The sequence below is a fragment of the Xanthobacter oligotrophicus genome (genome assembly GCF_008364685.1).
In the GTDB taxonomy this organism is placed as follows: domain Bacteria; phylum Pseudomonadota; class Alphaproteobacteria; order Rhizobiales; family Xanthobacteraceae; genus Xanthobacter; species Xanthobacter oligotrophicus.
On the sequence record NZ_VTTL01000010.1, the window covers coordinates 170,973 to 284,852 of the forward strand.

Consider the following 113,880-nt stretch of genomic DNA (forward strand, 5'->3'; position numbering starts at 1 on the left):
GGCTCTATTTCATCGGCCGCATCCGCACGCCCTGGACCGAGCGCGGCAGTTGCCCCCGTCGCGGCGACGCGGAGGAGGGCCCCGTCTGCACGCTGGAGATCGACCCGCGCTGGGCCGACGCGCTGACCGGCGTTGCCGATTGCCCGCGCCTGCAGGTGCTCTACTGGATGGACCGGGCGCGGCGCGACCTCGTGCTCCAGAGCCCACGGCATGACGGCGACACCCGCGGCACCTTCGCCCTGCGCTCACCGGTGCGGCCCAATCCGGTCGCCTCGTCGGTGGTGCGGCTGGTGAGCGTGGACGGCCTGCGGGTTGAGGTGCGCGGGCTCGACTGCCTCGACGGCACGCCGCTCATCGACCTCAAGGTGCAGCACGGCTGAGCCGACAGCCACCCGCAGCAAGCGGGGCATGGGCGAGGGTTCGGCCGTCGCTCAGGTGCTCAATCCAAAAGTCGCAGAAGAGATATTATGGAACTTATCTCTTGCCCCAGGCAGGGAAGGGCGAAGCCTGAACGCCGCCGCCATCGTCGCTGGACGCTCTTCAGTGCTTCCGAATATTTACAAAAATATCATTCTAAAACAGACGGTTATACGACGAACTGAATCCTTCGCTCGAATCACTTGAGGCATCACATCAGCCGCTCGCAGCCGTGTCGGCAGATGCGGCGGGCGAGCGGATGCGGGACTCGAAGCGCAGGCCGTCATAGGCCGGCACGATGCCGTCCGGCAGGCGTGCTTCCAGCGCGGCATAGTCGAGGTCGGTGTGGAGGTTCGTGAGGATCGTGCGCTTCGGCTTCATGAGCGCCACATGGTCCAGCGCCTCCTGAAGGGTGAAATGAGACGGATGGGGCGTCTCGCGCAGGGCGTCGATGATCCACACATCCAGATTGTGGAGGCGAGCCAGGCTGTTCTCCGAGATCCCGTTGACGTCGCTGGAATAGGCCACGTCGCCGAAGCGAAATCCGAAGGAATCGATGTCGCCGTGCCGCTGGCGGAACGGCAGGGCGCTGATGGCACCCCCCGCCCCTTCCACCACGATCTCCCGCCCCTCGCGGAAGCGATGCTCGGTGAGGATGGGCGGATAGGCGCTGCCGGGCGGCGTGGAGAAGCAGTAGCCGAAGCGTTGATGCAGCATGCGGGAGGTATCTTCATCCGCATAAATATCCACCCGGCTGCGATGGTGGATGGCGAGCGGCCGCAGATCGTCAATGCCGTGGGTGTGGTCGGCGTGCTCGTGGGTGAAGAGCACGGCATCGATATGGGTCACCGCCTCGCCGAGGAGCTGCTCCCGCAAGTCCGGGGAAGTATCGACAAGAACGGTGGTTTTCCCGTTCGGCCCGAAGCGTTCCACCAGCATGGAGCAGCGGCGGCGGCGATTGCGGGGGTTGAGGGGATCGCAGGCGCCCCACCCCTGCCCCACCCGCGGCACGCCGCCGGACGACCCGCATCCCAGGATGGTGAAGGTGAGGCTTGCGCCGGTTTCGCTGGGCAAAGGCATGGTTCTCGCGACCTCGCTGCGTCTGCTGCTCGGGTCAGGGGTCAGGGCGGAATCGGCCCGCAGCCTGATCCAAATTCGCCCCGGAGTCACACCCGAGGGGGCGAAAGATCATTCAGCGCGACTGAAAATCTGCATTTCGAGCCGGAAAAGCCGCCTGGCGCGCGTGCGTTCGCGATCGGACCAAAGCGTCGGGTCTCAAAGCGAATGAGGCTGCTTCTACCGTCGCTTATCGGAAGCGATTCGCTTGTGCTCTCAGGTGAGCAGTTGGCCGTAAGTGGCAAATGGACGTGTCGCCCCGCCCTTCCGGGCGCACGGGTGCGCCAGAAGACATGCTCCCGGAGGCGGTGCGGGCGCAACGGCGGACAGGCGCGGGGAAATTGGTGGGGGCGACGTGGGGCACCCGTTCAGACAGCCCCTCGCGATCGGGAGCCACAACGGCGCACGCCACGGCCGCCGGTGACCGGCGTCGTGGTGGGGAGATGGAATTGGGTGGGGAAGATCGGGGTTTGAATGGTCGGAGCGAGAGGATTTGAACCTCCGACCCCTAGTCCCCCAGACTAGTGCGCTAACCGGGCTGCGCTACGCTCCGACTGAGGATGGGAGGCTTAGACCATCGTTCCGGCGCGGGCAAGCCCCCTCGCGCAGGTATCCCATGCTCTCCCCAGGGACGTGATGGCCAACCCATAATCTTCGGCCAAGCTGCAGCTTGTGATTGTTTTTTCGGCGTCGAATGCCGGCAGGATTGTGGCCGCGACACCCGAATCATCACCTTTTCGCCGGCAAATTGGGACGCTATCGCCCCATTGCGACGCCATTCGGCAATCATCCGAAACTACACGGAAGATTGATTGCATGAAGATACGCGTGGTCCTGTCCTGCTTCGCCCTGTCCCTCTCGGCCGGAATGGCCGTCTCGAACACCGCAAAAGCGGACACCTCCACCGGCGTCGCCTCTTACTATTGGCAAGGCCGCAGCACCGCGAGCGGTGAGCGCTTTAACCCCTCCGCCATGACGGCGGCGCACCGCTCCCTGCCCTTCGGCACCAAGGTGCGTGTCACAAATCTGCGCAACGGACGCACCGTCGTCGTGCGCATCAATGATCGCGGCCCCTTTGTCCGCGGCCGGGTGATCGACGTGTCCCGCGCCGCCGCCTCGGAACTCGGCTTCACCAACTCGGGCATCACCCGCGTTGCCCTCGCCGTGATGGACTGACCCGCGGCAGGGATTTACGCCCAATCAGGCCTCACGAGGCCGCGCGTCTGGATGGAGGCACTCTCCGGCGCGGCCTCGTCGCCTTTCTGTATTGATGACGTGACGCCGCGCGGATCGCGCCTCGCCGGATGGGCTGGGCACCGCGCGGCGGAAACCGCACCGCAGCGGCGGTCCGGTCAATCGCCCGGACGATCGCCATCCCGGGGCGCCAGCACCTCTTCCATCAGCCGCCGGCATTCGCCGAGCTCATAGAGCGCCGATTGCATGCGATGCACGTCGTCGCGTGAGAGCACCGGCGCGGCCATGGGCGGCTGGCCCGCCATCCGCGGCTCCGACCGCAGGTGCGGCGGCAGATATTGCTCGGGCGGACCCGGACGGAGCGGCTCGCGCGGTACTCGCTGCGCCGGCGGCTCCGGTTCCGGGGCATAGGCGGGCGCCTCCCCCCTCGTCGATCCGTCGCGGAAGGATGGATTGGGCAGGTCCAGCGGCGCTTCGGCCCGGCTCCAGGGCGGCGGGCCACGCCGCTGCGCCACATACGGGTCCGGGGCGACGGCCCGGCCGGCCATGCGCTCGGCGATGCGGCGCTGCTCGGCCTCGGGCAGCACGCCCGAGTTCGGGTCATCCTCATCATGGATGGGACCGATGAGTGGCCCGACCCGGGTTGCCCGCGGCAGGGACTGCGGGGCGCCCTCGCCCCAGCCTTCGTCCCAAACCCGCCGCACCTCCTCGTCGGCCCAGCCCGCCGGGGGCCGGGCGTGGGCCGCTGCCGCCGATGCCGCAGCGGCGGGCGCATGGGCCATCGGCGCGCGGCCCGCCGACGAGCCAAAGGGAGGCGCAGTCATGGGAGCCGTGCCCATGGTAGCGGCGCCCTTGGGCGCAGCGCTCATGGAAGGCTCGCGCCGCTCCCCACGGGGCGGCGAAAAGGGGGGCCGGCGCCGCTCCTCGTTCATCATCTCGGTCTCCGGATCGGCGGCCATGGCGCCAGGACGCGGGGCGCGCGACGGCCGTTCGATGGGGCGATAAAGCGGCTCATCGTCTTCGGAGGGGGCGACGGCTTCCGGCAGGCGGGTGCGATCCTCGGCTACACCGTGCCATGTGGCCTCCACCCAGTCGGTCTGCCGCCATTCGCCATCCTGCACGATCCGGCCCTGACGCGGATCCCGGCCTTGATCCTGACGTGTCTCTCGGCGCTGGCCTTGGCGCGGATCTTGGTTCGGCTCCTGGAACCGTGGCGGCTCGGAGCGTGCGGTCGTAGCGGCGCGCCGTTGCGGGGCCGGCGCGGGCGGCTCGTCGTCATCCTGATAGGCTTTGATCTGCGGGCTGCGCCGGGGATGGGGGGCAAACGGGTCGTCGAACCGGTCGTCCTCCAATGGCTCGTCGTCTAATCGCTCATCCTGCAGCCGCTCGTCCTCCTCCCATGCCGGGCGACGGGCCTCGGCGGGTGCGGAGGGACGGCGCGGCGCGGGGCGCATCGCCTCCCCCTCCTCCAATGGCAGGTCCAGCGGCGATGGCGCGCGGCGGGCGCGCGGCGGGATGTCGTCCTCGGGGCCCTCCACGTCCTCCAGGGCCTCGTGCGGGCGCATGGGCCGGCGCTCCTGCGCGCGCAGGCGCTGGATGCGTGCCTCGATGGGCTCGGACACGGCGGAGACCGTCACCGGCATGTCGTCGAGGAATGGCAGCAGCGGGTCGTCGAATGCGGGCGAATGGGACGGTGGCGCCGTGCCGTCGGTATCCCGCTGGGACACACGCGCGGCGGGTCCCCGGCTCGGCCGCTGCGGGGCGAGGATGGGCTCCAGCCGCTCCCGCGTCCGGGGTGGCGCCCCGTGAGGTGCTCCATGAGGTGCTAAATGCGGCGCGCCGGAGGGCGGGTGCGGAAGCTCCTCGCCCAGGGTCGGCTCGCGTCGCTGGCCAGGTGCCTCGAAGGCGGCGGCACGCCGCTCCTCCCGAAGCTGTGGCTCGCGGTCGCGGTGCCGCGCGGCGGGCCTGAAGGCGATGGGGGGCTCGGGCGGCTCGTCCGCAAGATCACGGTCGGCCTCGGCATCAGGGAAGGGCAGGGGCAATTCGGCCGCTTCGGGCAATTCGGGGAGGAGGTCGTCGTCCTCCGCTGCCCTGCCACCCGGCGCCTTGGGTTTGCGGCGCGGCAAAAGGCCCAGCAGACCGCCGAAGGTCACGCCATCCCCGGCCTCGCTCCGCTGGGGCTTGGCCGAGCGCATGACGGCCACCTCGCGCTCGATGCCGAGGTCCTGCACGTAGCGCACGCCCTGATCCTTCAGGATGCGTTGCGCGCCCTTGATGGTGAAGCCGTCGGTATAAAGCAGGTGGCGGATGCCGCGCAGGAGGTCCACGTCCTCCGGCCGGTAGAAGCGCCGGCCGCCGGCCCGCTTGATGGGCTTGATCTGGGGGAAGCGCGTCTCCCAGAACCGCAGGACGTGCTGCGGAAGGGCCAGGTCTTCGGCGACCTCGCTGATGGTCCGGAAGGCGTCCGGAGCTTTCTCCGTGTCGCGCGCGTCCACCGTATCTCCCGCCTCAATCGACCGAATCGCCCCGAAGTCCTGACGGAATCATACGGGTGAACGCGGCGTGCGGGAAGTTGTGGTGGTGCCCTGCGCGGCGGCGCGTCGCGCCTTGTCCCCCGCCCTTTGGGCGGGTCAGTCCTCGTCGAGGCCGTCGCCGACGGTCCCGTTGATGCGGTGCTTGAGGATGCTGGAGGGCTTGAACACCATGACCCGGCGCGGCTCGATCGGCACTTCCTCGCCGGTCTTGGGATTGCGGCCAACCCGCTCACCCTTCTCGCGCACCACGAAGGAGCCGAAGGAAGAGAGCTTCACCGTCTCGCCGCGGGCCAGGCAGTCGGCGATCTCCTTCAGAACCATCTCCACCAGCTGGGCGGATTCGGTGCGAGACAGCCCCACCTGCTGATAGACGGCCTCACACAGATCCGCCCGCGTTACGGTCCGACCAGCCATTTGTCACCCCGGCCCCAGAAAGATGGCGAACCGCTCGAAGCCCCGTTCGAAGGATGCGGATCGCAGAACTTCGGCAATTTTAACAGAGCACGCTTCAGGAATGTGACGGAAACATCGCCGCACGCCGTAAAGCGACCCAGTACTGGCGAAGGATGTGCAACGCAAACTAGCCGCGCTCGCCAAGGTCGGTCAACGACTTAAATCAATTACCAGCGTAGCAGTGCCGATCCCCAGGTGAAGCCTCCGCCCATGGCCTCCAGCAGCACCAGATCGCCCCGCTTGATGCGCCCGTCCTTGACCGCAAGGTCGAAGGCCAGAGGTATGGAGGCGGCAGAGGTATTGCCGTGCTGGTCCACCGTGGTCACCACCTTTTCGGGGGCGATGCCCAGCTTCAGCGCGCTGGCGTCGATGATGCGCCGATTGGCCTGATGGGGCACGAACCAGTCGATGCTCGCGGCGCTTTCACCGGTGGCGGCGAAGGCGTCCTCGATCACGTCGGTGATCATGCCCACGGCATGCTTGAACACCTCGCGGCCTTCCATGCGCAGGTGGCCCACGGTTCCCGTGGTGGAGGGGCCGCCGTCCACGAACAGCTTGGCGCGGTGCCGCCCGTCCGAGCGCAGGTGCGAGGTGAGAAGACCGGCGCCGTGGGCGTCGTCTTCCCGCACCGCTTCCAGCACCATGGCCCCTGCCCCGTCGCCGAACAGCACGCAGGTACCGCGATCCTCCCAGTCGAGGATGCGGGAAAAGGTCTCCGCTCCGATCACCAGCGCCCGCTCGAAGGCGCCGGTCTTCAGATAGGCGTCGGCGGTGGCAAGGCCGAACACGAAGCCGGAGCACACCGCCTGCACGTCGAAGGCCGCGCCGCGGGTGATGCCCAGCTCCGCCTGTACCGTCACCGAGGTGGCGGGGAAGGTCTGGTCCGGGGTCGCGGTGGCGAGGATGATGAGGTCGATGTCGCGCGCGGCAAAGCCCGCGTCGGCGAGCGCCCGCTCTGCGGCCTTCAGCGCGAGATGCGAGGTGAACTCGCCCTCGGCGGCGATATGCCTCTGGCGGATGCCGGTGCGCTGCACGATCCAGTCGTCGGTCGTGTCGATGCGCCGCGCGAGATCGTCGTTCGAGAGCACCCTCTCGGGGAGATAGGACCCGGATCCCCGGGCGACGGACCTGATTCCGCTCACGATTGGCCTTCCACCCCTGCGGCCTGCGGCCGGCATGCTGCAACGTCCGGCGGCTGGCGGCCGACGAGGCTCTTTTCAATACGCGCGAGAAGCTCGTTGCGCACCATGTCGTAGGCGAGATCCACGGCGGCGGCGAATCCCTCCGCGTCGGTCCCGCCGTGGCTCTTGATGACAATGCCGTTGAGGCCCAGGAACACGCCGCCGTTGGCCCGGCGCGGGTCCATCTTCTCCCGCAGCACGCGGAAGGCGTCGCGGGCGAGGAGGTAGCCGATTCGCGCCCTCCAGGTGCGCCCCATGGCCGCGCGCAGGTAGGAGCCGAGCTGCTTGGCCGTGCCTTCCGCCGTCTTCAGCGCGATGTTGCCGGAAAATCCCTCGGTCACCACCACGTCCACGGTGCCGGCGCCGATGTCGTTGCCCTCGACGAAGCCGCGATAGTTCACGCCCACCACCTCCTCGCGGAGAATGCGGGCCGCTTCCTTGACCTCCTCGACGCCCTTGATCTCCTCGACGCCCACATTCAGCAGCCCCACGGTCGGGGCTTCGAGGTCGAACAGCACCCGGGCCATGGCCGAGCCCATGATGGCCATCTCCACCAGGCTCTTGGCGGTGGCGCCGATGGAGGCGCCCACGTCCAGCACCACGCTTTCTCCGCGCAGGGTCGGCCAGATGGCGGCGATGGCCGGGCGGCTGATTCCCGGCATGGTGCGCAGGTTGAAATTGGCCATGGCCATGAGCGCGCCGGTATTGCCGGCGGAGACGGCCACGTCCGCTTCCTTCAGCTTCACCGCGTCGATGGCGCGCCACATGGAGGATTTGTAGCGGCCGCGGCGCAAGGCCTGGCTCGGCTTGTCGTCCATGCCCACCACCACGTCGGTGTGGACGATGCGGGAGACGGCGGCGAGCTTGGGGTGGCTTTTTAGCACCTCGGTCACGCGCGCCGCGTCACCATACAGGACGAAAGAGGTGTCCGGATGGCGCCAGAGGGAGATTTCCGCCCCGGCAAGGACCGTCTCGGGTCCATGGTCGCCGCCCATGGCGTCGAGGGCGATGCGGACGGGTGCGGTCATCTCAGGCAGGTGTCCCTTGGGCTTTCTTGCGGGTTCAAAGGCGGCGCCGTCCGGGGGGTGAAGATCCTCCCCGCATGACGGCCGGCGCTTCGGCGGGCGGACAATAGCGCCTCGCGCCCGCATCGCAACTGTCGGGCGGCGTTCAATGGACGCCGCAGCGAAATTGGCGTCACTCGCTGCCCTTCAGCCGGGACAAGGCGGCGAAGGGCGAGGCGGCGGCATCCTCGGCCGGCGGCTCGAACACCACGCCGGGCTTGCGGGGATAGGGATCGATGCCGAGGATGAGGAATTCGTACACCAGCGCACCGGCGTCGATGTGCCCGTCCACGATCTCGTCCGGCGGGTCGATCTCGTTCTCTTCCTCGGCCACCGGGGGCTTGTAGGTGCCGGGCGGCACGAAATGCACGTCGATCTCTTCCGAGAGCGGCGCGTCGAACGGCTCCAGCGTGACCCCGCAGGTCTGGCGGATGGTGGCCGTGACCCGGCCGGTCACATGGGCCCCTGCCCCGCCCTCGGGCGCCAGATGAAGGGTCGCCCTCACATCTTCCACCGCCAGCACGCCGGCAAGGCGGGCGATGGCGGCGCAGGTGGCGGCGTCAGGGGTGAGCGCCAGGTCGAAGCCGCCGGGGGGCAGATCGAGCACGGAGAAGGGATGGGAATAGGGTAGGTCGGTCATGTCTCGTTCTCCCGCACGGCGGGGTCGGGCAGCTCCAGCACGCCGCGGGCCAGGACCGCGAACGGCGTTGCGTGGAGCTTCGCCGTGGCGGCGCGCACATAGGCGGCGAGCGCAGCGGCTTCAGGCGAGGGCTCAACCTCGCCGGCGGAAAGGATATTGCGGGACACCGCCTGGATCAGGGCGGCATCGTCCGCCTCGGCCAGGGCTGCGTCATAGGCGGCGGCGCGGCCATAGAAGGCCTCGCCGATCTTCTTCATCTTCTTGGGCACGGTCAGGTCGCCGATGCCGATCTCGCGCATGGCGGCGTCCATGTCGGCGGCGAAGGCATCGAAGATGTCCTGCGACATGGAGCGTTCCGGCGTGTCGCCGCCCTTCAGGCGATGGCAGACGAGCACGGTGTGGAGAACCACCATCTCGAACCGGCCTTCGAGCGTATCGGGCACGCCGAAGTCGGTGTAGAAGTCCGCCCGCCGCGACTGTGCCACGATCGCGCCATACAGGCGCTCAATGGTCGCGCGCGACATCGCGCGGGTCTTGGACGAGCGGAACAGGTTGAACATCGCAAATCCGGGGCGAGACGGTCCAGGCGGTGGGACTGGCATTCGGCCAAGCGGCGTAACGCGCCGCCGGCCCTGTGGCAAGGGGCGGCGATACGGCGGTGATGCGGCGGCGGCAGGCGCCGGCCGGTCAGGGCCGGGCGAACGAACATATGGGGAAGCGTGTGGCGTCACATGAGATGAAGGACATGCGGGGCGGCATGAATTCCGAAAACACGGGCTCCGAAAGCCGGATGGCCCGGTCCAGGATCGCCACCACGGGGCTGCTCCTCGCGGCGCTCGGGCTCGCCGGCTGCGGCGACATGGTGGGCGGCAACGGCACCACCATTTCCGGCGTCACCCGCACCTACCAGCGCGGCTACGTGCTGGCCGAGGGCGCGCTGGAGCAGGTTCCGGTGGGATCGAGCCAGGAGCAGGTGCTGTTGGTGCTCGGCACCCCCTCCACCGTCGCGACGGTGAACGGCGAGGCCTTCTTCTATATCTCGCAGACCGCGCAGAAGGTGGCGTTCCTGAAGCCGGAGATCACCGAGCAGAAGGTGCTGGCCATCTATTTCGACAAGAACAAGCGCGTCAGCCGCGTCGCCCAGTATGGGCTGAAGGACGGCAAGGTGTTTGATTTCGTGTCCCAGACCACGCCCACCAGCGGCGAGGAACTGAGCCTCATCAAGCAGATGATCGGCCTCATCACCTTCTGACGGTTTGAAACGGACTCAAGGGCCGGAACCCGGATATCCGGGTTCCGCAAGGACAGATCGCAAAGGGCCTTGGATGCGGCGCGGGCGGGAGACTTCGCGCGCCGCCCCGCCGCCTCTTCTCACCGCGCCGGAGTGGCCCGGGCGATGGCGAGGAAATCCGCCGCCTTCAGGCTGGCGCCACCCACCAGCGCCCCGTCCACATCGGCAACCGCCATCAGGGTCGCCGCATTGTCCGGCTTAACCGAGCCGCCATAGAGGATACGGATACCGTCTGCCTCGACGCCGAACTGCGACTTGAGGACGGAGCGGATGGTGCCGTGGATGTTGGCCACGTCCTCAGGGGTGGGCGTGCGGCCGGTGCCGATGGCCCACACCGGCTCGTAAGCGATGACCAGGTTGGATGCCGTGCAGCCTTCCGGCAGCGACTGGTGCACCTGGCGCGTCACCACCCCCACGGCCTCGCCGGCATCGCGCTCCTCGGCGGTCTCGCCGACGCAGACGATGGGCAGCAGCCCGAAGCACCACGCCGCCTTCACCTTGGCCATCACCACCGCATCGCTCTCCGACAGGTTGGTGCGTCGCTCCGAATGGCCGACGATGACCGACGTGACGCCGGCATCCTTCAGCATCTCGGCGGAAATGCCGCCGGTGTGAGCACCGGCGGGGGCCGGATGGCAATTCTGGCCGCCGAGCTGCACGCCTGAGCCGGCGAGGCGCTCGGCGGCGGAGATCAGAAGCGTCGCCGGCGGGCAGACGAGGAGGTCCAGCTTGGCCTTGAGGTCGCCATCATAGCCCGCGGCCAGGGCCTCGATCTCGGCGAGGGAGCTCTTCAGCCCGTTCATTTTCCAATTGCCGGCGATCAGGACGCGGCGGGAAGCGGGCATGGTTCGGCTCTCCTTTAAGGTTGATCGGGGTTCGCTCTATCAGAGCCCTTTCCCGGCCAAAAGGCATCAAGATGCGCCGTTGCGGGAGCATGGCGGCCTCACTATCATGCGCCGCTTCGCGCCGGACCCGGCCAAAACGAGAACGAACCGTCGATGGTACTTCAGACCCTTCGTAAGGGCGCGTCCGGCTGGATCGCCAAGATCTTCCTCGTCATCCTCACGCTCAGCTTCCTGGTGTGGGGCATCGCGGACGTGTTCCGCGGCATGGGCGCCACCTCGGTGGCGAGCGTCGGCGCAACCGAGATTTCCGCCGATGCGTTCCGCCGCCAGTATCTCGAGCAGCTCCAGCAGATCAGCCGCCGCGCCGGCCGCCCGATCACGCCGGACCAGGCCCGGGCCTTCGGCCTCGACCGGCAGATCCTCAACCAGATGATCGCCGACGCCACGCTGGACGAACAGGCCTCCCGCCTCGCCCTCGCCGTGTCCGACGAGCAGATCGCGCGCGAGATCGCCGAGAATCCCAATTACCGCCGCCCCGGCGCGACCAGCTTCGATCCGGCCTATTTCCAGCAGTTGCTGCGCTCCAACAACCTCACCGAGCAGCGTTTCGTGGCCTCCGAGCGCCAGCGCGCCGTGCGCGACCAGCTGCTGAAGTCGCTGGGCGCGGGCGTGGCGGTGCCGCAGGTGCTCATTGATGCGGTGGGCCGCTTCGAGAACGAGACCCGCGCCGCCGCCTACGTGCGCGTCACCCCGGCCGCCGCCGACCCGCTCAAAGCCCCCACGGACGAGGTGCTGCGGGCCTATTTCGACGCCCACAAGGTCACCTTCCGCGCCCCGGAATACCGCAAGATCAGCGTTTTGGCGCTGACCCCGGCGACGCTCGCCGTCGCCGAGACGGTGACCGACGCCGACGCCAAGGCCGACTACGAGCGCAACCTCTCCCGCTTCGGCACGCCGGAGCGCCGCGAGGTGCAGCAGATCGTCTTCACCTCCGCCGCCGATGCCCAGGCGGCCGACGAGAAGATCAAGGCCGGCTCCAGCTTCGCCGACATCGCCGCCGGGCGCGGCCTGACTGCCAAGGACACCGACCTCGGCCTCGTGGCGAAATCCGACATCCTGGATCCGAAGATCGCCGCCGCCGCCTTCACCCTGCCCGAGGGCGCGGTGAGCGCGGTGGAGGGCCGCTTCGGCACCGTCCTGGTGCACGTCACCAAGGTCGAGCCCAGCGCCCGCCAGCCGTTCGAGGCGGTGAAGGACCAGATCATCGCCGACCTGCGCCTCGATCGCGCCCGCCGCGCCCTGCTCGACAAGCACGATCAGGTGGAGGACGAGCGCGCCTCCGGCTCCACCCTCGCCGAGGTGGCGCAGAAGCTGGGCCTCAAGCTCCAGACCTTCGACGCGGTGGACCGCTCGGGCCGCACCCCGGCCGGTGACCCGGCCGACGTGCCCGGCGGCGCGGACGTGCTGTCCGGCGCCTTCGCCGCCCAGCCGGGGGTGGAGACCGACACCGTCCAGTTGCCGCAGAACGGCGGTTTCGTCTGGTACGAGACCAATGCCATCACCCCGGCTCGCGACCGTACCTTCGACGAGGCCAAGGCTGCAGTCACCGTCCGCTGGACCGAATCCGAGACCGAGAAGGCGGTAGAGGCCAAGGCCACCGCCCTCCTCGACAAGGCCAAGGCCGGCACGCCGCTGGCCCAGGTGGCCGCCGAGGCGGACCTGCCGCTCCAGATCGCCGAAGGTCTGCGTCGCGGCCGCGCCGCCGGGCCGTTCAGCGCCGAGAGCATCGCCAGCGTGTTCGACGTGAAGGAAGGCGGCTTCGGCATCGCGCTCGCCGCCACCGAACCGGACCGCGTCGTCTTCGAGGTGACCAAGATCATGGTGCCGCCGCCGGACATGGACACCTCGCGCGCCTCCGCCGAGCTGTCGCGCCAGATCGAGAACGACGTGCTGCTGCAGTATCTTTCCGCCATCCAGAAGGAGATCGGCGTGAAGATCAACGACAAGCTCTTCGCCCAGGCCACGGGCGCGGGCGCGACCAACTGAAGGTGGGCCACAGCGTGAACGCACCCACCGATTTCGACCTCTTCACCTCGCGCTACCTGAAGGGCGAGGCGCAGGTGGTCTCCACCACCCTGGTGGCCGACCTGGAAACGCCGGTCTCGGCTTTCCTGAAGCTTGCCGGCGACACCCCCAACGCCTTCCTCCTCGAATCGGTGGAGGGCGGGCAGGCGCGCGGGCGCTATTCCATGATCGGTCTCGCGCCCGACCTCATCTTCCGCGCCTCCGGCGACACGGCGGAGATCAACCGCACCCCGGCGACGGACAAGGACGCCTTCGTCCCCTGCGCCGAGCCGCCGCTGAAGGCGCTGCGCACCCTGCTCGCCGAATCGGCCATCGACCTGCCGGCCGGCGCCCCGCCCATGGCGGCGGGCGTGTTCGGCTATCTCGGCTACGACATGGTGCGGCAGATGGAGAAGCTGGCGCCCGCCAAGCCCGATCCCATCGGCGTGCCCGAGGCGCTGCTCATCCGCCCCACCCTCATGGTGGTGTTCGACGCGGTGAAGGACGAGCTGACCGCCGTCACCCCGGTGCGCCCGAAGGAGGGCGTCTCCCCCCGCGCGGCCTATGAGGCGGCGCTGGAGCGGCTCGACCAGGTGGTGGCCGGCCTCGACCGCGCCATCGCCCACCCGGCGCCGGAGCCGTTCCACGGCGAGGTCGTGCCGGTCTCCAACACCGGCGCGGACGAATTCTGCGCCATGGTGGACAAGGCCAAGGATTACATCCGCGCCGGCGACATCTTCCAGGTGGTGCTGTCGCAGCGCTTCGAGAGCCCCTTCACCCTGCCGCCCTTCGCCCTCTACCGGGCGCTGCGGCGGGTGAACCCGGCGCCGTTTCTGGTCTATCTCAACTTCGACGGCTTCTCGGTGGTGTGCTCCTCGCCTGAGATCCTGGTGCGGCTGCGCGGCGGGCAGGTGACCATCCGTCCCATCGCCGGCACCCGCAAGCGCGGCGTGACCCATGTGGAGGACGACGCACTGGCCGCCGAGCTTCTGGCCGATCCCAAGGAGCGCGCCGAGCATCTTATGCTGCTGGATCTCGGCCGCAATGATGCCGGGCGTGTCTCACAGATCGGCACGGTGAAGGTGACTGATTCCTTCTTCATCGAGCGCTACAGTCAGGTGATGCATATCGTCTCCAACGTGGAGGGCACGCTGGACCCGCGCTTCGACGCGGTGGATGCGCTGGCCGCCGGCTTTCCCGCCGGCACCGTCTCCGGCTCGCCCAAGGTGCGCGCCATGGAGATCATCGACGAGCTGGAGAAGGACAAGCGCGGCATCTATGCCGGCGCCATCGGCTATTTTGGCGCCAATGGCGAGATGGACACCTGCATCGTCCTGCGCACCGCCGTGGTGAAGGACGGCCGCATGTATGTGCAGGCCGGCGCCGGCATCGTCTATGACAGCGTGCCCGAGAGCGAGCAGCAGGAATGCGTGAACAAGGCCAAGGCCCTGTTCCGCGCCGGGGAAGAGGCGGTGCGTTTTGCCGCCCGCGCCGGCAAGGGGCAGTGAAGACGATGGCTGCGCGCAAGGTCGATGCACGGACCACTGGCCCGCTGGTTCGGAACGGGCGCGCGAGCATGGCTGGCGTCGTGGCGGCCCGATGGCGTGGGCAGCCCCGCACCCCCTTCGCCGCCCTTGCTTGACCACCCGCCGGGCCACGCATTAAGCCCGGAAATCCCGAGATCCTCGGGGCCTGGAGTGCCCATGACCAACGTCACGCTGATCGATAATTACGACAGCTTCACCTACAACCTCGTGCATTACCTCGGCGAGCTGGGCGCGAACGTCACCGTCCATCGCAACGACAAGGTGACCATCGAGGAGGTGCTGGCCGAGAAGCCCGACGCCATCGTCCTCTCCCCCGGCCCCTGCACCCCCAACGAGGCGGGCATCTGCCTCGATCTCATCGCCAAGGCCGGCGAGAGCGTGCCGATCTTCGGCGTGTGCCTCGGCCACCAGGCCATCGGGCAGGTGTTCGGCGGCGACGTGGTGCGCGCGCCCATCCCCATGCACGGCAAGCTGAGCGAGATCCTGCACGAGGGCAAAAGCGTCTTCCGCGGGCTCAACCATTCCTTCCAGGCAACGCGCTACCACTCCCTCGTCGTCGAGCGCGACACCCTGCCCGACGCGCTGGAGGTGACGGCGCACACGGCGGACGGGCTGATCATGGGCCTCGCCCACAAGAGCCTTCCCATCCACGGCGTGCAGTTCCACCCGGAGAGCATCGCCTCGGAGAACGGCCACGCGCTGATCCGCAATTTCCTCGAGATCGCGGCCGCCTTCAATGCGCAAAAGGCCAAGGGCTGAGCACGAGAGGCTGACCCAAAAAGCCCTCCCCGCAAGCGGGAGAGGCGGATTACTGAACGCCTTGCGATCAAGGGCTGAGGACGAGACATGAACGAGTTCAAACCCCTCCTCGGCAAGGTGGCCACCGGCGCGAGCCTCAGCCGCGACGAGGCCGCCTACGTGTTCGACAAGATGATGTCGGGCGAGGCCACCCCCTCCCAGATGGGCGCGCTGCTCATGGGCCTGCGCGTGCGCGGCGAGACCGTGGAGGAGATCGCCGGCGCGGTCTCCGTCATGCGGTCCAAGATGCTGCCCGTGGAGGCGCCCAATGAGGCGGTGGACGTGGTGGGCACCGGCGGCGATGCCTCCGGCTCCTACAACATCTCCACCTGCGCCTCCTTCATCGTGGCGGGGGCCGGGGTGCCGGTGGCCAAGCACGGCAACCGGGCGCTGTCCTCCAAGTCGGGGGCGGCGGACGTGCTGGCGGCGCTGGGCGTGCGCATCGACCTCGACCCGGCCGGCATCTCCCGCTGCATCGCCGAGGCCGGCATCGGCTTCATGTTCGCCCCCTCCCACCATCCGGCCATGAAGCATGTGGGGCCGACGCGGGTGGAGATGGGCACGCGCACCATCTTCAACCTTTTGGGGCCGCTCTCCAATCCGGCCGGGGTGACGCGGCAGATGGTGGGCGTGTTCGCCAAGTCCTGGATCGTGCCGCTGGCCGAGGTGCTGCGCACGCTCGGGTCGCAAAAGGCCTTCGTGGTGCACGGGTCCGACGGGCTCGACGAGATCACCATCTCCGGCGACACCGACATCGCGGTGCTGGACGAGGGCCGCATCCACACCTTCACCGTGGCGCCGGAGGATGTGGGTCTCAAGCGATATCCGGCGCAGGAGCTGAAAGGCGGCGACGCCGTGCATAATGCGAAGGCGCTCAGGACCGTGCTGGACGGCGCTGACGGCGCTTATCGCGACGTGTCCCTGTTCAATGCCGCCGCCGCCCTCGTGGTGGCGGGCCGGGCGAAGGACCTGAAAGAGGGGGTCGAGATGGCACGGGTCAGCCTCGACACCGGCTCCGCCCGCGCGCGGCTGGAGCACCTCGTGGCCGTATCTGAGAAACTGGCGCCGGAGGCGGCCCAATGACCGACATCCTGAAGAAGATCGAAGCCTACAAGCGCGACGAGATCGCCGTCGCCAAGCATGCCCGCCCGCTGGGAGAGATCGAGGCGGCGGCCCGCGCCGCACCGCGCGTGCGCCCGTTCGCCGAGGCCATCGCCACCAGCCTGGCCGAGGGGCGCACCGCGCTCATCGCCGAGATCAAGAAAGCCAGCCCCTCCAAGGGCCTGATCCGGGCGGACTTCGATCCGCCGGCGCTGGCCCGCGCCTACCAGCGCGGCGGCGCCACCTGCCTGTCCGTGCTCACCGACACCCCCTCCTTCCAGGGCGCGCCGGAGTTCCTTGGCTCCGCCCGCGCGGCGGTGAGCCTGCCGGTGCTGCGCAAGGACTTCATGTACGACACCTACCAGGTGGTGGAGGCCCGCGCCTGGGGGGCTGACTGCATCCTCATCATCATGGCCGGGGTGGACGACCTGCTCGCCCGCGACCTTGCCGATGCCGCCGTTGCCTATGGCATGGATGCCATCGTGGAGGTGCACGACGACGCCGAGCTGGAGCGGGCGCTCGACCTGCCGTGCCGGCTCATCGGCATCAACAACCGGAACCTGCGCACTTTCGAGACCTCGCTCGAAACTTCCGAGCGCCTCGCCCCCCGCGTGCCGAAGGACCGCATCGCCATCGGCGAGAGTGGCATCTTCACGCCGCAGGACGTGGCGCGGCTCGCCAAGGTGGGCATAGGCACCATCCTCGTCGGCGAGAGCCTGATGCGGCAGGAGGATGTCGCTTCCGCCACGTCCCAGCTCCTTGCGGGCTAGACTTGCCGTATACGTAAAGTTCCGCCTTAATGGGCGTGACGGCTCCGCAAGTGGGCCGCACCCATGGGAGGACTTTCATGAGACTGCGCCTGTTCGCCGGCATCGCCATTGCCGGCCTGTTTTGTGCCCCGGCGCTGGCCGCCGATCCCGTCGGCCTGTGGCAGACCCCGTCGCGGGGCGGCCAGGTGGAGATTTCCAAGTGCGGCGCCAGCCTGTGCGGCCGCCTCGTGTCCTCCGAGGGGATCAAGGCCGATCCTGCCCTCAAGGACGTGAACAATGCCAACGCGGCCCTGCGCAGCCGGCCGGTGAAGGGCGTCACCATCCTCACCGGCTTCTCGGGCGGGCCGAAGGAATGGAGCGGCGGCAGCATCTATAATGCCGAGGACGGCAAGACCTATTCCGGCTCCATCACCCTCGACGGCGACGACACATTGAAGCTTCGCGGCTGCGTGGTGGCGCCGCTCTGCAAGACGCAAGTCTGGACCCGCCTGCGCTAAGGCGCACGCCGCTTTCACCGCACGGACGCCCCGGCGATCCCCTGCCAGCCTTGCCAAGGTGGACAGGACCCGCCGCGGGCGCCATCTTCCGTCCCGCACGAAACGATTCCGGGACGCACCGACGGACATGGCGAGCCTGACCCATATCGATGCCGAGGGCTCGGCCCGCATGGTGGACGTGTCCGACAAGGCCGCGACCGCCCGCGAGGCCCTGGCCGAGGGGCGCGTGGCCATGGCGCCCGCGACCCTCGACCTGATTCTCTCCGGCAACGCCAAGAAGGGCGACGTGATGGGCGTCGCGCGCCTCGCCGGCATCATGGCCGCCAAGCGCACCCACGAGCTGATCCCCCTGTGCCACCCGCTGATGCTCACCAAGGTTGAGGTGGAGGTCGTCCCCGATCCCGCCCTGCCCGGCCTCCACGTGACCGCGCGGGCCAAGACCACGGGCCAGACCGGCGTGGAGATGGAAGCGCTGACCGCCGTCTCGGTGGCCTGCCTCACCATCTACGACATGGCCAAGGCGGCCGATCGTGGCATGCGCATTGAAGGCATCCGGCTTCTGGAGAAATCCGGCGGCGCCAGCGGGCATTTCCGCGCGGAACCGCCCACGGACTGAAGAGGCCGAGCCACTGATGGAACCGAGCACGACAGCGGACGCCGGGAAGCCGGCCGGCAAGAAGACCCCCCTCATGACCGTCGAGGAGGCCATCGGCCTGGTCACGGCCGGCGCGTCGGTCCTCGGTGTCGAGCAGGTGCCGGTGGCGCTGGCCGATGGGCGCGTGCTGGCGCAGGACCTGCCCGCCCGCCGCACCCAGCCCCCCGCCGACATGTCCGCCATGGACGGCTATGCCGTGCGTGGCAGCGATATCGCTCAGACGCCTGTCCGCCTCACCGTGATCGGCGAATCAGCGGCCGGCCGACCGTTTCCGGGTGCCGTGGGGCCGGGCCAGGCGGTGCGCATTTTCACCGGCGCGGTGGTGCCGGAGGGCGCCGACACGGTGGTGATCCAGGAGAACACCAGCCGCGACGGCGATGTCATCACCACCACCGCTCCCACCGCCGCCCTGCGCAACGTGCGCAAGAAGGGCTGTGATTTTACCGCCGGCACGCCGGGCCTGTTCGCCGGGCGGCGCCTGACGGGGCGCGACATCATGCTCGCCGCCGCCATGGACCATGCGGTCCTGCCCGTGGCCCGGCGCCCGCGCGTGGCGGTGCTGCAGACCGGCGACGAGTTGGTGCTGCCCGGGCAGGGCACGGGCCAGGACAGCGAGATCGTCGTCTCTAACGCCTTCGGTCTCGCCACCCTCGCCCGCCGCGCCGGCGCGGAGGTGACCGATCTTGGCCTGGTGCGGGATGATCTTGTCGCTATCCGCGCCGTGGTGGAGCACGCGCTTTCTGGCGAATTCGACCTTGTCGTCTCCTCCGGTGGCGCCTCGGTGGGTGATCACGACCTCATGGCGCCCGCGCTGCGCGCGGAGGGGGTGGAACTGTTCGTGCACAAGATCGCCCTGCGCCCCGGCAAGCCGCTGATGTTCGGCGGCAAAAGCGGCGTGCGGGTGCTGGGCCTGCCCGGCAATCCGGTGTCGTCGCACGTCTGCGCCATGGTGTTCCTGGTGCCGCTGCTGCGCGCGCTGCAGGGCGATACCGCGCCCGGCCCCGTAACCGCGCCGGCGCGTCTCGCGGTGGACATCGCGGCCAACGACGTGCGCCGCGACTTCATGCGCGCCCGCATGGATCGCCACGCCGACGGAACGGTGCATGTGACGCCCTGCGCCTCCCAGGACAGCGCCATGCTGAGCATGCTGGCCTCCGCCGACTGCCTGCTCATTCGCCCGCCCTTCGCCCCCGCCGCCACGGCCGGTGACCCCTGCGAGATCATTCCTTTCGACGACTGAGGGGCCTTAACCCTGCCTTCACCACTTGCGGAACACAAAAGGAACAGATAGAAGCTGTTCATGATTTGTTTCGCGGCGCACAGGCTGGCGCTGGAGGGGGCGAGAGATGCTGACGCGCAAGCAATATGACCTGCTTCGCTTCATTCATGAGCGGCTGAAGGAGACCGGCGTGCCCCCCTCCTTCGACGAGATGAAGGAGGCGCTGGACCTGCGGTCCAAGTCCGGCATTCACCGCCTGATCACGGCGCTCGAGGAGCGCGGCTTCATCCGCCGCCTGCCCAACCGGGCGCGTGCCCTTGAGGTGGTGCGTCTGCCGGACAGCGTCGCCCCCGGTCTTGCCACTCCCCGCGCGGCCAGTCGCGGTTTCTCGCCCTCGGTCATCGAAGGCAGTCTCGGCAAGGTGCGGCCGGCCTCGGACGACGACGAAGGCGCGGGCCAGGTGGTCACCGTTCCGGTCATGGGCCGGATCGCGGCGGGTTCGCCCATCTCCGCCATCCAGACCCGCAGCCACACCCTCAATATCCCGCCCGAGATGCTGGGCAGCGGCGAGCATTTCGCTTTGGAAGTGCGCGGCGACAGCATGATCGAGGCCGGCATCCTCGACGGCGACACGGTTCTCATCCGCAAGTGCGATACGGCGGACACCGGCGACATCATCGTTGCCCTCGTGGACGACGAGGAAGCAACGCTGAAGCGCCTGCGCAAGAAGGGCGCCTCCATCGCCCTCGAAGCCGCCAATCCCGCTTACGAGACCCGCATCTTCGGCCCTGACCGGGTGCGCATCCAGGGCCGCCTCATCGGCCTCATGCGCCGCTACTGATTTCCGCTTCCTCCCTCCAGCGGGGAGGCCGCGACGGGGTGAGGGGCGTGGCGGTCACCATGCTCAACGGGGCCCGGCTCTTCTGGAGCGACGCTTCTCACCCCAGCTTTTTGACCCGTCGATGCTTCCGACCGTCCTGAGCCTTTGGGGCTTCCGGCCGCATCACTCCGATGCGGCGTCGGCTTCCGGATCGTCCGTCGGCGGGCGCTGAGGGGTGGGCTCCGGCGGCAAAGGCGGCATCCAGGGGCGCTGGACTTGGGGCCTGCGGGTGGGCTCGACGTGCCAATCCCCTCTGCTGGCTCCCTCGCTTGCCCCATCGCGGAAATGATAGGCGAGCGTTCCAGTCCGCTGGAGCGTCTGCGGCGTTACCACCTGGGCCGGACAGCGTCGGGGCGGCACGTCCCGGGTGACGACGATGCGCGATTCCAGGCAATCCGCCTCCAGGCTTTCCGCCCGCCGCGATACGGCGATGGTGCCGCCGCCCGGCAGGGGCGCGGTGCAGCCGAGCGGATCGCAGGTGAACAGCGCGGCAATCCCTTCGGCGCCAGCCTTTCGCATGTCGCCCTCCCGCGTCATCCACTGCTCCACCACCAGCCGCTGGCTGCGCGCCCCGAGGACCGATAGCCGCCCATCCGGACCGCGCACAGCCACCGTCTGGGCATCGGGCGCGATGAGAATGTCCGGACGCGGTGGTGCGCCGGACATGAGCAGGGCGAGGGCGAACGGCACGATGGCGACCGCCGTGAGCAGCCCGCGCAACAGGCAAAGTGCGGCAAGGCCCAGGCTGAACAGCGCCAGCGTCGGCGCGCCCACCGTATCGACCCGGCCATCCGCGCCTGGCAGAACCGCGACCGCATCGGAGACCGCGACCATGATCTCGATGCCCTTGCCCATCACCGGCCAGGCCAGATGATCGAAGCCGAACGGCATCAGCAGCACACCCAGCAGGCCGAACGGCATCACCAGGAACGACACCGCCGGCATGGCGGCGAGGTTGGCCAGGAGGCCATAGGGCGCCACGCGCTGGAAGTGAAAGATGCCGTAGGGCGCCGTCGCCAGTCCCGCCACCAGGGAGGTCAGCGCCGTGCCGCCCACCAGCACCGCGAGCCAGACCACCCCCTGCCCCACCCATCCGTCGGGCCGCGGCAGGGCGCGCAGGGGCCGCAGGCGCTCATAGGCGGCGACTAGCGCGAGGGTGGCGGCGAACGACATCTGAGTGCCGGGATCCAGCGCCGCCTCGGGGGTGAAGGCGAGCACGCAGATCCCCGCCACGCCCACGGTGCGCAGGGTCAGCGCCGGCCGACCGACCAGCACGCCGCTGAGCACCAGCGCCGTCATTACGAACGAGCGCTGCGCCGGCACGTCATTGCCGGAGAGCACCAGATAGGCCGCGCTGCCGGTGAGGGCGACGATGGCCGCCAGCGACTTGATGGGAAAGCCCAGCGCCAACGCCGGCACCAAAGCGAGACCGCCGCGCACGAACGCGAACAGCGTGCCCGCCACCAGCGCCATGTGCAGGCCGGAAATGGAGAGGATATGCGTGAGCCCGGACACGCGCATGCTCTCCTCCACCTGCGGCGCGATGGCGGAGCGGTCGCCCGCCACCAGAGCCACGGCGATCTCCGCCGGCGTGCCTGCGAGGGAGGCGCGGATACGGCGGGACAGGCTGTCGCGCACCGCCTCCACCGCCATGGCGAGGCGCACCGACAGGGGCGGCTCAGCCGGCTCCGCCAGCTTCGGCTTGCCGAGGCCGTAGCCCACGCCGCCGATGCCGGCGAACCAGGGGTTCCGGCCGAAATCATGGGCGCCGGGCATGGCCGGGCCCAGCGGCGGCAGCAGCTGGGTCAGCTGGGTGACATGGGTGCCCACCGGCGGCGCCCAGCCCTTGCGCAGGGTGAGGCGGACCAGGCGCGGCACCGGGTCCAGCCCCTTCACCGGGCCGGCGTCGAGCCGCAGCAGGATGCGATCCCCCTTCGGGCGATGTTCCACGCGCTCCACGAAGCCGGATAGCCGCACCGGTCCCTTGCCCGGCGTGGCGATCTCGTGCGCTACCAGCGCGGTGCGCACGCTGCCGGTGGTGAAGCCCGCCGTTATGGCGGCAAGGGTCACCACCGCCCCGAACGCCACCGGTCGCGCACGCAGCAGGACCGCGCCCCCGCAGAGGGCGGCCAAAAGCGCCACGGCGATGGAAAGGGACGGCTCCCTCGCCGCGCCGAAATACAACAGGATGCCAAGGGTGAACGCCGCCGGAAGCCAGAGGATCAGCCGGCCGGAGGCGGCCTCGGCTGCAAGGTCAGCGGCAAGGCGGGCGCGCAGCGCATCCAGGAAGCGGGCAAAGCCAGGGGGCATCGCCCGGCGCGCAGCAGTGCGCGCGCCGCCGAGAACGGCCGCCCGTCCGCTGTGCGCCGGACGCTGATCCTGCTGCGTCATGTCGCCCCAGATGCCCCGCTGCGGGCCGTTCCGATCCGAGGGCATCCGGCGCCCGGCCCGCCAGGAATGGCGGCCGTGTTCCTTGTGCCCGGCGCCTATGCTACACGGGCGCCTCCCGCGTGCCAGGGTGCGTGCATTCATGCGCGCTCGGACGTGAGGCTCGCGCTGGAGCCCCTGCCCCGGCCGACCCTGCGTACCACCCGCGCGCTGCCCCGCCCCGTCCACCCCCTGGACCGAGCCTCGTCGAGTTCCCCATGTCGCAGATCGTCACCCGCTTCGCCCCCTCCCCCACCGGCTTCCTGCACATCGGCGGGGCGCGCACGGCCCTGTTCAACTGGCTCTATGCCCGCCACACCGGCGGCAAGATGTTGCTGCGCATCGAGGACACCGACCGCCAGCGCTCCACCAAGGAAGCGATCTCGGCCATCATCGAGGGGCTGGAGTGGCTGGGCATCACCTGGGACGGCGAGCCCATCTACCAGTTCGCCCGCGCCGAGCGGCATCGCGCGGCCGTGGAGGAGATGCTGGCGCAGGGCAACGCCTATCGCTGCTATGCCACGCCCCAGGAGCTGGACGAGATGCGCGAACTGGCCCGCAAGGAGGGCCGCCCGCCGCGCTATGACGGCCGGTGGCGCGACCGCGACCCGTCCGAGGCGCCCAAGGATCGCGACCCCGTCATCCGCCTGCGCGCGCCGCAGGAGGGCGAGACCGTGATCGACGACATGGTGCAAGGCACCGTGACCTTCCCCAACAAGGATCTCGACGACCTCGTCCTGCTGCGCTCGGACGGCAATCCCACCTACATGCTGGCGGTGGTGGTGGACGACCATGACATGGGCGTCACCCATGTGATCCGCGGCGATGACCACCTGACCAATGCGGCGCGCCAGACCCAGATCTACCGCGCGCTGGGCTGGGAGGTGCCGCGCATGGCCCATATTCCGCTCATCCACGGGCCGGATGGCGCCAAGCTCTCCAAGCGCCATGGCGCCCTCGGGGTGGATGCCTATCGCGACATGGGCTACCTGCCGGCGGCGCTGCGCAACTATCTGGTGCGGCTCGGCTGGAGCCACGGCGACCAGGAAGTCTTCTCCACCGAGGAGATGATCGGCTTCTTCGACCTCGACAAGGTGGGCCGCTCCGCCGCCCGCTTCGATTTCCAGAAGCTGGAAAGCCTCAATGGCCACTACATGCGCGCCTCCAGCGACGCCGAGCTGTTGTCCGCCATCGATGCGCTGGTGCCCCACCTGCCCGATGCCGAGCGCCGCCTCGCCCGCATGACGCCGGAGCGCCGCGCCCAGCTCGCCGCCGCCATGCCGGGGCTGAAGGAGCGCGCCAAGACCCTGGTGGAACTGGTGGATAACGCCGAGTTCATCTTCGTCGAGCGCCCGCTGCCGCTGGACGACAAGGCCGCCGCCCTGCTCACGCCCGAGGCCCGCGCCCATCTCGGCCGCCTCCTGCCCGCTCTGGAGCAGGTGGAATGGACCGCCGCCGCCACCGAGGCCGCCGTGCGCGCCTATGCGGAGGCGCAGGGCGTGAAGCTCGGCGCCGTGGCCCAGCCGCTGCGGGCCGCGCTCACCGGCAAGCCCACCTCTCCGCCCATCTTCGACGTGCTTACGGTGCTCGGCCGGGAAGAGAGCCTGGCGCGGCTGAAGGACCAGGCGGCTTGACGGCGCCCGTGCCCGAGACGGTGGAGCTGGATCTCAGGGGGCTGAAATGCCCTCTGCCGGCCCTGCTCACCCGCAAGGCGCTGAAGGCAGCGGCCGCCGGCACGCGCCTCGTGGTGACCTGCACCGATCCCATGGCGGTGATCGATATTCCCCACCTGGCGCAGGAGACCGGCGCCGCGCTGGAAGAGCGCACGGTGGCGGAAGGCCTCCTCACCTTCATTCTGCGCAAGCCGGGCTGACAGCCCGGCAAAATGCCGAAAGGTTCGGGCTGACAGCCCGGCCCCGCCTCAGACCGAGAGCGGCAGCGCCCGTTCCACCAGCCGCACCCAATAGGACGCGCCGAAGGGAATGGCGGCATCCGCGAAGTCGTATTCCGGATGGTGCAGGTCGGCGGACGGGCCGTTGCCGATGAAGATGTAGGCGCCCGGCTTCTCCTCCAGCATGAAGGCGAAATCCTCCGCCGCCATCAGCGGCGGGGCAGAGGCGTCCACCTCCGACAGGCCAGCCACGTCGGCCGCGACCTCGGAGGCGAACGCGGTCTGCGCCGCGTGGTTGCGGGTGACGGGATAGCCCTGGGAAAAGCGCACCGTCGCGGTGGCGCCGTGGGCGGCGGCCACCCCTTCCGCCACCGCCACGATGCGGGCACGCAGGACCTCGCGCACATGGGGGTCCAAGGCCCGCATGGTGCCGGCGAGCCGCGCGCTGGGCGGCAGCACATTGTCCGCCTCTCCCGCATGGAACATGGGAATGGAGATGACCGCGGCGGCGAGCGGATCGAGATTGCGCGACACCACCTGCTGCAGGGCGGTGACGATGCCGGCGCCGGTGAGCACCACGTCCACCCCCTGGTTGGGCCGGGCGGCATGGGCGCCGCGGCCGTCCACCAGGATCTCGATGCGGTCGGACGAGGCCATGATGCCGCCCTGCCGCATGGCGAAGCGGCCCACGGGCAGCCCCGGCAGATTATGCATGCCGTAGACCTCGCTCACCGGGAAGCGGACGAACAGGCCGTCGTCGATCATGGCCTTGGCGCCGGCCCCGCCCTCCTCCGCCGGCTGGAAGATCAGCACGGCGGTGCCGGAGAAGGATCGGGTTTCCGCCAGATGGCGCGCGGCGCCCAGCAGCATGGCGGTGTGCCCGTCATGGCCGCAGGCATGCATGACGCCGGGCGCCTGCGAGGCATAGGCGGCGCCGGTCTGCTCGGTGATGGGCAGCGCGTCCATGTCCGCCCGCAGCCCGATCATGGGTCCGTCCCCGCGTCCGCGCACGATGCCGACCACGCCGGTGCGCCCAAGCCCGGTAATCACCTCGTCGCAGCCGAAGGCGCGCAGCTTCTCGGCCACCGCGGCGCTGGTGCGAGGCAGCTCGTACATGAGCTCGGGATGGCGATGGAAATCCTGGCGCCAGGCCGCGATCTCGTCGGCACCGGAGGCAATGTGATTATGGACGGGCATGGCAATTCCAGGAGCAATGAGGGGCCATGGTGGGCATGGGCCGCCTGCCGGTCAATGGGCTGGGGATATTCACAGCACGGGCCACCCCCGCGCATCTTTCCCAAGGCCCTGCCGCCGCCGGCCTTGACCCTGCCGCCTTGGCATCCTAACCACAGCGTCGAGTGAGCCCGTAGCTCAGCCGGTAGAGCACGTGACTTTTAATCATGGGGTCTCGGGTTCGAATCCCGACGGGCTCACCAACGATATCAAAGACTTAAGGTCTGATGGCTGAGAACAGGAAGAGAACATGAGACGCCTTTGAGACCGTCTCATCGTCTCACGTGCGACGTACCCATGATTTTCGACGCCGCTCAAACAGCGACGCCCGTCTCTTTCATCCACGACAGCAGCTTGCCGATGGCGGCGTTGGCGACGCGCGGCGGAGTGTCTGCCGTCTGGATGACCGTAGCGCGCCGTCGTGGCGGCTGGGGATCAGGACCCTATTGCGAAGACGTCACCGGCCCTGGGTTGCGGCACGACGTTTTGCCGCGCCAAAAAGCCCACAAAGCGGGCATTTGAGCCACGGCTGCGGCGGTAAGGCCGCTTGATGCCGCTACCTGGATCGGCCATTTTTGCGTTAGATCAAATTCCGCATCTGGAATGTGGATCAAGTCAACGCTTATCTGGGTTCGATCATGGAAACAGCTGCGCGCGTCGCTCTTCGTGTTCCCGTCTTCGGGTGGTTCCTGAAGGATGCCATCTATGGAGCGCCCGACGCCAAATATTATTTCATCGCAAACCTTGTGGTTTGCTTCGCGGCGCTCGTCTATTTTTTCGGTTATCCGTTCCTCATCATTTATGCACTGACGATGACCGCCCTGGCCCTGGTGTCGCTCATCATCCTGACCGCGTCGGACATGTTCCGAAAGGGCGAGGATAAGGACGCGGCCCCGAAGCCGGTCGGCCGGACCACCAAGGCGCGCTGAAGCCGCCGCCATCTTTTACCCCGCCTCACGCGGGCGGCCGGCCGAGGTCCAGCTTCAGCTGGTAGATGTTGCGGATGAGGTCGAAGATCTGCCCGATCTCGGCCGAGGAATCGCTCGCCCGGCAGCTCATGATGAGCGGGGACGTGATCCCTGCCTCCAGCAGCGGGCGGTAGGTGACATCGTCGCGGTGCAAGTGGCGCACCGAGTCCGGCACCAGCGTGATGCCGATGCCCGCCGCCACCAGGCCCAGTGCGGTCTGAAGCTCGCGCACCTCCTGTGCGATGACGGGCGTGCAGCCCCGGTCGCTGAAATAGGACAGAACCTGGTCGGCATAGCTCGGCCGCGGCGACTTGGGATAGAGCACCAGCGGCTCCGCCGCGATGTCCTGGAATGATACGCCGTCGGAGGCGAGCAGCCGGTGGTCCGGCGGCAGGGCCACCAGCAGGGGCTCCTCGGCAATCACTTCGCGGCGGATGGCGGGATCGTCGAAGCGGATGCGCCCGAAGCCCACGTCGATGCGCCCCTCCTTCAGGGCGGCGATCTGCTCCACGGTGCTCATCTCTATGAGCGCCACCTCCAGCCCGGCATAGCAGGCGCGAAAGCCCCGGACCACGTCCGGCAGCCCGCCATAGAGCACCGAGCCCACGAACCCGATCAGGAACTGGCGCCGCCCCGCCTCGCCGAAGCGCCGGGTGGTGATGCGCAACTCCTCCGCCCGCTGGAGGATCTGCAACGCATGCTCGTTGAAGAAGCGCCCGGCGGCCGTGAGGCGCACCGGGCGGCTTGGCCGCTCGAACAGGGTTACCCCCAGGTCCTCCTCCAGCTCACGCATCTGCCGGCTCAGGGGGGATTGGGCGATGTGGAGCTTCTCCGCCGCGCGGGTGAAGCTGCGCTCGCGGGCCACGGTTGTGAAATACCTGAGGTGGCGCAATTCCATGTCCAGACCTTTTAGGTATGCAAACCGACCGAGACTGTCTTTGACGCGCGCCCCCTCAGCGTGATTTTCCTTATGCCAAACATAAGGACACTCCGCGGATGCAGACCGGCGTCGCAGTTCGTATCGACCGTATCGAGACCTTTATCGTCGATATCCCAACCATACGCGCCCATCACCTGTCCATGCACACCCTGCGCAGCCAGACGCTGGTGCTGGTGAAGGTGTCGTGCTCGGACGGCACGGTCGGCTTCGGCGAGGGCACCACCATCGGCGGCCTGAGCTATGGCGAGGAGAGCCCGGAAGGCATCAAGCTCACCATCGACACCTACATCGCCCCCCTGCTGCTCGGCGCCGACGCGGCCCGCGTTGCCGCGCTGATGGCGAATGTGAAGCGGGCGGTGAAGGGCAACCGCTTCGCCCGCTGCGCGGTGGAGACCGCCCTGCTCGATGCCCACGGGCGCCGCCTGGGCGTGCCGGTGTCGGAGTTTTTCGGCGGGCGTCAGCGCGATACGCTGGAGGTGGCTTGGACCCTCGCCAGCGGCGACACGGGCAAGGACATCGAGGAGGCCGAGGCCATGCTGGCGGCGCGCCGCCACCGCATCTTCAAGCTGAAAATCGGCAAGCGCGAGGTGCCGGCGGACGTGGCCCATGTGGCCGCCATCAAGGCGGCTTTGGGCGACCGCGCCAGCGTGCGGGTGGACGTGAACATGGCCTGGAGCGAGCATCAGGCCCGCCGGGGCATCGCCGCGCTGGAGGCGGCCGGGGTCGATCTCATCGAGCAGCCGGTCAGCCGGGAGCAACGCGGCGCGTTGGCCCGCCTGACGCGCCGGTTCGACGTGGCCATCATGGCGGATGAAGCGCTTCAGGGCCCGGCCGAGGCCATGGATCTGGCGCGGGACCGCGCCGCCGGGGTGTTCGCGTTGAAGATCGCCCAGTCGGGCGGGCTGTTCGAGGCCCAGCGGGTAGCGGCCATCGCTGATGCGGCGGGCATCGAGCTTTATGGCGGCACCATGCTGGAAGGCGGCATCGGCACGGCGGCATCGGCCCAGCTCTGCGCCACCTTGCCTTCGCTTGCCTGGGGCACGGAGCTGTTCGGCCCCCTGCTATTGGCCGAGGAGATCCTGGCGACGCCCCTCGCCTATGCGGATTTTGCGCTCATCGTTCCGACGGCGCCGGGCCTCGGCGTCGAGCTGGACATGGACCGTGTGGACTTCTTCCGGCGCGACCGCCCGGCTCCACGCCTCAGCCCCGTCCGCCAGACCGTGGGAGCCTGAGACCCCCTACCCTTTCGACGACCGATGCCCCAGCGCACGGCGACCAAAAATCACCCCATAAGGAAAACGCCCATGGAAAAAGCCGCCATCGATACCCTCTTGAAGGAAATGCAGGCGCCCACCCGCGGCGAGCCCACGCCCCGCGTGAAGGCGATCGTGGACCGCATCGTCCGCGACCTGTTCTACGTCATCGACGAATATGACGTGGAGCCGAGCGAGTTCTGGAGCGCGGTGAACTACCTGACGCAGGCGGGCCGCAACGACGAATACGGCCTCATTGCCGCCGGCCTCGGCTTCGAGCGCTTCCTCGACGTGCGGCTCGACGCGGCGGAGGAAGCCGCAGGCCTTACCGGGGGCACGCCGCGCACCATCGAAGGGCCGCTCTATGTGGCTGGCGCGCCTTTGTGCAAGGGCGAGGCGCGGCTCGACGACGGGTCGGAAGAGGGCGAGATCCTCATCATGCACGGGCAGGTGCGCGACACCGACGGCCAGCCGGTGGCCGGCGCCCATGTGGAGGTGTGGCACGCCAACACGCGCGGCAACTATTCCTTCTTCGACAAGAGCCAGAGCCCCTTCAACCTGCGCCGGACCATCGAGACCGACGCCGAGGGCCGCTATCGCTTCCGCACCACCATGCCCTCGGGCTATGCGGTGCCCCCCGAAGGCTCCACCGACACTCTGCTGAAGCAGCTCGGCCGCCACGGGCACCGGCCTGCGCACATCCATTTCTTCGTAAGCGCACCGGGCTTCCGCAAGCTCACCACCCAGATCAACATCGACGGCGATCCCTATCTCCACGACGATTTCGCCTTCGCCACCCGCGATGGGCTGATCCCCGCCGTGGAGCGCAACCAGGATCCCGCCGCCATCGCCGAGGCCGGGCTGAATGCCCCGTTCGCGCGCATCGCCTTCGATTTCGAGCTGCGGTCAGAGGCGGCAGCCCTGCCCTCCGCCGAGGTGCAGCGCCCGCGTGCGGAAGCCGCCTGACCACAAGGCCTCAGCCGCTTCAGAAGGCCCGGCACGGTGCACCCCGTGCCGGGTCGCCCGATCCCGACACAGCCCAGAACCGCAAGATCAAAAACCCCTTGGAGGATAAAATGGCGGGTGGAAAACAAAGCATCCAGGACCTGCTCGATGGCGAGCCCATACGCGGGCGCCAATGGCTGGTCTTTCTCATGTGCTTCTTCGTGGCCGCCCTCGACGGCTTCGACACGCAGTGCATCGCCTATACCGGACCTGCCATCGCCAAGGCGTTCGGCATGGCGCCGGCGGACATGACCTACATCTTCATCTCGGGCACCCTCGGCATGGCCATCGGCGCCATGGCGCTGGGCTCCATCGGCGACAAGATCGGCCGGCGCACCGCCATCCTCGGCGCCATGCTGCTGTTCGGCGTGTTCTCGCTCGCCATCGCGTTCGCCACCTCGCCCACGCAGATCGTCGTTCTGCGCTTCCTCACCGGCCTCGGCATGGGCGGTGCCACCCCGGTGCTGCTGGCGCTGTCCGCCGAATACGCCCCCGGCCGCGCGCGGGGCACCGTGCTCACCGGCGTGCTGCTGGGCCTGCCGCTCGGTGCCGTGCTCGGCGGCCTTCTGGCCTCGGGCTGGATGCCGGTGATCGGCTGGCAGGGCATCTATCTGGTCGGCGGCTCGCTGCCCTTGGTGATGCTGGTGGTCTGCCTCATCGTCCTGCCGGAATCGCCGCAGCTTCTGGTGGCCCGGGGCAAGCCCGGCGACCTGGAGAAGAGCCGGTCGCTGGTGGAGAAGATCCTGAAGCGCCCGGTGCCGGCCGGCACCCAGTTCGTGCCTGCCGACAAGGTGGCCAAGGGCTCGGTGGCGGCGCTGTTCGCCCCCGCCTACCGCATCCGCACCATCGCGGTGTGGGCGACCTACCTGTTCAACTGGATCGCGTGGTTCATGCTGCTTCTGTGGCTGCCCACCGTGCTCACCACCTCCGGCCTGCCGGCCGCCACCGCCGCCTTCGGCACGGTGACCGTGAACACCGCCTTCATCATCTGCGCCATCCCGCTCTCCCTGGTCCTGCCGAAGGTGAACGCGCGGCTGCTGCTGCTGGGCATGTTCGCCCTGGGCATCGCCATCTGCATCGGGCTGGCGCTGGCCGGTACCAACTGGACGGCGGTGTTCATCCTGGTGGCGGCGGCCGGCTTCGGCGTCGGCGGCCAGCAGCTGGCGCTGAACTACCTCATCTCGGGCATCTACCCCACCGAGCTGCGGGCCACTGGCACCGGCTGGGCCATCGGCATCGGCCGCACCGGCGCCATCGTCGGCTCGGCTGCGGGTGGCTGGTTCCTGCAGATGGGCGGGGTGCCCGGCTATTATCTCGGCATCGCCGTGCCGCTTGCCATCGCGGCGCTGGCGGTGGCGCTGATCCGCTCGCGGTCCTCCGCGCAGCCGGAAGGCGCGCTCTCGGCGGCCCACTGAGCCTTCGGGGATAAAAAGCGGCCGCCGGCTTCATCCGGCGGCCGTAGCTTTCTTCAAGAGGAGACGACAGGTGTCAGACAAGCGCTTTGCCGACAAGGTTGCCCTGGTGACCGGCGCGGCGCAGGGCATCGGCCGCGTCACGGCGCTGCGGCTGGCGCGCGAGGGGGCGAAGCTCCTGATCGTGGACCGCTCGGCCGAGCACAATGAGAATGTCCGCGCGGAGATCGAGGCGGCTGGTGGCACCGCCCGCGCCCTCTCCGCCGACCTTGAGACCTTCGAGGGCGCTCAGGCGAGCGTCGCTGCCGCGCTGGAGGCCTATGGCCGGATCGACGTGGCGGTCCACAATGTGGGCGGCACCATCTGGTCCAAGCCCTTCTGGGAATACCAGCCGGAGGAGATGGAGAAGGAAATCCGCCGCTCCCTGTGGCCGACCCTGTGGAGCTGCCGCGCCGTGATCCCGGTGATGATGCGCCAGAAGGCGGGATCCATCGTGAACGTGGGCTCCAACGCCACACGCGGCATCTATCGCGTGCCCTATTCGGCGGCGAAGGGCGGCGTGCACGCCATGACCACCTGCATGGCGCTGGAACTGGCTGAGCACGGCATTCGCGTCAACGCGGTCTCCCCCGGCGCCATCGACAATGGCACCCGCGCCATCCCGCGCAATCCCACGCCCCTGTCCGAGCAAGAAAAGCAGTGGGGCAAGGAGATGTACGAGGACATTCTCGCAGGCACGCCCCTGCGCCGCATGGGCACGCAGGAGGAAGTGGCCGCCACCATCTGCTTCTTCGCCTCGCAGGAGGCAGGCTACATCACCGGCCAGACCTGCTTTGTCGCCGGCGGCACCATCGGCTGAGCGCCCTATCCGCCGCGCGGGGGGCGGCGGATGTCCTCGTAGAGGGTGTGCAGGCGCTCCAGCGATTTCAGGGACCGGTCGGGCTCGGTGGCGGCAAGGCCAATGACCAGCATTTCCAGGCACACGAGCACGAGGCCGTGGAGCGGCACCGTCTCCGACTTGCCGCGCGGCACCTGGATCACCACTTGCGCCTGCCGGCCGAAGGCGGGCGAGGCCGAGCCGGACAGCAGGATCATGGGCACCTCCAGCCGGCGCGCCTCCTCCAGCGTGGCGACGCCCTCGCGGTGCGCGCTGGCCTGGCCCATCATCACCAGCACGTCGCCGCTCCGCATGGCGAGCAACTGCTCGCCCAGGCCGATGCCGGTGCGGTTGAGGGCATAGGCGTGCCGCCCGTTGCGCATCAGCAGACGGGCTGCGTATTCGGCGAGGATGGCCGAGGCGCCGATGCCGAACAGGCCGATGCCGCTTGCCCCGCGCATCAGCTCGATGGCGGCGGAGATGGCCCGCCGGTTCTCCGGCTTGGTCACTTCCGCGATGCCGATCATGTGGCCGTCGCGCACGAAGTCGATGGAGGCGTCGATGTCGCGCTCCAGCTCCTGTGTGGTGGAGGTCATCTTGTCCACGGACGAGATGACTTCGCCCAGATGGCCGGCCAGCGTGCGCTTGAGGTCCTTCAGCCCATCGAAGCCGAGGGCCTGCACGGCGCGGATGACGGTGGCATCGGAGGTCGCGGTCTGCGCCGCGATTTCCAGCGCCGACTGGCCCAGCACGGTGCGGCGGTTCTCGTTGATATAGTCGGCCACCACCTTGAGGCGGGGCGAAAGGGTCGCGCCGCGCTGGCGCAGGCGCTCGCCGAACCGGTCCACCTTGCTCCTGCGGCCTTGCGACGGCGTCGTCATCTCACCCTTTGCTTTCTCCGAGAAAATAATGTCTGGCCATGCTGGCACAGGGGGCGGGCGTTTTTCAAACGCGGTCTTCAGCGCGGCGCCGACGGTTTCAGCTCCTGCCGCAGCACCTGCGCTTCCACCACCGCGACCAGCAGGTTGAGGGTGGCATAGGTGTTGGAGATGGTCTCGTCCCGCGGCAGCAACAGGTAGCGCCCCTCGCGGCAAGCCTTCATCAGGCGGCACCAGCCGGGCATGACTTTCTCCATGGCGGCGATCTCCACCGCCGGGCCGTCGCCGAGGTCGGAACGGAAGGTGCCGAACAGGAAATCGGCTTCAAGGTCCGGCAGGCGCTCGGCGCTCACGTCCATGCGCCCGCCTTCGGGGATGGCCTCCACCAGCTTGGGAAAGCGGAAGCCGGCATCGCGCAGCACCCGCCCCAGCGCCCGGTCGGTGTGGAAAACCGTGATCTTGCCCTGGTTGGCCTGGAAGCTCGCGACACTGATGCGCGAGGTATCCACCAGCGCCCGCAATTGTGCGATCTGCGCCGCATAGCGTGCTTCCAGCGCGGCGAAGCGCGCCTGCGTCCCCGTGAGGGCGGAGAGCTTGCCATAGATGGCGGCCGGGCCGCCCTTCAGGTGCTCGATGCTCACCGTAGGGGCGATGCGTTCCAGCTGGGAGAGGGGCGTGTCGCGGGTGGGCGAGGTGATGATCAGGTCGGGCCTCGCCGCCACCACCGCCTCCAGATCGATGGCATTGGCGCCGATGAAGGCGATGGGGGCGGTGTCGAAATCCACGCCGGTGAGCAGCTTGCCGGCCCGCAGGAAGCGGGTGCCGTCCGGCCGCACCCGCCCGTGGCTCGCCACCGGCACCACGCCCAGCTCGATGAGGGGCAGCGTGAGGTCGAGATCGTGCAGGGAGACGATGCGCTGCGGCCGCTCAGGCACCTCCACCTTACGGCCGAGATCGTCGGTGAAGGGACGCGTCTGGGCCAGGACTGGCGCGGCGCCGGCGAACAGCAGGGCAACGAGCAGGGCGAAGCGGAAGGGGCGGATCATGCGCATGTCTCAGGAAAGGGTCACAGCCGGTCGCGGCGCTGCCACAGCAGCAGAAGGAAGAGGGGCACGCCCGCCAGCGTCATCACCACCCCGGCCGGGATCTGGAGTGGTGCGAACAGGAGGCGGCCCGCCGTATCGGCCGCCAGCACCAGCGCCGCGCCGAGCAGCGCGCTTGCGGTCAGCACCGCCGCCTGCCCGCCGCCTACCAGAAAGCGCGCCATGTGCGGCGCCATCAGCCCGACGAAGCCGAGGCTGCCCACGCACGACACCGCCGCCGCCGTCATCAGCACCGGCGCGGCAAGGCCCAGCGCCTTCATGGTCTTGAGCCGCACGCCAAGGCCCTTTGCGACGCCATCCCCCAGCAGCGCGGCGTCGGCCGCGCGCGCGGTGGCGATCAGCACCAGCGTGCCGAGCCCGCTCCAGAAGGCCAGCGCCGGGATCAGGGCCCAGTCGGCGGCATGCAGGCTGCCGGCGAGCCAGACCAGAGCGGTCTCCACATCGTTGATGTCCGCCGTAGTGATGAAGACCAGCAGCCCAGCCGCCAGCAGCCACGACACGCCGATGCCCACCAGCACGAAGCGCACCCCGGACAGGTCGCGGGCAAGCATGGTAACCACGAAGGCCACCGCGAGCCCGCCGGCCATGCCCACCGGCGGCCGCCACGCCGCATCCACCGCCGGGAAAGCGAGGATGAGGGCCAGCACGGCAACGCTCGCCCCTTCCTTCACGCCCACCAGGCCGGGATCGGCAAGGCCGTTGCGTGTGAGCGCCTGCATGGCGGCGCCGGACAGGCCCAGCGCCGCACCGGCGAGGAGGGCCATGATCACGCGCGGCAGGCGGATTTCGCTCACCACATGAGCCACGTCCGCCCGTGCCCCGCTCCGGGCGAGGGCTGCGAGCACCTCGGCCAGGGTTATGGGCAGGCTACCCGATGCGAGCGCGAACAGGCCGGCGGCCATCAGCACCAGCAGCAGCGCCGCCGAGATCGCCGCCGCGCGCGGGCGAAATCTCAGGGCGAGCGGGCCGGCGGCAAGGCGCCGATAGCCGGCGGCACGGGCGGGCGAGGTCATCGTCCCCTCCGGCTGGCGTTATTCATTTCCGCCTCCGGCTTGCGAGGGCAATGAAGACCGGCACGCCCACCAGCGCCGTCACCGCCCCGGTGGCCAGTTCGCGGGGGGTGAACAGCATGCGGGCGGCAAGGTCCGCCGCGATCAGCAGCACCGCGCCGGCGATGGCGCACAGGGGCAAGGCGAGGCGCATGTCGCGCGCGCCGAGGCCGCGCACCGCATGTGGCACCACCAGCCCGACGAAGCCGATGGGTCCGGCCAGCGACACCGCCGCCCCGCTCAGGAGGCCGGCCGCCGCCAGCCCCGCCAGCCGCGTGCGGCCCACATGCACGCCGAGTCCCCGCGCCACGCCATCGCCCAGCGCCAGCGCATCGAGCCGGCCGGACAAGGCGAAGGCGAGGCCCATGCCGATCAGCGCCGGCACCAGCGCCGCCTGAAGCGCACCATAGGACAGGCCGGAAAGGTCCCCGGCTAGCCACAGCCGAACGGTGGCCAGCGTCTGGTCGTCCAGGATCAGCTGCGCCGAGGTGAGGGACGCCGCGAACGCCGACAACGCAACCCCGCACAGGGTCACCTTCATGGGCGACAGCCCGGTCCGCCCCGCCGACGCGGTGGCGATGACGAGGCCGGACAGCACCGCCGCTCCGAGCGCGGCCACCAGCGGCCGGGTCGCAAGGAGCGCCTCGGCTGGCAGCCATGTGCGCAGCCAGGGTGCGAAGGTGAGGGTGGAGACAACGGCCAGCGCCGCCCCCGCGTTCAGCCCCAGAATGTGGGGCTCGCCCAATGGATTACGGGTGATGCTCTGCAGCAGCGCCCCGGTGATGCCGAGGCCGGCGCCCACCAGCAGGCAGCACAAAAGGCGCAGCAGCCGTAGCTCCACCACCACTTTGTGGTCGAAGCTGTCGGGATCGAACGCCACCAGCGCCTCAATCACGGTGGCCGGCGCGATCGGTCGTGCGCCGACGCCGAGATGGGCGAGCGTGAGGACGCCAAGGAGCACCAGCAGGACCAAGGTCGCCGCAACGGGACGCGCGCGCCGGGCGAAGGTGGGGGCGGGCATGGCGGCCCCTGCCGCCGGCAAGGTCGGCACCAGGCTCACGGTGCAGCCTCCGACACGGCGGCGAGCGGGATGAAGACCGGCTTGCCGGTGCGCGGGTTTTCCACCGCCACCACCTCCACCCCGAACAGGTCGGCGATCTGGGCGCAGGTCAGGCCGGTGCCGTCCTCCACCTGCGCGCGGATGCGCCCGTCCTTCAGGCCCAGCACCGTGTCGGCATAGGCGAGGGCCATGTTCAGGTCGTGCAGCACCGCCACCACGGTGCGCCCGTGCTCGCGAGTGAGGCGGTGCAGCAGGTCCAGCACCTCCACCTGATAGCGCAGGTCGAGAAAGGTGGTGGGCTCGTCCAGCAGGATCACCTTGGTGTCCTGCGCCATGGCCATGGCGATCCAGCAGCGCTGGCGCTGGCCGCCCGACAGGGCCTCCACCGGGGTGCCGGCGAAATCCAGCGTGCCGGTGAGGCGCATGGCGGTCTCCACCGCCGCGTCGTCCCGTGCGCTCCACTGGCTCAGGAAGCCCTGGTGGGGGTAGCGGCCGCGCGAGACGAGGTCGAACACGGTGAGCCCCTCCGGCACCAGCGGGCTCTGCGGCAGGATGCCGAGGTCGCGGGCGAGGGCGCGCGTGGGCAGATGGTGGATGGAGCGCCCGTCGAGGTGCACGGCGCCGCCCAGCGGCTTCAACAGGCGCGCCATGGCCGACAGCAGCGTGGACTTGCCCGAGCCGTTGGGGCCGATAAGCGCCGTCATCCGCCCGGCCCGCACCGTGAACGAAACGTCATCCACCACGACCTTGTGGCCCCAGCCGGCCTTCAGCGCCGTGACCGCGAGGCTGGGCACCGCTTCCGGCGTCGCGTCGCCCGGCGCGGGCTCCGCCGCCGGGCGGCGATCTGTGGTGGCGGGTTCACGGATCGAAGTCTCGAACACTTAAGGTCTTCCTTGACGGGTCCTCAGCGGCACAGAGGCCGTGACAAAGGGCCGTGACACAGGCCAGGCCCACGCTTTTCCATGGGTCTCAGTCGGTCATGGTGCTGTAGCAGTCAAACGGCAGGCGCTCAGAAAAATGCAACAAACCGTCGCGATTATCGCTCTTCCAAACTCGCAGCGCGACCAATTCGACGCACTTTCAAATTATTCCATTTCTGAAAAGACATTGTGCACAATCAGAAAATCCCCGCATGCACGCCATTTTTCGTCGGTAATGTAGCCAACACGCCAGATGACATCTTCAGTTTGTATCTGTTTTGAACGATGATCAATCAGGGTCTGCGGGATTATTAGATCATTTCCAAAATTTACTACTACAGCGAATTTGCAAAACTCAGGGCTGGTTCACGCCGTGGCGGGACCACGGCTTCAGGCCATCGCTTCGGGTAGCGGCCGGGCGATGGCAGGATCAGGTTCGGGGTAAGGGTCAGATGTCTTCACATGCAGCGCCGAGGCTTCGCCGGCATCCTCTTCATCGGCATTGTCTTCGTCGACATCTCTTGGCTTCGGCCATGGGCTTCCTGCAGCTCGCCGCCGCATCCGGCCTCGCCGTAGCCCAGACGGCGCCGCAGGCCGAGGAGCCGGCGCAGGACAACACCGAGCTGCCCACCGTGCAGGTGCAGGCCGAGCACGGCGACGGGGTGATGGTAGGGTATCAGCCGGTGGCCACCTCCACCGCCACGCTCACCCAGATGCCGATCCTCGACATTCCGGCGGCGGTGAACGTGGTGACCCAGGAGGTCATCCAGGACCAGAACGCCCGCACCCTCGACGAGGTGCTGGCCAACATCAGCAACGTCACCCAGGCCAACACGCTGGGCGGCACCCAGGATGCCTTCATCCGCCGCGGCTTCGGCGACAACCGCGACGGCGGCGTGCTCACCAACGGCCTGCGCACGGTGCTGCCGCGCAGCTTCAATGCCACCACGGACCGGGTGGAGGTGCTGAAAGGCCCCGCCTCCACCCTCTACGGCATCCAGGAGCCGGGCGGCATCATCAACGTCATCACCAAGCGGCCGCAGGAGACGTTCAGCGCCAACCTGTTCGGATCGCTCACCAGCTTCGGCGGCAGCTGGGGCGATTTCGATATCACCGGCCCCATCGCCGGGACCAATTTCGCCTACCGTCTCATCGGCGAGATGCAGGACACCAATTACTGGCGCAATTTCGGCGAGACCGAGCAGACGCTGATCTCCCCTGCCCTTGCCTGGTATGGCGACAGCACGGCGGTGAATGTCTCCTACACCCACCGCGACTATTCCGTGCCGTTCGATCGCGGCACCATCTTCGACCTCGGCACCGGCAAGGCCGTGCAGGTGGACCGCCGCACGCGGTTCGACGAGAAATACAACATCACCGATGGCGATTCCGACCTGTTCCTCGCCAGCGTGGAGCATGAGTTCAACGACGCCTGGAAGCTGAAGGTGAACTACGCCTGGAGCCAGGACGCTTATTCCGACAACCAGGCCCGGGTGATTGCCTATGATGCCAAAACCGGCATCCTGACCCGCCGGGCCGATGCCACCCAGGGTTCCACCCAGACCGGCAACAATGCGCGCGCCGACCTCAGCGGCCGGGTGGACATTGCCGGCTTCAAGAACGAACTGCTGTTCGGCGTCGCCTACAACGACTACGACCTGCTGCGCACGGACATGCTGCGCTGCAAGAACCAGAAGGGCTTCAACATCTATGCCCCGGTCTATGGCACGCTGCCCCTGTGCACCACCGTGTCGGCGGCGGACAGCGACCAGACCATCCAGCAGACCCTCTACAATGGCTACGCGCAGGACGCCTTCTACCTGACCGAGCAGTGGATCCTGGTGGCCGGTGCCAGCTACCAGTACTACACGCAGATGGCGGGCAAGGGCCGGCCCTTCAACCTGAACACGGACCAGGAGGGCAGCGCCTTCATGCCCCGGGCGGGCATCGTCTACAAGGCGACGGACAAGCTGTCGCTGTATGCCAACTACTCAACCTCCTTCATGCCGCAAAGCTCCATCGCCGACTATATCGGCGCGCTGGATCCCGAGACCGGCGTGTCCTACGAGGCGGGCGTGAAGTTCGAGCTGATGAAGGGCCTCACCGGCACGGCGGCGCTGTTCAACATCGAGAAGGAGAACGTGCTCTATACCGAGGTGATCAATGGCGAGAGCTATGCCAAGACCGCCGGCAAGGTGCGCTCGCGCGGCCTGGAATTCGACATCGCCGGCGCGGTGACGGACAAGATCAACATCATCGCCAGCTACGGCTATACGGACGCGGTGATCGTCGAAGACGCGCAATATGCCGGCAAGACCCCAGCCAACGTGGCGCGCCACACCTATTCCCTGTTCACCACCTATGATTTCGGCAAGGTATGGGGCGACAACACCTTGAAGGTGGGCGGCGGCTTCCATGGCCGCAGCGCGGCCCCCGGCGTGCCGGCCAATACCTATTGGCTGCCCGCCTACGTGGTGTTCGACGCCATGGTCGCCTACACCATCGCCGCCGAGCGCCCGCTCACGGTACAGCTCAACGTGAAGAACCTGTTCGACACCACCTATTATTCGTCGTCGATTGGAACCAACAATCTCGGCAACACCATCGGCGACCCGCTGGAAGCGACACTCTCCGCCCGCATGACGTTCTGAGCGCGGACCTGACCGAGGTTCGGCCAAGGCCTGCCCTTGCGTCAGTCGCCGTGGGGGGCGGGCGCGTCCGGCGCCGGGTGCACCTTCGGGCGGGAGCCGGGGCGCAGCTTCTCGCGGATGCCCTGGAACAGCACGTAGAGCGGCGGGATGACGAAGATGCCGAGGAAGGACGCGGCGATCATGCCGCCGAACACCGGCGTGCCCACGTTCTGCCGCGCCATCTGCGCCGCGCCCGTCGCCACCACCAGCGGGTAGAGGCCGAGGATGAAGGCGAGCGAGGTCATCATCACCGGGCGGAACCGCAGGCGCGACCCCTCGGTGGCGGCCTGGAGCAGATCCTCCCCGTGCTCGCGCCGCTCCTTGGCGAACTCGACGATGAGGATGCCGTTCTTGGCCGCGAGGCCGATGAGCACGATCATGCCGATCTGCCCGTAGAGGTCGAGGGTGAGCCGGCCGATGACGATGGCCGCGAACGCCCCCAGCATGCCCACGGTGACGGAGAGCAGCACCGGCACCGGGATCGACCAGCTCTCATAGAGCGCCACCAGGAACAGGAAGGCGAACAGCACGGCGAAGGCGAGGATCGTCCCCGTCTTGCCCTCCGCCCGCTTCTCCTGAAACGAGGTGTCGGTCCACGCGCCGGAGAAGCCCTGCGGCAGGGTCTTCGCCGCAACCTCGTCCATGGCGGCGAGCGCCTGGCCGGAGGAGGTGCCTTCCGCCGGCGCGCCCTGCACCGTCACCGCCCGCTTGTTGTTGTAGCGGATCAGCGCCGGCGGGCCGATCTCCACCCGTACCTCCACGATGGAGCGCAGCGGGATCATCTCGCCTTTGTTGTTGCGCACATGGATGCGGTAGATGTCGTCGATGCTCTTGCGATCCTCCGCTTCCGCCTGCACCTGGACCTGCCAGGTGCGGCCGTAGAGGTTCATGTCGTTCACATAGAGCCCGCCGAGCGAGGTCTGGAGCGCCTGGAACACGCTGTCCAGCGGCACGCCCAGCACCTGGGCCTTGTCCCGGTCGATATCGAGCTGGATCGAGGGATTGGACGCGGAATAGGTGGAGAACACGCGGGTCAGGCGCGGGTCCTGGTTGGCCGCTACCAGAAGGCCGCGCAGCACCTGCGCCAGCGCCTTCGGGTCCCCTGCCCGCAGGTCCTGCAGCACGAAGCTGAAGCCGCCGCCGGTACCGAGGCCGACGATGGGCGGCGGTGCCAGCGGCACGACGGAGCCGCCGGAGATGGAGCGCATCTTCGGCCCGAGCCGGGCGAGGATGGCGGCGGTGCCGTTCTCAGCGCCTTTGCGCTCCTCGAACGGCTTCAGCGTCACCACGATGAAGGCGGCGTTGGGCTGGGAATAATTGTCGATGAAGTTGAGGCCGATGACGGAGGTGAAGTCCTCCACCGTGTGCTCTTCCCTCAGCAACGCCTCGGCCTTGCGGATCACCTCGGTGGTGCGGCCCACGGAAGCGCCGCCGGGCAGTTGCACCACCACGAAGAAGGCGCCCTGGTCGTCCTCGGGCAGGAAGCCGGTGGGGGTCATCTTGGACAGGGCGAAGATGCCGCCCGAGGCCACGAACACGCACACCAGCCCGATGAGCGAGAAGCGCACGATGCGTGCCACCGCCGCGCCATAGGCATCGCGCACCTTGTCGATGCCGCGCATCACATAGCCGATGGGCCCCTTCTTCGGCCCGTGGGCGGGCTTCAGCAGGATGGCGCAGAGCGCCGGCGAGAGGGTGAGCGCGTTGATGGCCGACAGGAACATGGCCACCGCCACCGTCACCGCGAACTGCCGGAACAGCTCGCCGGAGATGCCGGGAATGAAGGCCACCGGCACGAACACGGAGAGCAGCACCAGGGTGATGGCGATGATGGGCGCGGTGATTTCCGCCATGGCCCGCTTGGTGGCCTCGGCGGGGGTAAGCTCGGGATGCTCCTCCATCACGCGCTCGACGTTCTCCACCACCACGATGGCGTCATCCACCACGATGCCGATGGCGAGCACGATGGCCAGCAGCGACACCGAGTTCGCCGAATAGCCGATGGCGTTGAGCACGATGAAGGTGCCGATGAGGCTCACCGGCACCGCGAGCGTCGGGATCAGGGTGGCCCGGAAGCTGCCGAGGAAGAGGTAGACCACTAGCACGACGAGGATGAACGCCTCGATCAGGGTCTTCTGCACCTCGTGGATGGTCTCCACCACGAAGGAGGTGGGGTCGTAGGTGACCTTCCAGGCGAGGTCCTCGGGGAAGGCCTTCGACAGCTCATCCATGCGCTTGCGGATGGCGTTGATGGTGGTGATGGCGTTGGCGCCGGGCGACTGGTAGAGCGCCAGAACCGCCGCCGGGCCACCGTTGAACAGGGTCTCGCGGTCAAGGTTGGCCGCGCCCAGCTCCAGCCGCGCCACGTCGCCGAGGCGCAGCACCGAGCCGTCCTCATTGGTGCGCAGGACGATCTTCTCGAATTCCTCGATGCTGGACAGCCGGCCCTTGGTGCGCAGGTTCAGCTGCAGCTGCTGGTCGTCGGAGATGGGCCGCGCGCCGATGCGGCCCACCGCCGCCTGGATGTTCTGCGCCCGGATGGCGGCGACGATGTCCTGGGTGGTGAGGCCGAGGCCGGTGAGCCGGTCGGTCTTCACCCAGGCGCGGACGGCATAGTCCTGCGGCCCCCAGAGGGAGGCGTCGCCCACGCCCGGAATGCTTTTCAGCTCGTCGAGGATGTTGATGGTGACGTAGTTGGAGATATAGAGCGGATCCCAGGTCTTCTTCGGCGAGGAAATGGCCAGCACGCCGAGCAGCGCCGACGACTTCTTCTTCACCACCACGCCCTGGCGCTTCACGTCGTCCGGCAGCTTGGACAGCGCCACCTGGACGCGGTTGTTCATGTTGACGGTGTTGATGTCCGGGTCGGTACCCAGCTCGAACGAGCCGGTGAGCGAATAGCTTCCGTCGTCGCCGGAGACGCTCTTCATGTAGATGAGCTTGTCCACGCCCACCACCTGCGCCTCGATGGGCTGGGCGATGGTGGCATCCACCACTTCGGCGGAGGCGCCGGGATAGGCGGTGGTCACCGACACCTGCGGCGGGATGATATCGGGATACTGCGCCACCGGGATCGCCAGCAGCGAGAGCAGGCCGGCGATGGTCGTGACGATGGCGATGACGATGGCGAGCCGCGGGCGGTCGACGAAGACGGAGGAGAGCATGGCTCAGCCTTTCAGGCCGATGGCCGTCGGGGTTGCGCGCACCGCGACGCCGGGCTTCAGGCTCTCGAAGCCCTCCACGATCACCGGCTCGCCGGCCTTCACCCCATCTGTAACGATGATGTTCGGCCCCTGGGTGCCGCCGGTCTTCACCCGGCGCACCACCGCCTTGCCGTTCTCCACCACGAACACATAGACGCCGGCTTGGTCGGCGATCAGCGCCGCCTGTGGGATCACCACCCGCTCCTCCGGCGTCCCCGCCTTCAGCTCCACGCGGACCAGCTGGCCATCCACCAGCTTGCCGGCGGGGTTGGGCACGTCGGCGCGCAGGATCATGGTGTCGGTGGTGCGATTGACCGACACGTCCACGAAATTCACCCGCCCCACCTCGCCATAGACCCCGCCGTCGGCGAACTTGATGCGCACCTCCACGTTGGAGAGGTCTATCTTCCCCTCGTCCTTCTGCGCCTCCAGATAGTCGCGCTGGCTCACCGGGAAGGTGACGTACATGGGGTCCTGGCTCACCACCGTGGCGAGCACGCCGCTGTCCGGCCCCACGATGTGGCCGCGGGTGACCGCCGAGCGGCCGATGCGGCCGGTGATGGGCGAGACGATATCGGTGTAGCCGAGATTGATCTGCGTGGTGTGGAGGCTGGCTTCAGCAGACAGCAGCGCGCCCTTGGATGATTCCTCGTTCGCCACCGCCTGGTCGCGGGCCACCACCGTGCCGGCATTCTTGGCGACCAGTTCCTCGGCCCGCTCGCGCTGGATCTTGGCGAGGCTGAGGGCGGCCTTGGCCCGCTCCACGTCGCCTTCGGCATTCTCCACATCCGCCTGGAACAGCGGCTTCTCGATGCGGTAGAGCGGCGCGCCCTCCTTCACCGTCTCGCCTTCCTTGAACAGGACGGCTTCCAGCATGCCCTTCACCCGGGCGCGGATCTCCACCCGTTCCGGCGCCTCCACGCGGCCGACGAATTCCATGGCGTCGGAGATGGGCTTGAGCTCGGCTGCAACGACGCCCACCGGAATGCCGCCCGCCGGAACGTCCCCTTGGGCGCGCGCAACGGATGGGGCAAGCAGACCGAGCAACAGCAGCGAAGCGATGCGGACAGCACGGGCGCGCGACATGTCGGTCCTCCCCAGATCTTCGGAACGCCCTAGCGGCGTTTTTCGTCGGACTCTCTTCCCGGATCACGCCATCACACCCGAGGGTGCATGTCGTGTGGGAAGTGTCATCGCCCGCGAAACAGCCGCGGGTGCCGGTGATTTCGTTGGTCTACTTGTGTGAGGTACTTAAATACAGGGGATAGGGCGAACAACAAGACCATAGTCCCGATTCGCCATCTTGGGGAGAGCAACGGATGGCCGAAATCGGGACGCGGGGCGGTTCAGTCGCAGGATCTCAGCCGCGCGCCTTGCCGGCGCGCGAGGCAATGCCGCCGCCCTCGATGCGGCGCAGGGAGATTTCGAGGCGCGCATCGGCGGCCGCGATCTCCGCGATGACGCGCTGGGTGTAGCTCATGTGCGCCTCGGCGCAGCGGCCGGCGGCGTCCGGATCACGGGCCATGATGGCCTCGTAGATGGCCCGGTGCTGGTCGCGCAGCACGTCGCGCACCTCCGGCCGGGCGTAGAGCTTTTCCCGGTTGTGGAAGATGCCCTTGCGCAGCATGCCCGACAGCGCCCGCATGATGTGGAGCAGGACGATATTGTGGCTCGCCTCGTAGACGGCGAGGTGCAGGTCCACGTCGGCTTCCGCCTCGTCGCCGGCATCGGCCTCGCCATGGGCGCTGTCGATGCGCTCCATGGCTTCCCGCAGGATGGCGCGGTCCACGTCGTTGGCGCGGGTCGCGGCGAGCGTCGCCGCCATGCGCTCGAGGGTGGCGCGCAGCTCCAGATAGTCGTCCGTCACCGCCTCGCCGGACGACAGAAGATCGATCAGCGGGTCGGTGAAGCTGGTCCCGAGCGGGGCCACCACCCGGCTGCCGTTGGTGTCGGCGACAAGCAGGCCCTTGTCCTCCAGCATCTTCATGCCCTGCCGCAGGGTGGGGCGCGAGACGTTGAGGCGCACCGCCATCTCCCGTTCCGGAAGCAGCGGTTCCCCCGGGCGCAAGGCGCCCTCCACAATCAGTTCCTCGATATGTCGCGCGGTGCTCTCGGCGGCGCTGGCGCCCTTGATGCCGTCCTTGGTCATCCTGCCCATCTGTTCTGCCGCTTAAGGAGAATCAAGAGTTTAGCGGCCTTCTTGCGATTTGAACTGATTTTAGCCGCCGCCATGTGGCGGTGAAAGAGATTTCTCCAGTTGACATGTATGGTCAAAGTATTTTACCGAAATGAACATACTGGTTCATTAGAAGACCAGGTTGCCATATCCGGAGGAAAAGATTGACCGCGGCCTGTCCGGGGTCGTTTGCCATATTCACATACCTATAAACACCGCTCAGAGGCAGCAAAGATGGCACGGGCCGCATCGCGCGCCCGAACGCCCCCGCTTGTCCTGAAGCTGGAGGGGCACCCGATGATCTGGTCTCAAGTCTATGACCCCATGGGCAGCATGCTGCTGTCCACGTTGCTCGCGGCCGTACCGGTCGTAGTCCTGCTCGGCGCCATCGGCATCTTCGAGATGCGCACCCATCTGGCGGCGCTTTTGGGCCTTGCCAGCGCGCTGGTGGTGGCGGTGTTCGCCTTCGGCATGCCGGTGAAGATGGCCGGGATGTCCGCCCTCTACGGCGCCGGCTTCGGGCTCATGCCCATCGGCTGGATCATCATCAACGTCATCTTTCTCTACCAGCTCACCAGCGAGAAAGGGGAGTTCGACGTTCTCCAGCGCTCCATCCGGGGCATCTCGGATGATCGGCGCCTCCAGCTCCTGTTCATCGCCTTCTCGTTCGGTGCCTTCTTCGAGGGCGCGGCGGGCTTTGGCACCCCGGTGGCGGTCACCGCCGCCATGCTGATCGGCCTCGGCTTTTCGCCGCTCGCCGCCTCCGGCCTTTCGCTCATCGCCAATACCGCGCCGGTGGCCTACGGCGCCCTGGGCACGCCCGTGATCGCGCTTGCCGCCGTCACCGGGCTCGACCTGCAGCAGCTCTCAGGCATGATCGGCCGGCAGCTGCCGTTCTTCTCCCTGATCGTGCCGTTCTGGCTCATCTGGGCCTTTGTCGGCTTCCGCAAGATGCTGGAAGTGTGGCCGGCGCTGCTGGTGGCGGGGCTGTCGTTCGCGGTGCCGCAGTATCTCGTCTCCAACTTCCACGGCCCGTGGCTCGTGGACGTGGTGGCCGCCATCTCCTCCATGGCGGCCCTCGCCCTGTTCCTGCGGGTATGGCAGCCCAAGCGCCCCATGACCGAAGCACCCCGCGACTGGTCCTCCAAGGACCGCGAGGACACCGGCCACACGCCCGCCACCGAGACCCAGAAGCCCGGCGCGGTGTTCAAGGCCTGGCTGCCCTGGATCATCCTCTCGCTCTTCGTGTTCATCTGGGGCGTGCCCGAGGCCAAGGCGTTCTTCGACGGCATCTTTGTGGCCAAGTTCCCGGTGGAAGGCCTGCACCAGCTGGTGCAGAAGGTGCCCCCGGTGGTGGCCGCGCCCCATACCGAGGCTGCGGTGTTCAGCCTCAATCTCGTCTCCGCCACCGGCACCGGCATCCTGCTCGCCGGCATCGTCTCCGGGCTCGTGCTCGGCTACAGCCCGGCAGGCCTGGTGAAGATGTACGGCAAGACGCTGTACATGATCCGCTATTCGCTGCTCACCATCGCCTGCATGCTGGCGCTGGGCTTCGTCACCCGCTATTCGGGCCTCGACGCCACGCTGGGCCTCGCCTTCGCCCATACCGGCTGGTTCTACCCGCTGTTCGGCACCCTGCTCGGCTGGGTCGGCGTGGCGGTGACCGGCTCGGACACCGCGTCCAACGTGCTGTTCGGCGGCCTGCAGAAGATCACCGCGCAGCAGCTCCACCTGAACCCGGTGCTGATGGCGGCAGCCAACTCCTCCGGCGGCGTCATGGGCAAGATGATCGACGCACAGTCCATCGTCGTCGCCTCCACCGCCACCAAGTGGTACGGGCACGAAGGCTCCATCCTGCGCTATGTGTTCTTCCACTCCATCGCGCTGGCGGTGCTGGTGGGCTTGCTGATCATGGCCCAGGCCTATCTGCCGCCCTTCACCAGCATGGTCCCCACCGTCATCGCGCCGGTGGTGGGGCACTGAACCACGCGTTTCCGCCGGCGCGCAGAACGCGCCGGCGGAATGCCGTTCCCGGACGAAGGGACAGGCTTCAAAGGCTTTCCATATCCCGATCGGCGCCAGCGCCGCCACGGGGCGCGGCCTGCAGCCAGGCGAGCACCAGCGTGTAGCCGAGCGCCAGCACCACCGGCCCGACGAACAGGCCGAGCACGCCGGAGGTGAGCAGTCCGCCGATGGCGCCGATGAACACCACCAGCATGGGCACATCCACCCCGCGCGCCAGCATCAGCGGCCGCAGTACGTGCTCGATCAGCGACACGCCCGTGCACCACACCGCGAACACCACGGCGGGGACGGGATCGAGAATGGTGAAGGCGTAGATGACCACCGGCAGCAGCACCAGCACCAGCGGCAGCTGCACGATGGCGATGATCAGGCACAAGAGCGCCAGCAATCCCGCCGCCGGGATATCCGCCGCCAGGAAGCCGAGGCCCGCGAGCAGCGACTGGATGAGGGCGACGCCGATGATGCCCTTGGTGACGCTGCGGATGGTGCGCACCGCAAGGTCCGCATAGCTGCGCCCGCCTTCGCCCGCGAGCCGGATGGCGACATCGCCGGCGATCCGCTGCCCGCTCGCCGCATTGGCCATGAAGGCCGCCGCCACGAAGATGGCGATGATGAATTCAAGGAAGCCCACCAGCACATCCGACACCCCCGAGACCATGGAGCGCCCCATGGAGGTGAGCTCCGGGGTGATCGAGGCGAAGGCCTGGTCGAGATTGGTGGAGGCAAGCAGCCAGAAGCGGTGGATGGGGTCCCCCACCAGGATCCAGGAACGCACCGAATCCGGCGGTGGAGGCACCCGCAGGGTTCCATCCGCGAGGTGATGGGCCAAAAGCTTGAGGCTCACGATCAGCGTATCGGCGAGGAGATAGGCCGGCAGCACCAGCAGCGCGAGGGCGAGCAGCACGTAGAGCGTGGCTGCCACGGCGGTGCGGCCGTGGACCGCCGCCCTGAGCCGGACGAACAGCGGGTGAGACGCAATGGCGATGATGAGCCCCCACAGGATGGGGTTGAGGAACGGCTTCATGATGGTGAAGCACCAGATGAGCAGCAACGCCAGCGTCCCGAACCGCAGCGCCAGGCGGAGCAGCGGTTCGAAGGTCTCCGGGCTTTCCAGCCGCACGCGCATCTCGTCCATCTCGCCCTCCCTCCCCCGACCTGCATCAGTGGTGGCCCCGGCGGAGGCGGGGGTCAAGCCGCCGATCTGCCTGTTCTGGCAGGCCTATTGCATTGGGCTGGCCGGGCGGCGGATGTCCAGTATTGCGCCGCCGCCCGTGAAGCAAACATAGCGCACACAGCGCAGGCGAGGATCGCAGCATGTCCGACCATAAGGTCACCGTGGATCAACTGCCCAACGGCAAGTGGGCCTGTTTCCTGCACGTGACGGGACACGATGAACCCATCAATCTCGGCCGGGAATTCAAGAACGACGAACAGGCGGAAAACTGGCTGAACGTGTCGGAATCCGTGACCGCCATCGAGATGATGCTCCGCAAGTACAAGAAATAAGTTTGGACTGTCGCGGACCGGACAGTTGGTGCGGAGGCCGACACGGGCGGTGTCCGGCGGCCTTCGCACGTCGCGTTGCGCCCGGCCCGCATTCATCCAGACGCGGTTCGCGGCCGAATCCGGCGCGACGAGGCGTCAGGTGCAACCTTTCAACGAGCGGAGCAAGCCGCCCTCCGGCGTGCCCCAGTCGTTGTCCGGCACTTCGGCGAAGGGTGGCCCGAATTCCTGCTTCACCATGGTGAAGGCGGACGGCTGGCCGGTCTGGGCATCGAAATCAATGATCCAGAAATAGTCGTAGGTGTCGCTCGGCCACGTGTACGGCACGCCTTTGAGCCGATCGAGGTGCAGCAGGTCGTAGATGGTGACCCGCTCCACCGGCTCGCTCCGGTCCTTGGCCGCATCGCGGGCGGCGGCCATGTGATCGCGGTCGAGGTCGGTCTTGGCGATGTGGTCGTGCTCCCAGTCCACCACCAGCGTCTGCCCGGCCCATTCGGGGTTGGTTAGCATGTCGCGCACCGCCTCGCGGGTGCGCTGGTTGAGCCGCTCGACGCTCAGGTGGAAGCCGTCGCCCCGCGGCTCGGGCATGGCGCTGTAGAAGGTGACCGGCATCTCCCAGCTCTCGGCGACCGGGAAGATGGTATCCAGCGTGTGCATGGAGATGGCGAGGATCGCCTTCGGCGTTTCCCCGGGCCGGAACAGGGACTTCTGCGCGTTGAACCCGAGATAATAGGCCGCCAGCGCGCGCGCCCGCTCCATCCCCAGCGCGCACAGCTGCCAGGGGCCGGCTTTCTCGCCATGGCGCAACAGGATGATCCGCGCCGGTGCCGCCTGGGTCTCGAAGGCGGTGAGCGTGCTGGTCGCTAGGATCATCCCGGCGAGGAGCCGGGCCACCATATGCCGGGGCCGCACCATGGGAGACCTCCGCAACGGACGCGCCGAACCCGACGCGCCTTCCGAACCCTCAGGCGAAGATGCCGTGCTGCCGCGCCATGGGCAATTGTCTTTGGCGTCTTCCTCCGGTGCCATCGCGATGGCGGCGGCACACCCCTTCACACCCCGGCGGGAACGTGCTTCAAGGCGGCAGCGGGCGGTTTCGCTCGGCGGGATGCGGGACGGTATCATGGCGCATGTGAGCTGGGGAGCGAACGGCACCGCGGGAGCGATGCTGCTGGCGATAATGGCGGCGGCCGCCGTCCAGGCTTCGGCGCAGACTTATTCGTCCGGCCAGCGGATCCAGGTTTCGCCGCGTGTCATCCAGCTGCCGGTCATTCCCCAGGGCAATTATCTCGATCCCGGCCCGGGCCCCGCCATCCGCCCCGACGTGAAGATCGGCAACGACCGCAACAACGACTACGTGTTCCCGCCGGACCTCTCGGGCGGCTACGGTTCCGGCCCGCCCGGCGACCCCACCGTCAACGGCCAGTGGAGCCCCCTCGACGGCGACACCCCGAGCTTCTGATACGCGTTGGCCCTTCCGGGGGCTCGCTTCCATTCTCGATTATTTGCGCATGGCCGGGCTCGTCCCGGCCATTTGCGTTTCGGCGGCGCGGCTTGGAATACCCAGACACCGCATGGCGCACAAAAGAAAACGGCGGGGCCTGAGCCCCGCCGTTCGCATTTTTGCCGAAGCGTTCCGCCCGATCAGCGCTTGGAGAACTGGAACGAACGACGGGCCTTGGCGCGGCCGTACTTCTTGCGCTCGACCACGCGGCTGTCGCGGGTGATGAAGCCGCCCTTCTTGAGGGGGCTGCGCAGCTCGGGCTCGTAATAGGTGAGCGCCTTGGAGATGCCGTGGCGCACTGCGCCGGCCTGACCGGAGAGGCCGCCACCGGAGACGGTGCACACCACGTCGTACTGGCCTTCACGCGCCGCAGCCTGGAAGGGCTGGTTGATCATGAGGCGCAGCACGGGACGGGCGAAATACACCTCGATGTCCCGGTCGTTGACGGTGACCTTGCCGGTACCGGGGCGAACCCACACGCGGGCGACCGCGTTCTTGCGCTTGCCGGTGGCATAGGCGCGGCCGAACTTGTCCAGCTTCTGGACATGCACGGGGGCATCGGGCTGGACGGCGGCAACGCTGGCCGCGCCGAGAGCGTCGAGGGACTGGAGAACCTCGGCCATGTCAGTTCCTCACGTTCTTGCGGTTGAGCGCCGCCACGTCGAGGGCGACCGGCTGCTGGGCCTCGTGCGGGTGGGACGGGCCCTTGTAGACACGCAGGTTGCCCATGATCTTGCGACCCAGCGGGCCGCGGGCGAGCATGCGCTCCACCGCCTTCTCGATGACACGCTCCGGGAAGCGGCCTTCGAGCACGAACTTCGCGGTCCGTTCCTTGATGCCGCCCGGGAAGCCGGTGTGATGGTAATAGACCTTCTGTTCCTTCTTGCGGCCCGTGAACACCGCCTTCTCCGCGTTCACCACGACGATGTTATCGCCGCAGTCCACGTGGGGGGTGTAGATGGGCAGATGCTTGCCCTTCAGGCGCGTGGCGATGATGGTCGCGAGCCGGCCTACGACGAGGCCGCTGGCGTCAATCACCACCCACTTCTTCTCGATTTCGGCAGGCTTGGCCGAATACGTCTTCATGGGATGCTTCCGAATAAGAAGGCCGGTCGCGACGGCCTTGCGGCCAATCGCGATCCGGCGATGAACGGCTTCTAGTGGAGGCTCGCGCATCAGTCAACGCTTCAATTGCAGTAAAAATCATTATAAAACAATGCATTATAAAAATGGTGTTATAACACCGTTAAAAAACGACCTATAATCCCATGACCTTGGCCTATCTGCCGGCATGGCCGAGGGCCTCCATCCGGTCAAGCCAGCGCCGGCGTCTTGCCTCGCCCGCCGCCTCGACGCCGCCGAGCACGGTGGCGCGCACCGGAGAAAAGCCCACGAAGCCCAGGATGTTGCGCGTCAGCGCCGAGATCCCCGCCCCGAGATACCATAGCCTGAAGATGAGCGCCGGCATGCCCATGGTCACCACCACCCGGGCGGACCGACCTTCCAGCAGCATCCGCGTGCCGCCGCCCTCCACATAATCGAAGGCGAAGCCCGGCCGCAGCAGCTGTTCCAGGAAGCCCTTGAGCACGGCGGGCATGCCGCCGAGCCAGAGCGGGAAGAAGAGCGCCACATGCTCCGCCTCCACCAGCGCCGCGCGGGTGGCGGCAAGGGCATGGAGCGGCGGGGCATGGCGGAAATCATGCTGGGTGCGCAGCAACGGGATGTCGAGCCGGCCCACGTCCACCCGCAGCACGGTATGGCCGGCCGCCTGCGCCCCGGCCGCGTAGGCATCCGCCAGCGCGTGGCACAGATGGCCGCCGCCGGGGTCGGGATGCCCCTGGATGATCAGGATGGTCGCCATGGCCGCCTCTCCCCTTGAGCCATCCCTGGAGCGGGTTCCGGCGAGATTGCGTCGCAATCCCATCGGAACACCCGTCTCTAGCGGCTTGGAGGTGCGGCGTCCTTGACGGGGATCAGGATGCCGGCCGATCCGGGATGGAATAGGTGGCGACGCAATGGGCGACCAGTTCGTCGCTGCCCGGCCCCCGCAGCCCCACCTCGCCCACCGCAAGGCGCTTGCCCAGCTTGATCAGCTTGGCGTCGGCGAACACGGGACCTGGCGACGGCTTGCGCAGGAAATTGATGGAGAGGTTGGTGGTCACGGCCAGCCCCACCGGCCCGATCTGGCCAAGCAGGGCCACGTAGATGGCCACATCCGCCAGCGCCATCATGGCCGGGCCGGAAACCGTGCCGCCGGGCCGCAGGTGGCTTTCATCCGCATCGAGGCGGACAGTGGCGACGTTGCGGCCCACGCCTTCCACGTGGTGCGGCTTGCCCGGCCCGAAGGCTTGGGGAAACTCCAGCGTGAGGAAGGCTTCCAGCTCCTTCACCGACATTACCGCACCGCGCGCCGCGTCCATGCCTCTCGTCCCCTGCCCCTGAATGCGCTTTGGCCCGGCTCGCGCCGGGTGCTTCTTGTGAATAGGATAGTACCCCGAAGGTCAAACAGAAGAGGGCGAAAACCCATGTCGGCTGAGCCATCGGCCCACCCCGTCGCCGGCGCGGCGGCCCCCGTCGTGACGACGAGCCGTGACGGCGGTGTCCTGACGCTCACGCTGGCGCGGCCGGAGGTGCGCAACAGCCTCTCCGAGGCGATGATGGCCGCGCTCACCTCCGCCCTCGCGGCCATCGCGGCGGACACCACCGTGCGCGCCGTAGTGCTGGCGGCGGAAGGCCCGGTCTATTCCGCCGGCCACGACCTGAAGGAGATCCAGGCCCATCGCGGCGACGCCGACCGGGGCCGGGCCTATTTCGAGGACGTGCTTGAGCGCTGCGCCACGCTGATGACGGCCATCGTCCGCCTGCCCCAGCCGGTGATTGCCGCCGTGGAAGGCATGGCCACCGCCGCCGGCTGCCAGTTGGTGGCGAGCTGCGACCTCGCCGTGGCGGGGGAGAAGGCGCGCTTCTGCACGCCGGGGGTGAACATCGGCCTGTTCTGCCACACCCCCATGGTGGCGCTCTCGCGCAACCTGGTGCGCAAGCACGCTATGGAAATGCTGCTGCTGGGCGAATGGGTGGAGGCGGAGGAGGCCCGCCGCATGGGCCTCGTCAACCGCGTGGTGCCGGCCGGCGAGGCGCTGGCCGAGGCGCAGGCCCTCGCGCGCCGAATCGCCGAGAAGTCCCAGGTGCCGGTAAAGCTCGGCAAGGCCGCCTTCTACAGCCAGATGGAGATGGGCCTGGACGACGCCTATGCCTATGCCTCCCGCGTCATGGCCGAGAACATGCTGGCCCGCGACGCCGACGAAGGCATTTCCGCGGTCCTCGCCAAGCGTGCACCCAGCTGGGAGGACCGGTGACGGCACCCCCTTGCGGACGGCTCTGACAGCCTCGTTTACCAACCATCAACCATAATCCGCTCAACTCGATGAAGGCTGGTGCGACTCGCGCCGCCTGCGAGGGGCCGTTCCGACCGGGGTGCTTCACGTCCGGTCGGCGAAACGGTCCCTGCCTCGAAGGTTCGGGACGGTCCGGGCGGCTTTTGTGAGCTGCGTCGGGTCCGGCTCCGGGGAGAGCGGCCCAATGGTGCACACGGACGTGGCGCACACGGATGTGGCTGAGGCCCGCACCGCACGGTGGGGAAACGCTCGCGCATGGCGCCCCGGCCTCTGGCAGGTGGCGTGGTTCTCCCTTCTCCTGGCCGTCGTCGCGAGCTTCTTTCCCCTGCGTTTCACCGCCACCACCACCGTTGCCTTCGACGTGGGCACCCAGCCGCCCGCAGCCGCCGCGCGCGGCGTGGCGCAGGTGCTCGCCTCCCGGGAGCTGGCTTATGCGGTCGCCGGCCGGCTCGCGCCCGAGGACCGTGCGCGGCTGGCGGAGGGGCTGTGGCGTCAACTCGGCGGCGCCCGCGCCGAGGCGCAGGATCGTCCGGAAGCGGTGCGCGCCGCCTGGCGGCTGCTCGACGATCTTGCTGTCACCACCATCAACGGCGGGCGCGCCTTGAGCCTGTCCCTGTCGGCGCCGACGCCGGGGCTGGCCCTGCGCGCGGCGGATGCCTATGTGGCCGCCTTCCTCGCCCTGGACGCGACCACGCGGGCCGCAGGGGATGAGCCGGCCGTCCTGCCCGCCCTGCGGCGCGGGGAGCCGGCGCGCGTGGCTTTCCTGCCCGATCCGCCGCGCCTGCTGGCGCTCGGTCTGCTGCTGGCCGCCGCCCTGACCCTGCTGATCGCCCAGCGCAACGCCGCCGCCGCGCCCGAAGTCCAGGGACCGCTGAACGGCACCGACCTGCCGCTGGAACTCAAGGGCAGCCACCGCATCGCATGGCTCGGCGGACCCGATGGCGGGCTTCAGATCGAGCCGGCTGTGGCCCGGCTTGCGGTCCAGATGACGCGGTCCGGCTCCTCGCCCCTCGTCATTGTCAGTTCCGACGACCTGCCGGAGGCCTCGGCCGCCATTGCCATCGCCCTCGCCCGGCGGCTCTCGGAAGAGGCGCGCGTGGCGCTGGTGGCCCTCGACGGCGGCTCCGCGTGCCTCGCCCGGCTCGTGCCCGATTCCTTTGCGCCGGGCATGAGCGAACTGCTGTTCGGCGTGGCCGGCTTCGGCGAGACCATCCACCGCGACGCCCGCTCCCGCGCCCATGTGATCCCGCCCGGTCGCGATGCGCGTGGCGGATCGTTCGTGGTGGGGGCCGAGCGCCTCGCTTTGGTGCTGGGGGCGCTCACACGCACCTATGATTACGTGGTGGTCGCCGCCCCGAGCCTGTCGGGTGCGGAAGGCGGCGACCGCCTGTCCGCCCTCGATCCGCTGGTGGTGTGCCTGACGGCCGACACCGCCCCCTCCACCGCGGCGGTGGAAAGCTTCGACGCTTTGGCGCAGCAGCGCTTCGCCCGCGTGGTGATGCTGTGCCTCGCCACGCCGCAGGACGCGGACGACAAGACCGAAGGTGATGCGTCGCCGTTGCCGACCCTCGACGCACAGGCATTTGCCATGGGCCGCCGCGCTGCACCGCTGCGTTATGCCGGCGCCGCCTGAGGCTGCAACCAAATCAATAGCCGACGAATAATCTTATTAAGCCGACTAATGGTACGACTGAAAGCGGCGCCATTATAATTGTGCAGCGCAGCAAATTACGCCAAACGAGCCTCATGGTTCACTTGAGTGAACTGATGCATCATATTGTAATAGAATGATTTTTATTCAGACCTTACGGTCTGGCCGCTCCATCCAGCGGATCAGCAGGCCGGCGGGGACGATCCAGAACGCCCCCAGCAGGGTGTAGCAGATCATCTGCAGGAACCAGCCGAGCTCGGTGACGCGACCTTGAGCGAAGGCCATGGCGGAGAGCGCCCAGAACACCACGAGCAGGAGCAGCAGCACCGTGCCGATGAGCTTGCGGATGCGTTGGGGCATGGACCTCGTCTCCCTCGTCTCGGCGACGCACAGGGGGCGCACCCGAGGGCATGCGGCACCCGCGCCCTTGCGCGCCATAAGCGCCCTCTATAACGGATCGAACCCGAGGGGCCAGAGCGCATCCCCGCTGGGCCCATGTCCGGCCGGCGGGAACATGCGATCATTCGTCTTGCGCGCATCGCGGGAGCGGACACGGATCGGCCTGCCCGAACCTGAGCCAGCCCCCCGGGATCGCACGGAAACTGAGGGACACATGCCGCACGTCGAGGTCATCACGCTCCCCCGCGACCGACGCGGCCCCGGTCTTGGCGCCGTGCGCCTGTGGCTTTATGCCGTTGCGGCACTCATCATCGCCATGGTGGTGGTGGGGGGCGCGACCCGCCTCACCGAATCGGGCCTCTCCATCACCGAGTGGAAGCCCGTCACCGGTGCCCTGCCCCCGCTCTCGCAGGCCGATTGGCAGGCCGAGTTCGACAAGTACCAGGCCATTCCCCAATACGAGATCCTCAACAAGGGCATGGGGCTGGAGGCGTTTAAGCGGATCTATTGGTGGGAATGGGGCCATCGCCTGCTCGGCCGGCTCATCGGCTTCGCCTTCCTCTTGCCCTTCCTGTGGTTCGCCTGGCGCGGCGTATTGCGGGGGCGGCTGCTGGCGAAGTGCCTGGTCCTGTTCCTGCTGGGTGGCCTTCAGGGCGCGGTCGGCTGGTGGATGGTGGCGTCGGGGCTGACCGCGCGCGTCTCGGTGAGCCAGTACCGTCTCGCCATCCATCTGACGCTGGCCTGCATCATCCTGTCCGCCATCGTGGCAGTCGCCCGCTCCCTGTCGCCGGAGCCGCGGCAGGTGGCGGGTGGACGCCTGCGGGCCACCGCGTGGGCGCTGGTGGTGCTGGTGCTGGTGCAGATCTTCGCCGGCGGGCTGGTGGCGGGACTTGATGCCGGCATGGCCTTTAATACCTGGCCGCTCATGGACGGCCACCTTATCCCCCCGGCCGCCCAGCTGGCGGCGGCGGAGCCGTTCTGGCGCAACCTGTTCGAGAATGCGCTGACGGTGCAGTTCAACCACCGCATGATCGCCTATGCCCTCTGGACGCTCACCCTACTCCATGCCCTCGATGCCCGACGGGCGGGTGGCATCGCGGCGCAGCGGGCGTGGGTGCTGTTCGCCCTCGTCACCGCGCAGGCCTCGCTGGGCATCCTGACGCTGATCCACCAGGTGCCTATCGATCTGGCGCTGGCCCACCAGTTCGGCGCCACCCTGGTGCTGGTGGTGGCCACGCTGCATCTGGGCGGGCTTTCGGGGCCGGTCGAGCCGGCCGCGCCGAAGCTGCGGCTAGTGAAGGGATAGGACCGGGAAAATTCTGTTTTTCCTCAGGATTGTAGCCGGATCCCCTCACGTTGATTCAACCTGTGAGGACCCGGCGCCAACCCTCAGGCCATCAAGGTGGCGACCACGGGCGCCATCAGCACGTTGAACAGGCCCGCGAGCACCATCACCAGGCCGGCGATGGAGCCCTCCTCCCCGCCGATCTGGTGGGCGCGGGCGACGCCGGCGCCGTGGGCACCCATGCCGAACAGGGCGCCGCGCGCCAGCGATGAGCGCAGGGGCATCAGCTTCATCACCAGTTCGCCGAGGGCCGCGCCGCAGATCCCGGTGACGATCACGAACACCGCCGTGAGGTCCGGCAACCCGCCGATGTCGCTGGACACGCTCATGGCGAAGGGGGTGGAGGTGGAGCGCGGCATCAGGCTGAGCTGGAGCGTATGCGACAGGCCCAGAAGGTCTGCCAGCAGGAAGGCGGTAGACATAGCCAGCGTCGAGCCCACCAGCACGCCCACCAGCAGCACCGGCCATTGGCGGCGGATGAGCGCGCGCTGCTCATAGATGGGAATGGCGAAGGCCACCGTCGCCGGGCCCATCATCAGCACCAGCCAGTGGGTGCCGCGGATATAGTCCGCATAGCCGGTATGGAGGCTGAGGGCGACGATGCCCACCGCCACCGGGGTGAGAAGCAGCGGCGAGGTCCACCAGAAGCGCCAGCGCCGGGCGACCAGCCGCGCCGCCGCATAGCAGCCGATGGTGACGGCCGACCAGAACAGCGTGGCGAACAGCGGATCACGCAGCATGGCCCGCCTCCGGCGCCGCTGCGCGCATGCGCCAGCGGTAGCAAAGGTCCACCGCCAGGGCGGTGCCGCCCATCACCGTGACGGTGCCGGTGAGGATCACCGCGGCGATCTTGAGGCCCACGAGGCCCATCAGTTCGCCGTGGTCGAGGATGGCCATCACCGCCGGGACGAAGAACAGCAGCATTTCAGCCAGCAGCCACCCTGCCCCGCGCCGCACCACGGCGGGCCGGATGTGGCCGGTGCCGAGCAGGGTCAGGACCACCACCATGCCGACGATGCCGCCGGGCAAGGGCAGATGAGTGAGCCGCACGGTCGCTTCCCCGAGGGCCCAGAAGCCGGCGAGAACCGCGATCTGAAGGATCATGCTGCGATGCAGCGTAATGCGCATGCTGCGCAGCATGTTGCGCAACAAGGGCAGGCGGGACAAGGAATGGGAAGACATGGGGGCAGACATGGGGCACACACCGTTCGGCACCTGAAGTGCCATTGCCGGCAATATAGTATGCGGTGCAGTATGATGAAAATGAATTGACTGAATTCAGTTCATTCCATAATCGCATAGTATGGAACTTCGCACCCTGAGGGTCTTCGTCGAGGTGGTGCGCCAGGGCGGTTTCTCCCCGGCCGCCAAGGCGCTGTTTTCCACCCAGCCCACCGTTTCCAAGGCGGTGAAGCAGCTGGAGGACGAGCTGGGCGTGCCCCTGCTCGATCGCATCGGCCATCGCAGCCAGCTCACCGCGGCGGGGGAGATCGTCTATCGCCGCGCCCTCACCCTGCTGGCGGAGCGCGAGGGGCTGGTGGCCGAACTGGACGACCTGCGCGGCCTGAGGCGCGGCAGCCTGCGTCTCGGCCTGCCGCCGCTCGGGGCCAGCACGCTGTTCGCGCCGCTGTTCGCCATCTTCCGCGCGCGCTATCCGGGCATCGACATCCGCCTCACCGAGCATGGCTCGAAGCGGCTGGAGGAAATGCTGCTGGAAGGCGAGGTAGAGCTGGCCGGCTCGCTGTTGCCCGCGCACGAGGGGTTCGACGGCCAGCCGGTGCGGCGCGAGCCGCTGATGGCGGTGCTGCCGATGGCGCACCCGCTCGCTGGGGCCGAAAGCACCGGCATCGCGGCGCTGGCCTCATCGCCCTTCATCCTGTTCGAGGGCGGCTTCGCCCTCAATCAGGTGCTGGAGGACGCCTGCGCCCGCAACGGCTTCGCCCCGCAGGTGGCGGCGCGCAGCGGGCAGATCGATTTCATCGTGGAGCTGGCGGGGGCAGGTCTCGGCGTCGCCTTCCTGCCCCGCACCATCGCGGTGCAGAGGGCGACGCCCTCGATCGCCCTCATTCGGCTCGACGAGCCGGGCACCGAATGGTGGATGGGCATCGTCTGGCGGCAGGGCAGCTACCTGTCCCACGCCGCTCGCACGTGGCTGGAGCTCACCCGCGAGGTCTATGGTCCCGAGGGTTCGGGCTGAGGCTGCAGCCTCAGACCTTCGCCAGCGCCTGCTCCAGGTCGCCGATGATGTCGGCCACGTCCTCTATGCCCACCGAGAGGCGCACCACTTCCGGCCCGGCGCCCGCAACCACCTTGGCCTCGTCGGTCAGCTGGCGATGGGTGGTGGAGGCCGGATGGATGATGAGGGAGCGCGTGTCGCCGATATTGGCGAGGTGGGAGAACAGCTCCACGTTCGACACCAGCTTCACACCCGCCTCGTAGCCGCCCTTGAGGCCGAAGGTGAAGACCGCACCGGCGCCCTTGGGCAGGTACTGCTGCGCCAGGGCATGGTAGCGGTCGCTCGCAAGGCCCGGATAGCTCACCCATTCCACCTTGGGGTGGGCGGCGAGATATTCGGCCACCTTCAGGGCATTCTCGCTGTGCCGCTGCATGCGCAGCCCCAGCGTCTCGATGCCGGTGAGGATGAGGAAGGCGTTGAAGGGCGACAGCGCCGGGCCAAGATCGCGCAGGCCCAGCACCCGGGCGGCGATGGCGAAGGCGAAGTTGCCGAAGGTCTCGTGCAGCACCATGCCGGAATATTCCGGCCGCGGCTTGGAGAGGAACGGGTAGCGATCGGTGGCGGACCAATCGAAGGAGCCCGCGTCCACGATCACGCCGCCGATGGAATTGCCGTGGCCGCCCAGGAACTTGGTGGCCGAATGCACGACAATGTCGGCGCCGTGCTTGATGGGCTGCCACAGGTAGGGCGTCGCCAGCGTGTTGTCGACGATGAGCGGCACGCCGGCCTTCTTCGCCACCGCCGAGATGGCGGCGATGTCGGTGACCACGCCGCCGGGATTGGCGATGCTCTCGGTGAAGATGGCCTTGGTCTTCGGCGTCACCGCCTTCTCGAAGGAGGAGATGTCGTCGGGATCGGCCCACACGACGTTCCAGCCGAAGCTCTTGAAGGCGTGGCTGAACTGGTTGATGGAGCCGCCATAGAGCTTGCGGGAGGCGATGAACTCATCCCCCGGCGTCAGCAGCGTATGGAACACCAGGTGCTGTGCCGCATGGCCCGAGGCCACCGCCAGCGCCGCCGTGCCGCCTTCCAGTGCGGCCACGCGCTCTTCCAGCACCGCATTGGTGGGGTTGGTGATGCGCGAATAGATGTTGCCGAAGGTCTGGAGGCCGAACAGGGCAGCGGCATGGTCGACGTCGTCGAAGACGAAGGACGTGGTCTGGTAGATTGGGGTCGCCCGTGCGCCCGTGGTCGGGTCCGGCTGCGCGCCTGCATGGATGGCGAGGGTGGCAAAACCCGGCTCGTGCTCACTCATTTCCGTTTCTCTCCGCTGTCTGTCCGGCCCGCCTTCGGCGACCGTGCCCCTCGGATTTGGTACTCTTCAGGCGGCGCGGCCGATTGTTCGCCGGTCCACCCGAGCCAGGGGCTCGCCAGTTTATCCTCGCCACCCACCGCAAGGCGAGGAGGACGAGGTGCTCCCGCTTCGCTGTCCTCAGCTGTAGAAGGGCGACCAGATGGCCTTGCTCGCCTCGGCGGTGATGTCGCCGTTGAACAGCTTCACCGACAGCGAGCCGCCGAGCGCCTGCGCCGCCTTGGCCAGATAGCCGGTGGCATAGGCCTTCGCATTCTCCAGCGAATCGAACTCGTAGAAGCCGCCGATGGTGTTGTTGTTGATGCCCGAGAGCCAGGTCTTGCTCTTGAGGCCGGGGTTTTCCTTCATCTGGCCGTCGATGGTCTTCCAGTCGATCTCGCCGAACGGGATCGAGACCTGGATCTCGGCATAGAGAAACACCTTGGAAACGCTCATGCGTCTGGCTCCGCAATAGGATCGGGAATGAGGCGCCCGGCCCGCGCGGGCCGGGCTGCGATCAGGGATGGGTGATCTTGAGGATGAAATTGTTCGCGGGCAGGTCGAGCCGCTCCTTCAGCACGAGGCCGTTGCGCTCGGCCGCGGCGGCGATGTCCTTCACGTCCTTCAGGTGCCAGTCGGGGACGCTGGTGGACAGGAGGGTCTTGTCGAACTCCGCGTTGGACTGCGTCGTGTAGCCACCCTCCACCTTGAACGGGCCGTAGATGGCGATGAAGCCGCCGGGGGCCAGCAGTCGTGCGCCCAGGCCCGCGATGCCGTCGGCGATGGAGAGGGGCGCCACCTGGAAGATGTTGATGACGAAGATCACGTCAAAGAGGCCGTTCGCAGGATCGGGCCAGCTGGCCGGATCGGTGAGGTCGATGCGCACCGGCTCGAGTATGTTGGCGTTGCCCTCGCGGGTGCGCTTCTCGTTGATGGCGGGAAAAACATCCGTGTCGTAGTCGGACGGCCGGAAGGTCACATCCGGAAAGTGCGGGGCGAAGGTGTTGATGTGCAGCCCCGATCCGCTGGCGAGTTCCAGCGCCCGGCCGCTCCTGGGAAAAATCCCCTTGAACACGTCGAGGATCGGGCCGCGGTTGCGATGGCCGGCCCAGGAGACATAGGCGCTCAGCGGATGGGGATCGATGGGCGGCTTCTCCGAGATATCCGGCACCCGACCCTCGAAGTTCACCGTCGCGGCGGCCGGCGTCACAATATGCGTGGTCATGGCAATTCACCCCTCGAAATGGCGCGCGCGGAAGAGCGGGCGCAGAAATGCGGTCGCGAAAGTGAAGGCGCCCTTGGCCCGGCCGGACGTGCCGGTCAGGCCAGAAGCTCGGTCAAGATGGCGTCGATGGCGCTGTTGTAGCCGGCGTCCACGCCGAACAAGGCAAGGTGCCCCCAGGTGGAGGACACCCGCTTCAGGCTGCTGCCCGCAATGAGGACCTGCTCGGCTGCAATGTCGGACAGGGGGAAGAACACATCTTCGTCGATGGCGATGACGAAGGTCTTGGCCGTGATGCGGCCGAGGGCGGTGGCGAGATCGAGGCCGGTGCCGCGGGTGACGTCGTTGTCGCGCCACTTTCTCAGCAGCAGCAACAGGTTGTTGGGGTCCTGCGGCAGGAAGTGGTTTTCCACGAAGCCGGTGACGAAATCATCGGTGGTGGTGAAGCCGAGACCGGTCCACCCCTTCGTGTTGAACAGGCTCTGGGTGAAGCCGGAGGCGGCGAACACCCGCGCATGGCGCCGCAAGCCACAATGCACGGCGGCAGCGTCCGCATACGAGCCGCCATCATAGGCCGCATCGGAGACGATGGCGTCAATGAAGGTTTCGACCAGCAGCCGGTTGTGGGCCGTGCCCCTGGCCGTGCCGGCGATGGGCGCCGCGCGGCGCACCTGGTCCGGATAGCGCACCGCCCAGTCATAGGTGATCTGCGCACCCATGGAGCCGCCGAGCACCAGCGCGAGCGTCTCGATCCCGAACTTCTCGGTGACGAGCCGGTGCTGCGCCCGCACGTCGTCTCCGATCGCCACCTGGGGAAAGCGAGCCGCGTTGAACGGCACCGGCGTGTTGCTCGGCGAGGAGGAAAGCCCTGCCCCGAGCTGGTTCACCAGGATGATGAAGTGCCGCTCGGGATCAAGTGCCCGTCCCGGCCCCACATAGGCCAGTTCCAGGATCTTGTTGGAGCCGGAATACCAGCTGGGGAACAGCACGGCATTGGACTTGTCCGCCGCCAGCGTGCCGAAGGTGGCATAGGCGAGCTGCGCGGAACGGATCTTTTCGCCCGAAAGCAGATCGAAATCACCAAGATCAAAGGTCTCAAACGGGCCGTGAACGGCCTGGGAATAATAGCTTCCGCTCACCTTGGCCCCCGCCAGTGTCCGGCTGCGGCGGAAAAGGGCCGCCGTGTCAACTGGCGATAATATGAAGTTTATCGATCAAATTAGTCAACATAAATGATGACTGGTCCTCCGCCGCGCTGCGGGCACGCCCGTTCGGACTGTCCTTCAATCCGCCTTAGGCCCGCGCGGTGCAATGGAAAGCCGCTGCACCCCCTGACCCAGCCTCAGCGGCTTGCGCGAAGAGATGGTGCGCGAATTCACCCCGGTCCAGCCGATCTCCCCGGACAGGCGGCCGTACTCGATCTTGGGGCAGCGGTTCATCACCACCTGGAGCCCGGCCGCCTCGGCCCTGGCGGCGGCCTCGTCATTGCGCACGCCAAGCTGCGTCCACAGCACCTTGGGGCGGGGATCGAGCTTGAGAACCTCGTCCACCACCGCCGGCACATGCTCCGGCGCGCGGAACACGTCCACCATGTCGATGGGCTCGGGCACGTCCGCGAGGGTCGCGACGAAGGTGAGGCCGGCAACCGTCTTGCCCGCCTGCCCCGGATTGACCGGGAACACGCGATAGCCGCGCTCGGACAGGTATTTCATGACGAAATAGGACGGCCGGGCCGCATTGGCGCTGGCGCCCACGATGGCGATGGTCCGCACCTGCGACAGGATGGCGCGTATGTAGGCGTCGTCGTAGCGGTCGTGGTTCACCGGGCGCGTCCTCTTGATGTCAGGGCTGGCTTTTCGCCTTGGAGAACAGGGTGAAGAAGTTCCGCGTGGTGGCTTGCGCGAAGTCCTCGAACGTCTCGTTCCGCGCCTCGGCGAGCACCTTGGCGGTCTCGCGCACGAAGGAGGGCTCGTTGCGCTTGCCGCGGTAGGGCGTAGGCGCGAGGAAGGGGGAATCGGTCTCCACCAGGATGCGGTCGGCCGGCACGCTGGCCGCGATGGCGCGCAGGTCCTCGCTCTTCTTGAAGGTCACCACGCCGGAGAAGGAGACGTAGCCACCCAGCGCCAACGCCCGGCGCGCCAGATCCGGCCCCGCCGTGAAGCAGTGGAGCAGGAAGGGGAAGGCGCCCCTGGCGCTCTCCTCCTCCAGGATGGCGGCCACGTCCTCATCCGCCTCGCGGGCATGGATGACCAGGGGCAGGCCGGTCTCCCGCGCCGCCGCGATATGGGTGCGAAAGCCCTGCTCCTGCGCGGCGCGAGGGCTGGTGTCGTAGTGATAATCGAGCCCCGCCTCGCCGATGGCCACCACTTTGGGGTGGCGGGAGAGAGCGACGATCTCGTCCAAGGTCACGTCCAGCTCTTCCGCCGCCTGGTGGGGATGTGTGCCCACCGAGCAGGAGACCTGGTCGAACCGTTCGGCGATGGCGAGGATCTCAGGAAACCGCCGCACCCGGGTGGAGATGGTGACGAGATGGGACACCCCGGCCGCGCCGGCGCGGGCCACCACGTCCGGCAGCTCGGCGGCGAAATCGGGAAAATCGAGATGGCAATGGCTGTCGACGAGCATGGCATTTCACATTCGAAAGGTCGCCATCACATAAGCGCATCCCCCCGCTACGTCGAGGTGGGCGCGGGTCATGCGAGCGGCCTCGCTCAGGCGCCGCGCGGGCTTGATACCCCGGGGTGACGGCGTTGACGGCGCGCGCCGCTTCGGCCTTTGTGCGGGCGTTGCCGCAACGGGTCTCGCACATGCCATCGCCTGTTCTTCCCTTCCGCCCCGCTCTCGCCCGTCTCGCCGATTATTCCGCCGCCTGGGCGGTAGCCGGGCTCGTTGTGGGCGTCGCCCTGCTGGCCTGGAGCGCGCAGATCTCCATACCCATCCAGCCGGTGCCCATCACGCTGCAGAGCTATGTGCTGATCACCCTCGCTGCGCTGATGGGCTGGCGGTTCGGCGGCTTGACCGTGGCGATCTATCTGTTTGCGGGGCTCATGGGCCTGCCGGTGTTTTCAGGCGGGCGCAGCGGCCTTGCCATGCTCACCGGGCCGTCGGGCGGCTTCATCGTCGGCTTCCTGCTGACCGCGCTGCTGGTGGGCTGGCTGCAGGAGACATGGGCGCGGCTGAAGCCCCTGCCCCTCTTCGGGGTTCTGGCGCTGGGCCATCTGTTGCTGATGGTGCTCGGCGCCGGCTGGCTCGCCACCAAGATGGGGCCGACGGCGGCGCTGGAGAAAGGCTTCCTGCCCTTCATCCCCGGTGCGGTGGTGAAGACGGTGGCGGCGCTCGCCACAGTCATCCTCGTCGAGCGTCTCTCGGGGACCGAGCGGCCGCGCTGAAACCCCTCAGCCGGACGCCGAGATTTCCTGCTTGAGCGCGTCGGCATCGCTGGCCGGCATGGTGATGGGGTGCACCACCTCGCCCGGCCGTCCCGGATTGGTGACGATGGAGGCTTCGAGCGAGACGGTGACGGTGCCGCCGGAGGTGTTGAAGATGTAGTCGAGCCGGAAGGCCGCATCCTGGCTCTGGCCGTTGGTACGCTTCATGGCCTCGTCCGGCGACAGGCGCTTCTCGGCGACGAGCTGGGATGGCTGGTCCACGGTGATGTTGTACTGCCGCGCCCGGCGCGAGGTGGAAATGCGCGCGCGCACCAGGGTCGCATCGGCGTTCGGCAGCCGCACCTCGATGCGCGGAACCGCCGGGCCTTCCGGCAGTGGGGCTTGCTCCGCGGGCATCATCGGGGGCACGGGGTCCAGGGATGCCTGCGGCGGGGCGCGGTCGTACCGTTCGCCGCCACAGCCCGCGAGAAGCAGCACGAGGGCCACCGCCGAGATCCCTTTTGCGCCCGTCATCCGCACGGCTTCCGCTGCCTCCACTGTCGCGCGCACGCGGCGCGCCTGGGGTTGAAAATGCCGGATCTGGTTAAGCCCATGGGGTGCATGAGCGAAATGGATCCCGATCGCATCGGCATGATCAGAATCCCGTATAGGACACTTTAGGGTCCGCCATCTATCCCGTCGCGCGGTTTTGCGCTCACGAGGCCGTTTCCGGCTCCACATAGCGCGGGAACACGCCCACCGGCGCGGGCAGGACGCGGCCGGCGGGCAGCCGGTGGCCGGCGCCCAGCCGGTCGAAGCCGCGCTCGTCCGCCGGCACCACCACGAGGTCGAGCAGCTTGGCGGCGCTTTCGGGCATCACCGGCTGCACCAGGATGCCCACTTCGCGGATCAGCTCGGCGGTCACCCACAGCACGGTCGCCATGCGGGCGGGATCGGTCTTGCGCAGGGCCCACGGGGCCTGGGCGGCGAAATAGCGGTTGGCCTCGGCCACCACATTCCACACTGCGGCGAGGTAGTGGTGGATCGCCTGGCCCTCCATGGCCTCGCGGCTCTTTTCCAGCATGCCGTCGGCCAGGGCGAGGATGGCCTCGTCCTCCGGCGAGAGTCGGCCGGGCTGCGGCACCACGCCGTCGAGGTTCTTGGCGATCATGGAGAGGGAACGCTGGGCGAGGTTGCCGAGGTCGTTGGCAAGGTCCGCGTTCATGCGCGCCACAATGGCCTCGTGGCTGTAGGAACCATCCTGGCCGAACGACACCTCGCGCAGGAAGAAATAGCGGATGGCGTCCACGCCGTAGGTGGCGGCGAGATCGAACGGGTCGATCACGTTGCCCACCGACTTGGACATCTTCTCCCCGCGGTTGAACAGGAAGCCGTGGCCGAACACGCGCCTTGGCGCCTCCAGCCCCGCCGACCACAGGAAGGCCGGCCAGTAGACCGCGTGGAAGCGGATGATGTCCTTGCCGATCACGTGCACGTTCGCCGGCCAGAAACGCTTGAACAACTCCGCCTCAGTGTCCGGATAGCCGAGCGCCGTGATGTAGTTGGTCAGCGCGTCCACCCACACATACATGATGTGCTTGTCGTCGCCGGGCACCGGGATGCCCCAGTCGAAGGTGGTGCGGGAGATGGACAAGTCCGTGAGGCCGCCGGACACGAAGCTCACCACCTCGTTGCGGCGGGCCTCCGGCATGATGAAGCCGGGGTTTTCCGCATAAAAGGCCAGAAGCCGGTCCTGATAGGCGGAGAGGCGGAAGAAATAGCTCTCCTCCTCCACCCACTCCACCGGCGTGCCCTGGGGGCCGAGGCGGACGCCCTGCTCGTTCAGCTGGGTCTCGTCTTCTGCGTAATAGGCCTCGTCGCGCACCGAATACCAGCCGGCATAGGTGGATTTATAGATGTCGCCGTTGGCGGCCATCTTTTCCCAGATGGCCTGGCTGGAGGCGTGGTGCCGCTCCTGGGTGGTGCGGATGAAATCGTCAATGGAGAGATTGAACGCCTCCACCATGGCCTCGAAGCGCGGCACGTTGCGCGCCAGCAGCTCGCGCGGGGTGATCCCGGCCTTCTGGGCGGTCTGGAGCATCTTGATGCCGTGCTCGTCCGTGCCGGTGAGGAACCGCACGTCGTAGCCGTCGAGCCGCTTGAAGCGCGCGATGCAGTCGGTCGCGATCGCCTCATAGGCGTGGCCCATGTGGGGCACGCCGTTGGGGTAGGCAATGGCGGTGGTGATGTAGAAGGGGGGCTTCGCGGACATCGGGCGCTCGGAACAGGCTGGCTCGGAAAAGGGCTCCGGCCCCGCGCGTCGCGGCGGCTTCTCAGCGCACGGCTTCGGCGAGATCGGCAAAGACACGGAACACCAGCGCCTTGCGATCGAGATTGAACACATCCGCCTCGCGCGCGCTGCGCCGCACCTTCTCCCATACCTCGCCGAGGCGGACAAGGCGATGGCGCGGCTCTTCACCCTGCGTCGCACGGGCCGCCACATAGTCGCTCACCGCCTCGATGAAGAGGTCGAGCCCGTCGGAGCGGTCGCCTTGCAGGCGGGCGCCCAGCGCGTGGAGGTCTTCCGGGCGGGGCCGGGGCAGCTGCTCCAGCGCCTTCAGGGTGGCGGAGCGCACCTCCATCCCCTCCCCCCGCGCCAGCACGATGGCCCGGCGCACGCTGCCGCCGCTGGCCTCGGCGGCGGATGGCAAGGTTGCGGCGTCGAGGTCCGCCATCTCCTCCTTGATATGATCGAGGGCGGCGAGCACGTCCGCATTGCCCAGCGGGCGCATCCGCAGCAGGCGGGTGCGCGAGCGGATGGTGGGTAGCACCCGGCCCGGCGCATGGGAGATGAGCAGGAACAGCGCCTTGGGCGGCGGCTCCTCCAGGGTCTTCAGCAGCGCGTTGGCGCCGAACGGGTTGAGTTCGTCCACCGCGTCCACGATGCAGACGCGCCAGCCACCCGCCGCCGCCGTGGCGCTGAAGAAGCTGCGCACCCGCCGCACCATCTCGGCCGGAATGACGGTGGGGATCTTCTCCTCCCCCGCCTCGGGCACACGGTGCAGCACCAAAAGGTCCGGATGGCTCTGCGAGGCCACCTGCCGGAACACGGGATGGCCCGGCGGCAGATCCAGCGAGTGGCTGCCGGCCTGCGGGCCGCCGGACAGCACCATGCGGGCGAGGCGATAGGCCAGCGTCGCCTTACCGATCCCCTCCGGCCCGCCGATGAGCAGGGCATGGGGCAGCCGGCCGGCACGGAAATCGCCGATCAGGTCGGCTTCCACCACGCCATGGCCGAACAGCCGCGCCTGGTCGCGCGGGTGTGGCGCGCCGGGCAGGACGTCGCCCGATACGATATCGCTCATGGGGCGCGTTTCTTTGGGACGCGTTTCATCGGGCTCAGGGCCGGCGCCATCACGATGCCTCGGCCACGGCGTGAAGGCCAAGGCGGGCGGCGACGATGCCGGCGATCTGCGCCGCCACCGCGTCCGGATCCGGCGTGGCATCCACCAGCACGCAGCGTCCCGGCGCCGCCGCCGCGCGGGCCACGAAAGCTTCGCGCACGGCCGCATGATAGGCCGTGCCTTCCTTCTCGAACCGGTCCGGGCTGCCATTGCCCCTTGCGGCGGCGCGGGCAAGGCCGGTTTCGGGCGGCACGTCCAGGATGAGGGTGAGGTCCGGCCGGGTGCCGCCCGTCGCCATCTCCTCCAACGCGTCGAGGAGAGGCGCCGCCACCTGGCCCACGGCGCCCTGGTAGATCCGGGTGGAATCGATGAAGCGGTCGCAGATCACGATGGTGCCCGCCGCCAAGGCCGGGCGGATCAGCGTTTGCACATGGTCTGTCCGGGCGGCGGCGAAGAGCAGCGCCTCGGCCACCGGCCCCAGCGGCTCGGCCGCCCCCGAGAGCAGCACATGGCGCACCGCCTCCGCCCCCGGCGAGCCGCCGGGCTCGCGGGTCTCCACCACGTGGTGGCCGAGGGCGCGCAGATGCGCCGCGAGGCGGCGGGCCTGGGTGGACTTGCCGGTCCCCTCCCCGCCTTCCAGCGTGATGAAGTGTCCGTTGCTCATTTGTGAATCTTCGCCAGCGCGCGCTTGGCGAGGTCGCGCACGCTGTCGCCCATCAGCGTCAGCCCGCCGTCGAGGGCGCGATCCGTCAGCGAACCCACCGGCACGTCCTCCTGCGTATAAAGCGGCATTTCCAGCACCTTGGTCTGGCCGCGGGTGACTTCCAGCCGGCCCACCTGCGTGCCCTTGGTCACCGGCGCCAGCAACGGCCCGTTATAGACCACGCGGGCGGTGATGCGCTCATTGCCGGCGCGCGGGGTCAGCACGGTCACCGGCCGTCCTCCCACCAGGCCGACGCTGCCGGCGGCTCCGCCGAACACCTGGGCGCGAGCCACCTCCTGGTCGGCGGCGAAGATCACCCGCTGGCGGAACGACTGGAAGCCCCATTCCACCAGCTTCTTGGTCTCCTCGAGCCGCTCCTTCTCGGTCTTGGCCGCCAGCACCACCACGATGAGCCGCTGGCCGTTCTGCACCGCCGAGCCGAGGGCATGGTAGCCCACATCCTTCACCCAGCCGATCTGGAGCCCGTCGGCGCCGATGCCCGCATCCAGCAGCACGTTGCGGTTGCGCTGCTTGATGCGGCTCCACTCGATGTTGGGCCGCGCGAACACCGGATAATAGTCGGGATAGGTGCGGGTGATGTGCTGGGCCAGCACGGACAGGTCGCGGGCGGTGGAGAACTGGCCCGGATCGGCGAAGCCCGTGGCATTGCGGAAGTCGGAATTGGCCATGCCGATGGCCTTGGCCCGTTCGGTCATCTGCTGGGAAAACTCGGTCTCGGTGCCACCGACACCCTCGGCCAGAGCGATGGCCGCGTCATTTCCCGAGACCACCAACATGCCGGCGAGAAGCTCGCCCACGGGGGCCGGCTTGTTCACCTCGGCGAACATGGCCGCCCCGCCCGAGGGGCCGCCGCCGCGGCGCCAGGCGTTGACGCTCACGGTGAACGGCGTGTCGAGGGCGATCTTGCCGGCCTTGAGCTGGGAGAACACCACGTCCGCGGTCATCACCTTGGCGAGGGTGCCGGGAGCGATGCGGCGGTCGGCATCCTTCTCGAACAGGATGGTTCCGGTCTCGTAGTCCACCAGGATGGCAGAGGGAGCCTGGGTCTGAAAGCCGTCAGCCGCCCGCGCGCTCGCAGCGCCCGCAAGCGAGGCGAGGGCCGCGAAAAGAACGGCGAAGCGCAGCTTCGGTAGCATGTTGATCCACCTGGCTATCCCGGACCGGCCAAGGCCGCCGCAAACAAGACTCGTCGGACGAGACTCGCCCGCGCCGCCGGCGGTGCGCCGCGATCATCATCCAAGGTCGGGAGACGGGTAAAGCCCCGCCGCGCACTGGGGCAGGAAAATGCGGCTCAGCGCGCGCTTTCGGCGGGCACGCCGGCAAAGCCCAGGCCGCTGACCGGGGCCGGGCCGGAGGACCAGCCCGAGGCGCTGGCCACAGCCACCGAGCCCGCGTTGGAAGCCGGGCTTCCGGACGTGCCGAGGTCATAGGGCCGCGACGGCGGCACCGGCGCCTCGGCGCTGGGCGGGGTGGAGGCTGGAACTGCGCGAACCGACGGCACTTCCGGCACGAAGGGCCGGGCGGACGCCACCATGACCGGCGAGGTGCCCTTCAGGTCGGCGAAGGTGCCGTCCGTGCGCAGGGTGGAGGCCAGCTTGACGTCGTCGTCCTCGTCGATGGGCGCGCGGCCCATGTAGTCCACCCGCACCCGGGCCACGCCGAACTTGGCGAAGCCGAGCATGTCGGCGGCGCGATAGGACACGTCGATCAGCCGGTCGCCCACATAGGGCCCGCGATTGTTCACCCGCACGATGATGGAGCGCTTGTTGGCGAGATTGGTGACGCGCACGTAGGACGGCATGGGCAGCGTCTTGTGGGCCGCCGAGATGGAGCCCATGTCGAAGATCTCGCCATTGGCGGTCTTTCGCCCATGGAAATCCTTGCCGTACCAGGAGGCGAGGCCCTCGGCGGTGTAATTGGGGTTTTCCGCCGGCACATAGGTGCGCCCGGCCACCGTATAGGGCTTGCCCACCTTGTAGCCGCCGCCGCCCCGCGGCACCGGATCGCCCTCAGCCACCACGCGGGGGCTGGCCGAGACGCCGTAGAGCGGGTCGATCTTGCTGCCGAGGGTTTCAACCGAGCCGCAGCCCGCGATGGCAAGGCACCCAACCAGCGCCGCCGCCAGCTTCGCCCCCGCACCGCTCCCGGCCCTTGCCGCTGTTGCCGTGCCCGCCGGTGGCGGACAGGACGGATGCAACGCAGCCGGAATTCGCGGAAGGAAGTGCAACGACGGTCCCCTCTTCATCGATGCCTGGGTCTCCTGCTTGCGCCGAAACCCGGCCGGGATGTCTTCAAGGCGCGCGCCATCCTTGAGCCGGACAACCGCATTCTCCGCCAAAAGCATGGCTAATGACGGCGAAAATGGGGCGAAGCCGCGGCCATGGTTAATCGAATGCATCTTTCGGGGAGGCCTCGACGGGTGCCGGCGGCTGGGCTAGATGAAGGCTTCAGCCGGACTCGGGACCGGGCATGGATGCCCCGGATGCATCTTCGGAAGGGTGGCCGAGTGGTTTAAGGCAGCGGTCTTGAAAACCGCCGTGGGTGGAAGCCCACCGTGGGTTCGAATCCCACCCCTTCCGCCAAAAACTATGTATTATCAATATGTTATGGGAGTCGGAGTGGCATGTATGCCAAGCCGTCTCAGCGAACAAACCGGCACTATTCGGAGCCCAAATGCGCTGTTCGGGACATAAAGTCCCGAAAAAGTCCCGAACGGTGTTCCGGACATATTCATATGGTCTTGAATGGCCGTCGGCCTACGGCCTTCGGACCTGTCGACCGAGAGGTAATACCCCGGCCCGACAGCCTCTTTTCAAGGCGCCGCTGCAGCTGTATTTTCCAAAGATTGCCGTCCACTAACTGCCTGATGGCCGGGCCCTGTGGTGGCGTCCATGCCGAGGTCGATCCTTTCGTGAAAAGTCCGTCCCGGTGGATCGGCTTGCTCGCCAAGCCGGCGATTATTTCCAGTGTCATCGGCTTCCTTTCGTTTTTCGGCGTGGCTGACCAGATTGCCGGGTTCAGCGCGAATCTCGGCGAGAAGGACAGAATTGTGCGCTGGTCGGCCGTTTTGTCCGGCACCACCCGCGATGCCATTCCGGTGACGCTGATCGACATCGATGCCGCGACGATGGCGTTGCTCGGACATCCCCAGCGCGCGCCCCGCGATCTGGTCGCAGGCCTGCTGTCGCTGGCCGCGGCCAAACGGGCGAGCGGCATCTTCCTCGACATGGACACGTCGCAGCAGGGATCGCCGGCGGGCGATCAGGCCCTGCTCGCCTTCGTCTCGGCCTATCCGGGGAATGCGCCGCCGCTCGCGCTCGCACGCCGGCTGGGGCCGGTGGATCAGGCCGGCAGCGGCGAGGAAGCCCTCGCGGAACAGCCCTCCATCCTCGATGCCGCGGTGCGCGCGCATGCCAACATCCTCTGGGCGACGAGCATCAGCCGCATCGACGAGGATCGCGTTGTCCGGCGATGGGAGTTGAGCCAGACGTTCTGCAAGCCGGATGGCGGGCGGACCCTTCCGTCGCCGCAGCTCTTCGCTGCCGCGGTGGCAAGCGCACATCCGCGACCCCTGTCTGATATCCAGGCCTTTCTGGCAGCCCGCACCCAGGCGATCTGTGGTCCGGGCGCGGCCACTGCCCCGGCGGCCCCGCCCTGGCCGCGCAATCCCGACCAACGGGCGGCCATTCCGTTCCTGATCGCCGACGGCCCCGATCTGGCCGCCCCGCAATTCATCAGGCGCGACGGCAGGAACGTGCTTCTGTTCCGCCGCGTTTCAGCGCGCGCGCTGATGACCTCGACCGGGACGGTGGTCGCGGCGCGCGCGGTGGCGGATGATCTCTTGCGCGACCGCTTCGTCATCATCGGCGCCAGCCATGCCGAAAGCATGGACGGGCATCTCACGCCGATCGGCTTCCTTCCCGGGGCGCTGATCGTCGCCAATGCCGTCGCCACGGCTCCAGCCGTGCTTTCGGGGCAGCCTCTCGGCGCGGCCGGCGCGACGCTGATCGCTCTGGCGCTGTTCGGCGCCCTCATGGCGATCACGTCGCGGCTGCGGGCGCTCGCAGCCAGCGTGGTCGTCGCTGTCGCGGTGCTGGGCTCGCTGATGGCGCTCGGCCGCATCTTCGCCCCCTCCACTGCCGGCGACATCGTGCTGGCCGCCCTCGGCATGGTTGCCTTCTTGTCGACCCTTGAAGGCCTTTACACGACTGGCAAGGATTGGCGTGTGCGCGGATGGCGGGCGCTGCTGAAGCCGGAAAAGCCGCGGCCGGCGCAAGGCACGGGGGATGTCGCGTGAGGAGGGTTCCGATGCTGCTTGCCGGATGGCGCCATGGCGTGCTGATCATGACCTTGGTAACGGCATGCGCTGCGAACCTCATGGCGCACGCCGGGGACGCCGCCACGCGCATGCCGGCCGGTTACGTCGTCGGGATGGAAATCCCGGACGCCGATCCCGATACGGCGGCCTATGTCCTGCGCGAGGGGCAGGAAGTCTCCGTCCAGATCGGTGGCGCCCTGTTCGACGGCGACCAGCTGGTGGTGCGCGAAGCAAACGCGGCGGTGACCATCGAGACGGTGAATGATCACCATATGCGCGTGGACGCAGTCCACTCGCCGCACCCCATCAAGGGCGAGCTTCCGGCCGGTGGGCGCTTCAGCGCATTCGCGGCCATGATCGGAGAGCTGTTCCGGGGGCGTCCGGAGGCGCGTACCGTCAATCTCATCGGGCGCAACGACGACGCCCTGCGGTTGCAGATCGGTCGCACTGTTCCCCAGCGCGTGGTGCCCGGGACACGACTGTGGATCGGCTGGCAGGGCGGCGTTAAACCCTACACCGTCGAGATCCGCGACCGTGCCGGCGGCGGGGTGCTGGCTGCCACGAGCGCAACCGGGCGCTCGGTGTTCGTGGGGCTCCCACGAGAGGCATCCGGTCCCCTGGTGCTGGCGGTCAGCGATGCAGCGGGCGCGCAGGTCCAAGTCGACCTCCTCGCAGACCCGACGCCGCCCGCCGTCCCGGCATGGATCAGCGAAGGCGCGCCGACGCCGGCCTTCGGCCAGGTGGCGACTGCGCTCTGGCTGCTCGACCGCAAGCCCGCGGAATGGGATCTGCACGCCGCCGCCATAGCCGCCGAAGCCGGAAACTATGGAGCCGCCGAGGAGTTGCTGCTCCGTCTCGCCGAAGGCAAGAGGCCTTCCCGATGAGCGTGCGCCACGTCCTGCTGGTCACGCTCGCTGCCCTCGGCTGTGCCGTCGCGTCCCCCGCGGCGACCGCCAAAACGCGCGCCCTGCTGGTCGGCGTTTCCGAGTATCCGGGCTTTGCCGCAGAGAAGCAGCTGAAGGCGCCGGCCAATGATGTGCGCCGCATGCAAGGCGCGCTGAAATCCCGTGGCATCGCGGAAGCGGACCTCGTCGTGCTGGCCGATGGCGTTGAGGGCACGGCCGGCTCCCCGACGCGCGCGGCCATCCTCGATGGCATGGAACGCCTCGCGCGGGAGGCGGAGAAGGGCGACCTCGTCATCTTCTATGCCTCCGGCCATGGCACCCGCCAGCCTTCGCGCACCAGCCTCAAGGTGGACGGCCTCGACCAGGTGTTCCTCCCCCGGGATGCATCGCCCCCCGGGGAGGAGGGACCGCGCAACCGGTTCGGCAACGTCATTGCCGGGCCGGATTTCGGAGAACGCCTCGATGCCATCCGCACCCGAGGAGCCGATGTCTGGTTCATTCTCGACAGCTGTTTCTCCGGGTCGGCCTCCCGGGCGATCGGCGAAGGCGTCCACGACAAGAAGATCGAGCTGGAGGACATCGGCCTTGCGGCCTCCACGGCCATGGCGCCCGAGAAGGCAAGCGTGCTCACCGACATGGCGCCGGCCCTGCCGCCCGGCTCCGGCAGGTTGACGGCGTTCTATGCCTCTCAGCCGAACGAGACGGCACGGGAGGTGGCGCTTCCGCCAGGGGCGCCGATGGACAAGCGCGTCTGGGGCTCGATTTTCACCACGGCCCTGACCGACGTGCTCAAGCGTGCTCCGTCACTCACCTATCGCCAGCTGATCGTCGAAACCGGCCGTGTCTTGCGCGCCGATGCCGCCTTCCAGGCCAGGCAGACACCGAGCTTCGAGGGGGACGGCATGGATGGGGCGGTGCCGGGCACGGCCGTTGCCGCCGCCGGCACGACCTGGCGCGTGAGCGCGGGCGTGCTCCACGCCGGGCAGATCGAGGGGGTGGAGGCCGGTGCCGTTGTGGCGCTCTACGACAGCGCGGCGCCTGCCGCCGAAAAGCCCACCGGCTACGCGATGGTGGAGGACGTGGAGGCGACCCGCGCGAGGCTCGCGGCGGTCAAGCCGGGTTGCTTGCCCACGACCACGCGCTGTCCGACGGTGGCAACCTCCCCTATCCTCAAGCAGGCCGCTTACGCACGCCTGGCGCGACCAGCGCCGCCGGCGGCGTTCAGCATCTCTCACCCTCGCCCGTGGCCCGGTGCCGGCGCGCCCGACGCGGCAGCTGAGGCGCGCCTGGGCAAGGGGCTCGAAGCCGCGCTAGCAGGTCCATTGAAGGACCGCGCGCGGTTCGACGACGCTGCCCCCACCCTGGTGGCCTGGATGACAGCGGACGGGTTCCGCTTCATGCCGGACGGCCTCGACCCTCTTGCGGTGGAGGCCGGGCCGCCGGCGGTTATCCCGCCCGATGCGAACCCGGACACGGCCGCCGCCGCCATTGCCCGCGCCGTGCTGCGCGCTCGCCAGCTCTCGCGGCTCCAGGCCCTGGCCTCGGCCACCAGCACCAATGGTGGCCTCGACGTATCAGTCGATGTCCAACGCTTCGGGTTGGATCCGGCGACGCGGCAATGCGCGTTCAAGGGGACCGCGACGGCGGTCGGCGAGGACGCCCTCGTCAAGCTCTGCGACAAGGTGCAGATATCGGTCGAAAACAGGAGCACGCGCCCGTTCCTGGCGGCGATCTTCTTCCTCGACGACGGGTGGAACATGATCGCGCGTCGTCCCACCTGCCCCATCGGGCTCACCGTCTCGGACCGGATGGAGCCCGGCAGGCGGCTGGTGTTCGAGGTGCCCTATCACCCCCGGGCCATCATCGCCGGGCGTGCGCCGACCACCACCAACGGGGTCTTCGTCATGGGCGTTCCCTTCGTCGAAGGCGAAACGGACCTGCCCGCGCTGTGTGCCCTGACGGGGTTCAACGATGCGAGTGGTCAGGCCAGCCGCGGCGACGAGACGGGCGGCCTGGATGACCTGATCGAAGGTTCGACGCGGGGCGGCAGGCTGCCACTCGAAAGCGCCAGCCTGTCACTCGTCTTCTGGCCCATCAGCCAGCCCGTGAAGCCCTGAAGCTCAGGGCGAACCCGCTCAGGGGCGCTTCTGCGGCTTGGCCGGCGTTGCAGGTGCCGGTGTCGGCGGGGCCGGAGGCGTGGCGATGGTCTTCTTCATCCAGTCCGTATAGAGGGCAAGCCGGGTATAGACGCCGGGCAGTTCGGCATGGCCGCAGCCGATGCCGAAGCTGACGATGCCAACCTGGACATAGGAGCCGTCAGCCTTCCGGCTGAGGATCGGGCCACCTGAATCGCCCTGGCACGTATCCACCCCGTCCACGGCCGCGCCCGCGCAGAACATCTGCGGCGTCACCACGCCGCCGATCTGAGGGAGCTGCTGCTCGAGCGCCTTGCGCCCCGCAGGCGACAGGTTGAACACGTAGCTGAGATCTTCGATGGCCCTGCGCGCGTCCGGCGAGTTCACCAGCGCCGAGGTGAGCACGCGGTTGCACTTGTTGCGATCCACGGCATTGAGCGTGGATTCCATCAAGTTGGGCGACGGGCTGCCGCCCTCGGAGGTCGTGCCCCAGCCGATGATGTGCAGCTTGGCCTCGCTCGGAAGCTCTGTGGGTTCGGTGTCCTGCGTGACCACCGTGACCTGCTCCACTTTGACATTGCGCCGGGGGGCGCGCTCGAGCTCGACCAGGGCGATGTCGTTGACGTTGGTGCCGGTCACATATTTCGGATGCGGAATGATGCGCTTGATCGGAATCCAGTCACGCTCGTCGTCCTCGGCGAGGAGGCTGGTGTTGCCCACGTGGACGAACAGGTTCTTGGTGCTGCGCAGTCCGTCGACCTTGCCGCCCTCACCCTCGACGAAACAATGCGCCGCCGACAGGATCCAGCGCGAGGTCAGAACGGTTCCCCCGCACATGGGCGCGAAACTCGTGACCTTCCCGTTGGTGTTGATAACGCGGACGATCCCGGCCTGGAACGGATAGCTGCCCGGCGCAGCCTGCTGTCCGCCGACGATCTTTTCGTTGGCGCCTGTCTTGAGGATCCCGCCCTTCTTGAGCGCGATGCCGGCGGCGGTATAGGGCAGCGCACGCCCATTCTGGGGCGTTCGTGCCGGGTGTCCCGCAGGCAGGTCGGCGGCGCCGGCCTCGTCCGCAGCCGGCAGCGTGGCGGGGCGTGCACCCGCCGTGGCCGGAGCTTGCTGAAGGTGCAGCTCGTCACCCGGAGCGCTGCCTGCTTGACTTGAAGCCGGGGCTGGAGCCTGGGCCTGAGCGGCGAGCGAGCCGCCGGAGAGGCAAGCTGCGAGCGCAAAGAACGGGAGTGTCGGCGTGCGGACGAGCGGTCGAAGCAACGTGAGCATCATGGGTGGCACTCTGTGACGACGGAGGGACTTTCCGGGACAATGCGCCGGGGCGCGCGCCCGCGCGGCTTTGCAGTGTCACCTTGTGAAATGAGGATGGTGCGGCCGTTTGCGGCGGCGTCGCCAAGGGCTTTTCAGCCTGCGCTAGCCACGATGATGAAGGCAGGTCTCATTCTTTTTCCCCCAACTCGCGTTGTCGCGAGAATGTCAGATATTTACGGAAGGTCAAACGGCACCATTACGGCATTTCCGCCGTCCGGCTGCCCAACCAGTCGGCCCCCACGAGGGTCTCGAGCAGCTTGCGATCCTCGCGTGCACTTGTCGTGTCGGTCGCCGGCGGGCGAGCGGTTCGCAGCGCCTCAAGGGCGGCCTCGCGGGCCTTCGCTCCGTCGCCCAGACCGTGATAGGCGAACGCTTGCGCGCGCAGGATACGCTGGCCCAGCTCGCGATCGGCCTTCACCCGGCGTTGTGCGCGATCGAGCAGCGTCGACAGGGTCCGGATGGTCCTGTCGTCAGGCGCGTAATAGGATTCGAGATTGGCCAGCCCGAGCTGATCGGAAATGGCGCTCTCCTCGCCGACCAGGACCGCATCGCTGAGCGGAAAAACATAGGTTTCATAAGTCTTGCGGGCATCGTCCATGCGTCCGAGGGCGGCATAGAGCCCCGCCAGGTTCCTGGCCGGCTCGACGATGGCCCAATTGTCCTTCTTGCCGGCCGCGACGAGGCTGGCGACGGCACCCTCGCCCAATCGAAGGGCCAACGCCCTGTCGCCGTCGTCGAACGCCTGGAACGAGCGTTTCAGGTCGAGCCGTACCTGCGTCGGCAGGCTGACGTCTTTGGTTCCCTCGCGCAGCTTCTGCGCTTCGCCTATGAGCGCCAGCGCCAGCCCCTTGTCGGTCTGGTCGCTGGCCATGTCGAGCAGCAGTTCGATGCGCTCCGTTTCGTGGCCGGGTTGGCCTGCGACGATTTCGTAGGCTTCCCTTGTGTAACGCGCGCTCAGCGCCGGGTTCGATACCTCGACCAGCGAGGCGCGTATCTTCAACAAGGAGACCAGCGCCGCCGATCGTCCCTCCGGCGCGGCGCGGATATCGCGGATCGCTTCATCCGTCATCGCGCCGGCGCGTGCGCTGTCGCCCCACCATGCATCCACAGCGCCGATCCAGGCGACGCGCGCCTCATCGTGGCGGGGATCCTCGACGGGCAGCCGGCGCGCCAATCGTCCCATGAACTCCACGGCCGCGGCATAGGACGGGAACACATATTCCGTCCCGCCCGCGTAGCTGAATACGGTGAGGCGCTCGATCCGTTCGAAATCAGCGAGGTCGATCGCCGCGACCTGGCGGTCGACCTCGCCCCATTCGGCCAAGGCGAGGCGCGGATGGTTGGCCGCCGAGGCGATCTGCGCGCTTTCCAGCCGAATGAGCGCGGCGGCCAGCCGCCGCTCCAGCTGTTCGGGTGAGGCGGCAGCGAGGGGCTCGTCCGCTTCGGAAATGCCAATCAGCGTGACCTCGCGCTGCAGGGCCAGCATGCGGCGCGCCAGCTCCTCCGAGCCATTTCGGGAGGCCCGCCGGGCGATGTGGCCGCACATCTGCGCGATGCGCAGGTCATAGCTGCCGTGGTCGACCGCAGTCCGTGCGACGCGCGCTCCAATCAGCGCGGCGAACGTCACTTCCCCCTTGCTGGCGAGATAGTTGGCAACAAGATCGGCACTCGGCAGCAGGTCGGGATCTTGGGCGCCGCGGTTCAGCTGCCGCAGCACCAGGAGATCCCGCGCAGCCTCGTAGCGCTCCGCGCGCAGCGAACCCATGGGCACGTCGCTCAGGAGATTCGAGAGAATCTTGTCGGCCCCGACGGCATCACCGAACGCGGCGGCGCGGTCCGCGGCATGCCGGCATGCCGCCATGCCAGCCTTGTCCAGCCCGGCGCTTCCCACGCAGTTTTCCGGCCCCGGGAGCTGCGTGTCCGCCAGTGATGCCACCCGCTGCTCGGCCTCGTGGATGACCGCATCGAGCTTTCCGGTGTTCTCGGGGTCGATGCGCCCCTGGCGCGCCAGCACCTGGGCGCGACGGAAAAAGAGAAGCGCGAGCTCGGGGCGGTCGTCGGTCCACAATCGCTGGCCCATCAGGGCGGTAGCCATGGCCTCCAACTTCTCCATGTCATCGGGAAGCGGGCCGGATCGGCGTGCGGCTTCCACCGCCGCCAGGGCATTCATCAGCGTGTAATACTGCCCCTCCCGAACCTCGTGGCGGCGATAAGTTTCCGCGAGCGCAAGTTCGGCGACGACGGTATCGGGATTATTCAAAGGCGCGATGAGGTAGTTCAAGATGACTGACTGGGCATTTCCCCGGATCTCCGCAGCGCGATCCTTCAGCCCTTGGCCGGCATATCCCAACAGATCGTAAGCCGTCAGCAGCAGTTCCGGATCGCCCTCGTCCTCCAGGGCATCGCGCACCGGGAGGAGCATGGCCATGGCCTCCCGGGCCTTGTCGTTCTCCAGCAGCCGGTAGACGGTGTTCAGCCGGTCGAGGAAATCCGACTTGCGCCGGGCCGTGTCGGCGGCCTCGATGGCGGCCGATGGGGTCGGCGCGCCGCTGGTCTGCGCCTGTCCCGGAGCGACGCATGCCAGCATGCCTATAAGGATGGCCAGGCCGATCGCGATCAGCTGCTTCACCGTCCCTCCCCCACCATGACGAAGGGCGCCCAGATCGCCGGATGCGCCAGTGTCGGGTCCGAGGGATCGGCGATCAGCGCGAGTGTCGCGCGGCGAAAGGCTTCCGCCTTGGACAGGGCGGGTTCGGAGCGCAGTGCCGCCAGGGTTCCGGTGGTCAGCCGCGCGGCCGCATCGTCCCGCACCGGCCAGTGCGAGACCAGCAAGGTGCGTGCTCCGGCATAGAAGAATGCACGGGCAAGGCCCGACAGGCCGTCCGCGCCCGGCGTGCCGTCGCCGCCGGCGGTGTTGCAGGCGGACAGGATCACCCAGTCGGCCGCCAGGTTCAGCCGTGCCGCTTCGGAGGCGGTGAGCAGGCCGTCGTCCGGGCCGTCGGCATCCGGCGGGGTGAAGACCAGGGCGGGTTCCGACAGGCCGGGGATATCGCCCGCCAGCAGGCCGTGGGTGGCGAAGGCGAGCACGCGATAAAGCGAGAGGTCGGTCGCCTGGACCGCGCTCTTGGTGGCGGCGGCGCCGGTCCGCACCGAGTCCGGCCCGGCGCCCAGCGTGTCGGCCAGCCGGCGCAATTCCCCCTCGGTCTGCGGCAGCGGCGCGAGGCTGCGCACGGTCTCCAGATTGACCTTGCCGCCGCGCAGCAGCGTGCCTGCGGTGTCCGCGGCATTGCTTGCCACCTGGGCCGGAGAGCGGCGGCCGCCGAGCTGCGGGGCGCCATACCCGCGGAACGGCAACGGGGCGGGCGCGGCAGCGGCGGCCGCCCGCAGCGACTTGAGGCTCGACACCGAGGGTAGCGTCACGATGCCCTGCCGCTTGATCAACCAGGATGTGTCGCGCAGCGCGGAGGGGTCGATATCGTCCCCCGTGGGCTGCTCGGTCACCAGAAGGGCGAAGGGCAGCGAATCGAACGGTCGCTCGGCGACGACGAATATGCGCGCGCGATCCGCCAGCAATCCGTCGAGCGGCGCCAGCATCCGCCGGAAGAGGTCATGGGCGGTGGCGCGGCTGAAGCTCACGCGCAAGCCGGTATCGGCGCCCTCGACATCGGTGTCGCCGAAGTCGCGCAGCGCCGAGCGCATCACCGCGACCGCGCCCGGATCGAGCCCGGCGCGCAGGGATTTCACCTGCGTGATCAGCGCTTCGCGCTCGACAGGCACGCGATGCCAGTCCGCGGCATCGCGCGTCACCGCCCAGACGAAGGTTTCGCGGGTGGCGACAAAGACCAGCACCAGCGCCTCGTCATCCCGCAGCAGGGCCTGCACCGCCGCGATCGGCACGGGCTGGGGCTGCGAGAGTTCGGCATAGGCTGGGAAGCGCGCGACCATGTCGCGGTTACTTTCGCCGATGCGTGCCTGGAGGACATCGACCTCCGCGCGGCGCGCCTCCACCACCGGTTCGTTGCCCGTGCCCACGGCTCCGAGGGCCTGCACGAGCGCCCGGTCGGCACTCTTCCAGGCGGCGACGAGATCCTGGCGCTGGCGCACGAGACGAGCCAGGTCGTCCGAACCGGCGGCGAAGCGCACCCCGAGCTGCGCCAGCGCCATGCTGGCCGAGGTCAGCATGGCGCTCTGCGCCGACCGGAAGGCTTCGTCGCGCAATTGCGCCGGGGGCGGTAAGGGCTCCTGTGCCGTTCCGGGCGCCGCGCGCGACAGGAGAATGCAGAGTACGCCCAACGCAAGCAGGGCGAGGCGGCCGGCCCGGCGCATCAGCGGCTCGCCTCCGGCGGGAGCAGGTCGAGCGTGAACTGCCGCACGACCACGGAGCCTGCTTCTCCCGCCTCCTCCTCGAACGGGTTGGCGGCACGCAGGCTGGCATCGACCAGGGCCGCCCGTCCCAGCAGATCGACGAAGCGGCGGTGGCTGGTGCCGCCGCGCATCGCTGCGGCGCCGGCCGCCGCTGCTTCGACATCGCGCTGCAGCAGATGGCAAAGCGAAGGCGGGATGCCGCCGGTACGGGGCAGGACAAAGACGAGGATGCGGTGCAGGCCGATCTGCGACGGCCCGTTCTTGCCCCAGGTGCGCAAGGTCGTGCGCAGTACCATCGGGCCCGAGGCCTTTGCCGGCAGCGTTGCGATGCAGCCGTTCTGACGCCAGTCACGCACGGGTACGTCGATGCCCGCCAGCGGATCGAGGAAGAAGATGCCGAGATCCACATCGTGTTCGGAGCGGTTGGCGATGGTCAGGCGCACCGTATCGCAATGGGCGACGGCCGCCGCTGTGCCACTGTCCACCGGCAGCGGGGGAGAGGCCCGCGAGACCTGACCGCAACCGCGTCGCGGATCGGCGAGACGCTCGGGATCGGTCTCCCGGATCCGGTCGAGACTGATGTCGATGTCCCCCGCTCCGCCGGCCGCTCCCATTTCGGCGACGCTGGCGATGCGCACGAGATTGGCGGTGCGTGCATAGGCCCACACGGCGTTACGGAGCTGCGGAGCCAGCAGCTCGGCCGGGGTCGCGACCGGGATCGAGACGCTGCGGCCGTAGGCCTGCGGATCGCGCACCAGCAGGCTGCCTTCCGGGACCAGCCAGATCCGCCCATCGGCAAGGTGCAGGCGCAGGTCTGCGGGCTGGCCCGGCGCGACCAGCTCGACGCCGATTGCCGGTACGCCCTCGCGGGGCCGGAAGGCGAGGTCGATCACGCCTGCAACGTCAGGATGGTCGATGCCCGCCACACGGAAGCGGAAGGCGACGCCGGGGCGCTCCATCTGTGCCCAGATGTCGGCGCCGGACCCAGTCCGGCCTGCTGGCTCCGGAAGGTCGGCCACCGCCGCCCGGCTCTCACTGGCTGTGGTGGTCGCGAGCCGAACCATGCCGAGCCGGCGCGCGTCCGGCAGTGGGCCGTCGAAGAGGGCGATTTCCGAGCCTTCGTCGAAACCCTGCAGGGCACCGGCCTCGATCACCAGATCGGTTCCGTCGCGTCGCGCGGCGAAGCGTGGAACCTCTCCCGGCTGGGCGCCGAGCAAGCCGCGGCCGAGGTCGCCCTCGAAGACAGGCAGGGGGGCGTGGGCAACGCGCGCCGCGGCTGCGATGTCGAGGGAGACCATGCGGGCGAGGTCGCGGAAGCTGCGCGCCCGTCCGGTTTCGAGGGCGCGCAGCAAATGCCAGGTGAACACGCCGAATGTGGCCTGCGGGCCGTCGCCGGCGAGCGCTTTGCCGGCGAGTCCTTCCGCCGGTGCCGGATAGGCCCGCTCGATGGCCGGGGTCCAGGAATCGACCGCGAAGAAGGCGATCAGGGAACCCGTGCCGCCGGGGGACGAGCCGTCGAGTACGCGCAGCGTACCGTTACGCTCGGGCGCTTGGGCCGGCGGTAGCAGGGGCGCAAGCCCCCGGATGGCTTCCGATGACTTCTCCGGCCCTGCGGGCGGCACCCCGAGCATCGTGGAATCGACGCCTCGCGTGGCTTCGGCCGAGCGCGTGACCGTTCCGGCATGGCAGGCATCGACCACGACCCATACCGTGGCGCCCTTGGCGCGGATGCGGTCGAGCGCGGCGCCAAGCTCGTTGTCGATGATGGCGTTTCGGATGGTCTTCGCCACCGGATCGTAGAGGCCGGAATCCTTGGGCAACAGAACCTGGTCAAGGCCTCCTGCCTCGGGCTGGGCACCGTCGGTGGCGACTTCCGGCTGGGTGGTGCCGTGACCGGAGAAGTGGAAAAGCACGAAGTCGCCGGGTCCGGCCCGGTCGGCGAGGCGGGCGAGCCCTTCCAGTATGGCGGCCCGCACCGGCGCGGCACGGGGGCGCGGTGTGTCGGCCGCCTCGGGCAGCCCTTCGGCCAGAACCTCGATGTCGGCGGCATCGAATGCATGGCGGGTGAGATACCGCCACAGCAGGATCACGTCGTTGCGCGGCCCGGCGAGGGCGCGGATCTTCGGCTCGTCGTAATCGGCGACGCCCACCAGCAGGGCGAGGTTGCGCGCAAAGGCAAGGTTCGGCAGCACAAGCCCGGCGGCAAGGACCAGGAGACAGGCGAACGCGCCCCTCCCGCGCCGGTTGGGCGCCCCCTTCGCCAGCACGCGCACGATCAAACGGCGCCTCGACTTGTCAGCGAACCGCACATGGCCAGTCCGTCCCCCCTCTTTTGCCCAACTATAGGCTGCGGCCTTACGGTCCGGAAGAGGCTGGAAAAGCCCGTGATTTCAGGTCGCGCGAACGGGTCAGTCCCGGCAGCCGGTGAGCTTCCAGAGACCGTCCGGCGGCACGAAGCGCCGCCCGTCGCGCTTCCAGTTCCAGAACGCCTTCGACAGGCCGGGAAGCTGGAGCAGCGGCGGGGCCTTCGGCATGCCCTCGCCCGGCGGATCGACCCGCTTCAGGTCGTCGCCGAAATAATAGAGGAGCGCGGACGGCGCCGTCGTCGCGTCGAAACCCTTGCGCTTCTTGCCATCCTTGTTGCCATCCTTGCCGCTCTCCGGACTGCCCGGCGGTACCAGCATGAAGACATGCGTGGCGCTGAAGCCGGGCGGATCGGCGATGCCGAACACCGCGGTCAGCTTCTGCCGGTTCTCGGTGAGGCGAATCACCCAGGGCCGATCGGAGGACGCGCCGTCCTTGCGCGGGTGCGTGATCTCCCAGCTGTTGGCGACGCCGTCTGGCGCGCTCCAGTCGTCATCCGCGTCGAGAGGCGTATAGACGGCCTGGTCCAGCGGGCAGTCCAATGCTGCTGCCGGCACCGCAGCACCGACAAGCAGGAAGGCGGCGCAGGCGGCTCGGATCATGGTCGACCTCGCTGGATTTTGGCGCGAGGTTAACCGAGATGATGGGGGCGGCAAGACGGGACATGCGGATGAACGAGGACAGGGGCGCCGGGCCGATGGCGCTCGCAGGGATCCGGGTGGATCGCCATGGCGTGGACCGGCTGGCCGCCCGGGGGCTCATCTCCGATGCAGCCCGGGACGAGGCCCTCGCCTTGATCGAGCCGCCGCGCCGCTGGGGCCTGTGGGCCGGGCGGCTCATCGGCACCGTGGGCGCGGCGCTGGTGCTGTCCGGCATCGTCTATTTCTTCGCCTTCAACTGGAATGCGATCCCGCCCCTGGCAAAGCTCGGGGCCATCGCCGCGCTCATCGCGGCCTCCTGCCTTGCCGTCTTCCCCGGTTTCGGGCGGCAAGCCGTTGAGCCGGCCGCGGCCGCGGCGGTGACGCTGGTGGGCGTGTTTCTCGCCGTGGAGGGCCAGATCTACCAGACCGGCGCCGACGCCTGGACCCTGTTTGCCGCCTGGGCCGGCCTGACCCTGGCATGGGCGCTGCTCGCCTGCTCCGCGGCCACCTGGGCCGTGTGGATCGCCGTCGCCGCAGTGACCATCGTCACCTGGTGGGACCAGACGCAGCCCGCCGATGCCGCATTCCACACCGGCCGCAACCTCAGCCTGATGGCGCTCTTCGGCATCGCGCTGGGCACGCGGGAGGCGCTGGCGGCACGGGGGGTCGTGTGGCCGGCGGCGCGCTGGACGCGGTTCTATCTCGCCCTGCCTCTCCTCGCGGCGGGGACCCAGCTGGCGTTCTTCCTGCTCGAGGAACTGCGCGGCTTCGGCCCCGCGGAATGGACGGCCATGGTGCTGATCGCGCTTACCCTCGCCACCATGGGCGCAGTTTTCAGATACGCGATCCCCGATGTGGTCATGCTGGCGGCCGTGACCCTCGCCGGCTGCGCCATCATTGATTTCGCGTTGTTTCGCCTGCTCGCCAACGGGAGCAGGCGTGCTGACGTCGGCACCTACTTCCTGATGGGGCTGGCGACCCTCGCCTTGTTTGCAGCGGCGGTCGGGTGGCTCCGCGCGGTTTCGCGGCGGATGGAGGCCCGGCCATGACCCGTCCGTCCATCGATGCCGAAACGCTCATGGCTGCCTGGCGAGCCTCGGGCGCTCTGCCGCCGGACGCGCATGCGGCGGTGGTGGAGGCGGTGCGTGCCGCTGCCGCCGAGGAGCACCCGCCGCTTCACCTGAAGATCCTCTCCGCCGTCGGGACCCTGCTGGCGACCCTGTTCTTTCTTGCCTTTCTCATCGTCGCCGACATCATCTCGCTGAACAGCGGCAGCAACCTTCTCGGCTGGGGCCTCGCCTTCCTCGCGGCGGGCGTCGGGCTGTCCTTCGCCCTCCCCCGCACTCCACAGGGCATCGGCCGGGACATCCTCGCCCAGACTGCCTTCACCGCCACGGCGTTGGGCAAGGTGATGAGCGTCTTCGGCATCGTCTCGCTCGCGGGCGCGAGCACGCCCTGGGTGCCGACCGCCGCCATCCTGGCCGTGACCATCGCCACCTACCCGGTCTCCGCCTCCTCCCTGGACCGGGTCCTGTCGCCCTATGCGGTCGCGGCCTCGGTGCTGCTGGAGATTCTGGGGCGCAGGACCCCCGGCGGTGATCCGACCCTTGCCCTCACCGCCATGTTCACCATCGCGACGGCCTGCGCCGGCCTTATCCTGCTCGTGCACCGGGTACCATTGGCGCTGCGGCCGATCGGCATCGCCGCCCTTGCCACCATGGGCACCATCGTCTGCATCCTCGCCGCGGGGCACGACGCCGGCCTTTGGGCGAACCAGAGACCGCTGGATCCGCGGTTCATCGAGGTGGTGCTGACCGTGTCGCTGGTCGGCACCATCGCCTGGGCCGCAGGTGGGATCGGCAAGCTCGTCCGGCCGCCGCTAGCCGCGGCGACGGCCGGCGTTGTGCTCCTGGGCTTGGCTGGCGCTCCGGGCATCAGCTTCGCATTGCTCGTGCTTATAGTGGGCCATGCCCTTCACGACGTGCCGCTGCGGGTCGTCGGCGTGCTGGCGCTGCCGGTCTTTCTGGTGCTCTGGTATTATGGACGCGACATGACCTTCCTGGAAAAGTCGGCCGCCCTGGTGGGAAGCGGCGTGCTGCTGCTCATCGGGCAGGCGGTCATCACCGGCGCTGGCTGGGATCGGGAGGACGCGCCATGAAACCGCTGATGCGGCGCGCGCTGTTCCTTGCCGCCGGCCTCGTGGTGCTTGTCACACTCGGCTGGAGCGTTCGGGATTTCGAGGCGCTGACGGCCTCAGGAGACATGGTCCTGCTGGAACTCGCTCCGGCCGATCCGCGCTCGCTGATCCAGGGCGACTACATGCGGCTTGCCTATGCGGTGGAGCGGCAGGAGATCCACCTCGACGCACCGGCCGGAACCATCATCCTGGGGCTCGACGAGCGGCGGATCGGGCGTTTCCGCCGCCTCGGCAGCACGGTGGCTCACGGCCCCGGCGAGACGGCCTTCCGGGTGCGCCGCACCGCGTCCGGCGACGGGGTGACCGTGGAGCCCCACTCCTTTCTGTTTCAGGAGGGGCAGGCTGACCTTTATGCGAAGGCGAGGTACGGCATCTTCCGCGTCGATGCGGGCGGACGCCACCTGCTGGTCGGTCTCGCCGACGCCGACGCCCGCAAGATCGAGCCGCGCTGACGGGACCGATGGATCAGTCCGCTCGCACCGGGGCCTATTCCGCCATGTTGGTCGAGCCCCGCACGGCAAGTGCCCGGACCGTCCAGGCCGCGCCGAGGATGACTGCCCCACCCGCTGCGGCGAGGAGCCAGGCCGGCATGTCTTGCCAGGGCCGCAGCACACCAGTCTTCGCCGCCGCCACCACCAGGACAGTCACGACCAGATAGGCTACAGCGGCCTGCCAGGTCTTTGCCCGCCCTCCCGCATCCGGCTCGTCATGCGGATCGAGGAAGCGTGGAGCGACAATGACGAGGTAGATGAGCTGCTGCAGCGCCCCGAGCACGAACAGCATGGCTGCCACGTCGACGAGCAGGGCCAGCGCCAGCCCGCCCGCCCCGATCACCACGGAACCGGCGGCGAGCCAGATTTCCCGCGCGCGCTCCGCCGGATGAGGGGGTGCGCCCATGATCGCGGCATGCGCCGCATCCGCCATCGCCGAAATGGCGAGCGATCGCACCACCACCACGCCGCTCAGCACATAGAACAAGCCCAGGGCTCTCAGGCCGGCTTCGACAATGATGCTCATGTGGATTGGCTCGATGGGTTCGCTCGGCATCAAAGCAGGGCGGACGAAAAAGCGGCGATGGACCAGCCGCCCTTGGCATTGCGCAGGAAGCAGAGGCCCCATACGGCCGGGTCGCGCACCTGCGCGTCCTTGACCGCGCCGGCACGGCCCGAAGGCAGGCGCACGCCCCGCCATCCGTCCGGCAGGCCGTCGAGATCGCTCTGCAGATAGATGCGGCCCGGTTTCAAGGTGCCGATCACGGCTGCCTTCGCTGCGGCGGAGGCATGAACCGGCGTCGGGGCGGTCACGTAGATGCCGCGCGAGCCGTCATCGATCGTCGCGCCGGCTCCGGGATCCCAGCGCACGCCGCGATAGGTGCAGACTCCGCCTTTGGCCAAGGGGTCCCGTCCCCATTCGGGATGTTCGGTCGCATCCGCGATCATCGCCAGGGCCTGCGTGATCCGCGCGGCCGCGGGATCCACCGTCCCGCCGACAGGCAGGTCGCCTTCCAGGAAATAGCCGCCGATCTCCGCAAGCGCCGCTTCGGCATGCGGCCACGGCCCCTTCTTCTCCGCGTCGCGCCGCGTAGCCGGAGTGAGGCCCGACGAGATGATGGTCACCCTGTCCCCCATCATCGCGAAAACGGCCTGTGTATCCTTGGCGATAGCTGCCGCGCGCAGTTGTTTCGCCGCGTCAAGAAGGTCTGCGGGAGGCGTGAGGGCCGCGCCGACTTCGGCCGCGAGGGGACGGTACGGCCTTGCGTCATCCTGCGCCCGCTCTCCCGCCATCGCCCCGACCGCACCGAGGCATGCGGCAGCGGCGATGGGCAGGCTCAGCAAGCGGAAGATGGCTCGGCGCATGGACATGAGTTCTCTTCGCATCGGGAGCGCCGAAAACGCCTACGGGAAGTTGCTGATCTTGCAAGCGGGACGACATGAAAACAATCGGCGCCGATCCTTCGCGAACATGCTGAAAGCGGGTTCTGCGGTGCCTCCGTTATTCATCCTCGCCGGCGGGACCAGGGCGAACCACCTGGGAGGAGCTTGAGGCTTCAGAAGGCGCAGCCTCAACGGGGTCGCGCCAATATCTGACGAGAGCTGTTGGACCGAGCTCCCGCGCCAGCGACAGTTTCCCCGGAAGGGCGATATGCGGAACCTTCAAGGATTTTCATTCCGCCCTACGCCGCCTCCAGGGTGCTGTCCGGGACCTGGCCGAAGCTGGCGATGAGCACCGGCGGGTCGGCGTCGTCCGACTCGGGATCGACATCCCGTGAGAAGGCGATGGCGCCGGCATTCACGATCGCCATCCGGCGCGCGATGCGCTCGGCATCGGCGGCGGTGCGGGCTTCCATGGCCCGGCCGGCCTTCAAGGCGCCGTGCTTGCCCAACTCGAACGGCTGGACCACGTAGAATGTCGTCTTCGCCATGGCCGACTCTCCCCCTTGTGACGGCCGGAGGCTGCTCCGGATGGCGGAACAAATCAAGAACTAAATCCCCACACCCCCGGGTGCAGCGCTCCCTGTGCGTTGACATAGATGGCGTAGAGCGAGGTCTGGGCGGTGATGAACAGCCGGTTGCGCTTGCGCCCGCCGAAGCACAGGTTGGAAACGGGCTCGGGGATGGCGAGCGTGCCGATCAGGCTGCCGTCCGGCGCGTAGCAGTGCAGGCCGCCAAAGGCGGAAGTCCACACATGGCCGAAGCTGTCGCAGCGAAACCCGTCGTAGAAGCCGTCCGGCAGGGTGGCGAAGGCGCGCGGATTGGCGACGGTGCCGTCGGGCCGCACGTCATAAGCCACGATCGAGCGGGGATGCTCGGGCACGTGGCTCGCGCCGGTGTCGGCCACATACAGGGTCCGCTCGTCGGGGGAAAAGGCGAGGCCGTTGGGCTGCAGGCGGTCGGTCACCACCGCGGCGAGAGCGCCGGTGCGCGGATCGAGGCGGTAGACATTCTGTCGTCCAAGCTCCGACGGCGCGGCATCGCCCTCGTAATCGCTGTCGATGCCGTAGGTGGGATCGCTGAACCACACGCTGCCGTCGGATTTCACCACGATATCGTTGGGCGAATTGAACCTTTTGCCGTCGAAATGGGTCGCCAGGGCGGTGATGCTTCCATCATGTCCGGTGCGGGTGATGCGGCGTCCCTGCTGCTCGCAGGTCACCAGCCGGCCCTCCAGGTCGACGCTGTTGCCGTTGCCGTTGCCGGAGGGCGCGCGGAACACCGAAACCACGCCGTTGGTCTCGTCGTAGCGCATGAGGCGGTCGTTCGGCACGTCGGAGAAGATGAGGAAGCGCCCGGCGGGAAAATAGGCTGGGCCTTCCAGCCACCGCCCTCCGGTCCACAGCTGCTCGAGCTTCGCCGAGGCGATGACCAGCCTGGTGAAGCGGGGATCGAGAACCCCGAACGCGCCCATGTCCCCCCGCCCCTCCGCCGTGATTGCCGCCCCTTCGGACATCAAATCTCAGACGCCCAGCAGCGCGCCATAGGTCTCAAGCGCATCCGCATGGTTCGCATCGGCCCGAAGGCCCACATGGCCGTCAGGCCGGACGACAAGGAGCGTGATGGCACCGACCCCCAGCCGGTCCGCTACGGCGGGCTCGACGCGCCCATGCCCATCGGCACCGTCCGGGTGCGTCGTCAGCGCAAAGCTGGCTTCGAGCACGGCAAGGCCGGGGCGGGAGCGGATGGCGTCGTGGACCTGCGCCAGTTCCTCCTGCGGTGTCGACGGGCCGCCGATCAGGATGGCGGTGTGTCCCGGCCGATTAGTGAAATCGTTGAGCATGCAGGCCCCGCCGTCGGCGGATCGGGCCGCGATCCGGTCCGGAAGCCTCTGGCCCGGCGCGAGCGCGTCGTGCCGGTCACCCATCACGATGGGCGAGCCGCCATAGTCGATGTCCAGCTCCGCCTCGGCGACCGCCTCGTGGTGGCGAGAGCTGGGGTCGGCGAATACCGCACGGATGGCGGCATCGCGGGCGCGGCGCTCATCGGGATCCTTCACGCTCTGGAGGCTCTCGGCGGCATCGCCCGAGGCCGTCACCAATTGGGCCACCGGGCGCCGTTCCGCGTCATAGCTGTCGAGCAGGGTGTCGGGGCAGATACCCTGGCACACCAGCGCCAGCTTCCAGGACAGGTTGAAGGCATCCTGCAGCCCGCTGTTCATGCCGTGGCCCTGGGCCGGGCTGCAGGTGTGGGCGGCATCCCCGGCCAGCAGCAGGCGCCCGGCCCGGAAGCTGCGCGCGACGGTGGTGTGGCAATGGAAGCGAGTCGGGTTGGCCACATCCTCGAACCGAAGGCCGGGCACGTAGCGTCCGAGGGTGATCGCGGCATCGGCCGTAAGATCGGAAGCGTCGGAACTCGGCCGCAGATAGACGCGCCAGCGCTGGTCCGGCAGCGCGGTCAGGATCACCGGAATGTCGTCGAGATAGGCGTAGTTGGCCTCATAGGATTGCGTCCAGCCGCCCACGGAGGTGTCGAACACCGCCCAGGGCTCGGCGATGTCGTGCCCGTCCCGCGCGATGCCCGCCAGCGTCCGCACCGTGCTGCGGTTGCCATCGCATCCCACCACCCACTGGGCGAGGACCTGTGTGGTTGTGCCCTCGCTCTCCATGGTCGCGAGCACGCCGTCGGTGCGCTCGTCCAGGCCGACGAGGCGGGTCGCGCGGGTGACCGTGCCGCCCAAACGGGTCAGGTAGTCGGTCAGGACGGCTTCCGTGACCTCCTCCGAGACGCCGAGATTGAAGGCATAGCGGCTACCGCAGAGGGCGAGGTCGATATCCCCCAGCACGCTGCCATCGGAATGAATGCGCGCGAGCCGCTGCTTGACGCCGGCCGCCAGCAGCGGCTCGACAATGCCGAGGGCATCGAAGATCTCGAGCGAACGGGGATGCACCACCGTGGCGCGGTCCCAGTCCAGCGGGCTCTCATGGGCGTCGATGAGAAGGCAGTCCACGCCGCGACGCTGGAGTTCCGCAGCCAGCAGAAGCCCGGTCGGGCCGGCACCCACCACGAGGACCGTCACAGCAGCAACCACGGCGCATTCTCCTCGAAAAAACGCGGCCATCATGCCCGGCGGCGCCATAAGAGCAAGGGCTTGGCCGCGGGTTGGAGGCCCGGCTGGTCGCTACGGTTGATACGCCGCCATACGGCGAACGCGCCAGCGCGGCGGGAACGGGTGCCATCCGCCGCGCTCCCGTGTAAATCGGCAAGCGGAACGCTGCGTGCCCATCGCGCGATGTAGAAAGAGCATCGCGTCCTCGGCGCGGCTGAATCGGGTACCGTCATTCACAGGCTCACAGGCCATCGCGAAAGGATAACGGGCGTGGAGATCGTCGCTGTCGATATCGGGGGCACCCATGCCCGCTTCGCCCATGCGGAGGTCGCGGACGGAAGGGTGGTGTCCCTCGGTGAGCCGGTGGTCACCCATGCCGCCGACCATGCCAGCTTCCAGCTCGCCTGGCAGGCGTTCGCCGAGACCGTGGGCACGCCCCTGCCGCGGGCGGCGGCCATCGCCATCGCCTGCCCGGTGGAAGGCGACGTGCTGAAGCTGACCAACAATCCCTGGGTCATCCACAAGCACCTGATCCCCGAGAAGCTGGACGTGGATACCTGGACGCTGGTGAATGATTTCGGCGCCATCGGCCATGCGGTGGCGCAGATCGGAGAGGAGGGGTTCGCGCCCTTCGCCGGGTCCGACGGGCCGCTTCCCGACACCGGGGTCATCAGCATCATCGGTCCCGGCACGGGGCTTGGCGTTGCCCATGTGCTGCGCCAGGGCGGCCGCTATCACGTCATCGAATGCGAGGGTGGCCATATCGACTTCGCCCCGCTGGATTCCCTGGAAGAGGCGATTTTGCATCGCCTGCGCCAGCGCTATCCGCGCGTGTCGGTGGAGCGGATCGTCTCCGGTCCGGGCCTCGTCAACATCTACGAGGCGCTTGCCGCCATCGAGGGGTGCCAGATCGACCAGATGGAGGACAAGGCCCTGTGGGCGCTGGCCACGGAGGGCAAGGATGGGCTCGCCGCCGCCGCCCTCGACCGCTTCTGCCTGAGTTTCGGCGCCGTGGCGGGCGACATCGCGCTGGTGCAGGGCGCCAAGGCGGTGGTGATCGCCGGCGGCATCGCCCCGCGCATCGCACACCTTATCCCGCAATCCGGCTTCGCCAGCCGCTTCTCCGCCAAGGGTCGGTTCGCGCAGCGGATGGAGGACATCCCGGTCCGCCTCATCACCCATCCCCAGCCCGGCCTCTATGGCGCGGCCGCCGCCTTCGCGGAACAGCATACGCGGTGAGGTAAGCGGCCGGTGCCGAGCGGCAAAGGTTATGCTTTGTGGGCCCCTGGCCCGCATCGCAAAAGACGTGTCGCGGCAGCAGCTTGGACGCATGCCGGGGGCGAAGAGAGCTGGCGCTCTAACGCCGCCCCGCCGCCAGGAGCAACGCGGCCCCGCCCACGAGGATGCCGGCGGACACCCGATCCGCAATGCGGGTGAAGCGGCCGGCGAGCGCCGTGCGGGCCTTGTCCGCCACCACCGCCCACAGCACGTCACCCACCAGCGCGATGGCCGCGAACACCGCCGCCAGCAGCGCGATCTGCGGCACGGGATCGGCCCTGTCGGTGATGAACTGGGGCAGGAAAGCCGCGTGGAACAGCAGGGTCTTGGGATTGGCGAAGGCCACCGCCAGCCCTCGCCCGAAGGCGGCGCGGGCCGATGGCATGGGCGCCTCGCGTCCCGCTCCTGCCCCGCGCCATTGGAGCACGGCAAGCCAGACCAAATAGGCCGCGCCCGCATAGCGCACGAGGTCGAAATTGCGGGAGAAGGTCTCCACCACGTAGGCCAAGCCAGCCGCCACGAGCGCGAGCTGAGCGATGAGCCCCACATTGACGCCGGTGGCGGTGAGGATGCCGGCCCGCCGCCCATGCTTGAGGCTGGTGCCGACGATGAGCGCCACGTTCGGCCCCGGCGTGGCGGCAAGCGCGACGCACGCAACCACGAACAAGGCAAGGCTTTCCGCAGATATCATCGCCATCCCCCGATCCGGTGGCAGCCCCATCGCCTATCGGCGCGTTGACCAGATAGGGGCGAGCTTTGCTCCGGCATCGCGCGATGCCGGAGCCGCCGCCGGCTTTACGCCTCGGACGCCTCGCCCGTGTCCTCGCCGTCGCCGGTCTCGGCCCCGGCATCGTCGCTGATATGCTCCACGGAGACGACCCGCTCGCCCTCCGCCGTGTCGAATACGATGACGCCCTGGCTGGCGCGGCCGACGATGCGGATGCCATCCACCGGGCAGCGGATGAGCTGCCCGCCGTCGGTCACCAGCATGATCTGGTCCTGGTCTTCCACCGGGAAGGAGGCGACGAGGCGGCCGTTGCGCTCGTTCACCGCCATGGCGACGATGCCCTTGCCGCCGCGGCCGGTCACCCGATACTCGTAGGACGAGGTGCGCTTGCCATAGCCGTTCTCGGAGACGGTGAGGATGAACTGCTCCTTGGCCCCCATTAAGGCGTAGCGGTCCTGGCCGAGATGGCCGTTGCCGCTGGCGCCCTCCTCCGCCTCCACGTCACCCGCTTCGGTGGCTTCGCCTGCCAGCGCGCGACGGCGCTTGATGTAGGCAAGGCGCTCCTCGGCCGAGGCGTCCACATGGCCGATGATAGCCATGGAGATGATGGTGTCGCCATCCTCCAGCCGGATGCCGCGCACGCCCACGCTGTCACGGCCCTTGAACACGCGCACCTCGGTGACCGGGAAACGGATGCAGGCACCGGCCGCCGTGGTCAGCAGCACGTCGTCGTCTGCCGTGCACAGCCCCACGTCGGCGATAGCCTCGCCCTCGTTGAGCTTCATGGCGATCTTGCCGTTGCGGTTCACCTGCTGGAAATCCGTCAGCGCATTGCGCCGCACAGTGCCGCCGGTGGTCGCGAACATGATCTGCAGGCGCTCGTTCTCGTCCGAATCTTCCGGCAGCAGGACCACCGAAGTGATGCGCTCGTCCTGCGCCAGCGGCAGGATATTGATGAGCGCCTTGCCCCGCGCCTGCGGCGCCGCCAGCGGCAGGCGCCACACCTTCAGTTTGTAGACCTGCCCCTTGGAGGAGAAGAACAGCACCGGCGCGTGGGTAGAGGCCACGAACAGGCGGGTGACGAAATCCTCGTCCCGCGTCTGCATGGCGGAGCGGCCCTTGCCGCCGCGCCGCTGCGCCCGATAGGTGGAGAGCGGAACGCGCTTGATGTATCCGGCGTGGGAGACGGTGACCACCATCTCCTCGCGCTGGATGAGATCCTCGTCCTCAAGGTCGCCGAAACCTTCGACGATCTCCGTGCGCCGCGGCGTGCCGAACTCTTCCTTGATGGCGATGAGCTCGGCACGGATGATGGCGCGCATGCGCGGGCGGCTGGCGAGAATGTCGAGATAGTCGGCGATCTCAACCGCCAGCTTGTCCAGTTCCTCGGCGATCTCGTCGCGGCCCAGCGCCGTGAGGCGCTGCAGGCGCAGGTCGAGAATGGCGCGGGCCTGCTCGAAGGACAGGCGATAGGTGTCGTCGGGGCCGAGTTTGTGGCGCGGATCGGCGATGAGCGCGATGAGGGGCGCCATGTCCTTGGCCGGCCAGTCCCGCGCCATCAGGGATTCGCGCGCGCTCGCCGGATCCGGCGCGGTGCGGATGAGGCGGATCACCTCATCGATATTGGCAACGGCGATGGCAAGGCCCACCAACACGTGGGCCCGGTCGCGCGCCTTGCGCAGCAGGAACTTGGTCCGTCGGCTGATGACCTCCTCGCGGAAGGCGATGAAGGCGGTGAGCACGTCGTGCAGCGTGAGCACGCCCGGCTTGCCGCCGGACAGCGCCACCATGTTCACGCCGAACGAAGTCTGCAGCAGCGTCAAGCGATAGAGGTTGTTGAGTACCACATCGGCCTGGGCGTCGCGCTTGATCTCGATGACCACGCGCATACCGTCGCGGTCGCTCTCGTCGCGGATCTCGGCGATGCCCTCGACGCGCTTGTCGCGCACCAGCTCGGCCATCTTCTCGATCATCGTCGCCTTGTTCACCTGATAGGGAATCTCGGTGACGATGAGCGCCTCGCGCTCTTTGCGGATGGTCTCGATGGCGACCTTGGCTCGCATCAGGATGGAGCCGCGCCCGGTGAGGTAAGCCTGGCGGATGCCGGTGCGGCCCAGGATCAGCGCGCCGGTGGGGAAATCCGGGCCAGGCAGCAGGTCGAGCAGCGCCTCCGGTTCCAGCGTCGGGTCGTCGAGCAGCGCGACGGTGGTGTCGACGATCTCGCCCAGATTGTGCGGCGGGATATTGGTGGCCATGCCCACCGCGATGCCGCCGGCACCGTTGACCAGGAGGTTCGGGAACTTGGCCGGGAGGACGGTCGGCTCGTGCTCGGAATTGTCGTAATTGTCCTGGTAGTCGACGGTGTCCTTGTCGAGGTCGTCGAGAAGGGCGTTCGTCACCTTCTCCAGGCGCACTTCAGTGTAACGCATGGCCGCCGGGGCATCGCCATCCACCGAGCCGAAATTGCCCTGACCATCCACCAATGGCAGGCGCATGGCAAACGTCTGCGCCATGCGCACGAGGGCGTCATAGACCGATTGGTCGCCGTGCGGATGATACTTGCCGATGACATCGCCCACCACGCGGGCGGACTTGCGATAGGACTTGTTCCACTCGTACCCGTTCTCGTGCATGGAGAACAGGATGCGCCGATGCACCGGCTTCAGGCCGTCGCGCACGTCGGGCAACGCCCGGGCGACGATGACGCTCATCGCATAGTCGAGGTAGGAGCGCGACAGCTCCTCCGTGATGGAAACGGGCCTGATGTCGGACGGCGGCTCGCCGCCGGGCTTCGGCGTCTCGGAATCGGCCAAAAGTCAGCACTCTCAATCGTGGAACGCGGTGCTTCCTTCTAGCCGATTCACCCCCGCGACGCCAGAGAAACCCCTGTGGCGCAATGTTTTTTTATCTTTTAATCTCAACAACTTGTCGACGACTTGCTGCGGGACGCGCCGACAATTTGACCCTTTTGCGTCGAACCCACCTTCAGGCACCGCAAACTGATCCTCTCCGGAGAAGCTCCAGAGGCACCATTTTGTAAGCTCGGCCATTCAGAAGACACCGGAAGAATGAGCTTCAACCGCAGCGCATCATGTTGTCGGTCCAATGCTCAGCACCGCTGAGCATTGGACCGCTTCAGAACGGGATTTCGTCGTCGAGATCGGCCGCCGGGCGCCCGCCACCGGCAGCGCCGCCCGAGGAGCCCGCCGAGGCACCCGACACGCGCCGACCGCCCCCTGAACCGCCGCCATACCCCCCGCCCATAGGGCTCGCCGACCCGAAATCGGAACCGCCGGCATAATCGTCGCTTCCCGCACCAGACCCTTCGCTGCGCCCGTCGAGCAGCGTCAGCTCGCCACGATAGGGCCGCAGCACCACCTCGGTGGTGTAAACCTCGCGCCCATCCTTCTCGTACTTGCGGGTCTCAAGCTGGCCCTCAAGATAAACCTTGGACCCCTTTTTTAGATAGCGCTCGGCGATCCCCACAAGGTTATCGGACATGATCACCACGCGGTGCCACTCGGTTTTTTCCCGCCGCTCTCCGGAGGCCTTGTCCCTCCAGTTCTCGGACGTGGCGACCGTAAGATTGCAAACGCGATTACCGCTCTGGAACGACTTCACCTCCGGATCACGGCCGAGGTTGCCGACCAGGATCACCTTGTTGACGCTGCCGGCCATCCCGTTACTCCTCGTTCGTGGTCGCCTATGATCAGCCTGCACCCTACCGCCCGTGGCGCGGCAGGCCAGCCCCAAGCCGACTTTTCCCCATGATGAACCGCGTGAATTCGCGCGCCGCAATGGGCGATTACGAGATGTTCATGTTGTGTTCCTATCGCCTTGGCCGCCCGGATGCAAGCCCCCATCTTCGAATGGGACGTGGGTCAGCTGCTGATTTTTGGCTGGTGGAGCGAAAAAGTTCCTGATATGTTCCCTACCGCATTGCACGCGACCGCCTACATTCGAGCCATGACCATGAGCGAATTCGAAACGCTGCGATCGTGTTTTGCCGCCCTTTCGCCGGAGGTTGAGGGTCTTGGCTTTGAACCATTTGCGGTGATACCGGACCGGCTTGTTGCCCGGCGTGATGCGCGGTTCGACAATAAGCCCAATCCTGGGGTCATCCGTCACGCTGCGGATTGCGTATTCACCCCCGTCGCCCGGTCCCAAGCGACCATCCTTCTGTCCTGATCTTTCCGCGCCTGCGGGCGCCAGCGGAATTCCATGTCTGATCGCGCTTTTCCCACGCGGGCGGCTTCCGCCCCTGATATCGCGGGCCGCCGGGACGCTCGCACCCTCACGGTGCGCGGCGCGCGCGAGCACAACCTCAAGAACGTGGACCTCGAGATCCCGCGCGACAGCCTCGTGGTCTTCACCGGACTCTCGGGCTCGGGCAAGAGTTCGCTGGCCTTCGACACCATCTACGCCGAAGGCCAGCGCCGTTATGTGGAGAGCCTCTCGGCCTACGCCCGGCAGTTCCTGGAGATGATGCAGAAGCCGGACGTGGACCAGATCGACGGCTTGTCGCCGGCCATTTCCATCGAGCAGAAGACCACCTCCAGGAATCCGCGCTCCACCGTGGGCACGGTGACCGAGATCTACGATTACATGCGCCTTTTGTGGGCGCGCACGGGCGTGCCCTATTCCCCGGCCACCGGCCTGCCCATCGAGAGCCAGACCGTCTCGCAGATGGTGGACCGCACGCTGGCCCTTCCCGAAGGCGCGCGGCTCTATCTGCTCGCCCCGGTGATACGTGGACGCAAGGGCGAATATCGCAAGGAACTCGCCGACTGGATGAAGAAGGGCTTCCAGCGGGTCAAGATCGACGGCGCCTTCCACGAGATCGCGGAGGCACCGACCCTCGACAAGAAGTTCAAGCACGATATCGACGTGGTGGTGGACCGTATCGTGGTGCGGCCCGATCTGGCCGCGCGCCTTGCCGACAGTTTCGAGACGGCGCTCGCGCTGGCCGATGGCATCGCGGTGGCCGAATACGCCGATGAGAAGGACGAGGCGGGGGAGCCGCGGCGCATCCTGTTCTCCGAGAAGTTCGCCTGCCCGGTTTCCGGCTTCACCATTTCGGAGATCGAGCCACGGCTGTTCTCCTTCAACAACCCCTTCGGCGCCTGCCCGGCCTGCGACGGGCTTGGCGTGGAGCAGACCATCGATCCCGACCTCGTGGTGCCGGATCGGATGCGCTCGCTCAAGCAGGGGGCCATCGCCCCGTGGGCAAAATCCACCTCCCCCTATTATGGCCAGACGCTGGACGCCCTGGCCAAGCACTATCATTTCAAGCTCAACGTGCCCTTCGCCGACCTGCCGGAACAGGCGAAGGACGTGCTGCTGTTTGGCTCGGGCACCGAAAAGATCACCTTCGCCTATGACGACGGCATGCGCGCCTACGAGACGTCCAAGACCTTCGAGGGCGTGGTGCGCAACCTGGACCGACGCTGGAAGGAGACCGACAGCGACTGGGCGCGGGAGGAGATCTCGAAGTATTTCTCCACCGTCCCGTGCAAGGCCTGTTCAGGCTATCGCCTGAAGCCGGAGGCACTCGCGGTGAAGGTGGCCGGCAAGCACATCGGCGAGGTGGGCGAACTCTCGGTGCGGGCGGCGTCCGCCTGGTTCGAGGCCCTGCCAGGCGCGCTCACCGACAAGCAGAACGAGATCGCCGGCCGGATCCTCAAGGAGATTCGCGAGCGGCTCATCTTCCTGCTGGATGTGGGGCTCGAATATCTTACCCTCGCCCGCGCCTCCGGCACCCTGTCCGGCGGCGAGAGCCAGCGTATCCGTCTCGCCTCGCAGATCGGCTCGGGCCTGACCGGCGTGCTCTATGTGCTGGACGAGCCTTCCATCGGCCTGCACCAGCGCGACAACGCGCGCCTTCTGGACACGCTGAAGCACCTGCGCGACCTCGGCAATACGGTGATCGTGGTGGAGCACGACGAGGACGCCATTCTCGCCGCCGATTATGTGGTGGATGTGGGTCCCGGCGCAGGCATCCATGGCGGCCGCATCGTCGCCCAGGGCACCCCGGCGCAGATCTTGGCCGACCCTAATTCCCTCACTGGCCAGTATCTCACTGGCCAGCTGTCCGTGGGCGTGCCGGCGCGACGCAAGCCCAACCCGAAGCGCGTGCTCAAGCTTTCGGGCGCGCGCGGCAACAATTTGAAGGACGTGACGGCGGAGATCCCCCTTGGCCTGTTCACCTGCATCACCGGCGTGTCAGGGGGCGGCAAATCCACGCTGCTCATCGACACTTTGTACAAGGCGGTGGCGCGGCGGCTGAACGGCGCCAGCGAGGCCCCGGCCCCGTTCGACCGCCTGGAGGGGCTTGAGCACCTCGACAAGGTGATCGATATCGACCAGTCGCCCATCGGCCGCACCCCCCGTTCTAACCCGGCCACATATACGGGCGCCTTCACGCCTATTCGCGAATGGTTCTCCGGCCTGCCGGAGGCCAAAGCGCGCGGCTACGGCGCCGGGCGCTTCTCCTTCAATGTGAAGGGCGGGCGCTGCGAGGCCTGCCAGGGCGACGGCGTCATCAAGATCGAGATGCACTTCCTGCCGGATGTCTATGTCACGTGCGATGTCTGCAAGGGCAAGCGCTACAACCGCGAGACCCTGGAGGTGGCATTCAAGAACAAGTCCATCGCCGACGTGCTGGACATGACGGTGGAAGAGGGCGCGCAATTCTTCAAGGCGGTGCCGTCCGTCCGCGAAAAGCTCGAGACCCTGCATCGCGTGGGGCTCGACTATATCAAGGTGGGCCAGCAGGCGACCACGCTTTCCGGCGGAGAGGCGCAGCGCGTGAAGCTCTCCAAGGAGCTGTCCAAGCGCGCCACCGGACGCACTCTTTACATCCTCGATGAGCCCACCACCGGCCTGCACTTCCACGACGTGAAGAAGCTGCTCGAAGTGCTGCATGAGTTGGTGGAGCAGGGTAATACCGTAGTGGTGATCGAGCACAATCTGGAGGTCATCAAGACCGCCGACTGGATTCTCGATCTCGGCCCGGAAGGGGGCGACGGGGGCGGCGAGATCGTGGTGGCGGGCACGCCCGAGCAGGTGGCGCAGCACCCGCGTTCCCACACCGGCCACTTCCTGGCGGAGGTCCTGGCGCGGCGACCCATGGCCAAGGCTTCGCCAGCGGCGCCAGCGGCGAAGGTGCCTTCGCCGGAAAAGGCAGCGGCGCGAAAGTCTGAAACTCGCAAGACTTCTGCTGGAAAGGCAGCACCGGCAGTTGCGGAACCGGCGGGCGAGGAGGCGGCGGCCGAGATCGCGGAATCCGTCGTCGAAGACAGCGCTGCACCGGCCAAGACGGTGCCCCGTGCCCGTGGTCGGCGGCGGCAGGCCGCGGAGTGAGTTGCTTTGGAAATGGGCTCGGCCTCTTTGTTCCGTAGGGGCGCACGGTCCGGTTCTGCAGGCCTGCGATGCGGGGGCATTCAGCGCCGGAACTTTGGTTAGGCGCCCTGCACAGGTCCGAGCGCGTCCATTGAAGGCGCCTCCTGCCTCCAAAGCAGAGCGCCCGCACGATGACGCTCGTGCAGGCGCCCTCAAGCCTCCGTCGGAGGCGGCGCCCCGGCCCGACCGCATTTCGGACAGCGCGCGGGCCTGCGCCACCCGTCGCTATAAGGCGTGAGAGATGAGGCTTTTCTTGAGGCTTCTCCTGGATCGAACGGTCCTCCCCCTACCTCCCGACGCAGATGCGCGGGGCGGTCGCCCGCAGCAGCTTTCCTCTCACCATCGAGAAAGCTCAGCCGGCCACACTCCATGCACGCCCCGCAATGCTGCAATGCATGATCGGCTCTATGGCGATGCAGCAAAGAGGCGTATTTAGGAGGGGAAAGTCGCGGAAGCAAAGGAGAAGCTTCCGCAAAGTGGAGAAGACCAATGTTGCTCTGGGGTTTCCTGGCTCGCCAGTTCCGCCGGTGGCAGACGTATAATCGCACTGTCACTGAGTTGTCCAAGCTCGATGATCGCAGCCTCGCTGACATCAATGTGTCGCGCAGTGAGATCCGCGCCCTCGCCCGGCACGCCTCCGCCGCCGTTTGATCCGACGACGCTGACATAGCCCGGCCTCTTGGCCGGACGTCGATAGTGGCCCCATTCGGGGCCATTTTCGTTTTCAGGATGCGTATACTGCCCGCCCAATCCGGCGCAGGGGTTGAAGTCATCGGGGAGGCTGTGGCACATGGCACGTCCCGTCGGCACGTCTCTCGCGCCCAAGCCCTCAAGGCCGTTTGCCTTCAAGGCCCCTTCCCCGGCGGAGCGGAGAAATAATGCCTCAGTCAGCCGACCCCGTGCACGTTGTCGGCGGCGGCCTCGCCGGATCCGAGGCGGCTTGGCAGATCGCGAGCCGCGGCGTCCCTGTGGTGCTGCACGAGATGCGGCCTCAGCGCACCACCGACGCCCATCTCACCGATGGCCTTGCCGAGCTGGTCTGCTCCAACTCGTTCCGATCCGATGACCCCGAAGGCAATGCGGTGGGCGTGCTGCATGCCGAGATGCGTCAGGCCGGCTCGCTCATCCTCGCCGCGGCCGACCGCAACCAGGTACCTGCCGGCGGCGCGCTGGCCGTGGACCGGGACGGCTTCTCCCGCGCGGTGACCCAGGCGCTCGAGGACCATCCCCTCATCGAGATCCGGCGCGAGGAACTCACCACCCTGCCGCCGGCCGAGTGGGACAAGGTGATTTTGGCCACCGGCCCCCTCACCTCTCCGGCGCTGGCGGAGGCAGTCCTGTCGCTGACGGGAGAGACGGCGCTGGCCTTCTTTGATGCCATCGCGCCGATCGTGCATTTCGACTCGATCGACATGGGCAAGGCCTGGTTTCAGTCGCGCTACGACAAGCCGGGGCCGGGCGGCACCGGGGCGGACTACATCAACTGCCCGCTGGACGAGGCGCAGTACCACGCCTTCGTGGATGCGCTGATCGCCGGCGAGAAGGCGCCCATGCGCGATTTCGAGGCCAAGACCCCCTATTTCGACGGCTGCCTACCCATCGAGGTGATGGCCGAGCGTGGTCGCGAGACCCTGCGCTTCGGCCCCATGAAGCCCGTGGGCCTCACCAATCCCCATAACCCGACCGTGAAGGCCTATGCCATCGTCCAGCTGCGGCAGGACAACAAGCTTGGCACGCTCTACAACATGGTGGGTTTCCAGACCAAGCTGCGCCATGGCGAGCAAGCACGCGTCTTCCGCACCATTCCCGGGCTGGAGAATGCCGAGTTCGCGCGCCTCGGCGGACTTCACCGCAATACCTACCTCAACTCCCCCCGCCTGCTCGACGGGACGCTGCGGCTGAAGGCCGATCCGCGCCTGCGCTTCGCCGGGCAGATCACTGGCTGCGAGGGCTATGTGGAGAGCGCGGCCGTAGGTCTCATGGCCGGGCGTTTCGCCGCCGCCGAGCGGCATGGCGAGGCGTTGGTGCCGCCGCCGCTCACAACCGCCCATGGCGCGCTGCTCGCCCATATCACCGGCGGGCATGTGGAGGCGGAGGAAGCCGGGGCGCCGCGCTCGTTCCAGCCCATGAACATCAATTTCGGCCTGTTCCCGCCTCTGGAGGAAGCCCCGCGCGCCGAGCCCGGCAAGCGCATGCGCGGCGCGGAAAAGACGCTGGCCAAGAAGAAGGCCATGGCCGCGCGCGCTCTGGCCCACATGGCGGCGTGGCTCGACACGCCGGCCCGGGCGGCTTAAGAGGCGCCGATGCCGCGTATTTCGAGCCCGCCGCCCCTCGTGGAATACCACGCCGATCCGGCCCGCTTCGCCGTGGACACGGTGCTGAAGCGCGACGTGTTCTCCACCGTCGAGCGCGGCGTGTGGACCGACCGTAACGGGCGGGACTGGCCCGCGGTGCGCCGGCGCTGGAACGAGGTGTCATTCTGGCTCGGGCCGCTGGCTCGCCGCCTTGCGGCATTCGAGGTCAAGGCGCTGGAGCGGGTGACCAAAACCGGCGTGACCACGCCGCTGCTGGCCGTGGGCGACCGCTTCCTGGTGCGCGGCTGGGTGGAGGGCGCGCCGCTGCAGATCGCGCGGCCCACCGGTGACCTTCACTTTTTCCACTCGGCCCGCGCGGCGCTGCACACGCTGCATGCGGCCGGCTATGTGCACAACGACCTCGCCAAGCAGCAGAACTGGCTGCGCGGGGCCGATGGCGAAGCCTGGCTCATGGATTTCCAGCTGGCGCTGCCCATCAGCCGGCGCTGGAAGATAGGCCGGGTGCTGGCCTATGAGGACATCCGCCACCTGCTGAAGCACAAGCGCACCTATTGCCCGGAAGCGCTCACGGCGCGCGAGAAGAAGGTGCTGGCCACCAAGAGCCTGCCCACCCGGGTGTGGATGGCCACGGGCAAGAAGGTGTACCGCTTCGTCACCCGGAGGCTCATGTCCTATTCGGATACCGAGGGGCGCGGCCCGCGGGTGACGCAGGTGGCCCCGCGCATCGCGGCGGCGCTCGCCGCCCACCCGGCGGTGGCCGAGGTGCACATGGCCGATTTCCAGACCCTCGGCGGCAAGGTGGGGCTTTACGCCTTTGTCGCCACGCGCGCGCCGGTGACGGTGGAGGCCCTGCGGGCGCATCTGGTTCAGGCGCTGCCGGACCGGCCCCATCTCGACCAGCTCCAGCTGGTGGAGGCCCTGCCCCACGGCGCGGATGGCGCGGTGCGGGACGACCTGCTGCTGCTCATCGCCCGCAACCAGATCGAGATGCTCGACGTGCTGGCGGGATCGGAGGCGGTGCGCCTCCAGGTGGCGGAGATCGCCCGCGGCCGGCTCAACCTGACGGACCGGATCACCCGCCCGGCGGCGTGAGGCGGAAGCTCGCCCACGCCGGGCCGTTCACGCCTCACAACGGGTTCAGAACCACACCTTCCCAGCCGCCGCATGGCGCGCCGCGCGCCAGAGCGCGAACTGGCGGCGGAAGGGCGAAAGCCCGGCCACGGCGCTGAAGGGATCGTTCACCCGCGCCAGCGCCTTGAGATCCCCCGCCACCAGGGCCAGCGGCAGATAGGGCGCAGCGATGGCCGCTGACGGGCCGAGCCGTTCGGCAGCCGCCCGCGCCGCCGCAAGGTGCCGTGCCGCCACGGCACGAAACTCGGCCAGCGCGGCCAGCAGCTGAGGCGAGACCTTGCCGGACACGGCTTCGTCCCGCCCGATGCCGTGGCGGGCGAGAAGGTCGAGGGGCAGGTAGCACTGGCCCCGCGCCGCATGGATGGGGAAGGCGCGCATGAGCCCGGTCATGGCGATGGCGACGCCGCCGTGTCCGGAGAGGTCGCCGGTTCCGGCCGAGGCCTGCGGCGAAAGCACCAGCGCGGACAGCTGGAGCAGCGCGGATGCGGTCTCGCCCGCATAGCCCTCCAGGTCCGCCACCGTGGGCATGGGATCGTCGTAAAGGTCGAAGATGCGCGCATCCACCAGCGCGGTCAGGCTGGCGCGCGGCAGGGCAAAGCGCTCCGCCGTGTCGAGGAGAGCGGCGGCCACGGGGTGGCCTTCGACCTCGCCGCGCCCCTGCCCCTCGATCACCTCCCGCCACCAAGCCAAACGCACCTCGCCGGGCAGCGCCTCGCGCACCACCTCGCGCACCCGCGCCACGTCTAGATTGAAGGCATAGAGGGCGAAGAGGTGGCGGCGCTTATCCTCCGGCGCGAACAGGGCAGCGAGGAAGCGGTCGCGGTCCTGCGCCCGCACCTGCTCGGCGCAATAAGCATAGGCGGCGGCGAGCGCGGTGCCGTCAGGCGGGATCTCGTCCGGCATGGCCGGATCAGACGGCGATGAGGGCTGCGCCCACGCGGCGGCCCTCGCCGAGCAGCACATTGTAGGTGGAGGCGGCGCTTGCGGTCGGCATCAGCTCGAAGCGCAGGCCCTTCTCGCGCAGGAGCTGCTTCAGCGGCTCCTTCAGGTGCGCTGGATCGCGGCCGGTGCCCAGGAGCAGCAGCTCGAAGGCCCCCGCCTCGGCGAGGATCGGCGCCAGCGCGGCGGGATCCACCTCGGCCATCCGCGTGGGCGCCCAAGGGCGGATGCCCGAGGGCAGCGCGAGGATGGACCCGGCATGGGACATGCTGGCGAAGTGGAAGAAGCTGTCGCCATAGCCGTCTATGGTGACCTGCCGGGGGAAGAAGGGCGCGCCGGACGGGCTTGCCACCGCATCACGCCTTGGCGGGACGGGCCGGCGGGCGCTTGCCACCCTTCGATCCCTTGCCGGAACCGTTGCCGGCGGTCTTGGTCGGAGCGGGAGGGACCGGTTCTTCCGCGACCTCGGCTTCCACCTCGGAGAGCTTGGCCGCCTCGTCCACGCCCAGCACCGCTTCCGGCTCGCTCTTGGTGGCTCCGGCGACAGTCGACGAGCGCAGGCCCAGGTGGATGAGGATGGGCGCCGCCACGAAGATGGTGGAATAGGTGCCGATCACCACGCCAACCGTCATCGCCAGCGAGAAGCCGCGCAGCACTTCGCCGCCGAAGAAGTAGAGCGCGAGGGTGGCGAAGAAGGTGGTGGTGGAAACGATGATGGTCCGCGAGAAGGTAGCGTTCACCGCGATGTCGAGCAGTTCCGGCATCGGCAGCTTCTTGTAGCGGCGCAGCATCTCGCGGATGCGGTCGTACACCACCACCGTATCGTTGAGCGAATAGCCCATGATGGTGAGGATGGCCGCAATCGACGTGAGATCGAAATCGATGCCGAAGGCCGAATAGATCATCAGGGTGACGAAGATGTCGTGCATCGTCGTCACGATGGCGCCCACGGCGAACTGCCATTCGAAGCGGAACCACAGATAGCCGAGCACCGCCACCGCGCCGAGCACGAGGGCGAGGATGGACTGGCGCACCAGCTCGCCCGACACGCTCGGGCCGACGGTTTCCACGCGGCGCACGGTGTATTCGGCGCCGAGCACGTCACGCACCTTGGTGATGATCGCCTGCTGGGCTTCATCGGTGGCGCCGAACGCGCCGACGCGGATCAGCACGTCGCGGGGCGAGCCGAACTCCTGGATCTGCACGTCGCCCACGTCGAGGTCGGTCAGGTGCTCACGCAGGACACCGATATCGGCCACCTGCTGGCTGGTCTGCGCCTCGATGAGGGTGCCGCCCCGGAAGTCGATGCCCAGGTTGAAGCCATAGGTGGCGAACAGCACCACGGCGATGATGGACAGCGCCGCCGAGAACGGGAACGTCCAGTGGCGCAGGCGCATGAAGTGGATATTGGTCTGCGCCGGAATGTAATCGATCAAGGGCATGTGCGGCGGACCTTCAGATTGGCAGCTTTGCCGGCCGCCGCCACTTCACCCAATAGGCGATCATCAGCCGCGTCAGGGTATAGGCAGTGAACATGGTGGTCAGAAGGCCAAGGATATAGGTGACCGCGAACCCGCGCACGGGGCCGGACCCGCCCATGAGGAACAGGATGACGGCGGTGGCGAGCGAGGTGATGTTGGCGTCCAGAATGGTGCCGAGCGCGTTCACGAACCCCTTGTCGATGGCGGAAATGGCCGATCGGCCTTCCCGCGCCTCGTCGCGCATGCGCTCGAAGATGACGACGTTGGAATCCACCGCCATGCCGATGGTGAGCACCACGCCGGCGATGCCCGGCATGGTCAGCGTCGCCCCCAGGATCGACTGGAGCGAGAACATCAGCATGATGTGGACCGCGAGCGCCACCAGCGCGAACAGGCCGAACAGGCCGTAGACCGCGATCATGAACACCGCCACCAGGGCGGTCGCCACATAGGCGGCGACCTTGCCGGCATGGATGGAGTCGGCGCCGAGGCTCGGGCCCACGGTGCGCTCTTCCACCACCTTGAGCGGGGCGGGCAGCGCGCCGGCGCGCAGCAGGATGGCGAGGTCGTTGGCCTGCTGCACCGTGAAGGAGCCGGAGATCTGGCCCGAGCCGCCGAGGATGGGCTCGCGGATCACCGGGGCGGAGATCACCTGGTTGTCGAGCACGATGGCGAAGGGCCGGCCCACCGCATCCTGGGTGGTGGCGGCGAAGCGCCGGGCGCCGTTGTTGTTGAAGCGGAAGGAGACGATAGGCTCGCGGGAATTGTGGTCGAATCCCGGCTGGGCATCCACCAGGTCCTCACCGGACACGCGCACCTGCTTCTCGACCAGATAGGGCTGGCCGTCCTGGCCCTGCAGCACTTCGGATTCCGGCGGCGGGCGGCCTTCCAGCGCCTGCTGCGGCGACATGGACTGATCCACCATGCGGAACGAGAGCTTGGCAGTCTGGCCCAAAAGGTTCTTGAGCCGCTGCGGGTCCTGAAGGCCGGGCACCTGCACCAGGATCCGGTCCAGACCCTGGCGCTGGATATTGGGTTCCACCGTGCCGAGCTGGTCGATACGGCGGCGGATGATCTCGATGGACTGCTCCACCGCCGAGCGCATGCGGGCGTTCAGCCCGGCTTCGCTCAGCTGCACCGTCACGGCGCCGTCGGCGCCGGAGGAGACCAGAATGTCCATCTCGCCCGAGGAATTGCCGAACAGCGCGTTGGTCACCGGCGCCGCCAGCTTGCGCAATTCTGCAACCGCCTTCTGGGTGTCAGCGGGATCGCGCAGGCGCAGGCTCACCGAGGTGTCGCGCAGCGCGAGGTTGGAATAGCCGATCTTCTGGTCGCGCAGGACGCGGCGGATCTCGTCGCGCACCTGCTCGGTGCGCTCCTTGCGCAGCGCCGAACCATCCACCTCGAGCAGGATGTGCGAGCCGCCCTGCAGGTCGAGGCCCAGCGTCACGCGGCTGGAGGCCAGCCACGAGGGCAGGTACGCCAGCGCGCTCTGGGGCAGGACGTTGGGCAGCGCGAACAAGAGTCCCACGGCGATGGTGAGGAGGATCGCCGTGGTCTTGAGGCGGGAGAAGTGCAGCATGTCGCGCGTTTATCTCAATAAGGAATCAGGCGGCAGCTCACGCCGCGGGCGCTTCGTCCTTGGCCGGCTCGCCCTTGGCGCGGACGGTGGAGATCTGCGAGCGCAGCTGCCGCACACGGACATTGTCGGCGATCTGCAGCTCGATCTCGGCCTCGTCCACCACGCGGGTGACCTTGCCCACGAGGCCGCCGGCGGTGACGATCACGTCGCCGCGACGCAGGGCGCCGACCATTTCCTGGTGGGCCTTGGCGCGCTTCTGCTGCGGCCGCAGGATGAGGAAGTACATCACCACGAAGATGAGCAGGAACGGAGCAAGCTGAATGAGCATGTCGGCCCCGCCGCCGGCTCCCGTGGCGCCTTGGGCGAAAGCGGGCGTAATGAACATTTGCGTCCTCGTTCGGTCGGTGGTGGGAATCCCTGCCGCGCCGGGGTCCGGCGGGGCGGCGGGACTATAGCGGCCGGCCCACCGAATGCAAACGAGGGGCCGGGCCGATCACGGAACTGTTGAAAAGGCGAGGCCCGCGGGCAGGCCGGACCGACATGTCATCAAGCCTCCGGGTAGGCTGATGCCGCCTGCCGGAACCAGCGCACGCAAGGGCGCAACCCAGTTGCTGATCAGCTGAGGCGTCAAGGGAGACCGACCCATGGACGAGGAAACCTACGGCCGTGCCGTCGCCGTGCTCGAAGCCTTTCGCGCCCGCGGCCTCACCCTCGCCACCGCCGAATCCTGCACCGGAGGCCTCGTGGCCGGGGCGCTTACGGAGGTGCCGGGCTCGTCCGACGTGGTGGACCGGGGCTTCGTCACCTATTCCAATGCAGCCAAGACGGCCATGCTCGGCGTTCCCGAGGCGACGCTTTCCGCCCATGGCGCCGTGAGCGAGGAGACTGCCCGCGCCATGGCGCAAGGCGCGCTGAAAGCGGCCGGAGTGGATGCGGCGGTGGCCATCACCGGCATCGCGGGGCCGGGCGGCGGCTCGGCGGAAAAGCCGGTGGGGCTGGTGCATTTCGCCTGCGCCCGCAAGGACGGCACCGTTGAGCACCGGGAAAAGCGCTTCGGTGAAGTCGGGCGCGGGGAGATTCGCCAGCTCTCCGTGCTGGAGGCCCTCGACCTGCTGGCCCGCGCGGCGTCCTGACGCGGACAGTCAGGTTTCGCGCCGGCGCCCTACCCTTCCGCGATCACGGCGAGGAACTGGCTGCCGTAGCGCGTGAGCTTGGCTTCGCCGATGCCGGAAATCATGCCCAGCGCCTTCATGGAATCAGGCTTGAGCTCGGCCAGAGCTATCAGCGTGGTGTCGTGGAAGATCACATAGGGCGGCACACCCTGGGCGCGGGAGATGTCCAGACGCAGCGCCTTGAGCTTGCGGAACAAGGCTTCGTCCGCCGGGTCCGACAGCGCCGGCCCCGCCCCGCGCGAACCGCCGGTGACGCGGGCCGGGCGCGGGCGCGCCTCCGCCTTCAGCTCCACCTTCTCGGCGCCGCGCAGCACGGCGCGGCATTTCTCGGTGAGGCCGAGGCTGCCATGGCCTTCCACATCCACCCAAAGATGGCCCATGGCCACCAGCTGGCGGACGATGGCGCGCCACTCGTCCCGCGAGAAATCCCTGCCGATGCCGAAGGTGGAGAGCTTTTCGTGGCCGAACTTCAGCACCTTCTCGTTAGCCTCGCCCTTGAGCACGTCGATGACGTGCCCGGCGCCGAAACGCTCGCCGGTGCGGTAGACGCAGGACAGAAGCTTCTGCGCCGCCTCGGTTCCATCGAAGGTGCGCGGGGGCGAGAGGCAGGTGTCGCAATTGCCGCAGGGCTCGGCGAGGTCCTCCTCGAAATATTTCAGCAGCACCTGGCGCCGGCAGCTCACGGTCTCGCACAGGCCGAGCAGGGCATCGAGCTTGCCGCGCTCCACGCGCTTGCGGGACTCGGGTGAGTCGGAGGATTCTACGAACTGGATCAGCTTCGCCACATCCTCCACGCCGTAGAGCAGAAGGGCTTCGGAGGGCAGGCCGTCGCGGCCTGCGCGGCCGGTTTCCTGGTAATAGGCCTCGATGCTTTTCGGCAGGTCGAGATGGACCACGAAGCGCACGTCCGGCTTGTCGATGCCCATGCCGAAGGCGACGGTGGCCACCATCACCACCCCCTCCTCCTTCAGGAAGCGGTCCTGGTGGCGGGCGCGCGTGTCGGCGTCGAGGCCGGCATGGTAGGGCAGCGCGGTGCGGCCCTCGGTGGAGAGGATCTCGGCGGTGGCCTCCACCTTCGCCCGGCTCATGCAATAGACGATGCCCGCCTCGTCCGCGTGGGCGTCGAGGAAGGCCCGCAGCTGCGCCCGGGGATTGGCCTTCGGCTCGATGCGGTAGCGGATGTTGGGCCGGTCGAAGGAGGAGAGGAAGACCTTGCCCTCCTCCAGCGCCAGCCGCTCCATGATCTCGCGGCGGGTGGGGCCGTCCGCCGTGGCGGTGAGCGCGAGGCGCGGCACGCCGGGGAAGCGCTCGTGCAGGATCGTGAGCTGGCGGTATTCGGGGCGGAAATCATGCCCCCACTGGGACACGCAGTGGGCCTCGTCGATGGCGAACAGGGCGATGCGCGCACCATCCAGCAGGGTGAGGAAGCTGTCGGTCAAAAGCCGTTCGGGCGCCACATAGAGCAGGTCGAGGTCGCCCATGGCGAGGGCCCGCTCCACCTGCCGCGCCTCGCCGGGAGCGAGCGAGGAATTGAGCATGGCCGCCTTCACGCCCAGCTGGCGCAAGGCCTGCACCTGGTCGTGCATCAGCGCGATGAGTGGCGAGACGACGATGGCAGTGCCGGGCCGCACCAGGGCCGGCACCTGATAGCACAGGGACTTGCCGCCGCCCGTGGGCATCAGCACCAGGGCGTCGCCGCCGGCCGTCACGTGCTCCACGATCTCCTTCTGATGCCCGCGAAAGGCCTCGTAGCCGAAGACATGGCGCAGGACGCGGAGCGGATCGGAATCAGAGGCAGCTTCAAAGGCGGGCATGGCGCCTTATAGACCCGTCGGCCGGCCGGGCAATGCGGGCCAGGGCCGCGCCGCAGCTGATGTCGCTCTATGGCACGGGGTTGTGTCTTCGAAGTGTTATCTTGAGGTCGTAGTCAGCAAGCCTGAAGATCTGGCTCCATCGGCCCGAACGGGCCGTGCCGCCCCATGCGAGCCGGGTTTCCAAGTCGCGGGCCGGATCCGATCCGGCAGGGGAAGGCGGTGCCATGCGAAAAACCCAGATCGTCGAAGAGCTTGGCGAAGGTGAACTGCTGCTCCCCGCCCTCATCGAGGCGGCGCTTCAGGCCAACGACCGGGCGAAGCTGCGCATGACCGCGCTGCAGGAAGCCGTGGCCCACGCCAAGGCACCGCTGCGCCCGGTCCGCCTCATGGCTGCGGAAGCCCGCGCCGCCGGGGCCGCCGAGGACGGGCTGGATGCGACCGTGGCCGGCGCCCGGATTGTGGACGGCGGAGGCTACGCCATCCCAAGCGCCCGCCGGCTGATGGATGGGATCCTCGACGACATCGCCGCCATGGCCGCGCCCCTGAACGCGGCGCAGGTGGCCGCCGCCACCGGTTTTTCCGATCGCCTCGCCGCCTTGCGCGCGGCGTTCGCCGGCATCGCCGGTGACCTGTTGGGCGAGCCGGCCCTGGTGCGCCTCACCTCCGCCAGGCGCGGCAGCGAGGACAGCGCGCACCTCCTCGTCATGGACCTGCACAAGGCGCTCAACCAGCTCTCCGCCACCATCGCTGCCGAGACCATTGCGGGAGCCCGCGCGCTCGGCGTGCTGGCGCAGGACCATGCCCGTATCGAGGCCTTCATGGCCGGGCTCAACCGCACCCGCGGCCTTGCCTTCGGCCATCCCGGGCTCGACACCACGGCCAGCCGCTCCGGCGCGCGCCTGATCCTGCAGAACGACATCGGCACCACCGATGCCCATGTGATCATCCTCGCGGTGGACGGGCTCAACGCCACCGTCACCTACACCGACGTGCACCGCTCGCGGGCCAAGTTCTTCATCTCCCTGTTCCGGGATTTTTCCGCCACCTGGACGCCGCTCGCCGAACGCAGCGTGGAGGGCCTTGCCGAGGGCGGGAGCTTCTTCCTGGTGACGGGGCGCTACGCCGCGCGGGATACGGCCGATCTCGACGCCTTCCTCGAAGCGGTGGGCGGCCACCTCGTCTTCCTCATCGACTGGAACAAGGCGCGCAAGACGCTCCAGACCTTCGTGGACAAGGCCACCGCCATCCGCCTCCTCACCGATGCCGCGCATGCCCGCTTCGGCCACCGGGCGTTCCTGGAGCTGGGTGGGGCGGAGCTGATCTTCGATGCGGTCCGG

101 protein-coding genes, 3 tRNA genes and 1 pseudogene (2 of these 105 running past the window's edge) are annotated in these 113,880 nt (G+C 68.2%); 45 read left to right on the plus strand and 60 right to left on the minus strand.

Features of this window, described 5'->3' with window-relative positions; translation table 11 throughout:
- Positions 1 to 380 carry the 3' portion of an SAM-dependent methyltransferase gene (locus tag FZ033_RS17490; RefSeq protein WP_149577366.1) on the plus strand. It extends 88 nt beyond the left edge of the window, so only the last 380 of its 468 coding nucleotides appear in the window; the start codon falls outside the window, past its left edge; its stop codon occupies positions 378 to 380.
- A gap of 253 nt (positions 381 to 633) precedes the next feature.
- Here FZ033_RS17490 and FZ033_RS17495 read toward each other — a convergent pair whose 3' ends face one another.
- The gene (locus tag FZ033_RS17495) at positions 634 to 1,497 is read right to left on the minus strand and encodes an MBL fold metallo-hydrolase (RefSeq protein ID WP_149577367.1); all 864 of its coding nucleotides are present in this window, start codon (positions 1,495 to 1,497) and stop codon (positions 634 to 636) included.
- Positions 1,498 to 2,008: 511 nt separating this feature from the next.
- Positions 2,009 to 2,086: transfer RNA gene (locus FZ033_RS17500), tRNA-Pro, on the minus strand.
- 263 nt (positions 2,087 to 2,349) lie between these two features.
- Between FZ033_RS17500 and FZ033_RS17505 the strand changes: the two genes are divergently transcribed.
- A complete protein-coding gene (locus FZ033_RS17505) occupies positions 2,350 to 2,709 on the plus strand; it encodes a septal ring lytic transglycosylase RlpA family protein (RefSeq protein WP_012116358.1) in 360 nt (119 codons plus the stop codon).
- A gap of 2,237 nt (positions 2,710 to 4,946) precedes the next feature.
- Here FZ033_RS17505 and FZ033_RS17510 read toward each other — a convergent pair.
- From FZ033_RS17510 to FZ033_RS17535, 6 genes and pseudogenes are all read right to left on the minus strand, one after another.
- Positions 4,947 to 5,222 (minus strand): annotated as a pseudogene (locus FZ033_RS17510) (MerR family transcriptional regulator); the annotation flags it as partial.
- 135 nt (positions 5,223 to 5,357) lie between these two features.
- Positions 5,358 to 5,675, minus strand: a complete 318-nt coding sequence (locus tag FZ033_RS17515) for an integration host factor subunit alpha (protein ID WP_012116356.1) — start codon at positions 5,673 to 5,675, stop codon at positions 5,358 to 5,360.
- Between the two features lie 206 nt (positions 5,676 to 5,881).
- On the minus strand, positions 5,882 to 6,856 hold the full coding sequence (locus tag FZ033_RS17520; RefSeq protein WP_149577368.1) for a beta-ketoacyl-ACP synthase III: 975 nt from the start codon (positions 6,854 to 6,856) through the stop codon (positions 5,882 to 5,884).
- A complete protein-coding gene (plsX, locus tag FZ033_RS17525; protein ID WP_149577369.1) occupies positions 6,853 to 7,923 on the minus strand; it encodes a phosphate acyltransferase PlsX in 1,071 nt (356 codons plus the stop codon). The genes FZ033_RS17520 and plsX overlap by 4 nt, the downstream gene beginning before the upstream one ends.
- 169 nt (positions 7,924 to 8,092) lie before the next feature.
- On the minus strand, positions 8,093 to 8,599 hold the full coding sequence (locus FZ033_RS17530; RefSeq protein ID WP_149577370.1) for a YceD family protein: 507 nt from the start codon (positions 8,597 to 8,599) through the stop codon (positions 8,093 to 8,095).
- A complete protein-coding gene (locus FZ033_RS17535) occupies positions 8,596 to 9,159 on the minus strand; it encodes a ubiquinol-cytochrome C chaperone family protein (protein WP_149577371.1) in 564 nt (187 codons plus the stop codon). The genes FZ033_RS17530 and FZ033_RS17535 overlap by 4 nt, the downstream gene beginning before the upstream one ends.
- A gap of 230 nt (positions 9,160 to 9,389) precedes the next feature.
- On the opposite strand from FZ033_RS17535, the gene FZ033_RS17540 reads away from it, so the two are divergent.
- The gene (locus FZ033_RS17540) at positions 9,390 to 9,851 is read left to right on the plus strand and encodes an outer membrane protein assembly factor BamE (protein WP_188079556.1); all 462 of its coding nucleotides are present in this window, start codon (positions 9,390 to 9,392) and stop codon (positions 9,849 to 9,851) included.
- Between the two features lie 119 nt (positions 9,852 to 9,970).
- On the opposite strand, the gene tpiA is transcribed toward FZ033_RS17540, so the two are convergent.
- Complete coding sequence (gene tpiA, locus FZ033_RS17545) at positions 9,971 to 10,735, minus strand: triose-phosphate isomerase (RefSeq protein WP_149577372.1); 765 nt, start codon at positions 10,733 to 10,735, stop codon at positions 9,971 to 9,973.
- 153 nt (positions 10,736 to 10,888) lie between these two features.
- Between tpiA and FZ033_RS17550 the strand changes: the two genes are divergently transcribed.
- From FZ033_RS17550 to lexA, 9 genes are all read left to right on the plus strand, one after another.
- Positions 10,889 to 12,781 (plus strand): peptidylprolyl isomerase, encoded by a 1,893-nt coding sequence (locus tag FZ033_RS17550; protein ID WP_149577373.1) that lies wholly within the window; start codon positions 10,889 to 10,891, stop codon positions 12,779 to 12,781.
- Positions 12,782 to 12,795: 14 nt separating this feature from the next.
- Positions 12,796 to 14,307: an anthranilate synthase component I gene (gene trpE / locus FZ033_RS17555; protein ID WP_188079557.1), complete on the plus strand. Its 1,512-nt coding sequence runs from the start codon at positions 12,796 to 12,798 to the stop codon at positions 14,305 to 14,307.
- Between the two features lie 195 nt (positions 14,308 to 14,502).
- A complete protein-coding gene (locus FZ033_RS17560; protein ID WP_149577375.1) occupies positions 14,503 to 15,105 on the plus strand; it encodes an anthranilate synthase component II in 603 nt (200 codons plus the stop codon).
- An 87-nt stretch (positions 15,106 to 15,192) separates the two neighbouring features.
- Positions 15,193 to 16,227: an anthranilate phosphoribosyltransferase gene (gene trpD, locus FZ033_RS17565; protein ID WP_149577376.1), complete on the plus strand. Its 1,035-nt coding sequence runs from the start codon at positions 15,193 to 15,195 to the stop codon at positions 16,225 to 16,227.
- Positions 16,224 to 17,015, plus strand: a complete 792-nt coding sequence (gene trpC / locus FZ033_RS17570; protein WP_149577377.1) for an indole-3-glycerol phosphate synthase TrpC — start codon at positions 16,224 to 16,226, stop codon at positions 17,013 to 17,015. The genes trpD and trpC overlap by 4 nt, the downstream gene beginning before the upstream one ends.
- Before the next feature lie 77 nt (positions 17,016 to 17,092).
- Entirely contained in the window at positions 17,093 to 17,512 is a 420-nt protein-coding gene (locus tag FZ033_RS17575) for a DUF2147 domain-containing protein (RefSeq protein WP_149577378.1), read from the plus strand.
- Positions 17,513 to 17,639: 127 nt separating this feature from the next.
- Positions 17,640 to 18,128: a cyclic pyranopterin monophosphate synthase MoaC gene (gene moaC, locus FZ033_RS17580; protein WP_149577379.1), complete on the plus strand. Its 489-nt coding sequence runs from the start codon at positions 17,640 to 17,642 to the stop codon at positions 18,126 to 18,128.
- 16 nt (positions 18,129 to 18,144) lie between these two features.
- Positions 18,145 to 19,407 carry a molybdopterin molybdotransferase MoeA gene (locus FZ033_RS17585; RefSeq protein ID WP_149577380.1) on the plus strand — a complete coding sequence of 421 codons (1,263 nt, stop codon included), beginning with the start codon at positions 18,145 to 18,147 and terminating at the stop codon, positions 19,405 to 19,407.
- 106 nt (positions 19,408 to 19,513) lie between these two features.
- Positions 19,514 to 20,227 (plus strand): transcriptional repressor LexA, encoded by a 714-nt coding sequence (gene lexA, locus FZ033_RS17590; RefSeq protein WP_138398507.1) that lies wholly within the window; start codon positions 19,514 to 19,516, stop codon positions 20,225 to 20,227.
- A gap of 162 nt (positions 20,228 to 20,389) precedes the next feature.
- Here lexA and FZ033_RS17595 read toward each other — a convergent pair whose 3' ends face one another.
- A complete protein-coding gene (locus FZ033_RS17595; RefSeq protein ID WP_188079558.1) occupies positions 20,390 to 22,702 on the minus strand; it encodes a ComEC/Rec2 family competence protein in 2,313 nt (770 codons plus the stop codon).
- 209 nt (positions 22,703 to 22,911) lie between these two features.
- Between FZ033_RS17595 and gltX the strand changes: the two genes are divergently transcribed.
- Complete coding sequence (gene gltX, locus FZ033_RS17600; protein ID WP_149577382.1) at positions 22,912 to 24,327, plus strand: glutamate--tRNA ligase; 1,416 nt, start codon at positions 22,912 to 22,914, stop codon at positions 24,325 to 24,327.
- Positions 24,324 to 24,566: a sulfurtransferase TusA family protein gene (locus FZ033_RS17605; protein WP_149577383.1), complete on the plus strand. Its 243-nt coding sequence runs from the start codon at positions 24,324 to 24,326 to the stop codon at positions 24,564 to 24,566. Before gltX ends, FZ033_RS17605 begins: the two co-directional genes overlap by 4 nt.
- Before the next feature lie 48 nt (positions 24,567 to 24,614).
- On the opposite strand, the gene FZ033_RS17610 is transcribed toward FZ033_RS17605, so the two are convergent.
- A complete protein-coding gene (locus tag FZ033_RS17610) occupies positions 24,615 to 25,781 on the minus strand; it encodes a M20 aminoacylase family protein (protein WP_149577384.1) in 1,167 nt (388 codons plus the stop codon).
- 163 nt (positions 25,782 to 25,944) lie between these two features.
- Between FZ033_RS17610 and FZ033_RS17615 the strand changes: the two genes are divergently transcribed.
- The 3 genes from FZ033_RS17615 (at position 25,945) to FZ033_RS24095 (ending at position 26,746) form a co-directional block, all read left to right on the plus strand.
- Positions 25,945 to 26,020: transfer RNA gene (locus tag FZ033_RS17615), tRNA-Lys, on the plus strand.
- Positions 26,021 to 26,114: 94 nt separating this feature from the next.
- Positions 26,115 to 26,339: a hypothetical protein gene (locus FZ033_RS17620; RefSeq protein WP_149577385.1), complete on the plus strand. Its 225-nt coding sequence runs from the start codon at positions 26,115 to 26,117 to the stop codon at positions 26,337 to 26,339.
- 83 nt (positions 26,340 to 26,422) lie between these two features.
- Positions 26,423 to 26,746: a hypothetical protein gene (locus FZ033_RS24095; RefSeq protein WP_188079559.1), complete on the plus strand. Its 324-nt coding sequence runs from the start codon at positions 26,423 to 26,425 to the stop codon at positions 26,744 to 26,746.
- Positions 26,747 to 26,771: 25 nt separating this feature from the next.
- On the opposite strand, the gene FZ033_RS17630 is transcribed toward FZ033_RS24095, so the two are convergent.
- A complete protein-coding gene (locus FZ033_RS17630) occupies positions 26,772 to 27,683 on the minus strand; it encodes a LysR family transcriptional regulator (protein WP_149577386.1) in 912 nt (303 codons plus the stop codon).
- Between the two features lie 98 nt (positions 27,684 to 27,781).
- On the opposite strand from FZ033_RS17630, the gene FZ033_RS17635 reads away from it, so the two are divergent.
- The 4 genes from FZ033_RS17635 to FZ033_RS17650 all read left to right on the plus strand — a co-directional run bounded on the left by FZ033_RS17635 (position 27,782) and on the right by FZ033_RS17650 (position 32,254).
- Positions 27,782 to 28,957 carry a muconate/chloromuconate family cycloisomerase gene (locus tag FZ033_RS17635; protein WP_149577387.1) on the plus strand — a complete coding sequence of 392 codons (1,176 nt, stop codon included), beginning with the start codon at positions 27,782 to 27,784 and terminating at the stop codon, positions 28,955 to 28,957.
- Between the two features lie 72 nt (positions 28,958 to 29,029).
- Positions 29,030 to 29,944 carry a catechol 1,2-dioxygenase gene (gene catA, locus FZ033_RS17640; RefSeq protein ID WP_149577388.1) on the plus strand — a complete coding sequence of 305 codons (915 nt, stop codon included), beginning with the start codon at positions 29,030 to 29,032 and terminating at the stop codon, positions 29,942 to 29,944.
- Positions 29,945 to 30,054: 110 nt separating this feature from the next.
- Entirely contained in the window at positions 30,055 to 31,398 is a 1,344-nt protein-coding gene (locus FZ033_RS17645; protein ID WP_149577389.1) for an MFS transporter, read from the plus strand.
- Positions 31,399 to 31,468: 70 nt separating this feature from the next.
- Complete coding sequence (locus FZ033_RS17650; RefSeq protein ID WP_149577390.1) at positions 31,469 to 32,254, plus strand: 1,6-dihydroxycyclohexa-2,4-diene-1-carboxylate dehydrogenase; 786 nt, start codon at positions 31,469 to 31,471, stop codon at positions 32,252 to 32,254.
- Positions 32,255 to 32,259: 5 nt separating this feature from the next.
- Here the strand turns inward: FZ033_RS17650 and FZ033_RS17655 are convergent, their stop codons facing one another.
- From FZ033_RS17655 to FZ033_RS17675, 5 genes are all read right to left on the minus strand, one after another.
- Positions 32,260 to 33,153 (minus strand): MurR/RpiR family transcriptional regulator, encoded by an 894-nt coding sequence (locus FZ033_RS17655; protein WP_149577391.1) that lies wholly within the window; start codon positions 33,151 to 33,153, stop codon positions 32,260 to 32,262.
- A gap of 77 nt (positions 33,154 to 33,230) precedes the next feature.
- Positions 33,231 to 34,196 (minus strand): ABC transporter substrate-binding protein, encoded by a 966-nt coding sequence (locus FZ033_RS17660; RefSeq protein ID WP_210247913.1) that lies wholly within the window; start codon positions 34,194 to 34,196, stop codon positions 33,231 to 33,233.
- Positions 34,197 to 34,216: 20 nt separating this feature from the next.
- Positions 34,217 to 35,266 carry a FecCD family ABC transporter permease gene (locus FZ033_RS17665; RefSeq protein WP_149577393.1) on the minus strand — a complete coding sequence of 350 codons (1,050 nt, stop codon included), beginning with the start codon at positions 35,264 to 35,266 and terminating at the stop codon, positions 34,217 to 34,219.
- A 22-nt stretch (positions 35,267 to 35,288) separates the two neighbouring features.
- Positions 35,289 to 36,362: a FecCD family ABC transporter permease gene (locus tag FZ033_RS17670; protein ID WP_232847547.1), complete on the minus strand. Its 1,074-nt coding sequence runs from the start codon at positions 36,360 to 36,362 to the stop codon at positions 35,289 to 35,291.
- Positions 36,359 to 37,156: an ABC transporter ATP-binding protein gene (locus tag FZ033_RS17675; protein ID WP_232847553.1), complete on the minus strand. Its 798-nt coding sequence runs from the start codon at positions 37,154 to 37,156 to the stop codon at positions 36,359 to 36,361. The genes FZ033_RS17670 and FZ033_RS17675 overlap by 4 nt, the downstream gene beginning before the upstream one ends.
- Before the next feature lie 659 nt (positions 37,157 to 37,815).
- On the opposite strand from FZ033_RS17675, the gene FZ033_RS17680 reads away from it, so the two are divergent.
- The gene (locus FZ033_RS17680; RefSeq protein ID WP_149577394.1) at positions 37,816 to 39,933 is read left to right on the plus strand and encodes a TonB-dependent siderophore receptor; all 2,118 of its coding nucleotides are present in this window, start codon (positions 37,816 to 37,818) and stop codon (positions 39,931 to 39,933) included.
- A 41-nt stretch (positions 39,934 to 39,974) separates the two neighbouring features.
- On the opposite strand, the gene FZ033_RS17685 is transcribed toward FZ033_RS17680, so the two are convergent.
- The 3 genes from FZ033_RS17685 to FZ033_RS17695 form a co-directional block, all read right to left on the minus strand.
- Positions 39,975 to 43,136, minus strand: coding sequence for an efflux RND transporter permease subunit (locus FZ033_RS17685; RefSeq protein WP_149577395.1), 3,162 nt, complete (start codon positions 43,134 to 43,136; stop codon positions 39,975 to 39,977).
- A gap of 3 nt (positions 43,137 to 43,139) precedes the next feature.
- The gene (locus FZ033_RS17690) at positions 43,140 to 44,261 is read right to left on the minus strand and encodes an efflux RND transporter periplasmic adaptor subunit (RefSeq protein ID WP_149577396.1); all 1,122 of its coding nucleotides are present in this window, start codon (positions 44,259 to 44,261) and stop codon (positions 43,140 to 43,142) included.
- A gap of 274 nt (positions 44,262 to 44,535) precedes the next feature.
- The gene (locus FZ033_RS17695) at positions 44,536 to 45,324 is read right to left on the minus strand and encodes an FCD domain-containing protein (protein WP_232847548.1); all 789 of its coding nucleotides are present in this window, start codon (positions 45,322 to 45,324) and stop codon (positions 44,536 to 44,538) included.
- Positions 45,325 to 45,648: 324 nt separating this feature from the next.
- On the opposite strand from FZ033_RS17695, the gene FZ033_RS17700 reads away from it, so the two are divergent.
- The gene (locus FZ033_RS17700) at positions 45,649 to 47,334 is read left to right on the plus strand and encodes an L-lactate permease (protein WP_149577398.1); all 1,686 of its coding nucleotides are present in this window, start codon (positions 45,649 to 45,651) and stop codon (positions 47,332 to 47,334) included.
- A gap of 67 nt (positions 47,335 to 47,401) precedes the next feature.
- On the opposite strand, the gene FZ033_RS17705 is transcribed toward FZ033_RS17700, so the two are convergent.
- Entirely contained in the window at positions 47,402 to 48,511 is a 1,110-nt protein-coding gene (locus FZ033_RS17705; RefSeq protein ID WP_149577399.1) for an AI-2E family transporter, read from the minus strand.
- 179 nt (positions 48,512 to 48,690) lie between these two features.
- Between FZ033_RS17705 and FZ033_RS17710 the strand changes: the two genes are divergently transcribed.
- Positions 48,691 to 48,882, plus strand: coding sequence for a hypothetical protein (locus FZ033_RS17710; protein WP_012116318.1), 192 nt, complete (start codon positions 48,691 to 48,693; stop codon positions 48,880 to 48,882).
- 135 nt (positions 48,883 to 49,017) lie between these two features.
- On the opposite strand, the gene FZ033_RS17715 is transcribed toward FZ033_RS17710, so the two are convergent.
- Positions 49,018 to 49,794: a histidine phosphatase family protein gene (locus FZ033_RS17715; protein ID WP_149577400.1), complete on the minus strand. Its 777-nt coding sequence runs from the start codon at positions 49,792 to 49,794 to the stop codon at positions 49,018 to 49,020.
- Between the two features lie 208 nt (positions 49,795 to 50,002).
- Here FZ033_RS17715 and FZ033_RS17720 point away from each other — a divergent pair, with 208 nt between their 5' ends.
- Positions 50,003 to 50,341 (plus strand): hypothetical protein, encoded by a 339-nt coding sequence (locus FZ033_RS17720; RefSeq protein WP_012116316.1) that lies wholly within the window; start codon positions 50,003 to 50,005, stop codon positions 50,339 to 50,341.
- A 182-nt stretch (positions 50,342 to 50,523) separates the two neighbouring features.
- Here the strand turns inward: FZ033_RS17720 and rpsI are convergent, their stop codons facing one another.
- The 4 genes from rpsI to FZ033_RS17740 all read right to left on the minus strand — a co-directional run bounded on the left by rpsI (position 50,524) and on the right by FZ033_RS17740 (position 52,803).
- Positions 50,524 to 51,006 (minus strand): 30S ribosomal protein S9, encoded by a 483-nt coding sequence (gene rpsI / locus FZ033_RS17725; RefSeq protein ID WP_149577401.1) that lies wholly within the window; start codon positions 51,004 to 51,006, stop codon positions 50,524 to 50,526.
- Position 51,007: 1 nt separating this feature from the next.
- Positions 51,008 to 51,469, minus strand: a complete 462-nt coding sequence (gene rplM / locus FZ033_RS17730; protein ID WP_149577402.1) for a 50S ribosomal protein L13 — start codon at positions 51,467 to 51,469, stop codon at positions 51,008 to 51,010.
- A gap of 193 nt (positions 51,470 to 51,662) precedes the next feature.
- Entirely contained in the window at positions 51,663 to 52,244 is a 582-nt protein-coding gene (locus FZ033_RS17735) for an NAD(P)H-dependent oxidoreductase (protein WP_149577403.1), read from the minus strand.
- 112 nt (positions 52,245 to 52,356) lie between these two features.
- On the minus strand, positions 52,357 to 52,803 hold the full coding sequence (locus tag FZ033_RS17740; RefSeq protein WP_149577404.1) for a PaaI family thioesterase: 447 nt from the start codon (positions 52,801 to 52,803) through the stop codon (positions 52,357 to 52,359).
- Positions 52,804 to 52,908: 105 nt separating this feature from the next.
- Here FZ033_RS17740 and FZ033_RS17745 point away from each other — a divergent pair, with 105 nt between their 5' ends.
- Entirely contained in the window at positions 52,909 to 53,739 is an 831-nt protein-coding gene (locus FZ033_RS17745; protein WP_149577405.1) for an enoyl-CoA hydratase, read from the plus strand.
- 223 nt (positions 53,740 to 53,962) lie between these two features.
- Complete coding sequence (locus FZ033_RS17750; RefSeq protein ID WP_149577406.1) at positions 53,963 to 55,411, plus strand: hypothetical protein; 1,449 nt, start codon at positions 53,963 to 53,965, stop codon at positions 55,409 to 55,411.
- Positions 55,412 to 55,576: 165 nt separating this feature from the next.
- On the opposite strand, the gene FZ033_RS17755 is transcribed toward FZ033_RS17750, so the two are convergent.
- Positions 55,577 to 55,789: a DUF2842 domain-containing protein gene (locus tag FZ033_RS17755; protein ID WP_012116308.1), complete on the minus strand. Its 213-nt coding sequence runs from the start codon at positions 55,787 to 55,789 to the stop codon at positions 55,577 to 55,579.
- A 253-nt stretch (positions 55,790 to 56,042) separates the two neighbouring features.
- Between FZ033_RS17755 and FZ033_RS17760 the strand changes: the two genes are divergently transcribed.
- Positions 56,043 to 57,134 carry a COX15/CtaA family protein gene (locus FZ033_RS17760; RefSeq protein WP_149577407.1) on the plus strand — a complete coding sequence of 364 codons (1,092 nt, stop codon included), beginning with the start codon at positions 56,043 to 56,045 and terminating at the stop codon, positions 57,132 to 57,134.
- Between the two features lie 83 nt (positions 57,135 to 57,217).
- On the opposite strand, the gene FZ033_RS17765 is transcribed toward FZ033_RS17760, so the two are convergent.
- Both FZ033_RS17765 and FZ033_RS17770 read right to left on the minus strand, forming a co-directional pair.
- Positions 57,218 to 57,913: an LrgB family protein gene (locus FZ033_RS17765; RefSeq protein WP_149577408.1), complete on the minus strand. Its 696-nt coding sequence runs from the start codon at positions 57,911 to 57,913 to the stop codon at positions 57,218 to 57,220.
- Entirely contained in the window at positions 57,903 to 58,367 is a 465-nt protein-coding gene (locus FZ033_RS17770; RefSeq protein ID WP_408068493.1) for a CidA/LrgA family protein, read from the minus strand. The genes FZ033_RS17765 and FZ033_RS17770 overlap by 11 nt, the downstream gene beginning before the upstream one ends.
- A gap of 109 nt (positions 58,368 to 58,476) precedes the next feature.
- On the opposite strand from FZ033_RS17770, the gene FZ033_RS17775 reads away from it, so the two are divergent.
- Entirely contained in the window at positions 58,477 to 59,370 is an 894-nt protein-coding gene (locus FZ033_RS17775; protein ID WP_149577409.1) for a LysR family transcriptional regulator, read from the plus strand.
- Between the two features lie 10 nt (positions 59,371 to 59,380).
- Here the strand turns inward: FZ033_RS17775 and FZ033_RS17780 are convergent, their stop codons facing one another.
- The 6 genes from FZ033_RS17780 to FZ033_RS17805 form a co-directional block, all read right to left on the minus strand.
- Complete coding sequence (locus FZ033_RS17780) at positions 59,381 to 60,664, minus strand: O-acetylhomoserine aminocarboxypropyltransferase (RefSeq protein ID WP_149577410.1); 1,284 nt, start codon at positions 60,662 to 60,664, stop codon at positions 59,381 to 59,383.
- Positions 60,665 to 60,841: 177 nt separating this feature from the next.
- Positions 60,842 to 61,156 carry a YdhR family protein gene (locus tag FZ033_RS17785; protein WP_149577411.1) on the minus strand — a complete coding sequence of 105 codons (315 nt, stop codon included), beginning with the start codon at positions 61,154 to 61,156 and terminating at the stop codon, positions 60,842 to 60,844.
- 61 nt (positions 61,157 to 61,217) lie between these two features.
- On the minus strand, positions 61,218 to 61,925 hold the full coding sequence (locus FZ033_RS17790; protein ID WP_149577412.1) for a DUF938 domain-containing protein: 708 nt from the start codon (positions 61,923 to 61,925) through the stop codon (positions 61,218 to 61,220).
- A 95-nt stretch (positions 61,926 to 62,020) separates the two neighbouring features.
- On the minus strand, positions 62,021 to 63,061 hold the full coding sequence (locus FZ033_RS17795) for an alpha/beta fold hydrolase (protein WP_149577413.1): 1,041 nt from the start codon (positions 63,059 to 63,061) through the stop codon (positions 62,021 to 62,023).
- 144 nt (positions 63,062 to 63,205) lie between these two features.
- The gene (locus FZ033_RS17800) at positions 63,206 to 63,745 is read right to left on the minus strand and encodes a CoA-binding protein (protein ID WP_149577414.1); all 540 of its coding nucleotides are present in this window, start codon (positions 63,743 to 63,745) and stop codon (positions 63,206 to 63,208) included.
- Between the two features lie 19 nt (positions 63,746 to 63,764).
- On the minus strand, positions 63,765 to 64,547 hold the full coding sequence (locus FZ033_RS17805) for a TatD family hydrolase (RefSeq protein ID WP_149577415.1): 783 nt from the start codon (positions 64,545 to 64,547) through the stop codon (positions 63,765 to 63,767).
- Positions 64,548 to 64,729: 182 nt separating this feature from the next.
- Between FZ033_RS17805 and FZ033_RS17810 the strand changes: the two genes are divergently transcribed.
- A complete protein-coding gene (locus FZ033_RS17810) occupies positions 64,730 to 65,311 on the plus strand; it encodes a biotin transporter BioY (protein WP_149577416.1) in 582 nt (193 codons plus the stop codon).
- Positions 65,312 to 65,317: 6 nt separating this feature from the next.
- Here the strand turns inward: FZ033_RS17810 and FZ033_RS17815 are convergent, their stop codons facing one another.
- The 6 genes from FZ033_RS17815 to FZ033_RS17840 form a co-directional block, all read right to left on the minus strand.
- The gene (locus FZ033_RS17815) at positions 65,318 to 65,824 is read right to left on the minus strand and encodes a hypothetical protein (protein ID WP_149577417.1); all 507 of its coding nucleotides are present in this window, start codon (positions 65,822 to 65,824) and stop codon (positions 65,318 to 65,320) included.
- 181 nt (positions 65,825 to 66,005) lie between these two features.
- Positions 66,006 to 67,562, minus strand: a complete 1,557-nt coding sequence (metG, locus tag FZ033_RS17820) for a methionine--tRNA ligase (protein ID WP_149577418.1) — start codon at positions 67,560 to 67,562, stop codon at positions 66,006 to 66,008.
- 61 nt (positions 67,563 to 67,623) lie between these two features.
- Positions 67,624 to 68,655 (minus strand): DNA polymerase III subunit delta', encoded by a 1,032-nt coding sequence (locus FZ033_RS17825; protein WP_149577419.1) that lies wholly within the window; start codon positions 68,653 to 68,655, stop codon positions 67,624 to 67,626.
- 49 nt (positions 68,656 to 68,704) lie between these two features.
- Complete coding sequence (tmk, locus tag FZ033_RS17830; protein ID WP_149577420.1) at positions 68,705 to 69,358, minus strand: dTMP kinase; 654 nt, start codon at positions 69,356 to 69,358, stop codon at positions 68,705 to 68,707.
- A complete protein-coding gene (locus tag FZ033_RS17835) occupies positions 69,355 to 70,554 on the minus strand; it encodes a D-alanyl-D-alanine carboxypeptidase family protein (RefSeq protein ID WP_149577421.1) in 1,200 nt (399 codons plus the stop codon). The genes tmk and FZ033_RS17835 overlap by 4 nt, the downstream gene beginning before the upstream one ends.
- Before the next feature lie 155 nt (positions 70,555 to 70,709).
- On the minus strand, positions 70,710 to 71,615 hold the full coding sequence (locus tag FZ033_RS17840; RefSeq protein WP_408068494.1) for a septal ring lytic transglycosylase RlpA family protein: 906 nt from the start codon (positions 71,613 to 71,615) through the stop codon (positions 70,710 to 70,712).
- 295 nt (positions 71,616 to 71,910) lie between these two features.
- Between FZ033_RS17840 and FZ033_RS17845 the strand changes: the two genes are divergently transcribed.
- The 4 genes from FZ033_RS17845 to FZ033_RS17855 all read left to right on the plus strand — a co-directional run bounded on the left by FZ033_RS17845 (position 71,911) and on the right by FZ033_RS17855 (position 76,758).
- Positions 71,911 to 72,000: transfer RNA gene (locus FZ033_RS17845), tRNA-Ser, on the plus strand.
- 356 nt (positions 72,001 to 72,356) lie between these two features.
- Positions 72,357 to 73,715 (plus strand): CHASE2 domain-containing protein, encoded by a 1,359-nt coding sequence (locus FZ033_RS17850; protein ID WP_188079560.1) that lies wholly within the window; start codon positions 72,357 to 72,359, stop codon positions 73,713 to 73,715.
- Between the two features lie 11 nt (positions 73,716 to 73,726).
- Positions 73,727 to 74,620, plus strand: coding sequence for a hypothetical protein (locus FZ033_RS24100; protein ID WP_188079561.1), 894 nt, complete (start codon positions 73,727 to 73,729; stop codon positions 74,618 to 74,620).
- A complete protein-coding gene (locus FZ033_RS17855; RefSeq protein WP_188079562.1) occupies positions 74,617 to 76,758 on the plus strand; it encodes a caspase family protein in 2,142 nt (713 codons plus the stop codon). Before FZ033_RS24100 ends, FZ033_RS17855 begins: the two co-directional genes overlap by 4 nt.
- Positions 76,759 to 76,776: 18 nt before the next feature.
- On the opposite strand, the gene FZ033_RS17860 is transcribed toward FZ033_RS17855, so the two are convergent.
- The 5 genes from FZ033_RS17860 to FZ033_RS17880 form a co-directional block, all read right to left on the minus strand.
- Positions 76,777 to 78,057, minus strand: a complete 1,281-nt coding sequence (locus FZ033_RS17860; RefSeq protein WP_149577425.1) for a serine protease — start codon at positions 78,055 to 78,057, stop codon at positions 76,777 to 76,779.
- A 235-nt stretch (positions 78,058 to 78,292) separates the two neighbouring features.
- Positions 78,293 to 80,725, minus strand: a complete 2,433-nt coding sequence (locus FZ033_RS17865) for a hypothetical protein (protein WP_149577426.1) — start codon at positions 80,723 to 80,725, stop codon at positions 78,293 to 78,295.
- Entirely contained in the window at positions 80,722 to 82,422 is a 1,701-nt protein-coding gene (locus FZ033_RS17870) for a CHAT domain-containing protein (RefSeq protein ID WP_149577427.1), read from the minus strand. The genes FZ033_RS17865 and FZ033_RS17870 overlap by 4 nt, the downstream gene beginning before the upstream one ends.
- Entirely contained in the window at positions 82,422 to 84,734 is a 2,313-nt protein-coding gene (locus FZ033_RS17875; RefSeq protein WP_232847554.1) for a caspase family protein, read from the minus strand. The genes FZ033_RS17870 and FZ033_RS17875 overlap by 1 nt, the downstream gene beginning before the upstream one ends.
- Before the next feature lie 135 nt (positions 84,735 to 84,869).
- Positions 84,870 to 85,427: a hypothetical protein gene (locus tag FZ033_RS17880; protein WP_149577429.1), complete on the minus strand. Its 558-nt coding sequence runs from the start codon at positions 85,425 to 85,427 to the stop codon at positions 84,870 to 84,872.
- Between the two features lie 68 nt (positions 85,428 to 85,495).
- On the opposite strand from FZ033_RS17880, the gene FZ033_RS24560 reads away from it, so the two are divergent.
- Genes FZ033_RS24560 through FZ033_RS17895 form a run of 3 tightly spaced genes read left to right on the plus strand, consistent with a single transcriptional unit; the run spans position 85,496 to position 88,115 of the window.
- Positions 85,496 to 86,515, plus strand: coding sequence for a DUF2157 domain-containing protein (locus FZ033_RS24560; protein ID WP_188079564.1), 1,020 nt, complete (start codon positions 85,496 to 85,498; stop codon positions 86,513 to 86,515).
- On the plus strand, positions 86,512 to 87,624 hold the full coding sequence (locus FZ033_RS17890; protein ID WP_149577431.1) for a DUF4401 domain-containing protein: 1,113 nt from the start codon (positions 86,512 to 86,514) through the stop codon (positions 87,622 to 87,624). The genes FZ033_RS24560 and FZ033_RS17890 overlap by 4 nt, the downstream gene beginning before the upstream one ends.
- On the plus strand, positions 87,621 to 88,115 hold the full coding sequence (locus tag FZ033_RS17895) for a GDYXXLXY domain-containing protein (protein ID WP_149577432.1): 495 nt from the start codon (positions 87,621 to 87,623) through the stop codon (positions 88,113 to 88,115). The genes FZ033_RS17890 and FZ033_RS17895 overlap by 4 nt, the downstream gene beginning before the upstream one ends.
- A gap of 34 nt (positions 88,116 to 88,149) precedes the next feature.
- Here FZ033_RS17895 and FZ033_RS17900 read toward each other — a convergent pair whose 3' ends face one another.
- From FZ033_RS17900 to FZ033_RS17920, 5 genes are all read right to left on the minus strand, one after another.
- Positions 88,150 to 88,680, minus strand: a complete 531-nt coding sequence (locus FZ033_RS17900) for a hypothetical protein (protein WP_149577433.1) — start codon at positions 88,678 to 88,680, stop codon at positions 88,150 to 88,152.
- Between the two features lie 29 nt (positions 88,681 to 88,709).
- Positions 88,710 to 89,525 carry a hypothetical protein gene (locus FZ033_RS17905; protein ID WP_149577434.1) on the minus strand — a complete coding sequence of 272 codons (816 nt, stop codon included), beginning with the start codon at positions 89,523 to 89,525 and terminating at the stop codon, positions 88,710 to 88,712.
- Positions 89,526 to 89,836: 311 nt separating this feature from the next.
- Positions 89,837 to 90,085, minus strand: coding sequence for a hypothetical protein (locus tag FZ033_RS17910; protein ID WP_149577435.1), 249 nt, complete (start codon positions 90,083 to 90,085; stop codon positions 89,837 to 89,839).
- A 53-nt stretch (positions 90,086 to 90,138) separates the two neighbouring features.
- On the minus strand, positions 90,139 to 91,068 hold the full coding sequence (locus FZ033_RS17915) for an SMP-30/gluconolactonase/LRE family protein (RefSeq protein ID WP_149577436.1): 930 nt from the start codon (positions 91,066 to 91,068) through the stop codon (positions 90,139 to 90,141).
- Between the two features lie 48 nt (positions 91,069 to 91,116).
- The gene (locus FZ033_RS17920; RefSeq protein ID WP_149577437.1) at positions 91,117 to 92,685 is read right to left on the minus strand and encodes an FAD-dependent monooxygenase; all 1,569 of its coding nucleotides are present in this window, start codon (positions 92,683 to 92,685) and stop codon (positions 91,117 to 91,119) included.
- Between the two features lie 288 nt (positions 92,686 to 92,973).
- On the opposite strand from FZ033_RS17920, the gene glk reads away from it, so the two are divergent.
- Positions 92,974 to 93,942: a glucokinase gene (gene glk / locus FZ033_RS17925; RefSeq protein WP_149577438.1), complete on the plus strand. Its 969-nt coding sequence runs from the start codon at positions 92,974 to 92,976 to the stop codon at positions 93,940 to 93,942.
- A gap of 118 nt (positions 93,943 to 94,060) precedes the next feature.
- Here glk and FZ033_RS17930 read toward each other — a convergent pair whose 3' ends face one another.
- From FZ033_RS17930 to ssb, 3 genes are all read right to left on the minus strand, one after another.
- Entirely contained in the window at positions 94,061 to 94,678 is a 618-nt protein-coding gene (locus FZ033_RS17930) for a LysE family translocator (RefSeq protein ID WP_232847550.1), read from the minus strand.
- Positions 94,679 to 94,776: 98 nt separating this feature from the next.
- Entirely contained in the window at positions 94,777 to 97,521 is a 2,745-nt protein-coding gene (gyrA, locus tag FZ033_RS17935) for a DNA gyrase subunit A (RefSeq protein WP_149577439.1), read from the minus strand.
- Between the two features lie 322 nt (positions 97,522 to 97,843).
- Positions 97,844 to 98,386 (minus strand): single-stranded DNA-binding protein, encoded by a 543-nt coding sequence (gene ssb / locus FZ033_RS17940; protein WP_149577440.1) that lies wholly within the window; start codon positions 98,384 to 98,386, stop codon positions 97,844 to 97,846.
- 171 nt (positions 98,387 to 98,557) lie between these two features.
- Here ssb and FZ033_RS17945 point away from each other — a divergent pair, with 171 nt between their 5' ends.
- From FZ033_RS17945 to FZ033_RS17965, 5 genes are all read left to right on the plus strand, one after another.
- Positions 98,558 to 98,896, plus strand: a complete 339-nt coding sequence (locus FZ033_RS17945) for a hypothetical protein (RefSeq protein ID WP_149577441.1) — start codon at positions 98,558 to 98,560, stop codon at positions 98,894 to 98,896.
- A gap of 33 nt (positions 98,897 to 98,929) precedes the next feature.
- Complete coding sequence (gene uvrA / locus FZ033_RS17950; RefSeq protein WP_149577442.1) at positions 98,930 to 102,070, plus strand: excinuclease ABC subunit UvrA; 3,141 nt, start codon at positions 98,930 to 98,932, stop codon at positions 102,068 to 102,070.
- 528 nt (positions 102,071 to 102,598) lie between these two features.
- Complete coding sequence (locus FZ033_RS17955; protein WP_081437109.1) at positions 102,599 to 102,760, plus strand: DUF1127 domain-containing protein; 162 nt, start codon at positions 102,599 to 102,601, stop codon at positions 102,758 to 102,760.
- A gap of 227 nt (positions 102,761 to 102,987) precedes the next feature.
- Positions 102,988 to 104,403, plus strand: coding sequence for a methylenetetrahydrofolate--tRNA-(uracil(54)-C(5))-methyltransferase (FADH(2)-oxidizing) TrmFO (trmFO, locus tag FZ033_RS17960; RefSeq protein WP_149577443.1), 1,416 nt, complete (start codon positions 102,988 to 102,990; stop codon positions 104,401 to 104,403).
- 9 nt (positions 104,404 to 104,412) lie between these two features.
- A complete protein-coding gene (locus FZ033_RS17965) occupies positions 104,413 to 105,516 on the plus strand; it encodes a serine/threonine protein kinase (protein ID WP_149577444.1) in 1,104 nt (367 codons plus the stop codon).
- 45 nt (positions 105,517 to 105,561) lie between these two features.
- Here the strand turns inward: FZ033_RS17965 and FZ033_RS17970 are convergent, their stop codons facing one another.
- From FZ033_RS17970 to yajC, 5 genes are read right to left on the minus strand one after another with little or no spacing between them, the layout of a single operon-like run.
- Positions 105,562 to 106,458 carry a phytoene/squalene synthase family protein gene (locus tag FZ033_RS17970; RefSeq protein WP_210247915.1) on the minus strand — a complete coding sequence of 299 codons (897 nt, stop codon included), beginning with the start codon at positions 106,456 to 106,458 and terminating at the stop codon, positions 105,562 to 105,564.
- Positions 106,459 to 106,465: 7 nt separating this feature from the next.
- Positions 106,466 to 106,846 carry an Mth938-like domain-containing protein gene (locus FZ033_RS17975; protein WP_149577445.1) on the minus strand — a complete coding sequence of 127 codons (381 nt, stop codon included), beginning with the start codon at positions 106,844 to 106,846 and terminating at the stop codon, positions 106,466 to 106,468.
- Between the two features lie 4 nt (positions 106,847 to 106,850).
- Entirely contained in the window at positions 106,851 to 107,936 is a 1,086-nt protein-coding gene (gene secF / locus FZ033_RS17980) for a protein translocase subunit SecF (RefSeq protein ID WP_149577446.1), read from the minus strand.
- 13 nt (positions 107,937 to 107,949) lie between these two features.
- Positions 107,950 to 109,557, minus strand: coding sequence for a protein translocase subunit SecD (gene secD / locus FZ033_RS17985; RefSeq protein WP_149577447.1), 1,608 nt, complete (start codon positions 109,555 to 109,557; stop codon positions 107,950 to 107,952).
- Positions 109,558 to 109,594: 37 nt separating this feature from the next.
- Positions 109,595 to 109,942 (minus strand): preprotein translocase subunit YajC, encoded by a 348-nt coding sequence (yajC, locus tag FZ033_RS17990; RefSeq protein WP_149577448.1) that lies wholly within the window; start codon positions 109,940 to 109,942, stop codon positions 109,595 to 109,597.
- A gap of 259 nt (positions 109,943 to 110,201) precedes the next feature.
- Here yajC and FZ033_RS17995 point away from each other — a divergent pair, with 259 nt between their 5' ends.
- Positions 110,202 to 110,690, plus strand: a complete 489-nt coding sequence (locus FZ033_RS17995; protein WP_149577449.1) for a CinA family protein — start codon at positions 110,202 to 110,204, stop codon at positions 110,688 to 110,690.
- 29 nt (positions 110,691 to 110,719) lie between these two features.
- Here the strand turns inward: FZ033_RS17995 and recQ are convergent, their stop codons facing one another.
- The gene (recQ, locus tag FZ033_RS18000; RefSeq protein WP_149577450.1) at positions 110,720 to 112,543 is read right to left on the minus strand and encodes a DNA helicase RecQ; all 1,824 of its coding nucleotides are present in this window, start codon (positions 112,541 to 112,543) and stop codon (positions 110,720 to 110,722) included.
- Positions 112,544 to 112,767: 224 nt separating this feature from the next.
- On the opposite strand from recQ, the gene FZ033_RS18005 reads away from it, so the two are divergent.
- Positions 112,768 to 113,880 carry the 5' portion of a hypothetical protein gene (locus FZ033_RS18005; protein WP_149577451.1) on the plus strand. 828 nt of this gene lie beyond the right edge of the window, so only the first 1,113 of its 1,941 coding nucleotides appear in the window; it begins with the start codon at positions 112,768 to 112,770; its stop codon lies beyond the right edge, outside the window.

Coding starts and splice junctions, on each gene's coding strand:
- FZ033_RS17495 (WP_149577367.1), bottom strand. CDS start 1,497: ATGCCTTTGCCCAGCGAAACCGGCGCAAGCCTCACCTTCACCATCCTG.
- FZ033_RS17505 (WP_012116358.1), top strand. CDS start 2,350: ATGAAGATACGCGTGGTCCTGTCCTGCTTCGCCCTGTCCCTCTCGGCC.
- FZ033_RS17515 (WP_012116356.1), bottom strand. CDS start 5,675: ATGGCTGGTCGGACCGTAACGCGGGCGGATCTGTGTGAGGCCGTCTAT.
- plsX (WP_149577369.1), bottom strand. CDS start 7,923: ATGACCGCACCCGTCCGCATCGCCCTCGACGCCATGGGCGGCGACCAT.
- FZ033_RS17530 (WP_149577370.1), bottom strand. CDS start 8,599: ATGACCGACCTACCCTATTCCCATCCCTTCTCCGTGCTCGATCTGCCC.
- FZ033_RS17535 (WP_149577371.1), bottom strand. CDS start 9,159: ATGTTCAACCTGTTCCGCTCGTCCAAGACCCGCGCGATGTCGCGCGCG.
- FZ033_RS17540 (WP_188079556.1), top strand. CDS start 9,390: ATGGCCCGGTCCAGGATCGCCACCACGGGGCTGCTCCTCGCGGCGCTC.
- tpiA (WP_149577372.1), bottom strand. CDS start 10,735: ATGCCCGCTTCCCGCCGCGTCCTGATCGCCGGCAATTGGAAAATGAAC.
- FZ033_RS17550 (WP_149577373.1), top strand. CDS start 10,889: ATGGTACTTCAGACCCTTCGTAAGGGCGCGTCCGGCTGGATCGCCAAG.
- FZ033_RS17560 (WP_149577375.1), top strand. CDS start 14,503: ATGACCAACGTCACGCTGATCGATAATTACGACAGCTTCACCTACAAC.
- trpD (WP_149577376.1), top strand. CDS start 15,193: ATGAACGAGTTCAAACCCCTCCTCGGCAAGGTGGCCACCGGCGCGAGC.
- trpC (WP_149577377.1), top strand. CDS start 16,224: ATGACCGACATCCTGAAGAAGATCGAAGCCTACAAGCGCGACGAGATC.
- FZ033_RS17575 (WP_149577378.1), top strand. CDS start 17,093: ATGAGACTGCGCCTGTTCGCCGGCATCGCCATTGCCGGCCTGTTTTGT.
- moaC (WP_149577379.1), top strand. CDS start 17,640: ATGGCGAGCCTGACCCATATCGATGCCGAGGGCTCGGCCCGCATGGTG.
- FZ033_RS17585 (WP_149577380.1), top strand. CDS start 18,145: ATGGAACCGAGCACGACAGCGGACGCCGGGAAGCCGGCCGGCAAGAAG.
- lexA (WP_138398507.1), top strand. CDS start 19,514: ATGCTGACGCGCAAGCAATATGACCTGCTTCGCTTCATTCATGAGCGG.
- FZ033_RS17595 (WP_188079558.1), bottom strand. CDS start 22,702: ATGCCCTCGGATCGGAACGGCCCGCAGCGGGGCATCTGGGGCGACATG.
- gltX (WP_149577382.1), top strand. CDS start 22,912: ATGTCGCAGATCGTCACCCGCTTCGCCCCCTCCCCCACCGGCTTCCTG.
- FZ033_RS17610 (WP_149577384.1), bottom strand. CDS start 25,781: ATGCCCGTCCATAATCACATTGCCTCCGGTGCCGACGAGATCGCGGCC.
- FZ033_RS17620 (WP_149577385.1), top strand. CDS start 26,115: ATGATTTTCGACGCCGCTCAAACAGCGACGCCCGTCTCTTTCATCCAC.
- FZ033_RS17630 (WP_149577386.1), bottom strand. CDS start 27,683: ATGGAATTGCGCCACCTCAGGTATTTCACAACCGTGGCCCGCGAGCGC.
- FZ033_RS17635 (WP_149577387.1), top strand. CDS start 27,782: ATGCAGACCGGCGTCGCAGTTCGTATCGACCGTATCGAGACCTTTATC.
- catA (WP_149577388.1), top strand. CDS start 29,030: ATGGAAAAAGCCGCCATCGATACCCTCTTGAAGGAAATGCAGGCGCCC.
- FZ033_RS17645 (WP_149577389.1), top strand. CDS start 30,055: ATGGCGGGTGGAAAACAAAGCATCCAGGACCTGCTCGATGGCGAGCCC.
- FZ033_RS17655 (WP_149577391.1), bottom strand. CDS start 33,153: ATGACGACGCCGTCGCAAGGCCGCAGGAGCAAGGTGGACCGGTTCGGC.
- FZ033_RS17660 (WP_210247913.1), bottom strand. CDS start 34,196: ATGATCCGCCCCTTCCGCTTCGCCCTGCTCGTTGCCCTGCTGTTCGCC.
- FZ033_RS17665 (WP_149577393.1), bottom strand. CDS start 35,266: ATGACCTCGCCCGCCCGTGCCGCCGGCTATCGGCGCCTTGCCGCCGGC.
- FZ033_RS17680 (WP_149577394.1), top strand. CDS start 37,816: ATGGGCTTCCTGCAGCTCGCCGCCGCATCCGGCCTCGCCGTAGCCCAG.
- FZ033_RS17685 (WP_149577395.1), bottom strand. CDS start 43,136: ATGCTCTCCTCCGTCTTCGTCGACCGCCCGCGGCTCGCCATCGTCATC.
- FZ033_RS17690 (WP_149577396.1), bottom strand. CDS start 44,261: ATGTCGCGCGCCCGTGCTGTCCGCATCGCTTCGCTGCTGTTGCTCGGT.
- FZ033_RS17695 (WP_232847548.1), bottom strand. CDS start 45,324: ATGACCAAGGACGGCATCAAGGGCGCCAGCGCCGCCGAGAGCACCGCG.
- FZ033_RS17700 (WP_149577398.1), top strand. CDS start 45,649: ATGATCTGGTCTCAAGTCTATGACCCCATGGGCAGCATGCTGCTGTCC.
- FZ033_RS17705 (WP_149577399.1), bottom strand. CDS start 48,511: ATGGACGAGATGCGCGTGCGGCTGGAAAGCCCGGAGACCTTCGAACCG.
- FZ033_RS17710 (WP_012116318.1), top strand. CDS start 48,691: ATGTCCGACCATAAGGTCACCGTGGATCAACTGCCCAACGGCAAGTGG.
- FZ033_RS17715 (WP_149577400.1), bottom strand. CDS start 49,794: ATGGTGCGGCCCCGGCATATGGTGGCCCGGCTCCTCGCCGGGATGATC.
- FZ033_RS17720 (WP_012116316.1), top strand. CDS start 50,003: ATGGCGCATGTGAGCTGGGGAGCGAACGGCACCGCGGGAGCGATGCTG.
- rpsI (WP_149577401.1), bottom strand. CDS start 51,006: ATGGCCGAGGTTCTCCAGTCCCTCGACGCTCTCGGCGCGGCCAGCGTT.
- rplM (WP_149577402.1), bottom strand. CDS start 51,469: ATGAAGACGTATTCGGCCAAGCCTGCCGAAATCGAGAAGAAGTGGGTG.
- FZ033_RS17735 (WP_149577403.1), bottom strand. CDS start 52,244: ATGGCGACCATCCTGATCATCCAGGGGCATCCCGACCCCGGCGGCGGC.
- FZ033_RS17740 (WP_149577404.1), bottom strand. CDS start 52,803: ATGGACGCGGCGCGCGGTGCGGTAATGTCGGTGAAGGAGCTGGAAGCC.
- FZ033_RS17745 (WP_149577405.1), top strand. CDS start 52,909: ATGTCGGCTGAGCCATCGGCCCACCCCGTCGCCGGCGCGGCGGCCCCC.
- FZ033_RS17750 (WP_149577406.1), top strand. CDS start 53,963: ATGGTGCACACGGACGTGGCGCACACGGATGTGGCTGAGGCCCGCACC.
- FZ033_RS17755 (WP_012116308.1), bottom strand. CDS start 55,789: ATGCCCCAACGCATCCGCAAGCTCATCGGCACGGTGCTGCTGCTCCTG.
- FZ033_RS17760 (WP_149577407.1), top strand. CDS start 56,043: ATGCCGCACGTCGAGGTCATCACGCTCCCCCGCGACCGACGCGGCCCC.
- FZ033_RS17765 (WP_149577408.1), bottom strand. CDS start 57,913: ATGCTGCGTGATCCGCTGTTCGCCACGCTGTTCTGGTCGGCCGTCACC.
- FZ033_RS17770 (WP_408068493.1), bottom strand. CDS start 58,367: ATGTCTGCCCCCATGTCTTCCCATTCCTTGTCCCGCCTGCCCTTGTTG.
- FZ033_RS17775 (WP_149577409.1), top strand. CDS start 58,477: ATGGAACTTCGCACCCTGAGGGTCTTCGTCGAGGTGGTGCGCCAGGGC.
- FZ033_RS17780 (WP_149577410.1), bottom strand. CDS start 60,664: ATGAGTGAGCACGAGCCGGGTTTTGCCACCCTCGCCATCCATGCAGGC.
- FZ033_RS17785 (WP_149577411.1), bottom strand. CDS start 61,156: ATGAGCGTTTCCAAGGTGTTTCTCTATGCCGAGATCCAGGTCTCGATC.
- FZ033_RS17790 (WP_149577412.1), bottom strand. CDS start 61,925: ATGACCACGCATATTGTGACGCCGGCCGCCGCGACGGTGAACTTCGAG.
- FZ033_RS17805 (WP_149577415.1), bottom strand. CDS start 64,547: ATGCTCGTCGACAGCCATTGCCATCTCGATTTTCCCGATTTCGCCGCC.
- FZ033_RS17810 (WP_149577416.1), top strand. CDS start 64,730: ATGCCATCGCCTGTTCTTCCCTTCCGCCCCGCTCTCGCCCGTCTCGCC.
- FZ033_RS17815 (WP_149577417.1), bottom strand. CDS start 65,824: ATGACGGGCGCAAAAGGGATCTCGGCGGTGGCCCTCGTGCTGCTTCTC.
- metG (WP_149577418.1), bottom strand. CDS start 67,562: ATGTCCGCGAAGCCCCCCTTCTACATCACCACCGCCATTGCCTACCCC.
- FZ033_RS17825 (WP_149577419.1), bottom strand. CDS start 68,655: ATGAGCGATATCGTATCGGGCGACGTCCTGCCCGGCGCGCCACACCCG.
- tmk (WP_149577420.1), bottom strand. CDS start 69,358: ATGAGCAACGGACACTTCATCACGCTGGAAGGCGGGGAGGGGACCGGC.
- FZ033_RS17835 (WP_149577421.1), bottom strand. CDS start 70,554: ATGCTACCGAAGCTGCGCTTCGCCGTTCTTTTCGCGGCCCTCGCCTCG.
- FZ033_RS24100 (WP_188079561.1), top strand. CDS start 73,727: ATGCTGCTTGCCGGATGGCGCCATGGCGTGCTGATCATGACCTTGGTA.
- FZ033_RS17855 (WP_188079562.1), top strand. CDS start 74,617: ATGAGCGTGCGCCACGTCCTGCTGGTCACGCTCGCTGCCCTCGGCTGT.
- FZ033_RS17860 (WP_149577425.1), bottom strand. CDS start 78,057: ATGATGCTCACGTTGCTTCGACCGCTCGTCCGCACGCCGACACTCCCG.
- FZ033_RS17870 (WP_149577427.1), bottom strand. CDS start 82,422: ATGCGCCGGGCCGGCCGCCTCGCCCTGCTTGCGTTGGGCGTACTCTGC.
- FZ033_RS17880 (WP_149577429.1), bottom strand. CDS start 85,427: ATGATCCGAGCCGCCTGCGCCGCCTTCCTGCTTGTCGGTGCTGCGGTG.
- FZ033_RS24560 (WP_188079564.1), top strand. CDS start 85,496: ATGAACGAGGACAGGGGCGCCGGGCCGATGGCGCTCGCAGGGATCCGG.
- FZ033_RS17890 (WP_149577431.1), top strand. CDS start 86,512: ATGACCCGTCCGTCCATCGATGCCGAAACGCTCATGGCTGCCTGGCGA.
- FZ033_RS17895 (WP_149577432.1), top strand. CDS start 87,621: ATGAAACCGCTGATGCGGCGCGCGCTGTTCCTTGCCGCCGGCCTCGTG.
- FZ033_RS17900 (WP_149577433.1), bottom strand. CDS start 88,680: ATGAGCATCATTGTCGAAGCCGGCCTGAGAGCCCTGGGCTTGTTCTAT.
- FZ033_RS17905 (WP_149577434.1), bottom strand. CDS start 89,525: ATGTCCATGCGCCGAGCCATCTTCCGCTTGCTGAGCCTGCCCATCGCC.
- FZ033_RS17910 (WP_149577435.1), bottom strand. CDS start 90,085: ATGGCGAAGACGACATTCTACGTGGTCCAGCCGTTCGAGTTGGGCAAG.
- FZ033_RS17915 (WP_149577436.1), bottom strand. CDS start 91,068: ATGGGCGCGTTCGGGGTTCTCGATCCCCGCTTCACCAGGCTGGTCATC.
- FZ033_RS17930 (WP_232847550.1), bottom strand. CDS start 94,678: ATGGCGATGATATCTGCGGAAAGCCTTGCCTTGTTCGTGGTTGCGTGC.
- ssb (WP_149577440.1), bottom strand. CDS start 98,386: ATGGCCGGCAGCGTCAACAAGGTGATCCTGGTCGGCAACCTCGGCCGT.
- FZ033_RS17945 (WP_149577441.1), top strand. CDS start 98,558: ATGCAAGCCCCCATCTTCGAATGGGACGTGGGTCAGCTGCTGATTTTT.
- uvrA (WP_149577442.1), top strand. CDS start 98,930: ATGTCTGATCGCGCTTTTCCCACGCGGGCGGCTTCCGCCCCTGATATC.
- FZ033_RS17955 (WP_081437109.1), top strand. CDS start 102,599: ATGTTGCTCTGGGGTTTCCTGGCTCGCCAGTTCCGCCGGTGGCAGACG.
- trmFO (WP_149577443.1), top strand. CDS start 102,988: ATGCCTCAGTCAGCCGACCCCGTGCACGTTGTCGGCGGCGGCCTCGCC.
- FZ033_RS17965 (WP_149577444.1), top strand. CDS start 104,413: ATGCCGCGTATTTCGAGCCCGCCGCCCCTCGTGGAATACCACGCCGAT.
- FZ033_RS17970 (WP_210247915.1), bottom strand. CDS start 106,458: ATGCCGGACGAGATCCCGCCTGACGGCACCGCGCTCGCCGCCGCCTAT.
- secF (WP_149577446.1), bottom strand. CDS start 107,936: ATGCCCTTGATCGATTACATTCCGGCGCAGACCAATATCCACTTCATG.
- secD (WP_149577447.1), bottom strand. CDS start 109,557: ATGCTGCACTTCTCCCGCCTCAAGACCACGGCGATCCTCCTCACCATC.
- yajC (WP_149577448.1), bottom strand. CDS start 109,942: ATGTTCATTACGCCCGCTTTCGCCCAAGGCGCCACGGGAGCCGGCGGC.
- FZ033_RS17995 (WP_149577449.1), top strand. CDS start 110,202: ATGGACGAGGAAACCTACGGCCGTGCCGTCGCCGTGCTCGAAGCCTTT.
- recQ (WP_149577450.1), bottom strand. CDS start 112,543: ATGCCCGCCTTTGAAGCTGCCTCTGATTCCGATCCGCTCCGCGTCCTG.